This window comes from Leptothoe sp. LEGE 181152 (assembly GCF_032906605.1).
GTDB classification, from domain to species: domain Bacteria; phylum Cyanobacteriota; class Cyanobacteriia; order Phormidesmidales; family Phormidesmidaceae; genus Leptothoe; species Leptothoe turfae.
Map to the genome: position 1 here is coordinate 57,672 of NZ_JASATU010000012.1, position 109,787 is coordinate 167,458.

The following is a 109,787-nucleotide window of genomic DNA, read 5'->3' on the forward strand; positions in this document are numbered from 1 at the left end:
AGACAGGCTAGAGATTCAGGGCTCAGACTTTGCAGACCGTCTAACCCTAAACCGATAACATGCAGTAAGTTTTGAGGACAAGATTGTTTCACGCTGAAGAGCTTTTAAACAAAAGAGAATTGCATGGCTTGGGATAACCTGAACAATCGACCCCACCGTAACCTCACCACACCCGTATTGTTGCTATGAGCGACTACCCTGTCGGGGAAACCCAGCTTGCCTAAGTGGGATCACTTGGATACTTCCGTAAAGGGGAGTTAGGCCCCCACGAACAGAAGGGGTTCGGGGAGGAAAGTCCTGAGCAGTCCTTATCGCAATTAGCCAACTTTACAACCAAGATATTTTGAGTAGTTGGCTAACTGCAAAACCAGCTGCTTGGGGTCCCTCCGAGTTCCCCAAACCCCCATGGGCAGGGCCGGAACGCCGCCCTACAACCCAACGTACTAGGCTATCCAAAATTGCATAGATTAAGGGGTTACGGCGGGGTCGATTGTATATATCCTGAGCTGCTGCCTGCCAAAAACGTAGCGTAGAAAAACAGAATCATGAACTTAGTGTTAATGCTCTTTTAGGGTACCTGCCAGGCCCGCTCATGGTAATCCTCCACTTCGGGATAGAGGTCGGGAATGCCGTGGTATAGGGCTTGTCCTTCAGGGTGGTCGTGGCTATGACTGTGGCCGTGCTCGTGATTGTGGCCATGGTCGTGGCTGTGCCCGTGATCATGATGGTGATGCCCATGTCCCTGGGCGCTGACTACCTGGCGAAACTTGCAGGTGTAGCAGTTCATGGAGACCTGGCCAGCTTGGGCTTCTTGTTCGCGATCGCGAATTAGCTCAAACAAAATTGGATCGGCACCAATTACTGATAGGCTCTGCACTTCTATGTCAGGGTGAGCCGCCTGCTCTTGTTCAACAATGGTCTGAATCCGCTTTGCCAGCACCCCATCAAACAGCAGGTGGGGGATCACAATAATTCGTTTAGGATTCCAGGCTCGGGCGCGCTCAAAGCCTCGTTCCATCCGAGGGTGGGTAATGCCGGTAAAGCAAACTTCCAGGTCGTGGTAGCCGCTACCTTCCCACAGCATCCGAGCCAGCTTATACACATCGCCATTGGCATCAGGGTCCGATGCGCCGCGACCGACAAATAGCAGTACGGTTTGTTCACGGGGTACGGTGCTTTCTTTATCTGCCTGTTCTAGCCGTTTTTGCCACAGGTCTAACCAGCGTAGGGATACACCAAAATGGCGACCATAGTTGAGCTTCAGTTGAGGGTGACGCTGGATAGCCCGATCTAGTTCATTGGTTACGTCAAACTTGCTGTGGCGTGCAGCAAACAGTAGCACCGGCAGTACGGTTAGCTCGTGATAGCCTTGCTCAACACAGCTATCAATGCCTGCCTGGATCAGGGGATCCGTCAGTTCCAAAAAACAGGGAACCACGGGACGGCTAGGGTCATAGGTTTGAAACGTATGGGCAAAATCAAGAAATGCCTGACGCCCATTAGCATCACGAGTGCCATGGCCCAAAAGTAAAAGAGGGTTAGATTGACTCATGTGGTTATCATGGCCTCTGGGCAATCCAGAGAGATAGAGGTCAGGGATTAACGTTAACATTTGTCGGCAGCCGACGAAACATGGAATTCCCCCATGCCGATTTGCCCTATGCACACTTTGATTTTTCGGAAAACTATAAACTCTCGCCATCTTCCAGGATCAAATGCTCCATAGGGCAGTGGCATGTTACGAGAAATGTTATGTAACTAAAGGACCTTTAGCGTTTCAACATAGTTTTTACAGCATGCCGATTCCCACCCTTGTTATTGCTGGAACCCACAGTGGTGTGGGTAAGACGTCTATCGCCATTGGTCTCATGCGGGCGTTTACCCATCAGGGTCTGCAAGTACAGCCTTTTAAGGTAGGACCCGATTTTATTGACCCCAGCCACCATCAGCGGGCAACGGGGCGGGTCTCCCATAATCTGGATGGCTGGATGCTAAATCAGGCTCAGAATCGTCAGATCTTTGATCAGGCTTGCCAGGGAGCTGATCTGGCCATTGTTGAAGGGGTGATGGGGCTGTTTGATGGCTACGGCGCGGAGTCTGAATCGGGGAGTACGGCGGAAATGGCCAAGTGGCTGGGGGCACCGGTAATTCTTGTGATCAATGCCCGTTCTTTGGCCCGCAGTGCAGCAGCCCTGATTTCAGGCTATGGCAACTTTGATCCAGACCTGGCGGTGGCGGGGGTGATCTGCAACCAAATCGGCAGTGCGTCACACCTTGAGCGTATTTGTTCTGCGGTAAATCAAACTGTCCAGGTACCTATTCTGGGAGGAATTCCTCGCACTGAACCAGTGAGTATTCCTGAACGCCATTTAGGACTATGGCGGGCGACAGAGGATGAGTTAGCTGAGACTGACTATCTGGACAGTCTGGCAAAGCTGGTAACCGACAATCTGGATTTGGCAGAGTTAGTCAATATTGCCAACTCTCGCTCAGACCAACTCGTAGCATCCAGTCACCTGGAGATGAAAACCGGTGCTCAACAATGCTTGTCCCACTCTCCTAAGGTCCGTATTGGGATTGCCCAGGATCAGGCATTTTGTTTTTACTATGGGGTCAACCTAAGTCTGCTGGAACAGGCGGGGGCAGAATTGATTCCTTTTTCTCCTCTAAAGGATGCTTTGCCTGAGAATTTGGATGGTCTTTATATTGGTGGGGGGTATCCTGAGCTGCATTCTAAACAACTGTCTGAGAATAAGGATATGCGGGATGCGATCGCAAACTTTTGCCGGTCAGGACGTCTGGTCTATGCAGAATGCGGTGGCTTGATGTATCTTTCCCAGGGATTGTTGGGCGCTAAAAAACAGCGCTATCCCTTTGTCGGTATTCTTCCGTTTTGGACAACAATGGGACAACGGGTGAAGCTGGGCTATCGCCAGGTAGACATGGTGGGACCCTACGGTGGCTTCCCTAAACAGGGCACCATTCGCGGTCATCGGTTTCACTATTCAGACATTGTGGATGCTCAAGGTAATCTGCTGGAAATCACCCCGACGTCCCCTTCGACTTCGCTCAGGGGACAATTTTCACTCAGGGGACAATTGGAGTTTAATTACAAACTGCAAGGATGGAAAAACCATCAACCTTGGGAGGGCTATCAGGTCTATAATGTCCTCGCCAGTTACGTTCATTTACACTTTGGCAGCAATCCCACCTTTGCCCAACAGTTTGTTAAATGTTGTCGGCCATAGTCTTTAGAACTACCCCGACAACATTAGTATCAGCTAACGTCCTTGAGCCTAGCGATGCGGCAAGAGCTCTCGATTAAAAGGACACCCGTGATCGTCGCAACCCTAGAACATTATGGCTTTGTCTCTAATGCTGAGCCAAATGCCAAATCTGCTCTAACGCCACCGCTGCTCCTAGGGCAATCCGATATTCCACCACAGACGACAACATCGTTTCACCCGGATTAATTTCTACCGTGGGAATACCCTTCAACTGTGCTCTAACCAGAGGTTCAGCAATATACGGAAAAAGCCCCGACGTTCCTACCGCAAAGACAAGATCCCAGGCCATGTCCTGAAACTGGTAAAGCGCTTGGATGCCCCGTTCGGGCAAAGTTTCACCGAACAGGACAACGGCAGGACGAATAATCCCCTGGCAGGCTGGACAGATGGGGGGCAGAGGCACCTCTTGGCCATAGTCCGCCAGGAAGTCCTGGGCTGTGGTGACATAATCACACTTGATGCAATAAAGCTCTGAAGCACGACCGTGAATTTCCACCAGGTTTTGACTGCCTGCCGAGCGGTGAAACCCATCAATATTCTGGGTTAAGACCCAAGTGTTAGGCTTATGGCGCTCAATTTCTGCAATCACCTCATGCCCACGATTGTGGCAAGTATTGTGTAATGCCGCACCAAGTTGCCAGAGGTATTTCCAGGTAATGTCGGGCTGCACCTGAAACATGGAGCCACTCAGGGCTTCTTCGATCGAAAAGCCTTCTGCTGTCGTTTGTCCTTCGTATAGCCCACCCACACCCCGGTAGGTGGGCAAACCCGAATCAGCAGAGAGGCCTGCCCCCGTAATAAACAGAATCTGCTCGGCTTGACTCAAATGCTCGGCAACGTCCTCAAGAATAGTAGTCATAGTCTGGGTATAGCAATCGGTAAGGGTATTGGAACATTTAGGTTAACCTGAATGTTCCAATACCCTGATTGCTTAAGGGGGATATTCAAACCATTCGACGGCTCAAAGAGATATCACGCAGTTTAACTTCGCTTTACTTCGATGAACTTCGCCTGACATCTGGCCCATTGGATTTGCTTCAGTCAGCTACACCACACTCATGGAAAATTCATTGAAACTATTGCCAAACTGGCTCCATAGACAGATGAGGGTTTATGCAGGTAGTGGCTATGTCCAAGTTTCGTCGACAACTTCGCAGGGAAGCAGAACAGTGGTGGCAAGAAGGTGTCATCACCGTAGATATCTACGAGCAACTGTCGGAGCGTTATAAATTTGGTGAGATTGAACCAGACGCCCAAAATCAGTTTGTAGCTATTTTGTTAGGCCTTGGTGGCATCTTGTTGGGGTTGGGGCTAATCACCTTTGTGGCTGCCAACTGGCAAGTTTGGTCCCGAGCATTTCGAGTGTGCTTGTTGATGGTGCTGTTTGTTGGGATCAATGCAGCAGGGTTTTATTTATGGCGACGCCCCTTTCGCCAAAAAGGGTTACAGCAGTTGGGCCACGGTCTTTTATTAACAGGGGCACTATCGCTGGGTGCAAATATGGCCCTGATGTCGCAAATGTTTCACCAAAGTGGACAGGCCTATGAGCTTTACTTTTTCTGGGGAATAGGGGTGACCTTGATGGCCTACAGCCTCAGGCTCACATCCTTAGGTGTAATGGCTTGGGGACTTATGGCGATTAGCTATGGTTCATGGGCTGTTTCGACTTTCTGGCTAACAAACTCTAGCTGGCTAGAGTTCCCCATGAGAATGATGCCGCTGATAGTCTGTGGATTGTTTGTGCCATTGGCCTATGGGTGTCGGTCACGGGTGGTATTTGTTCTGGCTGGATTGGGTTTTGCGAGCGCATTTCCCCTAGCTCTATTTTCCTATGATGTCACAAATGGACTGTTGGCCATTTCACTGCTGCTGCCAGTCGCCTGCCTATGGAGCTATGACCGAGACGTGTGGAGATTTACTCCCTGCTCCATCAATACCCGACCAGATCCGTTTCAAACGGTGTCACGTAGCCTGGCTATTACGGTGCTGAGTCTCACACTCTATATCTTCTCATTTAAGGCTACCTGGGCCAGCCCACACCTATTTCAAGATGATACGTTGACCGAGCTGTCCTGGTGGTTTGTGAACATTGTAGTATTTAGCGTTTTTGCGGGGCTAGGATGGCTGCGACTGCGACACCAGCTGAGACATGGGAATCTCTGGCAAGAACAGTCGATCAATACCGTTACAATCGCCCTGATACTCATCCTATCTACCGGAATCATAATTACCCACATCTCCCTGGGGGATATCAACATCGTTGCAACTATTGTCGTTAACATTATGTTGTTCTTACTGGCGCTGGCCCTGTTGCGGGATAGTTTAGCCTTAGGCGTACGACGCACCTTTTGGGGTGGAATGGTGTTGTTAGTGTTAGGACTACTCAGTCGCTTATTTGAGTACAACACTGACTTAATGTTGAAGGCCGTTGTATTAGTACTCTGCGGCATCGGCATAATTGTTGCAGGGTTATGGTTTGAGCATCGACTTAAGCATTCATCAGCACGCCTCAGTCAAGCTTAAACCTGATTTTTGCAAACGACACGTCTATCAGTTTTTTAGGTACTGTCCTATGCCATCTTCGTCATCTCAACATCCCGACATTAAAACTCTGGTTAAGCCTGATGGTAAGCCAGTGCCCATCCAATCGTTGCCAAGACGTAGACTACCCGGTTGGCGATTGTGGGCTCCCCTACTGATTCAGACCGCGATAATTGTCGCAGTGCCTGCTCAGGATGTCTATACCTCTGCCACAGGCACATCTGTTACGCTACAAACTGCCCCTGTCGATCCCTACGATTTTTTGAGAGGGTATTACCAAACCCTGCGTTATGACATTTCCCAACGTGAGACGTTGCACACACTTCCGGGTGGCGAGAAGTTTTTTGAGGACTATGACTATCAGCCTCAGGCCTTTTTTGTTGTCTTGGAAGCTCCCAAAACAGAGACTTCGCCTCCAACTCCCTGGCAACCCATTCGCGTCAGTGAAACACGACCTGACGATCTAGACACTAATCAGATTGTTCTAAAAGGTCAATACGCTAACAATCGAATCACCTACGGTCTGGAGCGTTACTACATGCCAGAGGATCAAAGAGTAGATATCAATGCACATATTAATGATACTCAATGGCGAGATCAAGAAGCTTTTGTGGTGGACATTAAAATCGATAGCCATGGCAATGCGGTGTTAGTAGGACTATGGGTAAATAGCACTAACTATCGTTTTTAATGTAAGGAGATATCTTTGGGTTAGTCCCATTGGTGTTGTCGAGCTTCATCGACGATCCCTTGGGCCTCTTCGAGGGGAATATCATAGCGAGTGCTCAAGAGTTGGGGCATGCGATCGCAGGCACGATTGGGATTCACATCTGGTTGCTTGGAATAAGCAGGCAAGGCAACATTACATAAAAAAGGTGAAGGTTTCACCTCGAGTTGAAGCGGTTCAAGATTTAGAACTTCTCGTAAATTTATAAAAAATAGCAAGGCACCGCTGAGGTTAGCATCGCTGAGGTTGGCATCGCTGAGTAGGGTACAGTTGAGGTTGGCCCCGCTGAGGTTGGCATATCTGAGATCGGCCCCGCTGAGGTCGGCATATCTCAGGTCAGCCCCGCTGAGATTGGCATACCTAAGGTTGGCACCGCTGAGGTTAGCCCCACTGAGGTCAGCACTGATAAGGTCAGCCCCACTCAGGTTAGCGCCGCTGAGGTCGGCCCCGCTGAGGTTAGCGCCGTTGAGGTTGGCCCCGCTGAGGTCGGCATATCTGAGGTCGGCATATCTGAGGTTGGCCCCGCTGAGGTTGGCACTTATAAGGTCGGCGCTGATGAGGTCGGCCCCGCTCAGGTCGGTCCCGCTCAGGTCGATTGCCTCTGCATTTCTGTTAGCAATGCGGAAACGAAGAAACAGGAAAACCCCACCGGCAACCATTGCGAGCGTCCCAATCCCCCTGATGAGGGTTTGACGATGTGGGTGAGCAAGGGTGACTCTTTCGTTGTAGGATAGGCGACCGTCATCTGGCTGAGGTTGACGAACGGGGAGTAACCAAAGCCACCACACTAACCAGAGAAAGACTGGAGTGGAGATCGCTCCCATCACCCACCCCTTGTTGATGCTTATCTTTGGTGGCCACTGCTTGAATCGCTCTCGCATGCTTGGGACTCCCTCAATGTTGAGCCCATTATCGCTCCCCTCATTCGGGAACGCCCTAAATATTTATGCGCGCTTAACCACCCCATTTACGCCAAGGCGTATTCTGCCTTTTTTGTGCTTTTGAAACCAATGCGGGTTTGAGCCATGGTCCATGGACTTTTGAACTAAGTCGATGGGCCATGGCTCACCATCAGGCCTATGCAGTTCCTGCCATAGCTTGAGTAACGGTCTCTTTATCCAGCTCAGAGCCAATGACCACTAGCCGAGTCTGACGAGATTCATCCGCTTGCCAGGGGCGATCATAAAAGTGATCAAAACGCTGGCCTACACCTTGCAAAACTAGTCGCATCGCTTTGTTTGGGACAGAGACAAAGCCTTTAATGCGATAAATCTCTTGTTGCTGCACCAACGATTGCAAACGTTTTACCAAAACAGCAGGCTCAAACGCCTTATCTAGCTCAACATAAACGGACTCCAGATGATCGTCATGCTCATGCTCTTCTTCATGATCATGATGGCTGTGACGACTATCCAAGTCATCTTCAACAGCGGCATTAAAGCCCAGCAAAATATCTGGGCTAATTTCACCCTGCTGACAAGGAACAACCTTAACGCCCGTGGGTACCGTCTGTTGGAGCCATCGTTGTACCTTAAGACGGTTATCTTCCGACATCACATCGGTCTTAGTTATTAACACCATATCAGCACAGGCTAGCTGATCCTCAAACAGTTCTTCAATGGGCGTTTCATGGTCTAATGAGTCATCTGCCTGTCGTTGGGCTTCTAGGGCCTCTAGATCGCCAACAATTTGACCATTGGCAAGGGCATTGCCATCCACCACCGTTACAACACCATCCACGGTTGCTCCAGTCCGAATTTCAGGCCAACGAAACGCTTGCACTAAAGGCTTTGGCAGCGCTAAACCTGAGGTTTCAATGACAATACAGTCAATGTCTTCTCGCCGCTTTAGAAGAGTTTGCATAGTAGGCAAAAACTCTTCTTGCACAGTGCAGCAGAGACACCCATTAGCAAGCTCTAGAATGTTAGCATCAGGCGTCTCATCTTCATCACAGACCTGGCAGGATTTTAGAATTTCTCCATCAATGCCAACCTCTCCAAACTCATTGACTAATACAGCGATGCGTCGTCCCTGGTTGTTTTGCAATAGATGACGCACCAGTGTGGTTTTACCGGACCCTAGAAAGCCGGTGACTACGGTAACAGGAATTTTATGCATTGGTTTTTCCTAACGACTAAAGATTCAAGATTTTGTGCAAATTTGGTTTGGTAGAGGTGCACATTGGTGCACCCGTCAGGATGCAGACAACTGATTCTGATCCTGCATTGGACGTACAGCAGTGGGTTCCTACAGAGGAACTATTTATTTCTAAAAAAGCTCTTTCCTAAATTCTCTCCAAGCAAATTGAAGTCAAGTATGAAAGAAAGCTAAAAATAACAAACAGGATAGTTTGAGATGTCTAGTCGATCTTTTACCTTTCCTTTTGGAGCTACCATGTACGCATAAGTTGCAGAGTGGGCAAATTCAAGGTCATGTCTACCTTTTGGGACATTATCTTCTAGATACATACACAGTACCCTTTAAGAGGGTTCACAGTAGATCAGCGTAGGTTAAGCGAGCAAAACATAATCCATCATCAGTGTGGACAGAAACGTACCGCCCACACCGCAAATAATAAAACCAGCAAATCGCAGCGCTGAACTTTCGGGTGACTGTTGGAATAGGCGACTACCCATCCCATAAGCAGCTGTTGCGATCGCAAGCTGAATCGATGCAAATCCTAGCAAATAAGCCATCAGAGGACCCATTTCAGCACCAAAGATGGATTCTCCATAAGCAAACCCATGGAACAACCCAGAAATGGCGGCTAAGCCAGTGATAATTGTGCTATTTGGCCGCTCTTTTAGGGCTAGTAGTACACCAAAGACAAGCACTGAGGCAGAAATTACCAGCTCAGGAAGCGGCAAATCAATGCTCATCAAATGAATTCCTGTACCCAAAAGAGAGGCTAAAACAAAGGCAACAGGAATAATTAAGTTGCGACCAATGGCCGCTGCTAACAACCCTGAGGCGATGACAAACACTAGATGATCTAGTCCAATGACCGGATGACCAAGACCGGATAACAATCCTTCAATGAAATTACTGGGTGTCTTTCCGCCCAACGGATGATGAGCTAGGGCAGGCAACCCATTGAGGAGAAATGCTGCGATCGCAACAAGCGCAATCTCACCTGAACGACAAAGATTCTTAACCTTGAAACCCTTCAAGGCGACTAAAGCATATAAACCCATCTGTACCTCGCAGATCAATAAAACGGCAGGTTGACCATCGGCGGGCATTCTGACTGGGAGGTATAAAACTTCCTTCACAGCTGCGGGACAGTGGCAGATTTTCACTGCGCTTTCCCCCTTTCCTCTAGCGGCTGTTCCCCACTAGAACCGATGCTAAGCAGATTAAATCTACCACCTTCGCCTTCGCTTTGGATATCAAAATTGCACAGGATTAACTATTTAGGATTGGCATAGAACGTTGTTTCTTGGCTTTCTGTTAGAACTATACCCATACCCTGTTGCAGATCCTATGCCATTTGCCACGTCATCTCTTCCCCTGCCCGTAACGGCACAAGTTCAGACTCAGTCAGAGGCACTTCATCGGGGATGCGCCACGTTGTTTTGACCAAGGTAATTTGCTGCGTATTGCGGGGTAGTTTGTAAAAGTCTGGTCCATGGAAGCTGGCGAACGCTTCTAGTTTATCGAGGGCGTCAACACTCTCAAACGCTTCTGCATACAACTCCATAGCATGCAAGGCCGAATAGCAACCGGCACAGCCACAGGATGTTTCCTTATTGTTGCGATCATGGGGGGCACTATCGGTGCCCAGAAAAAACTTAGGATTACCCGAAGTGGCCGCTTGCAAAATTGCCCGACGATGCTGCTCATGTTTCAAAATTGGCAGGCAATAGAAATGGGGGCGAATTCCTCCTTGGAAGAGCGCATTACGGTTAAACAATAAATGCTGCGGTGTGATGGTTGCAGCCACATGGTTATGGGCCAGAACAAACTGCACAGCATCTGAGGTGGTAATGTGCTCAAGCACGATACGCAGGTTGGGAAATCGCTGCTTAAGTGGGAGCAAATGTTGCTCGATAAATATCTTCTCACGATCAAAAACATCGACCCCTTTATCGGTCACTTCCCCGTGTAACAATAGGGGCATGTCCACCTGCTGCATGGCAGCAAAGACGCGATCGCACTTACGAATATCCGTCACACCAAAGTCTGAATTAGTTGTTGCACCGGCTGGATAGTATTTAACCGCTTTAACAAACTGGGAGGCTTTGGCCGTAATGATCTCTTTGGGGTCTGTATTGTCAGTCAGGTAGAGGGTCATCAGCGGCTCAAATTGTTTGCCAGCTGGAATGGCTGCAATAATGCGATCTCGATAGGCTGCCGCATCCGCTACCGAGCGCACGGGGGGCTTCAAATTCGGCATAATGATGGCGCGGGAAAACTGACGCACCGTATGGGGCAAAACCGCTTTCAGCATCACACCGTCCCGCACATGCAGATGCCAGTCGTCGGGTCGGGTTATGGTAAGCTTTTGCATCTTTTAATCATTAAACAAGTAGCAAGGTGATTATAGTGTCCATCCACTATGGAAAGCCATCTAATACTCAATCCCTATCTGGGCTGGAATACCTGCACTGATGGGGTGCTTGATGCGATTCATTTCTGTCACCAAATCAGCAACATCAATTAATTCCTGGGGCGCATAGCGTCCAGTACTGGCCACATGACAATGGTTAGGACGAGCCTGAATGCCTGCCATTACAGGTGTCAGATCTAGCCGAGCTTTTTTGAGCGCAATGTGTAATTCATCCAGAACAACCAGGGAAATATCGGGATCCGCAATGAGCTTGGTTGCCGTTTGCCAGGCCTGCTCCGCCATCCGCTGGTCTTGATCCGGGTCCTGGGTTTCCCAGGTGAACCCCCCACCCAGGGTATCGATACTGATGGGAAAACCCTGTTCCTTGAGCTTTTCCAACATGATGCGATCGCCATCGGGAAACGCACTGTCGTTTTTAATAAACTGCACCACAGCCACCCTCATATCATGGGCTAAATGGCGATAAACCAGGTTCATGGCACTACTGGTTTTACCTTTACCTAATCCTGTAAACAAAAGATAAAGTCCTTTTTCATTCCCTGCGCGGTTGGCACGGGACTGATCTTTAGCGGCTTTTATCTTCTGTAGACGGGCTTGCTCTTCTGACGTATTTTGTGGGGTGTTCTGTGGGTTGGTCATAGTGTTTCCTCAATGTGAGCTTCGGCATCTAATACAATGGCCCTCAGCTGTTCTAGCATTTCGGGTGAAACCTGTTGCCATAATCCTCGCTGGTGGGCTTCTAACAACCGTTCTGACATATCCCGTAACGCCCAGGGATTATGGGTCTGGATAAAGCGTTGAACGTTGTCGTCTAGAATGTACGTCTCGGCAACGCCAGCATACATAAAATCAGCCACCGCGTGGGTTGTTGCATCATAGGCAAAGAGATAATCCACCGTGGCAGCCATCTCAAAAGCGCCTTTATAGCCATGGCGCATCACCCCGGCAATCCATTTAGGATTGACAACGCGGGAACGGTAAACTCGGCTGATCTCCTCGGGCAAAGAGCGAATGCGCGGCTGTTGGGGGCGGGAGTGATCACCAAAATAGGCTGTGGGATTTTTGCCCTGGGTGGCGCGCACGGCAGCGACTAGGCCCCCCTGAAACTGGTAGTAATCGTCAGAGTCCAACAGATCATGTTCTCGATTATCTTGATTGTGCAACACAATTTGCAGCTGCCCTAGCCGTTGTTGAAAGACATCGGGAACGGAGGTGGAGCGCAATTTGCCCAACGGTTCCTGTGGGGAGGGCTCTCCTGTGCTGGGTCGCCCATAGGCATAGCAACTCCAGTTAATATAAGCCTGGGCCAGGTCGCGATCGCTACTCCAGTTTTGTGCCTCAATCAGTCCCTGAAGTCCGGCACCATAGGCCCCTGGCTTAGACCCAAACACCCGGTACTGGGCACGAATATCGGCATCCTCAGCACTAAACCCCAGGGACTGCCAATGGTCGGCTTCTTGCTTTACCTGGGTAGCCAGGGGATTCATGCCAGACGGTTCATCCAGCGCTGCCACCGCTGCCACCGCTGAGTTAAACAAATCAATCAGGTTAGGAAAGGCATCGCGGAAGAATCCCGAAATGCGCAGGGTAACATCTACGCGGGGGCGTTGCAGCACCGATAGGGGCAGAATTTCAAAATCCACCACCCGACGACCCACCCCATCCCAAACGGGGCGCACTCCCAGGAGAGCCAGGGCCTCAGCCATGTCATCTCCGCCCGTGCGCATGGTGGCCGTGCCCCACATGGACAGACCCAGGGTTTTGGGATAGTCTCCCTGCTCTTGGGTGTAGCGCTCCACCAGGTTCTCTGCGGCTCGACGACCCACATCCCAGGCACTTTCCGTCGGCAGTCCCCGAATATCAACGCTGTAAAAATTCCGCCCGGTGGGCAGCACATCCGCCCGTCCCCGCGTCGGTGCACCAGAGGAACCGCTGGGCACATAGCCTCCATTTAAGCTGTGGAGCAGGTGGGTGATTTCCTCGGAGGTTTGGGTGAGTTTGGGCCAGAGCCACTGGCGGATCCAGGTAAGTTCTGCAGTTGTTTTAGGACCGCAGACGAAATTCTCTTCCTTAGCCAGCAATTGTTCCACTAAGCAAGCCGCCTGGTGTTCTAGTACTTCAACGGCATCACCAACGGTGTAGAGAGTTGCCAACCGCTCAGGCTGCAACAAAGTATCTGGTATCTCCAGATCTTTGATAACAGTGCCTAAATCTGCGGTGAGGGGGTCAAAATGCAGATCCCAGCCCCAGTCGTCTGAGATCGCACGGGTTAACCCCTGACGACCGGGACCGGGCTGCCGGGCAATGGCCACCATCAAATCCCGCAGCTGCCTGCCATCGGGGCACAGACCTAAAATATGCAACCCATCACGGATTTGAGCTTCCTTGAGATCACACAGGTACCCGTCTGTTTGGGTAATAAATTCGCTAAAGGCATTTGAATCTAACGATTGATCATTGCGCCGCGATCCAGGTTGCTTTTCTTGGGAGAGTTGCAGCTGTGGCAAGATGGGAGCCAGACCTGGCAAAAAACTGAGATCCTGTTGTAGATTTGCTTGGGTGACCAGGGAACAGATGTGATCGCGAATCACTGGAAGTCTTTTTGGATCTAACGACTCCGCATCGTAATACTCGTCAATCAGCGCCTCCAATCGATGCAGCGAGCCATAGAGTTCAGCCCGAGTCAAAGGTGGCGTCAGGTGATCCAAAATCACCGCCTGCGCCCGACGTTTTGCCTGGGTGCCTTCCCCCGGATCGTTGACAATAAAGGGATATAAATGGGGCATTGGCCCCAGGGCCACTTCTGGATAACAGGTTTCAGACAGGGCCAAACTCTTGCCCGGCAGCCATTCCAAATTGCCATGTTTACCCACATGGACAACAGCTTGGGCTCCCCACTGGCAACGCAGCCAAGCATAAAATGCAAGATACCGATGGGTGGGTTCTAAATCTGGCGCATGGTAGTTCAGCGACGGATCATCGTCATAGCCCCGAGAGGGTTGAATGCCGATAAAAATGTTACCCAGTTGAATGCCGGCAATGGGAATATCCACGTCAGGGGCCACCGCTCCCCAGCGGTCAATGACACCCTGTTGCACAGCCGCAGGCAGCATTTGAAAATACTCTTGATAATCTTTTGCTGAGAGAGTTTGATGCACAGGGCGCATGCCTTGCCCTTCAGGATCATTGGTAATGCCCTGGGTAAGCCAGTCGATCAAATCTGCACCGGTGGCCGATAAAATTTCTTCTGGGGGAATAGTGCCGGGGGTAACGGTATAGCCTGCTGACGTTAGCGATCGCAAAATCTCCAAACAGCTAGCGGGAGTATCCAGCCCCACCCCATTGGCCAAACGACCATCTTTGTTGGGGTAGTTGGCCAGAATTAGTGCCACCTTGCGCTGCTGGGGTGCCGTGCGCCGCAGCGTTACCCAATTAGCTGCCAGGTCAGCAACAAACTCAATACGATCAGCCTTCGGCTCATAGGCCATCATCGTCGTCTCCAGCTGAGGATGATCCGTCTGCACCGCCTTAAACGACACCGCCCGACTAATGATGCGGCCATCCACCTCCGGTAGCGCCACATTCATCGCAATATCTCGGGGTGACAATCCTCGCCACTGTTGTTGCCACTGGTCTTCACTGCCACCGCTGAGCATCACCTGAAGCACCGGCACATCTAACTTTTGCCAAAAGTCCACCTGGGGAGACTCAGCATTTAACTTAGCAAGAGAGAATCCAGTGGTATTCAAAATCAAATCAATACTACGATTCTCAGTGAGTTCAGTTAGCAGCTGAGCCTGAATATCTGGATTGCGGAGAGAGGGCAGAAAAAGCGGCAGCGGATTTAACCCACGGCATTGCAAGGCTTCGCAAAGAGTATCAATGACGCGGGTATTGCCAGACAGATAATGAGCCCGATAGAAAAAAATCGCCACCGTCGGCTGGGGCTTAAGATATTTTCTCGAAGAAACTATATCGGTTGAAGTCCCCCCGAGCACCCCAATTCTGGGAGAAATAACGACATTTTTGTCTGTTTCTTCCCTCTCCCACTCTCCCATTCTCCTACTCTTCCATGCATATTCCCCCCACTGCGGCACGGACTTCGGTGCAGGTGGCTCATAGGGATATTCCAAACAGGTTCGAGCCAAATACTGTAGCCCGTAAGTCAGATTTTCCGCTCCCCCTTCCACAAAGTAGTGCCAGAGTGTATCCGCTACGATTAGGGGCACCGTACCCAAACTGCTCAGGGCCGGATCGGGGCGATTGTCACCGGGCAATACCACCAGGCTAATGCCCTGGAACTCTGCAACTTCCCGCAGGCGTTCTAGACCATAGCTCCAGTAGCTGCGTCCCCCCAACAGCCGCACTACAATGACCTGGGCTTTACTCAATACATCATCTACATAAGTATCAATGCTCAGTTCTTGTTGTAGCTGCAGCAGGCTAGCGACTCGAAATTCAGGAAAGTCTTTAGGAAGTCTCGGCAGGCTAGCAGCCAGGGTTTGGATTTCTGTATCGGCAGCGGTGAGGATTACGATGGGGGCTGGGGTTTGTTCCAGAATGATGACTCCGTCTGTATCTGGGCTCCATCCTCCCGGTGTTGCGGCAATGCGATGCATGCGGTCATAGGTGGGTATCGGCTATGGATCTTAGCACTTCCCATCACCATCCTGATCCCGTCCATTGTGCAGACAGCCTGCACGCATATGCTCAGCAGAACAGCTTAAACCCCGCAATTAACAGCTTGGCAGTTCAGCACATTGATATTGTAGGTAAACCGTCCTGGTCTGTAGACGTCAAAGTTAATAAACGCAGTGTTACCAAATGTCACGTCCCTGGCGAAAACTTATCGATTACCAATCCTCCCAAGTTCCTCAAATTTTTTACCTATATTGCGGGGGTAAGGAAAAGAACTCTACGAGGTACTTACAAATGCTATCTCAAATAGAAACGGTAGCGCCACCCAGGACAGTACTTAGTATACGTAATACTACCGTACGTTATGGCTCTGCCTTGGGTGTTTACGACGTTTCTTTCGATATTCCAGAACATCAGATTACGGCTTTGATTGGTCCATCCGGGTGTGGGAAGAGTACCTTAATTCGTTGTTTGAATCGCCTCAATGATTTGATTCCAGGAGCACGTACCCAGGGAGATATCTTCTTTTATGGGCAAAATATTTATAATTCGACGATGGAGGTCGATATCCTGCGTCGAAATGTTGGCATGGTGTTTCAAAAGCCCAATCCATTTGATCATTCTATCTATGAGAATATTGCCTTTGGTGCACGCATCAATGGTTATACCGGTGATCTAAATGAGCTAGTCGAGCGCTCTCTGATGCGGGTGGGGCTTTGGGATGAGGTAAAAGATAGGCTGTATTGTAGCGGTTATGATCTTTCAGGAGGACAACAGCAGCGGCTTTGTATAGCCCGCTCCATTGCGGTTGAGCCTAAGGTGTTATTGATGGATGAGCCTTGTTCTGCTCTAGATCCGCTGGCAACTCACCTGATTGAAGATCTAATGCAAGAGTTGCGGGAACATTACACCATTGTGATTGTCACCCATAACATGCAGCAGGCATCTCGTGTGTCTGACATGGCGGCATTTTTTAATACGAAGACTGATCCGAAAGGTCTTCGCTATGGTTATCTGGTGGAATATAATACTACCGAAACAATTTTTCAACAACCCCATGAGACATTGACCCGAGACTATGTGAGTGGTCGCTTTGGCTAGGCGAAGAGAAGGACGATAAACCATAGCGAACATTAAACTAGCGACGGGGAGATAGGGGGCAATGGCTGCCAAGTTTCTGCCATCGGATACTAGAGGCCTTTAATTACTGCTTTTTGCGAATATTCTTCAATCTTTTTTAAAGCAGTGTGATGGGCTTTGGTGTGGGTGGGCACCTGATGTAAATAGTTCAAGGCTTGCTCAAAGTTTTCAATAGCAGCTTGCTTATAGGCTGCGCGCAACAGGGTTTGGGCCATGATTTCTTGCTTCTCGCTGTATTCAGCTTGAGACTGGCTAAAGCTGGGACGAACATCAAATTCGCCGGGAGTCTCTGGCACAGGAATGGGGACTGAGTCACGGTTAGTTTGAGCAACCTCTATATCATCAGTAATAACCTTGGATGAAGTATCTGGTGCTGCGGTGACGTCTTGATTGAGATAGTTCCAATTTTGGTAGAGAATAACGCCACCCAATGATGTGGTCATTGCCAAGACAGCTGGTGTCCACTTAAAGTGAGATATTTTTGAACCAGGTGACTCTTTAGGCAGCTCAGGAGCCATCAGCAGTGTTTCTTTTGAGCCTTCAATAACAGTAGGGTTGGCATGGGCTATGGTTGCCTCAACGATAGTCGGTTGGGATAAATCTTCTATGGAGACTGTCTCTAGTGCCATAGAGGCTAGGACTAAGGTCTCTGTGTTCACCAGTTCTGGATGAACAAACGTTGAGTCACGGGATAGTACGTTTAACTCTGACTCGATAGAAAGTAAGGCTACCTGCGATTTGACAACTGGCAACGTGTCGGGACTTGATTTAGACTGGAGTAAAGCATTGGCTGAGGGTTCTTTACTTGGCAGAGAGGCTGGGAGTGATCGCTGATCTAGCATCCCATCATAGTCTAGTAATCTACGCTCCATTTGACTGAGTTGATAATGGTTTGGCTGTCGCTGCCAGGAATCTCCTAAGGTCAAGGGGGCTTGTGGAAGTTTGTTTTCTTGCTCTCTTCGTTGTTGTTCTATGGGTGCTGGTCGTTGTTGCTGGTCGTCTAATTGAACATTATCTAGAGCAAACAGTGCGATCTGAGCATTCATATAGCGCTGGTCTGGGATGCTATTAACCATGCGCTTAAGGATAGTTACCAACGGCTGATAAGGTAGACTACTAAGCAGTTGATGGAGCTGCGTTTCAGAAGTCCAAGACTGGCGACCAAGAAGAAACTGCAACCCTAACATTCCCAGCGCATAGATATCGCTGCTGGGTTGATGACAGCCTTGCCATTGTTCGGGAGCGGCGTAGGCAGGATGTTCTAATAGTCCTAAAATGTTACTTCTGAGGCCCACCTTATGCCGTCTCAGGGTTTGGTGATAGCGTCCTTGGGTACCGGTAAAATCCGTCAATATCAGCTGTCCATCAGGTCGACGGATCACATTATTGGGGTGAAGATTGCCATGAACGGCACCTTCTTGATGACATTGGACCAGCGTTTTCAAAATTGACCGCAGCAGGTTAATGACCTGATTGCCATTCCAGCCTATCTGATTTGGAATTTCCCAAGTCAGCGGTTGTCCAGGAATATATTGACGAATGAGATAGCTGTAACTGTCTACTTGAAACCCACCTAGCAGTTGAGCTGCCGCTGAGATGCTGGGTGTTGGCTGAAACAATTCTAAAATCGGTTCGTCATTGTTATTTATCGGTAACACGCGTACAAGACAATAACACCCTTCAGGTTCGCGGTTATCTCTGGCGACGTAGGTGACGACATCTTGGAACGTGCTGAGCTGCTCAATTAGAGCATAGCCTCGGAAGGTTAAATGTTGGAGAACATGTTCCTCACGAACGGATTCACATTTGAGGCAATTGTCCACGGTCATAGGACTACCAGTTGAGCTAATAACGTTATATCGGTAGATTTGTGACCCTACCTACTTTCGATAGTTAGGAATTTAAATTAGCAACAGGGATAATACCCATTGCTCGTAGATGGTCCTGGCTTTCCTGACGATTGAAAAGTTAAGCAATAGCTGCCTCCATTTCAGAGTTGTTTGGATATACCAATACCAGTGCATAGGCTAGTAGTTCTTCATCTACTAGCTGGTAGATCAGGGTTATATCTGGTTAAATAAAATTCTTATGGTCAAATGCATGATTGACATTGGTAAAAATGTCTTACTGTCTCCGGCTATGGCCGCTTAGAATTTGCGATCGCACCTCCCAAACAGATCCACCACCCAGTCCTGAGACCGTATTTAGCTGAGAAAAACCGTGTTTAGCCGAGAATTACCGTGCGTAGCCGAGAATTACCAAAATAATATCATCGGCCCGCAAAACCGCCATGACTATCAGACTTTGCTATTGTCAGAGGCTTAGGCTAAGAGACGTCTAAGCATGGGATGTTCTATCAACACTGGCCCTTCCGGTAGAAAACGGGGAGGATAATTAGATTTTTTGCCTAATGCCTTCATCTTACCGATGGGCAAAGGGGGTTGAAGTTTTTCTAAATCTTTGAGTAACCAAAAAACGGCCCAGGTGGGTTTGTCAGTGGCGGTTGTTTCTGGGCGATGTATCGCTTTGCCAGGATAGCGACCTCGACGAGAATGAACCTGTTTAATGTAAGTTGCCCTCCAGGTCGCCTGGGGATTTAAAGTGGGATTATCTGCATGGGATGCATAAATATAAACATCGGCCATGCGATCTTTACGCAATGCATCTGCTTGCCCAAAAACTTCAAAGGCATTGCTGCCTAAGGCTACCATGGGTTGTGTCTCAATCGCATCATCGTCCAGCTGGCGAGTAATCGCATCAAGCCCCGAGACCAAATGATGTTCTGGCACAGGGGCCAAAATAGCAAACGTTTTAGTATTAGTTTTTTCCATAGACTGTGTTCATTGATGCCAGCTGTTTAATGTAACAAGTTCTGAGGTACTTAGGTTAGATCGGGGCATAGAAAATAAATTTACCCTTCATACCTTGTTACCAATAAACACCCACCCAATAGGCTTACAGCCGTTAGTAAATATCATCTCCTGGCTGATCACCCCATCCACATTTGATAGTGGTCAAACTTACGCCACACACGCCACACACACCACACACACCACACAGTACTAGTAGGCAGTAAATAGCCGATGACCCCGAAATTACAGAAAATGGGCCATCAGACTAAAGGTATTGAATTCATTACACGGTCAAACGTTGGGCATGGGCATCACGGTTACACCATCGTTGCATTCATAAGCTCAGACGATTTTAACGGAGTGTACTATCTGGTATTGTTTGACGGGTTTCAGCTTTATGGTTTGATTGGCCTCGGTTGCAGAACTACCAGCACTGATAATTTCATCTTTCTCTTTAACGGTAACCTTATATATGCCAGTGCCAGAGGATGTCTCATAGCTAACGCTCATATTGACCCAGGTTGCACCTTTGGTCCAGCGGTCTAACCAGAGCTGCAACAATTTAATAGGAATGATTTTCAAGATCGGATAAGCAAGTTTTTTAATTCCCGTCAGTCCCTTACTGGTGGTTTTAACAGTTCTCGGGCAGTTAAACCAGTCCCATCCTTCTTGTTGCCAGACCGCTCGCTCAGCCATCTGCTCAAACTTGTTAACGCCTGCCCAGCCCCGATAGCATAATGCAAGCTGGCGTTGATCGCCGCTGCGCTGCATCAGATGTGTTAGGAGACCCGACTCTAAGTGCCCCCAAAACTGTCCTGTGGGTAGGTCAATTAATGTGGGGGCAAACTGATGACCACCAAAGTGAGTGCTTTGCCATACCCGAACATGGGACTGACCAAATTGTTTGCGTAACTGGCGATATATGGGAGTGCCAAATCGGCCACAGGCCAGATCAACCTGGGTGTGGGTGCACACTAGCATCTCTCGTATATGTTGAGTCTCTTGTTGGTAGGTGGCAAAAGACTTGACCGGATTTTTTTTGCCCAATAGGCGATTTAAGAGGCCCAGAACCAGCTCAATGGTGAGAGCTTCGGGGACCAGGTATTCTTCTTTCAGGTACTTGGCAAACTGTTTTGCGGGACGCGAGTAATACAGAACGCGGGTAAAGCCGGGGGCAGAATAGTCGGGATCGGGTGCGATCGCAATCGGTCTCACTATTACTCCCCGTCTAAAAATCAGCTTTTTGATCAGCGGAAATATCTGACTGATAGCTGGATTATCTGTAGCCATTGTGATGGGCCAGGGCTGAGGAACTTCCACAATTAGCCAGTAATCTATCTGAGGGGCTGAACCAATGGGATCTTCGCCATTGGCCTTAGAGACCTGGGAGCAATAGCGACAGTCAGCAAGACTTTCCGGCAGATTATCTAGAATGTGCATAGCTCCTTTATAGGATTTATTCCTAATAAATCTAATCTATGCACATCTTAACGCCTGGCAGGATTTATTGAAATATTGTTCTCTTTTAGGCTATGCCTTGTACCAATACTTTTCGCCCTATGGAAATCCGCACCATGGGAATCCACAGTCGTATTTCAGACCAGACTCTGACGTCATGGATAGCTGGGTAAAGAGATTCATCAGGAGAGATTTAGAACATTATAAAAATGGACAAAACCCTTTTTGTCTAAAACCCTACGGTGTACACATAAGTCCTGGATACTAGCGTTCGCGGTTGCATCACCCCCTCTAACTTCCCCTTGGTAAGGGGGAGGACTGGAGTTTCCCCCCTTACCAAGGCAGGGCTGTTTCATTGTCTGGACAGAAAATCTGAAGGCATTGAAAGCTCATTTGAGGAAAAGCATGCTCTACTTGGAGGTGGGCCAAACAACAATGCGATAACCTGATTAATCGACCCCACCGTAACCCCCACTTTAATGCAATTGAGGACAACTCAGTAGGCTGGGTCCTAGGGCGGCCTCCCGGCCCTAGCCATGGGGGTTTGGGGAACTCGGAGGGACCCCAAGCAACCGGTTTTGGTTCCCTCCGATCATATGTCGATTCAGTATGAACGAAGTAATAAGCCTTACAGATTTTCTCTGGTGAACATGAAACAACCCTGCCCTTACCAAGGGGGGATTAAGGGGGTAAGGCAGGATTTTGAACCATCTTCCGAGATATGTGTACACGGTAGGTCTAAAACCAATATCTGGTTTTAATAACCCTGGTTAAACAAAAGGATGACGTCGGGATACTCCCTTGGGAATGCCCCGCTAGGATTGTTTATTTAAAGTCTCTCTTGTTCAGGGCAAGACGTTGATAATTATCTTCTCTAACTGGGACTTTCTTGATTTATGCGTATCTGCCCAAGCTGATCTTTAAATGATTGAGGAGAGAGGCTTGTTCCGTTTGAATAAAAAAGTGTTTGCCTGGTAACACATGGCGGGTGAATTTAGCCTGGGTCTGTGCTCTCCAAGCCCGCAGGCGGCCCCGTTGGGTGGTGGGATCTTGGGTGCCGCCAAAGGCGGTAATGGGACAGGGCAGGGGCGGCTCTTGAACATAACTGTAGGTTTCACACAGGGTGAAATCAGCCCGCAGCACCGGCAACAGCATCGCCATAAACTCTTTGTTATTGAGCACCGCTGGTGGAGTGCCCTGCAGTCGGGTGAGTTTCTCTCGAAAGGCCTGTTCAGGCAGATTGTGCACCGGCTCTTCCGGGTCGGGTAGCTGGGGCGCACGATGACCTGACACATAAAGATGGCTGGGCATCGGCAGATGGTGGCGGCGACAATAGCGGGCCAGCTCAAAGCTGATCAAGGCCCCCATGCTGTGGCCAAAGAACACAAAGGGGCGATCGCAAAGGGGCAAAATCACCTGGGAGATGGCCTCCAAAACCGCGTCCCAATTGTCAAAAGGCTGTTCGGTGAGTCGGGTGCCGTGCCCCGGCAGTTCTAGGGCACACACCTCAACACTGTCGGGCAAGGACTGGCTCCACGGTTGGAAGATGCGGGCACTGCCACCGACATAGGGCAGACAAAAACAGCGTAGGGACGCATTCGGATTAGGGGTACCGCGTCGGAGCCAGCGGTTGGTATCAGGGGTGGTGATCATGGCGGGGATATGTAGAAACTAGGTTAGGGCCTGCAATTGGGAAAATTGGTGGAGCAGTTTATCCACCTGGGATTCGGGCAGCTGATCGATCTGGTCTAGCAATTGCTGGATGTCTGAGCTTTCAAACCTGGGTAGGGGTGCGATCGCATCCACCACCGGCTGATGCTCACTTTGGTGTTGAACAATCGCTTCGGCCAGACCAGCCACCGTTGGGTTATCAAACAAGCAGCGCAGGGGAATATCCACCTGAAATTGCTGACGCAGATGGACCATAATCTGGGTGGCCAGCAGGGAATGGCCGCCCAGTTCAAAGAAGCTATCGTCAATGCCGATGGGCCGAATGCCTAAAAATGACTCCCAAATCTCCACCACCTGCTGTTCTAAGGGGGTGGTGGCCGCCTGATAGTCACCAGCTAGATCCGGGCGATCATACTGGGGACGATTGGCCTCGTCGGTGGTGGTCGCTGGCGCTGGCTGCCACTGCTGTTGGCGCGCCTTGAGGTCCCCCGTGGAGACAATCATTTGGGGCACGGTGGCATAGGCAAACAGCCGCTGCCACACGGCGCTGCCCTCCGCCGGGGTGAGGGCAAAATCGGCCATGGTTTGCCCCAGCTCTGGATGCTCGTCCGGTTGAAACCGCCAGCCATCCCAGTTAATGCTCATCCAGGGCAAGGAGTCGCCTTGGGACTGCTGCTGGGCAAAGGCATCCATAAAGTAATTGGCGGCGCTGTAGCTGGCAAAGCCTAAACCACCTAAGACTGAGGCTAGCGACGAACACAGCAATCCGAAGTCTAACGATTTGCCTTCTAGGGCCGCCGCCAGGTTTTGCAGTCCGGTAACCTTAGCCTGAAACTGTTGCTCTAGTTCAGCGCTACCCGTTTCTGCAATCATGCGAAAGGCCTGCTCACCAACGGCACCGGCGGCGTGAATGACGCCGTTGAGGGGGCCGAAGTGGGCTTCGGTTTTTGCGATCGCACCCTCCAACTGTGCCGCATCAGCCACATCAGCGGCGAGTATGAGCACCTCCACACCCGCAGCCTCCATGGCCTGAATCTGGCGAATTTTGTCACAGATCGGATCGGTGGGCACATTCTCTAAATAAGCGGGCCACTGAGCGCGATCCGGCAGGCTGCGTCGACTCAGCAGGGCCACCTTGGCCTGCCAGGGGGCCAGGGATGCGGCCAGGGTAAGACCCACATTCCCCAGACCGCCGGTAATGAAATAAACACCCCGTTGGCGCAGCAGCGCTGGCTCTGCCTCCGGTAGAGGCATGGGGACAAAGCGCTGTACCCACCGCAGTCCGTGACGATAGGCCACCGTCGGTTCTTCAGCAGCCCCAGCGACCAGCTCTGCCAGCAGTACTTTTAGCTCCTTGGGGCTATCGCCATCCACCGGCCAATCCACCAGGCGGCTGGTGATTTGCCGATATTCCTGGGGAATCACAGTGCAGGGGCCAAGGATGGTGGCATGGGCTGGGGACAGGGATTCGGTGCCATTGACGTTCAAAATATTGGCGGCCAGCACCGTTAGCCGCAGATCATGGTGCCAACCGCACTGGGCTAAGGCCTGGGTCAAATACAGCAGGCTCTGGCAGCCCTGGGTCTGAATCTCGTCAAAGTCGGTCGCTGCGGCCAGACTCCAGCCGTGCAGAATTTCGGTGGGGCGGTGGTCCCCCAACCCATTGAGCAGGGCTCGATAGTCCTCAGGGCGGTGGGGATTGATCGTAAAGGTGTGCCGATCTAAGCGACTAAAGCTGTCGCCAGGGTATACCGTGACGGCGGTGTGGGCCACGGATAACCCCTGGGCAATGGCCTGGCTACGGGCGGTGTCATCCACAAACAACAGCCAGGCTGCCTCGGACGTAGTGTGGGCCACCGCCGGTCTTAGGTGAGAACGCTGCCACTCCGGTAGATAAAACCAGTCAGCCACATCGGGCTTTTTCTGTAGCATGGGCTGGGGGGCCGCAGCTAAGGGCTGAGCTTCAACCCAGTAGCGCTGCCGCTCAAAGGGATAGGTGGGCAAGGGGATCCGTCGCCGCTGCTCATGGGCATAAAAGCCCTGCCAGTTAATGGCCACATTAGCCAGCCACAGCTGCCCCACCGCCGATAGCAAACAGGCGAGATCCGGCTGAGGATCTCTGGGGTGCCCCAGGGATGGAATGATCGATGGGGTTTTCAGGCCATGCTGGCGAGCCAGGGTGGTGAGGGTTTGCCCCGGTCCCACCTCCAGCAGCAGCGACCGATCATTGTTGAGGGTTTCCAAACCAGGGCGAAACTGCACCGGCTGCAGCAGATGCTGCACCCAGTAGTCTGGATCGGTGGCTTGCTCGGGGGTAATCCAGGTGCCCGTCAGGTTGGAGGCCCAGAGTCGTTTGGGAGGGTTGAGGGCAATTTGGCTCAGATGCTGGCGAAACGGTTCTAAAACACCGGCCATTAGCGGTGAATGAAAGGCATGGGAGGTTTTGAGCAACCGGCAAGCAATGTCCTGGGCCTCTAGCTGTTGCTGGTAGAGGGCGATGGCCTCAATTGGCCCGGCCACGACACATAGCTCGGGGGCATTATCCGCCGCTAAAACTAGATCCATCGGCAGCTGGGCCTCAATTTTGCTAGCGGGTTGAGCCACGCTCAGCATGGCTCCCTCTGGCTGCTGGGCCATTAACCGACCGCGCAATGCCACCAGGGGTAGCAGGGTGTCTAAATCCGCCACCCCTGCTAGACAGGCGGCGACATATTCCCCGAGACTATGGCCGATAAACGCCTTGGGGGTAACGCCCCACTCTTGCCACAGCTGGGCCAGGGCATATTCCACCAGAAAGAGTGCGGGCTGGGCGATGTCGGTGCGGCAAATCTGTTCCGTTGCTTCGGCCATCTGGCCATCGTCTGGGTAGAGGATCTGCCGAATATCTAGACCCAGGTGGGGCTGCAGCAGTTCGGCTCCGCGATCAATCACCTGGCGGAAACGGGGCTCCGTTTCGTAAAGCTGTTGCCCCATGCCCACATGCTGGGCTCCCTGGCCTGGTAGCAGAAATACCACCTGGGGGACGGTGTCAGGGGCAGTGTTGGACTTTAACCGCTGGGAGGTGGCTCCGTTGAGAACGGTGAGGGCATCGGTGCGATCGCAACACACCATCATCCGCCGATGCGCAAAGGCCTGCCGCCCCACCTGGAGAGTATGGGCAGCATCGGCCAAATCCACTTGTTCTAACGCCGGGCCCAACTGCTGAGTCGCTGCGTCCAGAGCGGTCTCGGTTTTAGCCGACCACAGCAACAGCTGCCAAGGACGGGAGGCACTAGTGGCCGCCACCGGAGGCGCTTCCTCCACAATCACATGGGCGTTGGTGCCCCCCATGCCAAAGGAACTCACCCCTGCTCGCCTGGGGCTATTGGACTGCTCGGGCCAGGGCCGTAGCTGATCGTTGACGTAAAACGGACTGTGGTCAAAGTCAATCTGGGGGTTAGCCGATTCAAAATGCAAACTGGGGGGAATCTGCCGCTGCTTTAGCGACAGCAAGGTTTTAATCAACCCCGCTGCCCCTGCCGCTGCATCCAGGTGGCCAATATTTGTTTTCACCGACCCCAGGGCGCAGTAGCCCTGCTGCGCCGTTTGAAATGCCTGGGTTAGGGCCGCCACTTCGATGGGGTCACCCAAAATCGTTCCCGTCCCGTGGGCCTCGATATATTGAATGCTCTCCGGCTCCACCTCCGCCACCTGCTGGGCTGTCCGAATTACCGTCGCCTGCCCTTCAATGCGGGGAGCTGTGTAGCTCATTTTGGCGGAGCCGTCGTTGTTGATGGCGGACCCCTTAATCACGCCATGGATCGTATCGCGATCCGCCAGGGCATCCTCCAGCCGCTTGAGCACCAGCATCCCGACCCCGCTGCCGCCCACCGTGCCCTTGGCACTGGCATCAAAGGCGCGGCAGTGACCATCCGGGGAGGAAATTCCCCCCTCCTGATAGACATATCCCCCCTTTAGGGGCATCCGAATCGAAACACCGCCCGCCAGGGCCAGATCGCATTCGCCGCTAAGCAGGGCCTGGTTCGCCAGGTGAACCGCCACCAGCGCTGTAGAACAAGCCGTTTGCACATTCACACTCGGCCCCTGCAAATTCATCAAATAGGAGGTCCGCGTCGTCAGAAACTCCCGACCATTGCCCAGCACCAGGGGAAACTGGCCCACGGTCTGCATCAGATGGGGGTTGCTGTAGAGATTAAATAAATAGCTGCTGAGGGTGGCTCCGCCGTATATGCCGATGGCTCCCCCAAACCGTTGCGGGTCGTATCCAGCGGTTTCTAGGGCGGTCCAGGCGGTTTCTAAAAATACCCGTTGTTGAGGGTCAAGGATTTCGGCATCGCGGGGACTGAGGCCAAAGAACCCGGCATCAAACACATCGGCATTTTCAAGAATGGCGCGGGCTTTGACATAGTTAGGCTGCTTTACCGTTGCCGTCTCAATGCCGGCATCCAGCAGTTCCTCCTCCGAAAAGAAGGAGACCGATTCCACGCCGTTTTGTAAGTTGTGCCAAAAATCAGCCAGGGTGGGGGCACCGGGAAAGCGACCGGCCATGCCAATAACGGCGGTTTCTAAGCCCGTGTAGTGAGTCGTCATGGTGAGTCTGAAATAAGGGGGATCAACTTAAGTCAAGAAATTTCGGCTAGGGTGGAAGGCGGAAGGCGGAAGTAAGAAGTAAGAAGTAAAAGGGAGATCATTCCGAATTCCGAACTCCGAATTCCTTAGGAAACCGTCTCGCTTTGTGTTGTTACCTGAAATAAGCACTGGAACTATCGAGATTTCGTGGTTTGGCGGCGCTGCCGTTGTTGCTGCAGACGGGATTTTCCTTGCTGCCGCTGGGGGGCAGCCGCTGGCGTAGGCTCAGCTGGAGTCTGGGTGCTAAGGAATTCAGCAAAGTCATGCACCGTGGGATACCGGAACAGATCCATCAGCTCAAACGATGTCTTTAGCTCTGTCTGCAGTCGGTGATGTAGCTGCATCAGTCCCAGGGAATCCCCCCCCAGGTCAAAGAAGCTGTCATGGATACCCACGGTGTCCAGATGCAGCAAATCCTGCCAGATGCGCACAATGGTTTGTTCCTGCTCCGATTGGGGTCCGGCATAGGCCACGGGCAGGGATGGGCGCTCGCCACTGGGGGCGGGCAGCTGCCGCCGGTCGAGTTTGCCGTTGGGGGTGAGGGGAAATGCGGGCAGAGTCACCATGGCGGCTGGCACCATGTAGTCCGGTAGTTTGCCCTTGAGCCACTGGCGCAGTTCACCTTCGCTGAGGGGCTGATCGCGATAGATCGTGTAGGCCACTAGTCGCGGCTGAGCTGGTGGGTCATGGCGCAGGATTACCGTTGCTTCCCGGATTGCCGGATGCTGGTTGATTGCTGCCTCAATTTCCCCTAGCTCAATGCGAAAACCGCGCAGCTTCACCTGATTGTCCAAGCGGCCCAGATAATCGAGATCGCCGTCGGACCGCCACCGCACCTGATCGCCTGTGCGATACATTTTTCCTAGATGCGGATCAAATGGATTTTCTAAAAAGCGCTCTGCCGTTAGCTCTGGGCGATTTAGATAGCCCAGGGATACCCCGGCACCGGCCACATATAGCTCCCCTGGCACCCCCACCGGCACCAGCTGTCGGTGCTGATCGAGGACATAGAGGGCTAAGTCAGGAATGGGACCGCCAATCATACTGGTGGAGGCAAGGGCATCCTCTTGGCGCAGGGGCCGGTAGGTGACATGCACCGTCGTTTCGGTGATGCCGTACATGTTCACCAGCTGGGGGGTGCGATCGCCATGGCGTTCAAACCAGGGTCGGAGGCTGGGTAAATCCAGGGCTTCCCCACCAAAAATCACCCATTTGAGCGCTAGGGGGGCCTGGACCGCTTCGTCTATGGCCATGAGTTGACGGAACGCCGTTGATGTCTGGTTCAGCACCGTCACCCCGGTTTGCTGCAAATACTGGTAAAACGCCTGGGGTGACCGACTGATCTCATAGGGCACAATCACCAGCTGTCCGCCATGGAGTAGGGCTCCCCACGTTTCCCAAACTGCGAAGTCAAAGGCAAAGGAATGGAATAACGGCCAAATATCCTCATGGGAAAACTGAAACCACTGCTGCGTGGCCGTAAATAGGCGCACCACTTCGCCATGGCGCACCATCACCCCTTTGGGCTGTCCGGTGGAGCCGGAGGTATAGATCACGTAGGCCAGCTGCCCTGGCTGAGGGGTGGGTAGCGTTAGCTGGCTGGACTGCTGGTTAATCACTTCAGCATCGCGGTCCAGGCAGACGCTGACCTCAGGCGCTAACCCTAGCCGTTCGATTTCTGCCGCTAGGGTCACGACCACCGTTGGCTCCGCGTTGGATAAAACCCAGCGCAGCCGCTCGGTGGGATAGCTGGGGTCCAACGGCACATAGGCCCCTCCCGCTTTAAGAATACCGAGGGCGGCCACGATTAAATCTAAACTCCGGGGCAAACATAGCGCCACTCGGGTCTCGGCGGTCACCCCCTGCTGGGCGAGATAGTGGGCCAGCTGAGTGGAACGTCGATCGAGGTCTTGATAGGTGAGGGTGCGATCGCCGTCTAAGAGGGCCACGGCATCGGGACGCTGTTCCACATGGGTGATAAAGCGCTCCACCAGCCCTGGCTGCTTGGGAAAACTCCCCTGGGCCTGGCCCCAGCTGAGTAGCTGTAAACGCTCAGCCTCTGTCATCCAAGGCAGCTCTCCGAGGGCTGCGGTGCCATGGTCAGGGATGGCCTTAAGCAGGCAGGCCAGCTGCCCCAGTAGCCGCTCGATACTATCGGCCTCAAACTGCTGCGGGTCGTATAGCCCCTGCAGTTCCAGTCCCCCCGGAGCCGCCGTCGGATCCGTCAGGGCGACGATGGTTAAGGGGTAGTGGGTACGCTCGGTGGTGTAGATATCGCTGATTTTAGCCTGCTGGTTGGTGGCCGCCTCCTGGGAAACCGCCTGTAGCTCTGGGTCCACCGGGTAGTTTTCAAACACCACAATACTGTCAAACAAAGCGGTGCCAGGGGGCACCTCGCTCCAGCGCTGCACCTGGGTGAGCGGGCTATATTCGTACTGCCGCAGGCTGGCCTGCTGCGCCTGAATAGACTGCAGCCAGGGCACTAAGGGCTGATCAATATCCACCGATACGCGGGCGGGCAGCGTGTTGATAAATAGCCCCACCATGGCCTCAGCCCCTGGTAAATCTGGGGGACGTCCGGCGGAGGTTACCCCAAAGACCACATCGGTTTCGTCGCTATAGCGGCTGAGTAAAAGGCCCCAGGCCCCCTGCACCAACGTATTTAAGGTGAGCTGATGTTGGCGGACAAAGGTTTTGAGCGTCTGTGTCAGTTCAGGGCTAATCAGGTGGGTGGCATTGGCGATGTCTGAGGTGCCTGCCGACTGCTTGAGGGTGCGGGGAATGCCCAGGGGTGTGGGGGCGATGAATCCCTGGAGATGCGATCGCCAAAAGTTTTCTGCCTGAGCTAAATCTTGCCGCTGGAGCCAGGCCACATAGTCGCGGTAGGGCGGTGCTGGTGTGAGGGTGGGTGCCTGGTTCTGCCGTAGGGCCTCGTATCGAGTCAGTACAGCCTTCAGCACTAAGCTGGTAGACCAGCCATCCAGCAGCAGGTGATGCTTACTCCAAATGCAGTGATAGGTGGTGTCGGCCCAGCGGATTAATGTCAGCCGCATCAGGGGGGCCTGGGAAAGGGTAAATCCCTGCTGTCGATCCTGCTGGATCCAGGTCTCTAGCTCTTGCTGTTGCTCAGCGGTGGACCGGTCTCGCCAATCCAGCTGAGTCAATGGCAGCGCCACTTTTTGACGAACAAGCTGGATTGGCTTTTCCAAGCCTTCCCAAACAAAGGCCGTGCGCAGAATGGAATGCTGCTCCAGAGTGTGTTCCCAGGCCTGACAAAAGGTGTCGATGGCCAGATCGCCCTGGAGGGTAAAGCCAAACTGGGTGCAGTACATGCCCTCATTGGGGGCCATTAAACTGTGGAATAAAATACCCTGCTGGGTGGGGGTCAGTTCGTACAGGTCTTCGAGATTATCTACTTTTTGCATGGTTTAACCCTCCCCACTGGTTTGCAACTGAGCTAGCACCTGATCGAGGGCCGTCTGACTCAGGTTGGCTTGGGGAAAATCAGAGGGGGTATAGCCGCCAGCCTCATTAGAGGTGCAGTGGGCAATCAGCGCTTTCAAGGCGGCCATGGTTTGCTCGGCTACCTGGGCCATGGTTTCCCGCCGATGGCACTGATCGCTGTAGGTCCAGGCCAGCTGCAGTTGGCCGGACAACACCCGGCCATTAATCTCAATCACGTGGCGTCGCAGTGTCTTAGGGTCTCGGCTGTGACCCTCGGATTCTGGAGCCAAACCAAACAAACTGGCCCCGGGCAGGCTGCTGTCAAACTGGCCCAGGTAGTTAAACACTAAATCGGGCTCTGGGTGATTTTGGCCTGCGGTACTGAGATATCGGCCAACGCCGTAATCCAGAGGCCTGCCGGGGCTACGCAGCTGTTCTTTGATGGCCATCAGTGCCGCTCCAGGATTGGGGTCCGTAGGCAGCGTCAGCTGCACTGGGAAGATGGCGGTGAACCAGCCCACGGTGCGGGAGAGATCCAGCTGGCCGTCAAAATCATCGCGGCCATGGTTCTCTAGCTCAATCATTAGGGACGATTGCTGGGTCCATGGGGCCATCCCTTGCAGCAATGCCGTTAGCAGTACGTCATTGATCTGGCTCTGGTAGGCCTTGGGCACCTCCCGTAGCAGCGCCTCGGTTTCGGTGACATCCAGACTGAGGGCCAGTGTGCGTGCAGAGGCCACTGTGTTGTTGCCGTCGGTAAAGTCCAGGGGTAGAGTGGCCGTGTTTGGAGCGAGCTGGGTCTGTTGCAGGTCCGCTGATTGACTGTAGGTGATCAGGTGTTCGCCCCACTGTTGGAAGGAGGTGGTTTTGGGGGGCAGTGCGATCGCAACTCCACTTTGCAGCTGGCCATAAACCGTCTGTAAATCCTCCAGCAGCACCCGCCAAGATACACCGTCGATCACTAGATGGTGCACCACCACTAATAATCGGGCCGAGCGGGCAGGGCCAAAGTCAAACCAGGCGGCCCTCATCAGCGGTCCATCGGTAATATTTAATGAAGTTTGCAAGGCGTCGGCGTGGGTCACAATCTGGGTTTCCACGTCGGCATCAGCGCAGCCTGTCTGATCGATCCGCTGCAGCGAAAGCGGCCTGTGGTCTCCATGCACCGCCTGCCAGCGATTGTCTTGACGCTGGAACCGTAACCGCAGGGCATCGTGATGCTGGCTCAGATGATTGAGCGCTTGCTCCAGTAAATCTGGGTTGAGAGACTCTCGTGCCTCCAGCAAGAGGGCCTGGTTCCAGTGATTGCGATTATCAACTGCCTGCTCAAAGAAGCGATGTTGAATCGGGGTGAGGGGGGCCACACCGCTCATGGGGCCTTGCTCCGCCTTGGCCGCTGTGGCGGTGCCCGCGACGGCGGCTAGGCCCGCAATGGTTTGATGATCAAAGAGTTGGCGGGGGGTGAGCTGTAGACCGGCCTGGTTGGCCCTGGCAATCACCTGAATGCTCAGAATGGAGTCCCCACCCAATTCAAAAAAGTTGTCGTGGATGCCGATAGTCTCCGTCCGCAACAGGTCTTGCCAGATGGCCACCAGTTGTTTTTCAGCATCGCTGCTGGGAGCCGTCTGCTCAACCGCCGAACCACGATTGGGGGCAGGCAATGCCTGGCGGTCAATTTTACCGTTGGCGGTGAGGGGAAAACTCCGTAATGGCACCACCGCTGCTGGCACCATGTAGTCAGGCAGTTTTGTCGCTAGATATGTTCGCAGGTCTTCTACAGACGTAGTCGGGGCAATCGCATAGGCCACCAGTTGGGGCGTCTCGGTCTCTTTGCGTAACAGAACGATCGCCTGTTGAACAGCCAGATGCTGTTGCAGTACGGCGGCTATTTCTCCCAGTTCAATGCGAAAGCCCCGCAGCTTAATTTGGTCATCAATGCGACCCAAAAATTCTAGCTGGCCACTGGGTAAGTGACGCGCCCGATCGCCGGTGCGATAGAGCCGTCCCGGTGCAAAGGGATTGGTGATATATCGCTCTGTAGTTAGGTCGGGGCGATTGAGATAGCCTCGACTAACAGCCGCACCACCCACATAAATCTCACCGGGAATACCCACCGGCACTGGCTGATGGTGAGGGTCCAAAACATAAACCTGGATGTTGGGCAGCGGCTGACCTAGGGGCAGGGTGGTGGCTGGCTCGAAGTGCTCGGGCACAGTATAGGTCAGCACCCCAACGGTGGTTTCAGTGGGGCCGTAGTGATTTAACAGTTTAAGCTGGGGCCGATAACGGCGTATCTCTGCGACCAGGGATCCTGGGGCGGCTTCTCCACCCATTACTAAACAGTGATGGGGCAGCCAGACGGCGGCAGATTCATCACTGAGCAAGGCCCCGAGATGGGACGGCACAATTTTTAAACAATCGAGGGGATATTGACGACAGTAGTCGGCAAGGGCACTAGGCTGTAGGGCTCGATCATCATCAATCAGGTGTAAACAGCCGCCGGTACACAGGGCTGCAAACAACACGGTATTACCTAAATCTGCGGCCACACTGGACACTAAACCATAGTGGGCATCGGCCTCTAGACCCAACTGGGGTAATATACCCTGCACATAGTTGAGGATGTGGCGATGTTCAACGGCCACCCCCTTAGGCTGTCCTGTTGAACCAGAGGTGTAGATCACGTAGGCCAGATGTTCGGGAGCTGTCTGGTGAAGCAAGTTCTCGGTATCTGTTTCGTCCCAGGGGGTATCTAGACAATGGGTGGGAACAGTCTCGGGAATGAGATCGCACCATTCCGACCGAGTCAATACCTGTACTACAGCCGCACCTTGGCAAATGGTTTGGAGCCGTTCAGTGGGCAGATGGGGGTCTAGGGGCAAGTATGCCCCTCCAGCTTTGAGAATACCCAGGATGGCAACAACCCAGTCGAGACAACGGGGGAGGGCTACGGCCACCACAGTCTCCGACGTTACCCCTTGCTGCCGCAGCATTTTGGCCAACTGATTCGCCCGACTATTCAGCTGGCCATAGGTTAAACAATCTGCTTCAAACCGCACAGCCGGATGATTAGGCGTTTGCACTGCCTGGGCCTCAAACCACTGATGTAGACTGGTATAGCCGCAGGGCTGGCTGGTGGCTTGATTAAAGTCCACCAGTAAGGCTTGTCGCTCTGCTGCACTGAGTAACGGCAGCTGCGAAATAGTCATCTCCGGTGCGGCTATTGCTGCTGTCATCAGGGTTTGCCAGTGGTTCTGAATCTGTTGAATAGCCCATAACTCTAAACGGCTAGCGTCGTAGAGCCAGTCTAGGGTGAGGGTGTTTGCTGCGGACCGACACACTAGCTTTAACATGGAGGGTTCTAGCAGAGCGTTGGCTGCCATAACCTTCACAGGAGAGAGAGTTTCTAGAGAGAACTCGTCTGGGGAAGCTGACTGCACACCAAAGCTAATGGGAAACCAGCCAGCTTCATCCTGCACGTTTTCCCAGGCAAAACAATCCTGCCAGGGTTTAATTTCTTCTAGTTTCTGATGAACGTGAGCGACAAGCGTGGCAAAACTTTGGTTGGGCTGCAGGTCTACCTGTAGCGGCAGATCGCGGGTTAATGGGCCACAGGCCGTTTGCAGCTCTTCATAATGCTGACGGGCATCACAGCTATAACCCAAGGTGAATGTCGATTGTTCAGTGAGTCGCGCGATTAAAATCTGCCAGAGTGTCAGACACACCTCATCTACTGTCACTCCCTGCTGAGCTGCCCAGCGATATAGGGTTTGGGTTTGCTCCACCGGCAACACAACAGAATGGACCTGGAGGTGAACGGTGTCAGCCACAGTAGAGTCCGCTGACCGCTCCAAAGGTAGTCGTTGTATTACCTGTTCCAAATTGCTTGAGCGTCGCCAGTAGCTACGTCCGGCGGCGGTATCTTCCCCTGCCAACAGATCGGTCTGCCACTCGGCTAGATCAGCGTATTGCAGTGGGGGCTCCTGATTGATCTGCGAGGTTTCTCCAGGGGTTTCTCCAGGGGTTTCTCCATAGAACTGCTGGAATTCGTTGGCTAACAGTGACAGGGTGGCACCATCGGCACACAGCGCTGGCAAATTAAATAGCAACTCATCGTACTCCCCTCGCTGAATCCAGTGCACTTGAAACAGGGGGCCTTTCACCCAGTCAAACGCCTGCGCCAACAGGGTTTGCACCTGGGCTTTTACGACCTCAGTCGACAGGGTTACATCATTATGCTGCGTCAGTACCGACTGACTCGACAGGGTTTCTGCAATTACCTGTAGTGGCATTGTCATCCCCGGCAGGGTGGGAAAGGTCGTACGCAGAATTTCATGTCGATCAATCAGCTGTTGTAGGGCTGTAGAAAGCTTTGCGGCAGCATAGGGCTGGGGCGATCGCAACCGTAGCGAAGCGCGAAAGGGCTGTCCAGGATAGCGTTGCTGTAGTCGCCATAAACGTTGCTGCTGGGGAGAAAGACGATAACCTGCAATTTCAGACGGAGGGGGGGCTTGGGTAATTTGCATAGGATCTACGCTGATGGTTAGAGAAAGATATTAGGAAACAAAAAACGAACAGTTAGTCAGCGACCCCTGCAAGGTTTTGGTGAGGTTGGGCCATGCCCACCAACACCTTGCGAGGGCCACTATAAGGAGTACGTCCGTGGGCCGCCAACATGTTGTCGAGCAGCAACACATCCCCTTGTTGCCAGGGAAACATCACCGTATGGGCCTGGTAGGCCGCGCGAATAATGGCGACATCGGCCTCATCCAGGGCCGAACCATCGCCGTAGTATGCGTTGCGTGGTAAATCTGCTTCGGCGATATCAGCTAACAACCCTTCACGCACCGCTGGCTCCAGGTTAGAAATATGAAATAAATGGGCTTGATTAAACCAAACCCAGTCTCCGGTGTGGGGATGACGGGCCACCGCCTGACAGATCTGCTGGGTGCGGAGACGGTTGCCGTTGCCCCAACTCCAGGTCATGCCGTTGGCCTGACAAAACGCTTCCACCGCCGCCGGATCGTCCGTTTGAAATACGGTTTGCCAGGGCAAATCGAGGGAGCCACCATAGTTACGCACATAGAGGATTTGTTGTTCTTGCCAGCGCGATCGCAAATCTGTTGGCAGGGCCTGATAGACCTGACGGCTGTCGGCAATGGGCGTCATCCCCCCCGAGACAGCAGGCTGGACACAGAGAAACGCAATTTTGAGGGGCCACTGACGGCTATAGGCCATTTCGTTGTGCAACGGAATGGTCTGGCTGGCCGGATATTCTGTTGAGGTATACACCTTGCCACTCACCTGAGTGCGTGGCGTAGAGCGGTAGGCGTAGTCCAACAGATTGTCACTGAGCACGTTTAAAAACTGTTCTAACCCCAGGGTATCTGCGCTGTCAAAACCACGAAATAACAGTCCACCATGGTGATGGAGTTTAGTCTCAATCCAATCTCGCTGGGTCTCAGCCCAGGCAGCCAAGTTGAGGGAACCCTGGGTGGGTCGCACCACCAGCGGTAGCCGCCGGTCGGCAGCCAAGGTCTGAGCTGTAATTAAAGATTCCGAAGAGACCTGAACCGAGCGGCGACGAATGCCAGTCAACCGCTGACGAGAAGAAAAAGTCATAGGGCTAGGAAGTAAAGGATTGACGGCGGGTGCCTCTAAGCTTTTGCCGCTGGGTCGATAACAGCGCTCGTTTTTGTTCCAGCATTTTTTGCTGCTGTCGCTGTTGTAAATGTTGGACCAGGTCTGCAATTGACTGGTCGGGATCGCGGGCAATGTCGGTCAGGAGATCTTCATAGCCACGGGCTAGCCGAGCCACTGTAGCCGATTCAAAGAGATCGGTGCTGTACTCCAATGCCCCCTGTAATCCCTGGGGACTTTTCCATAGACCTAGCTTCAGGTCATGCTTAGCGGTGCCCAAGTCAATCTCAATCGGTTCTAGGGTCAGCCCCGGAAACGACACCGTGGTGACTGGATCGTCCTGGAGATAAAACCAAACCTGATATAGCGGTGTTTGACTTAGATCCCGTTCGGGTTGAAGTTCATCCACCAGTTTTTCAAAGGGTAAATCCTGATGGGCATAGGCATTGACTGCCTGGTCGCGCACTCGCTGTAGCCATTGACAAAAGGACAGCTTGTCGTCGATTTCGGCACCCAGTACCAGCGTATTGGTAAAAAAGCCAATCAGGTTAGCCACTTCCGGGCGATCTCGGTTAGCAATGGGGGTACCCACTCGAATTGTGGCCTGCTGGGCATAGTCATATAGCAAGACCTGAAAGGCGGCCAGGGTGGTCATAAACAGAGTGGCATTTGTCTGCTGGCTCAGCGTTTGCAGCTGGGCTGTGAGTTCTGGCGATATCCCTAGGGAATGTCGGTGGCCGCGGTGGCTGCGCACGGCAGGGCGGGGAAAGTCGGTGGGTAGGCTGGGCAACACCGGCGGAGAGAGTTGAGTACGCCAGTAGTTAAACTGTTTTTCTAAAATGTCTCCCTGCAAAAACTGTCGCTGCCAGACGGCAAAATCAGCATATTGAATGGGCATAGGGGGGAGCTGAGCCTGTTGCCCCCGTTGATGGGCATTGTACAGAATGGCTAACTCCCGGATTAACACTTCCATGGACCAGCCGTCAGAAATAATGTGGTGCAGGGTGAGCAATAGTACGTGGGTCTCGGTCTGTAATTGGATCAGATGAGAGCGCACCAATCCATCTTGCTCTAAATCAAAGGGCTGTTGCACCAGCTTAAGCGCCTGGGATTGAATGGCCGCTGTTGGGTCCGCTGATGGTAAATCTTGCCAATCTAGCTGGGTCAACGAGACAGCCCCCGTGGGCTGCACCCGCTGATAGGGTTGACCATCCACCAGCACAAAACGCGTCCTTAAGGATTCATGACGCTGCACCAAATCCTGCCAGGCACACTTTAATGCGGCTACATCCAGGTCGCCCCGCAGCCGCACCGTGGCCATCATTGTGTAGGCCGGATTACCCGGTTGCAACTGGTCCAGAAACCACAGCCGCTGTTGGGCAAAAGACAGCGGGAACGTATTGGGATGTTGAAGGTGAGATCGCAGCAGGGTCGCTAGCTGCGATCGCTTATCGGATAGCTGGGCAATGGCTGGCCGAAGTGTGGAAGTCATGACCTTTAAAAAGAATAATTCTCGATAAATTTGAGGCTAAAAATCCATAAATTCAGGTGCGTGAGCAAAGTCAACAAGCTCAATCACCCTCTAACCTGATTTCACTAAAAACTTTCAATGCTTTTTTCAGAAAGAACTTTGTCGAATAGACACAAACGGATTTAAGATCTGAAACGTAGCAACGTTAGGACATGCATCCTTAATTAACTCAAGTATGTCCACCAAACAAATGGAAAACCATGCAATAGCAGGCTAGTCTTAAACAAGAATCTTTGTCAATAGAATTATCTTACACGCCATTTGCCATGAATCTTCTTTCCCTGCTGTTGCGCACATCCCCTATGGCAATGGTCATAGCTATCGTGGCTGGGGGGCTCAGTGGTGGTGGCAGTGCTCGTCTAGTGGCCCTGGTCAACGAAGTTATAGCGGGGCGACAAGCAACAACGGCATCCTTTTTTTGGGGCTTTTTGGGGCTGCTGGCCGTTGTTTTGGTGGCTGGCTATTTATCACAGCTACTCTTGATTCGCCTGGGTCAGGGGGCTCTGCTGCACCTGCGTTTGATGCTAGCTCGCCAGCTGCTAGACTGCCCGTTACGTCAGCTCGAAGATTTAGGCAGCCATCGTCTATTTGCCTCGCTCACAGCAGATGTTGAAACCATTGCTTCGGCATTCACAGTGGTGCCTTTTCTCTGTATCGACTTAGCCATCGTGGGCGGTTCTCTGCTGTATTTGGGCTGGCTATCGGTCCCATTGCTGTTAATTATGGTCGCATTTTTGCTCTTAGCAACCGTCACCTATCAGCTGATTGCCCGACGCGCTCGACGCTTTTTGGTCAAGGCCCGTAACGAACAAGACCGATTATTCAAACACCTGCGCGGCCTGATTCACGGCATGAAAGAACTCAAACTGCACCAGCAGCGACGACAGGTTTTTCTAACCGATGAATTGCAACAGACAGCCACCACATATCGCCGTTTTACCGTCTGGGGCATGGGCATCTTTGCCGGAGCCGCTAGCTGGGGGCAGCTAATTTTCTTTGCCGTTATTAGCGTCTTTTTGTTTGTTATCCCCCAGTTCAGCGCCCTGGATATGACGCTGTTCTCTAGCTACGTGTTGACCGTTATTTATCTCAACGGTCCCCTCGAAAATTTAATGCGACGCCTGCCAATTCTGAGCCGAGCCAGTGTGGCCCTAGACAAAGTAGAGTCCTTTGGTTTTATGCTTAACCAGTTTCCAGAACTTCCTAGTATAGAGTCCCTATCTCCATCGTGGCAGCATCTGGAACTGAAAAACGTAGTCCATCACTATGACCGGGGAGCCGATACGACTCCATTCACCGTAGGCCCCATCAACCTGGCATTCAAACGACCAGAAGTGGTATTTCTCATTGGTGGCAATGGCAGTGGTAAATCCACACTGGCAAAGCTGATTACGGGTCTATATCCTCCGAGTTCAGGCCAGATTATCCTGGATGGCAACCGGATTACTGATGCCAATCGAGAAGCCTACCGACAACAGTTTTCCGCGATTTTTGCTGATTTTTATCTGTTTGACCGCCTCCTGGCCCTGGACAACCCCCAACAGATTGAACAAGCCAACGCCTATTTGCAGGCCTTGCAGCTCGCTCACAAAGTTCACATCCAGGATGGCAAGCTGTCCGACATCGATCTCTCCCAGGGGCAACGCAAACGCCTGGCACTCCTGACCACCTATCTAGAAGATCGGCCCGTGTACCTGTTTGATGAATGGGCTGCCGATCAGGACCCCCATTTTAAGACCGTGTTCTATACCCAAATTTTGCCTGAACTCAAGCGCCAACAAAAGCTAGTCTTAGCCATTACCCACGATGATAAATATTTTCATCTAGCTGATCGTATACTCAAGTTAGAGAGCGGTCAGTTAGCCGATAGTTCAATGGCAAAAGTCCTTTCATAAAAGGGTTATGGTAAATTTATCCAGGAACAGAAGATAGTTTAATTATTGCAATACTTTCTCATTTAAACTATCTTGACTTTTTATGGGTCTAGACCGACTTAGGAGTTAAAGCAAAACCAATGTTGGAGGAGATGCGCTATATCAAAAGGCTGCTACCAGCCATCATCGCGTTGGTGCTAGTTGTTGCCTGTGGTGGGTCATCCCCCACAACTCAGCTGGTCATCCCAGAGCAGGGACACGCTGTCGAAACCGCATTAGGTGAGGTGATTGTTCCCCAATCACCCCAGCGGGTGGTAGTGCTGTCTCAGAATGCGCTTGATAACAGTCTGGCCCTGGGGATTAAGCCCATTGCCTCTACCTATTCAGGATTTCCCCAGCGCTCCAACTACGGCAATTTTGCCAGCTATTTGGCAGATAAAAGCGACGGAATTGTCAATATCGGCCATTCATCTCAACCTAATTTTGAAGCTATCCTGGAGCTAAAGCCAGACCTGATTTTGAGTAATGTAGAGGACCACCGTACCTTCTATAATACGCTCTCCCAAATTGCCCCAACGGTACTGGTTGAGACCCGCGCCGATGCCATTACCACCTATGCTACGGCCTTGGGTAAACCAGAACAGGGGCAAGCACTGATTCAAGATTTTCAGGCTAGGGTTCAAGACTTTCGGCAACAGATGGGTGATCGCCTGGAAACCACTGAAGTTTCCGTGCTACGATTTCGCCCCGATCAGGTGCGCTTATATATGCGGAATTCATTTTGTGGCTACATTTTAGAGCAGGTGGGGCTGCCTCGCCCACCGTCTCAGGCCAAGGCAAAATTTTACGAAACGGTTAGCCTCGAAGCCATTCCCGCTATGGATGGGGATGTTATTTTTTACTTTCAAGACAATCCTCAAAACTCCATGGCTCAAAAGGTCACTCGCCATCCCCTCTGGCAACAGCTTGGGGCAGTACAACAAGAGAAAGTATATCCAGTATCCTTTGATACTTGGTTTTTGGGAAATGGGATTTTGGCAGCTAACGCGTTGTTAGATGATTTGTTCAAATACTTAGTTGATACCCCAGTGTGATGTCATCCCAATCCATTACCACTTGCCCCGACATCGATCTCTGTGCTGTGTTTTCTAAGCACAGCGGTGAAGATCCGATCGGGTCAGCCCCAGAGTGCGATCGCTACCTCATTGTTGAGGTGCCCATGCCCTGGGGACGTAATGTGCTACAGAGTAAAAATTTTCCAGCAGCCTTACTACCACTGCTATTACAAGCAGCGGCCCGCAGCACCAAGGGGCGTTGTCTAGCAATTGCTCCAGAGCCACGCTACCATCGGCCAGGCTACCGCCGCATTATTTACTTTCAGCGCCCTGCAGAACAGTTTTCTGTCTACGATAAGCAAGAGTTTTGGCTACCTGAGCATCTTGTGGTGCCACTGGTCAACGCCCTATCTACACCGGCCAAACTTAAAGCTTTTGAGGCCTATCGCCAGCCAGCTACAACGCGAGACTTTCTAGTGTGCGCCCATGCCGAGTTAGATATCTGCTGTGGTCGCTTTAGCCGACCCATTTATGAAAGGCTTAATACCTATGCTCAAAAAGATACCGTCCGTATCTGGCGCACCAGCCATATCAGCAGCCATAGACTGGCCCCCACCCTAATTGACTTTCCCGAAGGCCGCTATTGGGGACATTTAGAACCCGATACATCTCACCATTTGGCACAACGCAACAGATCTGTGACCGATTTAAGATCCTACTACCGAGGCTGGGCTGGGCTGCCACCCCTGGCCCAGATCGTAGAGCGAGAGATTTTTATGGAGAGAGGCTGGGACTGGTGTACCTACCGTCAGTCAGGCTGGGTATCTGCCATAGATGAGGCCCGTTCTCAGGTGCAAATTGACTTTACTAGCCCGGATGGAGAAACAGGCTGTTACCGCGCCACCGTAACAGTCAATGGCACCGTGATGACGTTACACAATTCGGGCAAAGGTGATTTCAGTCCAGTTAAGCAATACAAAATTAGCAACTTAGAACAACTGTAATAACCGTCTAACCTGTATTTAGCCATGTCACCATTGACGCGTACTGACGGCGACTTTTGATCAGGATTCTGACCTTGGCGTAGTTTGGAAACACCAACGTACGCCAAGGCCAAAACCAATTTTCAGTAAGCGTTAGGAGTTTAGCTAATGCTGTTAAACCCTTGTTGTTACCATTCCATCAAATACATAAGACGTATGGTTCGGCCTCGACCTCCGACATAGTTACGATCGTCAAACCCCGACAAAAATTGAGCTGTAGCTGGATAGTATTGGATGTCAAAGATATTCTCAACACCCAGTTGCAACCTGCCTGAGCCAATATCCACACTACTGATAAAGTCAATCGTGGTATAGCTCTCAATCGATAAGGGCTCAATGCCTTCATCAGCGGCTCGACTACGACCGCCTACGATCAAGGCCTGTAGACGATTAGTCCAGCCAGGTAGGGTTTCATTTTCCACATAAGCGGTAAATTTAATCGGAGAAATTTCGCCACTATTCAAGGGGTCAAAATCATCATCTCGATCCACATCATTTTCACCTTCAGACCAACCAACCGTACCGCCAATGCCCCAGGTGTCTGCTGGTTGCCAATCCACTGTGGCTTCTACACCATATATCCGCTGAGGGGCACGCTGAATAGTCAGCAAACCATCTTCGTTGGGCACCAGACTTGAACCCAGGTCTGATGTGTTGTAAAAACCGCTGAGGCTCGTTTGAATCGATGGCCAATTACCGCGCACACCAATTTCATATTCAGTAACTTTGATCGGTTGAGTAATATCCAAATCGTCCTCAATACTAGTAAAGCCAGGGGGGGGCAAGCGTAAGACTCGACTAAACTCAGGCACACTGAAGCTCTGGGCAAAGCTGGCAAAGAGTGAAACCTCGTCAACAGGCTGATAAACCGTACTAGCGTTAAAAACAACGTCATCAAAGTTGCGATTGCCACCTTCAATATTGCGACTACCAGTGACTGAAAAATAGTCATCCACGTCAAGGTTGATATTTTCATAACGCACCCCACCCCGCAGCAGCCACGATTCACTGGGCTCCCAATCAAGCTGAGTGAAAAGACCCAGACTATTCACCCGATAAGGGGGGGTAAAGTCAAATTCTTGGAGCGGGGTTAGTCGCTGCTCATTGTCAAATGTTGTTGCATCAAACTGGGCCGTAATCTGTTGATTTTTCTGATTTTCATAGTCTGCACCCCACAGTAGGTTAAGGGTTTCATTCCTGGTTAAAGGGGTTTCAACCTGTAGTCGCCCGCCCCAGCGTTCGGCCTCAAGACGTGATTGAAACAGAAAGGGAAAGAAATCGATGCCGAGACGACCATCAGCAAATTCACCACGGGCGAGCGTATTTTGGTAATACAATTGTCCTCGCAATTCGCTACCCCATAGATCATCATGGGAATAGCTCAAGTTTGTGACCAGGCTCCGATCTGTTGGATTATTTTCTCGTTCAAAACCAGGGATCTTCAAGGCCCGAGCAGTTTGTCGACCAGGAATAAGGAGGGTTTCGGGACTAGCAATAAACTCCGTATCTCGCTGGGAATTAAAGTAGTTAATTGTGAAATCGAATTGCTCTTGGTCGCTGGGCTCATAGTTAAATTTGCCCAACAGGTTGTAGCTGGTGGTATCGCTCAGACTCGACTCTGAAACGTTACGATTACCGTCAGCATCGAAAAAGCTACCGGTTTCGTCACGGGATAGGATCAATCTATAGGCGGAGCGTTCAAATCCTTCTGAAATATTGATAGCAAAATTAGTGCCAAAGCCATCTTCCTCTAGGTCACCTAATGATGCGCTACCGCCAACCCGAGTTTCCAGAATCGCTTGACCATCTTCGGGACGACGGGTGATGATGTTGATGACGCCACCGGTACTTTGGCCACCAAAAATGGCGCTGGGGCCACGAATCACCTCGACTCGCTCAATGGCAGAGGGGTCAATACTACGCAGTTCTTGGCGATTAACCCGAAAGTTAGTGGACAGCGGTACACCGTCAATTAAGATGGCAGCTTCTCGACCTCGAAGGGTTTGCCCACGGGTGGTGCGTAACTGGTTCGGGGGGCCAAATCCTGGCACTAAATTGCCTAACGTATCAGCAAGATCGTTGGAGAGAATAGACTGTTGTTCGATTTGTTCTCGCTCAATGACGGTGATGGAACGTCCGATGTCGTCTATGGACTCTTCGGTACGGGTGGCCGTAACAACTAAGCGCAGGGGAGCTGCGTCTTCCAGTCCCTCTGCCGATTCATCAGTGGGTCCAGGGGGATCGCCAGAGGGATCGGTGGTTACGGGCTCGCCATCGGGGGACGCTGGGTCAGTGACGACGGTGCTGACGGCGAAAATTAGACCTCCAGGCTGCTGATCAATTTCAACGGCTGGGGCAGTATCTTGCCCGACAATCGTTACCTGAATACGGTTGGTGGCCAGGGATTTAACCGTAATTGATTCGATCCCCGTAGCCGGATTGTCTTGCTGAAAGGTATCCCCCTCGGAGGTTTGAAGTTGGGCGTCAACAACATCGACAACAATTGTGTTGTCGCCACTGCGATTGATAAAGGTTTGTAGGGGGGCCTCAGTGGGAGATTCAAGGGTGAGTGACAACCCTGTGTCAGTTTGGGTCAGCTGTACAGCAGTAATTATGGACGTCTGTGCATAGACAGGTTGCGCGATCGCAACCGTAATCGCACTTGCGATCCCAAGCGTACAGGTTCCTAAAGACAATTTCATCATCATTCCTCACACACAAATAATGGGGCCCTAAGCCAAGTAACTGGGGCCTAAACTCGCGGGTCTCAGACATCGCTGTTGCCACGCTAAAGCTAAATATTGTCAATTAAGAGACCAAAAAATGGATTTTTAATGAGAATATTATCAAAAACCTAAAGGGCAAAACACTCCCTTGTCAAGCTCATCATGGACGTCAAGAAAATAATTAAAACCATTGATTTGCATAGAGTAACTGCATTGACTATCTAACTTCTTGCGAATGAGAGCTGAGTCATCTATACTCACTATTGCGAAATGGTATCAATTAATAAGTTTGAGTTTTAATCTCATTCGCAAATGTATTGCCTCCGCAATTCGCAAATGTATTGCCTCCGGCACTCCGGTTCGCTCCCGTTTACCTCAACCTGTTGGGTCCGTCTACCTCATCTATTAGCCCTACTCCATGCCCCATCTGACCTTTAACTGTCTCCAGGGTGTTAGCCCAGGTTTGACCTGGGTTGATTTCCTTAGGGAGAGAGCGGCACAACAGCCCTCTCGAATTGCCTTCCAAATGTGGAATGACGGTGTAGTGTCGTCTGAACAATTAACCTATGGCGATTTAGACTGCCGCAGTCGAGCGATCGCCGCCCAGATGCAGCGATTAAATCTCCAGGGAGAGCGCGTACTCCTGCTCTGTCCCCCTGGATTAGACTATGTTTTGGCATTTTGTGCCTGTTTGTATGCGGGTGCGATCGCTGTGCCGATACAGCCACCTCGCCCCAATCAGTCCCTAGAGCGATTTCAAGGTGTTGCTGCTGATACGCAAGCTGCGCTGATTTTGACAACGTCTGCTCAGCAGTTCCAACCCAGCCCCCTGTCGAACATTCCCACGCTTCAGCTAGATTCTGTTCTTGCTACAGCGGCAACTGCCTGGCAGTCACCCAACATTGATCCTGAAGCAATCGCCTTCTTGCAATACACTTCGGGCTCTACCGCTGCACCGAAGGGGGTAAAAATTAGCCATCGTAATCTCATCCATAACGTTGCTGCCATTAGCCATAAGTTTGAGTTAAACAACCGTAGCGAGGGAGTGTGCTGGCTACCGCCGTATCACGATATGGGACTGATCGGCGGCATTCTCACATCTCTATACCAAGGATTGACCACCACACTGATGTCGCCCGTGGACTTTTTACAACGTCCCCTGCGCTGGTTACAGGCTATTTCCCGCACCCAAGCAACCATCAGTGGCGGTCCTAATTTTGCCTATGACCGTTGTGTAGAACGGTTCAAGCCAGAACAATGCGTGGGACTGGACTTAAGTCATTGGTCAGTGGCCTTTACGGGGGCGGAGCCGATTCGGATGGCTACCCTTGAGCGATTTGCTTCGACATTTGCCGATTATGGGTTTCGCCCTGAGGCGTTCTATCCCTGCTATGGCATGGCAGAGGCGACGCTAATGATCACCGGTGGCGATCGCACCAGTGCCCCCAAACAATTAACCGTAGATGAGAAAAAACTAGCGGACCATCGCATTCAGCCTGCCGACCAGGGACGCTTGCTAGTGGGCTGTGGACAGGTGATTGACTCAGGTCAGCTGATAATTGTTAATCCCCAAACCCTGACGCGGTGCCAACCCAACGAAGTTGGAGAAATTTGGGTGACTAGCCCCAGCGTCGCCCAGGGCTATTGGCAGCAGCCACAGCTAAGCCAAGAAACCTTTCATGCCCACCTGGCTGACCCTGGGGCTGGACCGTTCCTACGCACAGGGGATTTGGGCTGTCTGCAAAATGGAGAGCTGTTTGTGACCGGGAGGATAAAGGAAGTCATGATTATCCACGGTCGCAATCACTATGCCAGCGATGTGGAAGCCACCGTGGCTGCTAGCCATCCGGCTTTTCGGACCACATGGGGAGCCGCGTTTACCGTGGATCGACATGAACAAACTCAGTTGGTTGTTGTACAAGAAGTCGGACGGGTGTGGCTGCGGCGATTAGAGCCTAAGCCCATCATCCGAGCCATTAAGCAAACCGTGAGCCAGGTTCATGGCCTGCGGGTGGAAACCATCGTGCTCGTTAAGCCTGGAAGTATTCCTAAAACCTCCAGCGGCAAGATTCAACGTTCTCGCTGTCGTTCACAATTTTTGGCTGGGCAGCTGCATCCCATTCCCATGGCCCAACCTGCAAACACTCGTTAATTGTGAGCAACTGTGAGCAAGGCTTCTCCTATGAATTCATCCGTTAACCCGCAACCATCTGTTATGGACCAACCAACGATAGCAAACATTGAGGCTTGGCTGTCTGAGAGACTGGCAGAGTCTCTGGGCACCACAATTGAGGGCATTGATCCAGATGCGCCTTTTGACAGCTATGGACTCGATTCTACCGAAGTAATTGGGCTGTCAGGAGAACTTGAGGAGTGGTTGCAGCGACAGGTTTCACCCACATTGCTTTACGACTATCCCACGATTGCCACCCTGGCTGAACACTTAGGAGACCTGTCCTTAGAAACTGAGGGGCAAGAGAGCTAGTACTTTATGGCGTAAGTTTGTCCACCATCCAATGTGGATGAGTCGATGGGTGGATGGGTGGATGCAAGGGTGCCAAATTTTTGCCATCGGGTACTAGGTCTTTGGCATTCCTGGCGAGAACAGTCTGTTTAAGAGCGACATTTGGCCAAGCCGATGCCATGGATGATGGCTCTGGCCAGGCAGCAGTGAACCAATGACCATTTGTTAATCTGCACTGAGAGGCATTCTAAACGATGAACCCAATTGCGATTGTCGGTTTGGCCTGCCGGTTTCCGGGGGGCGACAATGCCGATAACTTTTGGCAGTTCCTGTGCCAGGGAGGTGATGCCATGACGTCAGCTGCACCCAGAGAACTGCCAGGGCTAGCCACCACCGGATGGGGGGGGTTCCTGTCCCATATCGATCAGTTTGATGCAGCGTTTTTTGGGATTTCCCCCCGTGAAGCGGCCTATCTCGATCCCCAACAGCGGCTGTTATTGGAAGTTTGTTGGGAGAGTTTAGAGCAGGCGGCTATTGCACCTCAATCCTTAGCGGGCAGCCGTACAGGGGTATTTGTTGGCATTAGTCACAGTGACTATGGTTATCTTTTGGGTCAACACCACAGCCCAGAGAGCGACGTGAGCCCCTACAGTGCCACTGGGACGGCGCTTTGTGTGGCCGCTAATAGAATCTCCTATGCCCTCAATTTAAAGGGGCCTAGTCTAGCCGTTGATACTGCCTGTTCATCGTCGCTGGTGGCCGTACACCTGGCAGGGCAAAGCCTGGCGGCTGGCGGCTGTGACTTAGCGCTGGTAGGGGGGGTGAATTTAATTCTCAGACCCGAGGTGACGGAGGTGTTTCAACAGGCCGGGATGATGGCCGTTGATGGCCACTGCAAGACGTTTGATGCTGCCGCCGATGGCTATGTGCGCTCAGAAGGGTGTGGCGTTGTGGTGTTGAAGCGACTGGCTGATGCTGAACAGGCGGGAGATCGGATCTTAGCGGTGGTACAGGGTTCAGCCGTTAATCAGGATGGGCTGAGTAACGGTCTAACCGCCCCCAACGGCCCTGCCCAACAGGCGGTTATTCGTCAGGCATTGACCCAGGCCCAGGTGCCTGCCGCCCATGTTAGCTACGTTGAAACCCATGGTACGGGGACACCCCTGGGGGATCCGATTGAAGTGAATGCGCTAAAAACGGTGCTAATGGCGGGTCGTTCCTCCCAACAGCCCTGTGCCCTAGGGGCGCTAAAGGCCAACGTCGGTCACATGGAAGCGGCGGCTGGCATTGCGAGTCTGATTAAGGTGGTACTAGCACTACAGCATCGCTACATTCCGGCCCATGGGCATTTACATCAACTCAATCCCCGCATCGACCTGACGGACACGCCGTTGTTTATTCCTCAGCAAGGTTGCCAGTGGCCGTCATCGGTTGGTGTGGATCGACCGATAGCGGGGGTGAGTGCCTTTAGCTTTGGGGGGACCAATGCCCATGTAATTGTGTCTGCGGCATCCAGCTCCCCGACGCCTGCCTCGACTTCTGTTGCTGCTCCCGCCTGGCACAGCCTGATGCTAACGGCTAAATCGGAGCCTGCTTTGACCGCCCTGGCGGGCCGCTATACGGAGTTTTTGCAGGCCCATCCTGGGGTGAATCTGGCAGATGTCTGTTGGACAGCCCATATGGGGCGTTCTATCTTTTCTCATCGGGCGATGGTGGTGGCGGATTCGTTAGAGGGGATGAGATCGCACCTCACTGATATGGCCCAGGGGAAAAATTCGACCGCTGTGGCTATGGCGAAAGCTCCCCGTCGTCCCCAGCGAGACATTGCATTTTTGTTTACGGGGCAGGGGGCACAGTATGTCGGCATGGGACGACAACTCTATGACACACAGCCCGTGTTTCGACGCATCTTAGATGAGTGCGATGCTGCCTTGCAATCTGAGCTAGACCCGTCGCTCCTGACAGTATTGTTTACGGAAACAGAAGAGCAGGCAAACAGACTACACCAAACAGCGTATACCCAGCCCGCCCTATTTGCTTTGGAATATGCCCTTAGTGAACTGTGGCGTAGCTGGGGGATTGTCCCCACGGTTATTCTAGGCCATAGCCTGGGAGAATATGCTGCTGCCTGTGCGGCGGGGTGCTTAAGCTGGACAGATGGGCTACGGCTTGTGACCCTGCGTTCTCGTCTGATGCAACAGTTGCCGCTAGATGGCACCATGGCCGCCGTATTTGCTGCACCTGAACAACTACAGCCCTTAATAGAGACCTTAGATGGGGTGGAAATTGCTGTCATCAACGGACCCGGCAACACCGTCATCTCTGGTAACAAAACAGCTGTGGACTCCGTCTTAAAAATTCTTGCTGATCAGGGGATTCGTACCCGCCCCCTACCTGTTTCTCACGCCTTTCATTCGACGTTAATGGAGCCAATGCTCGCGGAATTCGCAACATTTGCCCAAACCCTGACCTATGCATCCCCAAAAATCCCGCTAATTTCTAATTTGACGGGCCAGCCGTTAACAGCGGCCCCAGATGCCGATTACTGGTGTCAACAGCTGCGCCAACCGGTTCAGTTTGCCACTGGTTTAAAGACCTTGCTGGCCCAACGCCCTAATCTATGGCTTGAAATTGGGCCACAGCCCACGCTGCTAGGAATCGCACAGCGCAGTTTTTCTGGAGCTACCAAACCTTGGCTGCCCTCCCTGGTGCCGAAGCAAGATGACGAATGCGTGATGCTAAAAACCCTTAGTCAACTAGCTGTTCGAGGGTTTACCGTCGATTGGGCCGCTATCAATCAAACCCAGGGGCAGCGGATTGCCCTACCCACCTATCCTTTTCAACGCCAGTCCTATTGGTTTATGCCGACATCTCCCACACCACCTACCCCCACGGACACCGCCAAGGTCCTAGTACCGTCCAACCCAGTTGCCCAGGTACAGACAGAATTAAAAACGCTGGTGGCCAAGCTGCTAAAGATCTCGCCAGACGCTGTTGATTCGCAAGCGCCGTTCCTGGAAATGGGCGCTGATTCTATCGTGCTGATTGAAGCTGTTCAGGCCATTGAAGCCCGCTTTGGTGTGACGGTCACCATTCGGCAATTCTTTGAAGATCTACAGACTCTAGAGGCGTTATCTAACTTTATCGCTCAGCAAACGGCAGATGGGACCAACCGTAGTTCCGATCATAGTCCCAACAGTAGTACTGGGACGCCCGCAGCGACCGACTCTCCCCCACTCAACAACAGAGAACCACTCACTGTAACAACAGCGTTTTCAGACATGTCTGTGGGGACAAGTCCTGTGGTTGCTACCACGGGCTTAGAGCAGATTGTGTCACAACAGATGCAGCTAATGACGCAACAGATTGAGCTGCTGCGTCATGCCCAGCAAGGCACCCAAATGCCAGCCACGGTCTCTCCAGCCATGGTCTCTCCAGCCATGGTCTCTCCAGCCATGGCTTCTCCAGCCACGGTTTCTCCAGCCACGGTTTCTCCACCACGGCCCCCGCAACGACCGGCCCCGCCACATGTCTCCTCTCCACCCCCCACAACAGTATCCGCAGCTCATCAGTCCCTAACTGAATCACAGCAGCACTATCTCCACACATTTATTCAGCGCTACACCCAGCGCACGGCTGAGTCAAAACGTCGTAAGCAGACTAGCCATCCCTATTTAGCCGATAGTCGTGCCTGTGCCGGATTTCGGCCCTCCATCAAAGAGATGCTCTATCCCATTGTGGGTACCCGAGCTGAAGGGGCTCGACTGTGGGATATCGATGGCAACGAATACATCGACATCACCATGGGGTTTGGAGTCTATCTATTTGGTCACCGCCCCGACTTTGTTCAGCAAGCGATCGCAACCCAGCTACAGCGCGGCATTCAAATCGGTCCCCAGGCAGAATTAGCGGGAGATGTGGCCAAACTCCTCCATGAACTAACGGGCATGGAACGGGTCACCTTTACCCAGTCCGGCTCAGAGGCCGTGATGACGGCTCTACGGTTAGCCCGCACGGCCACGCAACGCCGTCTCATTGTCAGATTTGAGAACGCTTACCACGGTCACTTTGACGGAGTCCTAGCTAGATCAGCAGAAGATAATGCTGGCGTGCCCATCGCTCCCGGCACGCCCCCCGGCATGGTGGCGGATGTGCTGGTGCTACCCTATGGCGACTCTACTGCACTTCAGGTGATTCAGAACCGGGCCTCTGAACTCGCCGCCGTCTTAGTAGAACCCGTGCAAAGCCGTCGCCCCGGTTTACAACCACAAGACTTTCTGCAAGATCTACGTCGCATCACCCAGGACCATGGGGTGGCGCTAATCTTTGATGAGATTATTACGGGCTTTCGCATTCATCCCGGTGGAGCCCAAACCTGGTTTGGCGTGGAGGCCGACTTGGCCACCTATGGCAAAGTGTTGGGCGGCGGCATACCCATTGGTGTTGTTGCCGGTAAGGCCCAATACATGGATGGCATTGACGGTGGTCTCTGGCACTATGGCGATGACTCTTATCCGGGTGTGGAGCGTACTTTTTTTGCCGGAACATTTTGCAAACCCCCCCTGGCGATGGCCGCTGCTAAAGCTGTTCTGCTACACCTTCAGCAGCAGGGAGCAGACCTACAAAAACAGCTGAACCAGCGCACTGAGATATTTGCCCAGCGGCTAAATACGTTCTTTAGCCAGGCCGAAGTGCCGATCGAGATCGTGCAGTTTGGTTCGCTCTTTCGGTTTGCCTTTACCGGCAATTATGATTTGTTGTTTTATCACCTGATTGAGCAGGGAATCTATGTCTGGGAAGGACGTAACTGTTTTCTCTCCACCGCCCACACAGAGGCCGACATTGAACAAATCATCCAGGCGGTCCAAACAGCGGTGGCCCAAATGCAAAAGGGAGGTTTTCTGCCGGGAAAGTCATTGACGGCAGCTCAGGTACTGCCCTTGACCGAAAGCCAGCAAGAGATTTGGCTATTAACGCAGCTCAATCCTGATGCCTCCCTTGCCTATACAGAATGTGTCTGGTTAGAGTTGCGGGGGCCATTGCATGAGTCGGCGCTACGCCAGAGCCTGCAACAGCTGATTGACCGCCATGACGCGCTACGAACTGGAATTGTCCCCACCGGCACAACCCAGCAGGTAGTCCCCAGTCTGACATTCACCTTGCCGTTCATTGACTTGAGTGCCCTCAGCTCCGAGAAAAAGGCTCTCGAAGTTCAGCATTGGCTACAGCGAGAACAACACCACGTTTTTGACCTCACCCAGCCACCCCTCCTGCGCATGCAGGCTCTGAAATTGGCGGAACAACACCATGGTTTGGTACTTACCGTCCATCACATTGTCGTAGATGGCTGGTCCACTCAGATTTTACTCGAAGAGCTGAGTCAGCTATATAACATGGCCGTTGGGGATAACATTCAACCACTGCCGTCCCCAGGTTCCTATCGAGACTATGTCCAACAAGTCAGCCAGGCCGCCGATGCGGCCTACTGGCAACAGCAACCCCTGCCCCAATGGCAGCTATTGACCGACAGCGAGCCGATGGGGTCACCCGATTACCACAGCACCTCCCAATCATGGCAGCTATCTGCTGAGCGCTATCGACAGTTTCAAGTTTGGAGCCAGAAACACGGTTGCACTCCCTTTATGACATTGTTGGCGGCCTTTTGTTTACTGCTACATCGCTGGAGTCAAACAACAGAATTAGCGGTGGGTATTTCTGTGGCTGGCCAGGGACAACCCGGCTGGTCGCGGCTAGTGGCTCACTGTGTGAATGTGTTGCCAGTGTATAGCCAGCTTCGCCCGGAGCAATCACTGACCGATTATCTGCATACAATTCGGACGACATTGTTAGAGTGCTACGACCATACCGACTATTCTTTAAGCCAGTGGGCGCGCTGGGCAAAAAACAACCGAGCAGAAACATCGGCCAGATCCGCCGATCCCCTACAGCCAATTGTACCCGCGTTCTTTAACCTAGACCCATCGTTAACCACTCCTGATTTTCAAGGATTGGCCGTAGAAACAGTGCCCCCATCCCCAGTGTATGGACGGTGGAACCTGACTTGGCACCTGAGCGAGGTTGAAAACGGCCTTCATTTAACAACGGTCTACCGCAGTGCTCTGTTTGAAGACACAACTATCGCCGGTTGGATAGCGGCCTATAACAGGCTATTAAACCTGATGATGGAATCTCCGCAAGCAACGCTGGAAGAGATCCATCAGACGTTGGACGATTTTTTAACAACCCAGACTCAGCGCCTACAGACAACGCTCGTCCAGCAAAGCCGTCTGAAGCTGGAAGCCACACGCCGTTCTCAAGGGATCAAAAGGATGAATTGAGCCGACTAAGCCCATAGATGGCCTAATACGCCTATGACAACAGAATCTTCTGAAGACTACAACAAATTCATTTTACTAGCCTCTGCCGTGGCTTGCATCGTGGCAGAGGCTATATTGTTTCCAAAAATGAAACTAAGTATCAATAGTGATTTAGCAATGGGCATACACTATGAAAGCTTTTGTATCTTGAATTTGCAGCCTTTTTATATAAATTTTCAACACATTAGCTTGATTTCAGTATAAAAAACTACTTTCAGCATGGCTGTATTTAATGAAAATGAATATCATTAAATAGAAGGTTTCATAAAAAGGGGCAGTACCCTCTGTCATAGTGAACATGCAGACAGCAACATTAACTCGATCTAAATCTTTAATTGGTACAGCTGTTCCAGCTAATACCTTTATCCTGCTTGAGGTGCCGCCACCGTGGGATAAGCCAGCCTTGTTGTCGTCAGGGGTGCCTGAGTCCTTAAGGAAGGTGGTTAGGTCGTTATTGGTTGCCAAGTCTGATGTGCGTGTGCACCTGATTGCTAATGAAGAATCTGGGCAGCAACAGCGGCGGCGCATTTTAATTTTTCGGCGTGCTTGTTTACCAACTGACAGTGGCCTCCAAACCGAACAGGTGAATACTTTAGTGAAAGACTATGGCTGTTGGGACATTCAAGTTGAATCACCTGATGATATGGCCGTAGCCATTGATGATTTCTTTCAGCAGAAATGCCGACCCCTAAAGCTTTCATCACAGCGACACTTGATGGTATGTACCCATGCAAGCCACAATGAGTGCTGTGGTATGTATGGTTATCCATTTTATCGAGATGCGATCGCAACTGTTCAGCAACTTGGCCTGAGTGATGACGTTAAACTGTGGCAAGTTAGTCACATTGGTGGGCATCGATTTGCTCCTACACTGATTGATTTTCCCCAAGGACGTTATTACGGCAATCTGAATCAACAATCTCTGATGTGTCTGCTGCAACAATCAGGTAATATGGCACCCTTGTTGTCCACCTATAGAGGTTGGAGCCTTTTGCCTAAACCGCTTCAGCGTTTAGAAGCTGAGCTTTGGCACCATTATGGTTGGTCTTGGATGCAGAGCCCAGTATTTGGCCAGATTTTAAAACAATCGACAGCCTATGTATTGGCTGAGTTGACTGTTAAGTTGCCTGGTCAAAACCTGTTGCGCTACATAGCTGAAGTTCAAAATAATCAATTAAACTGTTATCCATTGGGTTCGTTGGTTGGGAGCGATATGCCCAGTTTCTCGATACGGCTTGAGTAATTGCCCCCACAACTAGGGGTACTTTCAACTGTTCTACCACCTGATGCTAGGAACTACCACTGGCAAGATAACTGCCCACGAGCTTTTGTCGAAAACAAAGTGCATAAGGCTGTATAGCTTGCTAAGCCTAGCTTACTAAGTGGCACGAGAGTTTTGCCTCCGGCTAAATCTGATCGAGAAATACTATATCGTCTGATAGTGAAGACCTATGGCGAACTTGAATGGATTCCACTACAACAATATAGTAGGTGTTTAGTGGGATAGTTATGACTATCTTCACACATATCAAAGCATCAACAGATACGGGGAAGTTGCTCACCACTGAGAAAGTCGAGAATCCGCTGGGATCCAACAGCATTTTTTATTGTGACCAATGCCCTTTGATCATCTACGACTTGTCCAATAATTTGAGCGTGTGAATGGTACTGTTGCAGGCATTTCCATACATCTGATGCCACACTTGCTGGTACAAAAGCAACAAAACGGCCTTCATTAGCGATATACAGTGGATCAAGTCCCAGAATTTCACATGCACCTTGGACCTGCTCTTCCACCGGAATCGCTATACTCTCTAGTTCAATGTTCACATGGGCAGCCAATGCAATTTCATTCAGGGCACTGGCTAACCCACCCCGAGTTAGATCCCGTAAACAGTGGATTGGCCAATGTTGCAGCAATTCAAGAACAGGTTTCACTAAGGGAGCGGAATCACTCTTTATGGTCGTTTCAAACGTCAGCCCTTCTCGGGCAGACAAAATAGCAATGCCATGACGGCCAACATCTCCACTGAGAATGATCACATCGCCTACTTGAACAGAAGAGGGACCGATCAAACCGTCGTGCTGAAGCACACCAATCCCAGATGTGTTGATAAATATCCCATCTCCCTTGCCCCGATCAACGACCTTGGTATCGCCGGTAACAATCTGTACGTGGGACTGTTGCATGGCTGCTTGGATTGACTGCACCACTTGCCACAGGGTTTCCATCGGCAGCCCCTCTTCTAGAATAAAACTAAGACTGAGATAGTGCGGTCTTGCGCCGGCCATAGCCAGATCATTGACCGTGCCATAAACAGCCAGGGAACCAATATCACCCCCTGGAAAAAACAGCGGGGTGACCACATAGGAATCGGTAGTAAATGCCAACCGGTTACCGGCCATGGTTAAACTAGCGGCATCATGCTGCCAGTCTGGGTCCGGCTGGAATGTAGCTAGCAACATAGTCTCAATGAGCTGGTGCATGAGACGTCCGCCGCCGCCATGGGCCAGAAGGACTTGAGGATATTGATGAATGGGAATGGGACAGGCAGCATGCATAACATTATCTGGGTTTAACTTGACGCCCTGCCTGGAGTTGCCCATTAAGGTGCAGGACAATGTGTTCTTCAGGCTGTAAACTGCCTGTTATCTCAGCGGCCATAGTACTGCACTGAAACACAAATCCCACTGACTGACGGCGAAACCATGCCAGGGTTTGCTCATTAAACTCCCACATGATAAACATTAGCTTAAAAATGTGAAGAAGTTGTGAGCAGACGCCCATCAGGCCATAATATAGAATTGTATTCTTCTCTTATCTTCCCTCTTTTCTACTAAAATCCACATACCACTCCATTCTTCCTCATGAGTTCCTCAAACTATTCTTTTACAGTGTAGTTGAGGACTTAGCTCAGCTGCCCAAGTTCTCTTCATCCCCTAGCCAGCCATAGGAGGAAGCAGTATGTGGACCATATTTTTTAGTGCCGCTGCAATTTTGCTCATAGCTATAAGAGTCTTTCTCACAGCCGATAAACAATTTGAAGTCATCTCTGCTGGGCTTACCGCCACGGCCTGTGTGATGATTTTGATTGGAGTTGCTCCTCCGGCACTTCAGATCGCCTTGCTAGTAGCTATTTTCCTGATTGAAAACTGGGTTTTGGATCACCAACCCAAAGCCAGTTAACTATCTACCGCAATACCCATTAGTTTCTTCGAGGAAATTATCGACTGACTTCATTGTGGATACGGTAACAAGCCCATCCATTACCCATGAGTTGACGAGGTGAGGATTAACGAATATTCACAATACCTATTGAAAATTATCGATTCCAGAACTTGTTGAGCATGCGATCGCATTCATCTCATTGAGCTAGCTACCCTGAGACTGGGGAATATCTCAAAAGTCTCAGGGTATTTTTTTTCAGGATGGAATTGTCATTACTGGACAAGACGCATGGTGCAAAACATAGTTGCTAATACTACCCAAGAACAATTCATCTAGTTTAGAACGATCAGGTTGCCGAATAACAATCAGATCAGCCTCCCAATTATCGGCCATATGACAAATAACATGACCAGTGTTACCGACATTTTGTGAAAACTCAGCCTTTACTCCAGCAGTTTGAGCCTTTTCTGCTAAAGCTTTGAGCATTGCCAACCCTTGATTTTCGACATCTTCCCACCGTTGTTGATAGCCCTGCATCAGCTCATCTGTAATGACTGGATACCGATACAAGGTTGGATTAGGAAGTGCTGGAGTACTCCTCATCTCAGGAGAGATCACATGGAGCAACATCAAACCTGCCTGATTTTGTTGCGCTAGAACAAGAGCCTGATCAAAAACACCTTGATCGGTCATAGTTGTCTGAATTGGTGCAAGTATCTTAGAAAACATAGAGCCTCGATCTAAGTGGATAATGTAGAGGGGAACATTACTATTTTTATCTATCTCTACAAAAATATCTTTAGTTGTTAATCCAAATTATTTTTTGTAATCAAGCAACGTGCTTGAAACAACAAAAGCTATCACTAAACCCCATTACCCCATCACTCATCCACCCATCGACAGCCCCAACCTGAGTCTTTTTTTGTGCAGTCCCCCAATACCATGCTCACAAGTTCCTCAAATAAAATCTTTATATTAAAGACATACGACAGATGCCACCAAACTTTTAGCTGCTGTAGCAGCTGTGTAGATACGATTGCTCAATGCTATGCCAGAACATTCCTCGCCACCTCGCTCAACTCCACCACAAAAGAATTCATCTAGATTCAAATCACCCCTAATTAATCTAGGATGGCTGGTGGTTGGGCTGTTGATCATGATGTTCACAGTTACCCGCATGCCACAACGATCTAAGGAAGTAGCCTACAGTGAGTTTCTCAACCAGGTTGAAAGTGGCCAGGTCGCTAAGGTACACATTAGTGAGCACCAGATTCAATACACTCTCAAAACATCGGCTGATCAAGAACCAGCAGACACTGAGACTGTATCGAAAACATCCGTGACCACCCCCTTACCCGATGATCCCGATCTCTCCCGTATTCTACGCAGGCATGGTGTTGAAATTACAGCCACAGCCGCCAATGAAAACAACTGGTTGGTCGGACTTTGGCTCCTTGGATTTCCCCTATTATTGTTATGGATATTATGGGGAGTCTTTGCCAATAGAATGCAAGAAGGGCCTGCTGCTCTCAATGTTGGTAAGAGTAAAGCTCGTATTTATGCCCAAGGTAGTACCCATGTCACATTTGATGATGTAGCTGGTGTAGATGAAGCGAAAGAAGAACTACAAGAAATTGTTGAGTTTTTAAAAGATGCCCAAAAATATACTCGGTTGGGAGCCAAAATCCCTAAGGGTGTTTTGCTAGTTGGCCCACCAGGAACTGGTAAAACCCTATTAGCCCGAGCCATTGCTGGCGAAGCAGAGGTGCCCTTTTTTAGCATTTCAGCCTCGGAATTTATTGAAATGTTTGTCGGTGTGGGGGCCTCTCGAGTAAGAGACCTGTTTGAACAAGCCAAAAAACAGGCTCCTTGCATTGTTTTTATCGACGAACTAGATGCACTAGGCAAATCACGTACCGCGAATAATCCCTTTTCTAGTAACGATGAACGGGAACAAACCCTGAACCAGCTTTTGGCAGAAATGGATGGATTCGAGCCAAATACAGGTGTGATTTTATTAGCGGCAACTAACCGTCCAGAGGTATTAGATCCGGCACTGCTTAGATCTGGCCGATTTGACCGACGTGTGGTGGTCGATCGCCCTGATCGTCAGGGTCGAGAAGCTATTTTGCAGGTCCATGCCAGAACAGTTCACCTATCGGATGATGTAAAACTAGCCAAACTAGCAGCCCGCACTCCTGGCTTTGCTGGGGCTGACCTGGCCAACTTAGTGAATGAAGCCGCACTCCTGGCCGCCAGGAAAAATCAAGAAGCGGTGATGATGGCTGACTTTAATGAAGCCATTGAACGGATGTTAACAGGGCTAGAAAAGAAATCACGGATCCTAAATGATTTAGAAAAACGGACCGTCGCCTATCATGAGGCAGGTCATGCCATCATTGGAACCTTAATGCCAGGCTCTGGTCATGTAGAAAAAATCTCCATTGTACCTAGAGGAGTCGCTGCATTAGGCTACACGCTTCAGTTACCAGAAGATGATCGGTTCTTGATGATGGAAGATGAGCTGCGGGGGCGACTCATGACGTTGTTGGGCGGGCGTGCCGCTGAAGAGTTGATCTTTGATAGAGTATCCACTGGTGCAAGTGATGACATTCAAAAAGCAACTGACCTGGCAGAACGCTGCATCACCCTCTATGGCATGAGTAAAACTCTCGGACCGGTAGCGATAGAGCGTAACCAGGCTCAGTTTTTAGATGGCTTTGCCCAACCTCGCCGTCCCATTAGCCCCCACCTGTCAGAAACCATTGATCAAGAGATCAAAGAACTCATTGACCAAGCGTATCAAATGGCCCTTGAAATTTTAGTTAGAAATCAAGGTGTTTTAGAAAGTATTGCCCAAAAACTGCTGCAAACAGAAACTCTAGAGGGCGATACATTAGAAACACTGTTATCAGAGCTTCGGCCATCAACAGCGCTGCAATCTTGGCTAAATCCAGGACATCAGAGGCTACAGGCAAATAACTTACGAGGAGATTGGCAGTATGAAACACCCTATTAGCTCAGATCATCACCATCCTAGCTTTACCCAAACTGTCACAAAGCTATTCGTTATTCTAGGACTCACCCTCTTGCTGATGCTCCTATGGTCTGCGCCTGTCGCCTTAGCAAAGGTGCAGTTTTTGAAAGAAGCCGATCAATGGGTTTATCATTCACAACAGTCACTCACGGATACAATCGGCAATCAGTGGGATGCAACAGTACTAAAATCCATGGAACAGGATAACGCAGGCGTTTATTTATGGTTAACAACTCAAGCAAACAGTGTTTATCTTGATGCTGGCCAGCCACTAGTCGTAGAGACCAATTTAGGACAAAAATTGAGTGTCCCTAATCTTACCCAGCAACATTTTATGGGTGCATTACCTGCCCCCAATGTCGGTCAATACGATATCCATACACTGTTTGCATCTATTCAGGATGCAGAATCTCTACAGCTACAGTTACCTACTAAAACAGAGAGTCCAGTAAGGCTATCAATTCCTGCTGATGTATTGGAGGAATGGTTAAATGTAGGAACATGCAAAGGCTTAATTTGTGGACACCTGTAAAGCGTGCAGATATCAGTATTTTATGACTGCGGGATGGCTTCCAATTCTGATTGTGTGTGCGAAGTTAATCCAGGGTGAAGAGCCTTAGGGGCAAGCCATCAATTAGCATCAACTGATACCCTGGAACACCAACTAGAACATCCATGACAAAATGGATAATATTCAGAATGGTATACACCAGCGTCATACCAAGTTGAGAAACTTATGAGGCTGAACGGTAACGATAGTAAGCTGCACAGGCTCCTTCGGAAGAGACCATCGGAGCACCGAGGGGATGCTCTGGGCAGCACTTGGTCCCAAAGGCAGGGCACTCATGGGGCTTTTTGAAACCTTGTAGGATGAGATCGCTGATGCAGGTATTTTCAGAGGGAGAGGGGGAGAGGGGAAGAGGGGAGACGGTCAATCGGTCGGCAAACCGCAATTGAGCATCCAGGTAATCGTAAGATTTACGTAATCCCAAGCCGCTTTGATCAAGACTGCCCAGACCGCGCCAAACCCGATAAACTACTTGAAACACCTGGTCCATGAGCTGTTGTGCAGGTTGATTACCCTGGATTTGAACAGACCGGGTATATTGATTCTCAACCTGCGCATTACCGGCTTCTAGCTGCTTTAGGCAGAGATAAATCCCCTGCAAAATATCGACGGGTTCAAAGCCAGTTACCACAATGGGGACGTGGTACTTTGCTGCAATCTCGTGATATGCCCCATAGCCTGTTACCGTACACACATGACCTGCTGCTAAAAACCCCTGTACCTGACAATCTGGTGATGACAAAATCGCCTCCATAGCCGGAGGAACGAGCACATGGGCTATCAACACTGAAAAATTCTCAACCTGTTGCTGATGCGCCTGGTAGACTGCCATGGCCGTTGCTGGAGCCGTAGTCTCAAAGCCAACGGCAAAAAACACCACCTGTCGGTCTGGATGCTTACGGGCTAGTGCTAACGCATCCATCGGGGAATATACCATGCGCACATCCCCTCCTTGGGCCTTGATACTTAACAAATCTGTAGAGGTACCGGGGACCCGCAGCATATCACCGTAGGAGCAAAAGATAATCTCGGGCTGAGCAGCCAGTACCAAGGCCTGATCGATAATTGCCATGTCGGTCACACAGACAGGACAGCCAGGACCATGGATTAAGGTGATATCTGGTGGTAACAGCTGATCGAGACCGTATTTGACGATGGTGTGGGTTTGACCACCGCAAATCTCCATCAGGGTCCAGGGTTGGGTAATTAGAGATGCAATGGCATCCCCATAATCCTGTACTATCAAGCCATCTCGATACTCGTCAACATACTTCATCCAGAGACTATCCGATGACACGGGTCTAGAATATTAATCTTTTTAGTCACGGTTCCCACAAATATCAAAGAACCATATGAATCAGGGAGCCAGATGAATGGAGTGTGGCTGAGGTCGATAACTCTGGAGCGATTTAATATACTGAGCCCGCTCAAACGCACTGGGATCGGGGCAATTTATCTGGCTCATGCTACCTTTTAGCTGGCTAAGAGAAGCATACTCATGGTCCTGTAACCACTGACGTAAGGCCTGTTCAACGGTACTAAGGTGATCAATGCCATAACTTAACAACGCACTTACCATCATGGTCACATCGGCCCCTGCCATTAACAGTTTGATGGCATCCTGGGCATGCTGAATGCCGCCTGTTGCGGCAAAATCGATAGGCATAATGCCATAGAGAATAGCGATCCATCGCAAGGGTAGACGTAAATCTTGTGAGGTACTCAGCAGAACATGGGGATACACTTCCAGGGTGTCGATATCGATGTCAGGTTGATAGAATCGATTGAATAGAACTAAACCATTTACCCCTGTATGGGAGAGACGATGGGCAAAATTAGCCAGGTTTGTAAAATATGGACTGAGTTTGACCGCAACCGGTAGATCAACACTGTGGGTCACCGAATGCACTATATCTAGATAGGTTTGTTCAACCTGAGAAGACGTTAAGCTTATATCTGTCGGCACAGCATAGAGATTGAGTTCTAAAGCATCGGCACCAGCAGACTCAATTTGTTTAGCATAGTTAGCCCAACCATCATTTGTCGTACCGTTCAAGCTGGCAATAATGGGAATATCCACTCGCTGTTTAGCCGCCTGAATATGCTCTAGATAAGCTTCAGCACTGACATGAAACAAAGGCCGCTGAGGAAAGTAGCTAAGCGCCTCTCCATAGCTTTCAGTTCCCTGGGTCAAATAGTAATCTAGTTCGAGGCGATCTCTATGTAACTGTTCTTCAAACAACGAATGAAGAACAATTGCCCCGGCACCCGCGTCTTCCATCTGGCGAAGATTGTCCAGATTTTCGGTTAAGGGACCACAGGCACCGACGACCAGAGGAGAACGGAGGGAGAGACCAAGATAAGTGGTAGAAATATCCATAGTATTTATCATTGACTAGGTAACTGAGAAGATATTTTTTGCACATAGCTCAAGCCAGACGTGATCGCTGAAAAATTTAGATAGCAACAGCCATGTACGGCACAAACCATCGGTGTGTGATACTAAACGTTGAGGCCCCACAGCAAATACACAGGCTTAATTACACTGGGATCTTGACTGACCCATAGAGCCCACAGTAGAGCGATTACAGCCAACAGCCACCACTTCAAAGGTTTCCATCCCAAGGGATTACGACTTACGTGAATGTCAGTCATGGTTTTTCTTCTCCTAACGCAGCTAAATACTGATATAGTTGCCACCGAGTTTGTACATCCTGTTGTGCCTGCTGCAACAGGTCTTTGGCTACCTGAGGCTGGCTATGCACCAACATCTTGAACCGATTTTCAGCGTACATGGACTGTTCTAACGGTAGCTTCGGCGCACGACTATCTACGATTAGGGGATTTTTGCCAGCTGAGCGACGGCGAGGATCGTAGCGGTAGAGCAGCCAGCGACCGGAATCAACAACTGCTTTTTGATGGCTCATGGCAGCGGACATATTAATTCCGTGGGCAATGCAGTGGGCATAGGCAATGATCATAGACGGCCCATCATAGGATTCGGCCTCCAGGAAGGCTTTAAGGGTATGTTCATCACGCGCGCCCATGGCTACACTAGCGACATAAGCATTACCGTAGGTCATAGCCATTAGACCCAGGTCTTTCTTAGGTGTTGTTTTACCACCTGCTGCAAACTTGGCAACAGCGCCTCTAGGGGTAGCTTTAGATTGTTGTCCACCGGTGTTGGAATAGACTTCTGTGTCGAGAACAAGGATATTGACGTTGCGATCGCAACTCAACACATGGTCCAATCCACCATAGCCAATATCATAGGCCCAGCCATCCCCCCCTACAATCCAGACACTCTTTTTCACCAGATAGTCTGTCAGGGGCAACAACCGTTGAATTTTATCCTTCAGCTCTATCGAAATCTCCTGTACTATCAATTTCTTCAACAAGCCTTTAAGCTGAGCTACACGCTCTCGTTGCTCGACAATATCAGCCTCATCTGTTTGCTGGGCTTGCAGAATCTGTTTGGCCAATTGCTCCAGATGAGAAAAGCCAACTTCCACAACCATCTCTGCATCGACCTGCTGTAATAGTTCAGCTGCGTAGGTAGTCTGTTTATCAATGGACACCCGGAATCCTAAGCCAAATTCAGCATTGTCTTCAAACAATGAATTTGACCAAGCTGGCCCCCGTCCATCTGCATTATGGCTCCAGGGAGTAGTGGGCAGATTGCCTCCATAAATAGAGGAACAGCCAGTGGCATTAGCCACCAGTAAGCGGTCGCCAAAGAGCTGAGTTAACAACTTCAGATAGGGTGTTTCACCACAACCCGCACAGGCTCCAGAAAACTCAAACAAGGGCTGCTGCATTTGCTGCTGACTGATCTTGTGCAGATTCAGCTGCTGCCGATCCGGGTTCGGTAGATTCTTAAAGAACTCCCAGTTAGGTTTCTCCTGCTGCCGTAGATCAACAATATTTCGACCATTTCCATTGACTGATGCTTCTTGGTAGACGGGGGTCATATTGATCGCTTTAAGTCGAGGAATTGACTTATTTTTAGCCGGGCACACATCGACACAAATACCGCACCCCGTACAGTCTTCCGCCGCCACCTGGAGGGTAAATTCTTGCCCCGACCACTCGCGAGCGGTGACATGCTTCAAGGTTTTCGGGACTCCATCCCATGCCTCTGGTTTATAAACCTTGCTACGGATGACGCCATGGGGACAAGCCATCACACATTTGCCACACTGGACACAGATATCTGGATCCCAGACAGGAATTGTCTGGGCAATATTGCGTTTCTCCCATTGAGCAGTGCCCGTTGGATAGGTACCATCATAGGGTAAGGCACTGACAGGAATGGTATCTCCCTGGCGTTGCATCATTTTACCGAGAACGTTTTTTACAAAGGCAGGTGCTGCCTCTGCCACAGGAGACTTTAAAGGAGGAATCTTGCCAACTTGTATTTCTGCTGGTAAAGGAATCTTATACAAATATTGCAGCGTTTGATCCACGGCCTCCAGGTTCATCAATACGACTTTTTCACCTTTTTTGCCATAGGTTTTCGCAATAGAGGTCCGAATAGCATCCAGTGCCTCTGGGGTGGGCAAAATCTTAGATAGGGCAAAGAAGCAGGTTTGCATCACCGTATTGATCCGGCCTCCCAACCCAACGGATCGAGCGACTTCATAGGCATTAATGACATATACCTCAAGGTGTTTTTGAAGAATCTGGGTCTGAATCCGTTCGGGTAGCTTATCCCACACCTGATCTAGGACATACGGCGAATTTAACAACAACGTAGCCCCTGACATAGCAGGCCCTAAAATATCCAGCTGCTCTAAGAGTATCCATTGGTGACAGGCAATAAAATTAGCCTGGTTAATTAGATAAGGGGCATGGATAGCATCAGGACCGAAGCGCAGGTGAGAGATGGTGACCGAACCCGACTTTTTCGAATCGTAGACAAAGTAGCCTTGGGCATGATGATCAGTTGTCTCACCAATAATCTTGATGGTATTTTTATTAGCACCCACCGTCCCATCTGAACCTAGACCGTAGAAAACTGCACGGATAGTCTGCTCTGGCTCGATGGAAAATGTGGCATCATAGGCCCAACTGGTATGGGTCACATCATCATCAATACCAATGGTAAAGTGATTTTGGGGCTCTTTCTGACTATGTTGAAACCCATCCAGTAAAAGATGATCAAAAACAGCTTTGACCATTGCTGGGGTAAATTCTTTTGACGAGAGTCCATACCGTCCCCCCACAATCATCGGCAACTGATGGTCTACTGTGGTGAAATGTGATTCTATCAGGGCTGAAAGGACGTCTAAATAGAGAGGTTCACCCGCTCCCCCTGGCTCCTTAGTGCGATCTAAGACAGCAATCGCCTTGACGGTTTTGGGTACAACTGCCGCAAATCGTTGGACATCAAAGGGACGATAGAGTCGGACTTTAACCACACCGACATTTTCTCCCATCTCATTAAGGGCGTCTACAGTCGCCTGAGCTGTTTCACAGCCAGATCCCATTAACACCATCACTCTTTCTGCATTAGGATCACCATAATATTGGAATGGCTGATACTGTCGCCCCGTGAGTTGGGCAAATCTATCCATTGCCTGTTCGACAATATCCACACAACGGGGATAGTAAAGGTTTACGGCTTCCCGTGCCTGGAAGAACACATCAGGATTCTGGGCCGTACCTCGCATCACCGGATAGTCAGGACTCAGAGCCCGTTGACGGTGTTGAGTAATTGACTCATTATCGATCAGAGAACGTAAACTCTCCTGGGAAAGAAGATCTATCTTTTGAATCTCGTGGGAGGTGCGAAAACCATCAAAAAAGTGGATAAAGGGAATACGACTGGCGAAGGAGGCCATTATTGCGATCGCAGCCATATCCTGTGCCTCTTGCACCGACGCAGAACACAGCATGCCAAACCCAGTACTGCGAGCCGCCATCACATCACTATGGTCCCCAAAAATGGACAGGGCCTGAGCCGCTACCGACCGCGCTGCGACATGAATAACACAGGGCGTCAGTTCACCCGCAATCTTGTAGAGATTTGGCAGCATTAACAGCAATCCCTGGGAAGCCGTAAACGTAGTTGTTAACGCCCCTGTCTGCAATGAACCATGCACCGCCCCTGCTACACCGCCTTCACTTTGCATTTCCACAATGGCAGGCACCGTTCCCCAAAGATTAGGCTTGTTGCTAGCTGCCCAGACATCCGCCCATTCACCCATAGGTGATGCCGGGGTGATTGGGTAAATTGCAATCACTTCATTGAGGGCATAGGCCACCCGTGCGACGGCTTCGTTGCCATCTAAGGTGGCAAACCGAGGTTGAACAGGTACAGAGGTTTGCATCATGGTTTCTCAACGCTGTGTTGGCGGCCTCACCAGGGCATGAATACCGTATCTACAGTATTTAGATTAAGAAAATAGTTTGAGGAACTTGTGAAGACCAATCATTTTTATTTTTCGGTAAAAATTATGCCACAAGCGTCATCCCATTGGGCTCAATTGTTATCGTAAGTGTCAATCAAACCAGACACTTTGGGGCCATCAACAGATGGAGAAAGCAAACATTGAGACAGTTAAGCGAGAGTTTGCTAAGGCAGGCAAAACTGTATAGTCATCTGCATTAGGCGCTTACGCTGACATAATTACCCCATTTCCCGTTACGGGCTGGTGACGGTGACCATTATTTGCCGAGTCTAGAGAGTTGGAGATCAGGGCATGTTGGAGGATTTGTTGGATGCGATCGCACCCAACAAACTCCATCTCCTGCTTAACATGGTCTGGCACATCCATCAGATCTTTTTCATTTTGCCGTGGCAACAGTACTCGACGAATACCCACCCGGTGGGCCGCCAATACCTTCTCTCGAATACCGCCAACGGGTAGCACATCACCACTTAGATCAATCTCCCCAGTCATGGCCATATCCGTACGAACCGGTTGATTTAGCAGTAGCGAGGCAATTGCCGTCAGCATCGTTACCCCTGCAGAGGGACCATCTTTGGGAATCGCCCCTGCCGGCACATGTAAATGTAATCCATTACTCTTTAGCTGAGATAGCTCAATGCCCAACTCCTTCGCATGGGCCCAAATATAGGAGCGAGCGATCTGCACAGACTCTTCCATCACATCGCCTAACTGTCCGGTTAAGGTGACTTCCCTAAGCTCAGGCAATAACACCGCCTCGACAAAAAGGACATCACCGCCCGCCAGGGTCCAGGCCAACCCTGTTGCCACCCCTGGCTGCGGTCGTTGTCGTCGATTATCCCGTAGATAGCGCGGCGGACCTAATAAGGTTTCCAACTGTTCAGGGTGGATATTGACAGATGTAGCTGCTCCAGTCGCATACTTCACTGCAATTTTGCGACAAAGGCTGCCCAGTTGCTGCTCCAGACGACGAACACCGGCTTCGCGGGTGTAGTCGTCGATGAGCTGGCGTAGGGCTACCTCCGGTAAAATAATCGCATCTTTGGGCAACCCAGCTTTTTCTAGCTGTCGTGGTAGTAAGTAGGTTTGTGCAATCGCCAACTTATCGCGATCGGAATAACCTGAGAGCTCTACAAGCTCCAACCGATCTAGCAAGGGTGGAGACACCTTTGAGAGATCGTTGGCCGTGGCAATAAAAATCACCTGGGACAGATCAAAGTCCACATCCAAGTACAAGTCATGGAAGCAATAGTTTTGCTGTGGATCCAAAATTTCCAACAATACCGACGCCGGATCGCCCCGGTAATCCATACCTACCTTATCCAGCTCATCTAGCATAATCACCGGGTTCTTCACACCAGCCCGATGGATTGCCTGAATAATCCGTCCCGGCATCGCCCCGATATAGGTACGACGGTGCCCCCGCAATTCTGCCTCATCTCGTAGACCACCTAGACTAATACGTTCAAAAGGACGCCCCAATGCCCGAGCAATTGATCGTCCCAGGCTAGTTTTACCAACACCTGGCGGCCCAACAAAACAAACAACTGTACCAACAGCGTAACGTTCCGCCTGCTCTCTCATCGACTCATCAGTATCAGAGGGCTGCTGTCGATGCTTGAGTTTGAAGGTGGCTAAATGCTCAATAATTCGTTCTTTTACCTTCTCTAGACCATAATGGTCTGCATCTAGAACAGTATGAGCATTTTGCAAATCTAAATTATCTTCGACGGTCTTCTGCCAAGGCATTTCTAGCAACCAATCCAGATAGGTGCGAATAACCCCACCCTCCGCAGAACTACTACCGATCCGTTCGAGGCGCGCCAGCTCTCGCTTGATTTGTTTTTCAGCCACTGCTGGTAAGGCTATCGCGTCAAGAGTTTTACGTAGTTCAGCAATTTCTTCCTGATCGGGGTTACCCTGTCCCAACTCCTCTTGAATTTTCTTTAATTGCTGCCGCAGGAAAAACTCTCGCTGCTGCTCATCAATTTCCTTTTTGGTTTCCCCCAAAATTTGACTACGGAGCCGTTGTTCCTCGACATGTTTTTGTAAGTTACCTAACACCTGCCTTAATAGCGTCTCTAAGTCATTTTCAGCCAATGCTGCCTGGGTTTCAGCCACATCTTGCTGCATTAGGATAACTGATTGATAAGCAATTTGGGCCGCATCGTCATTACGGCTCAAAACAGCTAACAATTCGTCAGGAAAATTAGGATTAAGAGATGCGGCCTCTTCCCAAAGAGACTTGATGGCATCAACTAAGGCATTGATCTTTGTAACCTCTCCCCCATCGGCTACAGCAGCTTCTACGGTCAACGCAGGTAACCTGCAAAACTCTACTTCAAATCCTTGCTTGGTTACGTGTAATTTCTCTAGCTGTATACGCTCTAACCCCTCAATCAGCAACTGAATAGGACCAATGGGCAGCCGTGCCATTCGCCGCACCACACCGAGGGTAGCAACAGAATATAGATCCGATATTTTTTTTGCTTCTGCCTCTGCATCACGAGCCTTAGCTAATCTCTCTAGACACTCTGGACGCATCGCTGCAATCACCATCTGCTTGCTCTCTGTAGCTACCGCTGTTTCTACAGAGGCAATAGAATGGGGGCGTCCTGCCACTATTGGTAGAGTAATACTGGGCAATAGCACAGTATCCCGCACTGGCAGTAGAAAACCAGATTCGAAGTGAGTCAATTTTTGAGCAGAATGGGGTAGCCACAGCATGGTTATTATCTCCCCCTATTGTGATGGATAATTGCTCGACAACATAGAAACTTTTTCTCGTTTGGGAGCAACTGTTTTTTGTTATCAGGTGTTATAGAATCAATCTCTATCAGCTCTGCCAATGGAGATTGTAATTGCCTTTGGTCCATCTCTAGTATAAAGCGAATGGGATGACGATCTTGTGAGTTAAACCGTACTTACCAACCACTGATTGTGGTGAGATATGTAACGGTTTATTGCATTTACCAACTGATCAGGATATTGAGAACCAACCCTCTCCAACCTAGGCTGCTAAACCGCTAAACGTCTTGATAGTTCATGAGATGACTCCTTCATAATCGCCTTGTCTAGTTCCTAAAAGAGGAGTTCTCTAATTACATCGCTCACCGGTATAGGCAGATGGTCAACCATCAACTCTACCCTGAATAATGGAGATACAGCTCACCAGGCAGTACAAGGTCAAGAAAATCGCCGTATAGGATAATATCCCCAAAGATAAGCAACCACCTTTGCCAAAATCTGTAGCCAATCATGGCCTCCCCTCAGAAACTCACCCTCCTATAGATAGAATCTCATCTTAAGCGTAGGTAATGAAAATCAGGAATTCATGAGTATATCCTGCCGGTTTCCCATATTCGCCACCTCATAAAGTTCTCACGTTTCATGTCTAACCTATAGACGTACTTAGTGACAGAAAGTCAATTCGTATCAGATAACCCCAGTGGCCCTGCTCAAGCCAGCAGCAATAGAAGAGAAGGAATTACCATAATGACCCAAATACCCAGTGTACAAATCTTTAAAAATATTCCTGAAGAAATAAGCGGCGTAAGCCTCAGACGAGATCCATCAACAGGAACCCATATTGCAGTGATACGATTTAAAGCTTTAGCGTCTATAGAACATTTCTTGAGCTTTAGAAAAAGTTCAAGAAATGCGTTACACCTGATCGACACTGAGGGCGAAATCTTAATAATGCCCTCTGGTGTCAAAATGTTCTATGGAGACATAGATGGAGAAGAGCTCACAGGCGTTGAATGCAAACTTGAGATCGATCGAGACGATCATTGGGAACGGTTCATGCGATTTATGCATCGCTATGCAGAAGCCAATGGGTTAGCCTATGGAGAATCTGAATCAACCTAGATATCGCGTAGACAATTAGATAGATTGAAATCCCATCATTCGATAAGTTTCGATAAGTTTTGCGTCCTGCTCTCCGCACCACAGCTAAGCATATGTTCTACAGTAAGTAATATGCATGCCAGGGGGCAACTGCCCATGGTCAGCCCACGAAACAACATCATATTGCTGAGATAGAATATGATGCACGACGCTAATGCGGAGAGCAACCAAGCCAAACTCTGCCACCATAGGACGCAACATCAATGGCTGTGGTGGAAACAGCAGTCTCGGTATCACTACAATCAACAAACCCAGCAGCAATGCTAGATCTATCAGGGGTTCTCGTGGCTGCCCATGGGGTCTCACCAGCACTCTCGTCTTGACGTGAGGCTCGTGGTGAGGCCTATGGCCAAATCGCAGGTCCCACAAGTACCTGTGAGGGCCTACCAGGACTTTCGTCTTAAAGTGGGGGGCATTATCTTTTCCGATAGAGTAGTGTCATCTTTCCTGAGAATCTTAATCAAAAGAACAATGTCTAGGTCTGAGTTACCTCATTGGTACCTCACTGGTACATCTAAAGTACAAAGAAATTATGGGGAACCTATGAGTCCCTGTAGAATAGGGCGACTCCCATGACAGAACCCGCAACTGATATGATCATCATTGGGGCTGGCATTGCCGGATTAGCAGCTGGTTGCTACGCCCAGATGACTGGTTATCGCACCCAACTCTTTGAGCTACACAACCAGTCTGGCGGTTTCTGTAATTGTTTATAGCGCCCTATCGGCTAGAAAATCATTTAGTTGCTCTTATTTCACACTGCCATTAAGCTGAGCAGTCTTTCAAGTCTCCCCGTTGGGTCACCGCCATCCAAACCCTACAAGATGATTCACCTTGCATCAAAGCTCAGTCTTCTTTTGCTTGATCATTCACATCTGCTGATTCTTGTCGCTCAATAACAATCGTCAGGTGGGCTACCATAGCACCAATGATTCCCACAGCTGCAATCACAGGAAAAAAGGCAGCACTAATAACACCACCAAGGACTCCCACAGTCATGGGAATCTCAATCAGAGTATAACCTTCTTCATTTTTGATAATAATGCGGCGAATATTACCTTGGTGAATCAGTTCTTTCACCTTGGCAACAAGGGCATCACCAGAAATTTTAAGCTCTTCTACAACCACCCTCTCGGCAGACTTGTCCTCTGACTCAGTAACAGTGACCCCTTCAGAATTGGAAACATCGGACGCCGAAACATCTAACGTTTGAGTCACTTTTCCAGGATGAGTATTCATAACAAAGTCTTTTGACAGCTTACATCTATAAGCTAAACAAGATTTATGAGGAAGTTGTGAAGAACCTCAAGTCAATCAACCTGAGGTCAAGTAATCTGAATAATGCATATAAAACAGGGATTCACCCAAACAGAATTTTTTATCCAAAAGGTGTTTATTTTTCTTAAAGATTGAAAAACAAACACCTCAAAGTCTTATGATGTAGTTAAATCAGCTTCAAAGGGCTAAAAAGACAAAGGAGGGTATCTCCCCCAAAAGGGATAACTGGAAAAGGATATCTCTAAGCAAAACGGTTTTACTCTTCTTCTGCTTCTTGTAAATCAAAGCTGACCGTAGCCTGTAAGGAGACCAATCCTATATGCGATGGGTTATTCAAGGTAAAGATCTTAAAGTCACAGATGCCATAAATGACTATGTCCGTCAAAAAATTGGTAAAGCACTAGCACGTCATGAAGATATTGCAACCAAAGTTGACGTTAAGCTATCCGCCCCTCTTCAAATCAAAAAGCCATCCCAACAACGTGCTGAGGTGACGGTACATGCAAGTGGCACAGTTATTAGAGCCGCTGAAAAACATGAAAACCTCTATGCCAGCATTGACTTAGTAACCGATAAGCTGATTCGTCAACTACAGAAATATAAAACCAAAAAACAACGTCGAGCCCAGCCTCGGGAGTCCCTTAGCAATGATCTAAATCAGTCACTTGAAACAACTGCTTTGGAATCGTCAGATCGCTCTCCAGAACTACCGCCTAAAGTAGTGCGCAACAAGTTTTTTATGATGCCTCCTATATCTGTCGAAGAGGCTCTGGATAACCTCCAACTCGTGGATCATGATTTCTATATGTTTCGCAATGCCCAGACTGATGAAATCAATGTTATCTATGAGCGGAACCATGGCGGCTATGGCGTCATTCAACCGCGCGAGCAGTCTGATAGTTAGCGAAGTGATATAGGTTGGGGCATAGGCGTTTTTATCGTTAACGCCTATGCCCATAAGTTTATACCTCATGGGAAAGACCAACAATATCATCAGACGATAGAGGCAGAACTACTGCCCATAGGAGCCGAAGTGTCAATGTATTCATGGTAACCTCTTTATCTCCCCATGCATGGGTAACCGCACTGCATTAGCGAGGGGAGTAATTGTCATATACCCACCTCAACCTTAACCACTACACCAGGCCTCATACTCTCTATCCTTAAATGCCTCTGGATACTCTTCATCGTAATATTGCTCAGAGGCCGTCTTGTCAATGGATTCAGCTCGTTGACGTGCAGCTTCTGCTTGTAATGCATCGACCGCTAACCAAGCATTGAGGCAGGCCTTTGACGCTGGACCATTCTCTCGGCAAACATGACGTGCTTTCTCTGAGAGATCACAAATTTGATCCGCAAGCAAGGTTTCCTGAGGTTGTTCAATTGCGTTACTACGTTCCAAAATATCGGTAACAGACACAATTCCCAATAGTTCCGATTGAATGACGGGGGCACTGTGTAGATTCGTCTGGGTCAATAACCGGGCTGCATATTCCACACCTAAATCAGGATTTAAGACGATACAGGGTTTTGTCATCAGTTCATAGACTCTTATCCACCTAGCATCTCGGCCAAACGCGATCACTCTGCCAACAATATCTTCAACCGTGATTACACCATAGGCATCTAGTGCATGGCTGCGTTCCACAATTAACGCCTGAACCCCACGCTGACTCATCAGCTTAGCGGCTTCTGCTATGGTTGCAGAGTTACGAATAGTAACCACTTCGCGGGTCATAATATCGGCTACTCGCATCATTATAGATACCTCTACTAATTTACTGGCCAATCACATAGCTGTACGGGCGATGTCATCCGCGGACTATCATACAGGTACATGGATTGCATATTCAGCTTTGCGGTGTGAAAGATAATCCACTTCACCTGTTCTTCTCCCACACCCTCGCTATGGACTAACTCAGCCTGACTTAAGGATAAAAGCCCCTCTGGAGAGTCCCAAGTGAACTCTTCCTGAGAGATCTCTGGCCAGGGATTTCCTGTCCAACTAATCACTAGACCTTTACCCTGGAACCAGTCATCAATAACTGAGCCACGTAAACAGACAAATGCACTGCTGTGGGGATAACCATAGTAGCCATCAACAATTGTGCCCTGTTTATCAATATTTAGACAGGTTCCTGAACCATCACGCCAATCTTCAGGGGCAGGCTCAGTACAAAGCTGATAGGCCCCATCCGTGAGATTGGCCAATGGAGTTTCCATGGTAGGGGACTGCGACTCAACAGTGACAGGAGTGAGTAAGATAACACCCAATGTTAGAAGCCAGCCAAAGTTAATTAACCTAACTGGGCAACATCTACCAGCCATAGAGATGCCTCCAGCTATTTCTCTAGGTTGATCCTAGACAAAAACCTTGGTGAACTTATGAGGATATTTAATAAACCTTATTCATGTCCAGAATGGTTGTCTTGGGCATGTTTAGAATTCTATATTAGAAGAATCAACCATATGCCCACACCATCTTTGCGGTTGTGAAGGAGACTTTTTATGGGCATTACTCTGTCCCGTACTAAATTGCTCCCCATGCCTATGCTACCCCAGCTAAAGAAAGTTCTAAACGATGGCATATTTCCAATTAAGAATCAAAAAAATTGAGGATTTTTTATCATTATTTTGATAGATTAAAGATGTAAGGCTTGAGTTTTTTTACCTTACAAAGGGTACCAAAAGTGCTTATTGTGTCTGCTAATCACGGAGACAAAATTTTACCTTAAAGAGACTTTTTGAGACTGGCCTATTACAAGCAAAGCAATACGGTATAGTCTGAGTCGTAAACAATGACTAACTCGTCTAAAAAGCTATAGAGGAGGGTGGCATGGCTTACGGAAAAGTTACAGAAATAGTCAGTAATACAGCAACCAATGACAACAACCTTGGTCATGCTGTAGGGCTCGTTCATGGACATGATGGAATACACGGGGTTCGGAACGCCGGAATCTCAATTGGTGGCGATCTAATTGGGATTGTTCGCAATATCAATGCTACTAGCCTAGATCTGATGGATCCGAACCAGTTTATCTACGTCTGAAGAGCACTGAGTTAAATCCTATAACCCCAGACATGCCAAGGTCATATTAAAAGTTGTACTCGTCCTATCTCTCTAATAATAAAGATTCTTACCATAGAGATAGGAATCTGCCTAAGAGGAGGTATTGGCTGTGACCGCTGCCTATCATGACCCGATTGCGTTAGACCTCGAAATACCGATTTGGGAGCGCTTTTTTACCGTTTCGCCGCTCGTGGTCATTGGTTCTCGTGAACCCAAGGGAAACTATAATCTCGCCCCCAAACACCAGGCCATGCCCTTGGGTGACGGCAACTACTTTGGGTTTATCTGTACCCAGTGCCACCATACCTATCAAAATATTGTGCGAGAAAAGGCATTCACCGTCAGCTTTTTGCGTCCCAATCAAGTTCTATCTGCTAGTCTGGCAGCGGCTCCCCGTGATGCTGATGATCAGAAACTAAGCCTGTGTGCCTTACCCACGGTAACGGCCACTGTCATTGATGGTCGGCTGTTGGCTGACATTACGTTGGGGTTAGAGTGTCAGCTCTTAAAGATCGTTGATGGCTTTGGTGATAATAGCTTAATTGCCGGGAAAATTGTCGCAGCTAGTGTAGATGACGAAGCTTTACGTACTGCTGCTGAAGATGATCAGGACATTTTACTGCGTTCACCCCTATTGGCCTATTTATCTCCAGGTCGCTATGCCAAGATTGATCATAGCTATTCTTTTCCCTTTCACGTTGGTTCTCATCCATGACTGTGACTCAGATACCTGCTCAGACTGGTCGCTTACTTCTAGACTATTTTCTCCAGCGCCGTGAAGCTATGGTTGAAACGGTGCAAGAGTTGGCCAATTTTGAGTCTCCCTCTACGGTGCCAGCTTCGCAGCAACCGTTACTAAATCGGTTACAATCAGCCTTTGAAAAACGTGGTTGTCGGGTACGACGGTTGGCTGGAGAGCTTACCGGTGGTCATCTTTTAGCAATTCCTAAACAAAATTCTCCTGGCCAGCCAAAGCAGTTAATGCTAGGGCATAGTGATACGGTTTGGCCCCTGGAAACCCTTGCTACGATGCCCATTTATCGGCGGCAGGGAAAACTCTACGGTCCAGGGGTATATGACATGAAAGCGGGTATCACAATGATGCTGTTTTCCCTGGAAGCATTGCAGGCATTGGAGCTCAAGCCTCAGGTGTTGCCGTTGGTGTTTCTCAACTCTGACGAAGAGATTGGTAGCTTTGAGTCTACGCACCATGTGAGGCGGCTGGCAAAGATTTGCGATCGCACCTTTGTCCTTGAACCCTCCCTAGGTCCCCATGGTCATCTCAAAACTGCCCGCAAAGGTGTAGGTCATTTCACCATTGAGGTCATTGGTCAGGCCGCCCATGCCGGCCTCGAACCGGACAAAGGAGTCAGCGCCATTTTAGAACTCTCCTTTATCATTCAAAAACTGTTTGAGTTAAACGATCCTGACGCCGGTATCACCGTTAATGTCGGCACCATTGACGGCGGTATTCGCCCCAATGTCATTGCTCCCGTCAGCCGAGCTGAAGTGGATGTGCGGGTGCTGCATCACACCGATGTTAACCGCATTGAACAGACTATTCTCACCCTACAGCCCACCACCCCCGGCATCCAGCTAAAAATCAAGGGAAAAATTGGTCGTCCTCCCCTGGAAAAAACTCCACGCAATCAACAGCTCTGGCAATTAGCCCAACACACTGCAACGGACCTGGGTTTTGATTTAGAAGAACGTACCGTGGGCGGTGGCTCTGACGGCAATACCACCAGTCTATACACCGCCACCTTAGACGGTATGGGAGCCGTTGGAGACAGTGCCCATGCCCCCGGCGAATGTATTTACCTTGACCCCCTGGTCGAGCGCACTGCCTTACTAACACAGCTGTTGCTTGCCCCTAAACTCACTCACTCCCAAGCAAGCCTGTGAATAAATCTCCAGGAGGCTATGATGGAAAAACGATATGTATTTGGTGCCCTGACTCGCATTAGTGATTTAGATACTGTTCCATTTACGGTTCGGCACTTAGCTAGAGACTATTGGGCAACTGGCGACTATGTTGTTGGGGAAGTCCTCTCAGCCCATCAACAACCAGATGCAATTGAATTGACGACTGGTCGCATGGCTCGTCTGATGCCAGGAGACTGGGTAGTAGGAGCCTTTGGTGTACGGCGCGCTACATTAGAAGCCGTAGGAGACTGGCAATCTATTCAGAAGGACTGCCTGATGGAAGATATGACCAATGCCGGATTCTTTGGTCGGGTAACCTCAAAATCGGTATTGATTGGCCCACAGCCTGTTTTAATGTATCGCGGCCATGTGCAACGGGATAGTCATAAGGTTTGCATGCAAGACTTTGTCCCCAGGGTGGAGCCGCAACCCTATACCTGTCCCACCATTATGATTATTGGTACCTCTATGTCAGCCGGTAAGACGACCGCAGCGCGGGTAATTATCCGTTTGCTGAAAGAAATGGGGCTGCGGGTCATTGGGACAAAACTCACGGGAGCTGGCCGCTATCGCGATATTTTGTCGATGCATGACGCCGGGGCCGATGCCATCTTCGACTTTGTGGATGCAGGATTACCGTCCTCTGTGGTTCCTCCCGAAGAGTTTCGGCAATCTTTACGACAGCTGCTATCGAGAATTATGGCCCAAAGCCCTGATGTGGTAGTGGCTGAAGCCGGAGCCTCCCCCTTTGAGCCCTACAATGGTGCCGTTGTTCTAGACGAGATCACAAACCAAATTAAATTTACGGTACTGTGTGCCTCTGACCCTTACGCTGTCATTGGTGTGAGTCAGAGTTTTGGCATTACGCCTAACATTGTGAGTGGCATTACGACTAATACAACAGCTGGCATTGAGTTGGTGGAAAAATTAGCAAAGGTTCCAGCACTCAGCCTGACAACCGATGCATCTGTGGATAAGCTACGAACCTTACTCAAGGAGTGTCTATCTGAGAACCGCTAAGCCCTCCCCCGTTGCTGCACTTCATGCTGGTTCCGAGTTGGCACTGGCTTCAATCTGTTGAAGATAGGTCAGGGTTTGTTCTGCTTCTTCTAAATCAAGTTTGCTAATGGCAAATCCTACATGGACCACTACGTAGTCACCGGCCTGGGCTTCAGGTACATAGGCCAAGCTAACTTCTTTGACTACGCCTCCAAAACTAACTCGGCCCATGCGAGATAGATCCTCCCCTTTAATACTGATGATTTTTCCGGGTACGGCCAGACACATCGTTGTTCTCCTAAGGATTAGACAGACATAGACAGATGACGTAATGCACCGATTATCTGCCCAACGGCAATCCCACCATCATTGGGCGGCACACGCTGATGCCAGTGGGGGGTGAATCCTGCAATTTGTAAATGTTGAATTATCTGCTCACTGAGAAGTTTGTTTTGAAAACAACCGCCGGTCAATATGATATTGGAGTTGTTGATGAGTTTTGCGATCGCAGTCACAATTTCCACCAACGTGCGGTGAAACTTGGCTGCCACCAACGCTGTCGCCACCCCCTGACCCTGATCATGAATGATCTCTCGCACCATCGGTCGCCAGTCAATAACGTAGGGTACAGTACTTGAAATTCTAAAAGGATAGCCTCGCTTAACCATTGTTTCAGCAGCGACAAACTCCAGTGTCAACGCCGCCTGGCCTTCAAAACTAACAACTTGATGTAAATTAAGCAGTGCCGCCACCCCATCAAAGAGTCGCCCCATGCTGGAGGCCATAGGCGTATTAATTTTGTTAGTCAGCATTTGCTGTAGAACAGTCCGTTGAGATGCTGAGAATTCTTGTACGGGAACTAAGTCATCGCGCTCAAATGCCACGTCGCCATAACAGCTATAAAGCAGGCCCAAAGCAGACCTTCGAGGTTCTCGGCTACATAAGTCCCCCCCAGGTAGAGGAAAGGGTAACAAATGGGCAACTCGTTCAAAACCAGACGTCGTAATCTGGAGAAATTCTCCTCCCCAAACAGTTTGATCAGGACCATACCCCATACCATCCCAGGCAACACCCAGGAGCGGCGCATCTAGGGAATGCTCAGCCATACCCGCGAGAACATGGGCATAGTGATGCTGTACCGAGATCACGGGCACAGCCCATTGCTCAGCCAGAGTATGGGCCAGTCGCGTAGAGCCATAGTCCGGATGAAGATCACAGGCAATGGCCGTCGGCTGACAGGTATAGAGAGAAAGCATGTCAGTCACGGTGTGTTTCAACCGTTCCAGGGTTAGTGGGGCATCCAAATCACCAATATACTGACTCAGCACAATGTGATCGCCTGAAAACAGAGCAATTGCGTTTTTGAGGTGAGCACCCAAGGCTAAAATACGCGCGTCAGAAGCAACTAGACCAGACAGCGAAATCACCTGGGGTGCATAGCCTCGACCATGACGTAATACCTGGCATTTGTCGTGGATAAGTTGAACAACAGAGTCATCAACCGGACGTTGGATGGGACGATTGTGGACCAAGAAACCATCTGCCACGGGGGCTAGTCGCTGGAGGGCATCTTGTTTAGCAATACAAATAGGCTCCCCGGAAAGATTTCCACTAGTAGCAACAACAGGAGAGGTAAACGTCTGAAGGAGAATATGATGCAGCGGTGTGGTCGGCAGCATGACCCCCAGACGATCCATCTTAGGTGCAATATTGTTGGCTAGGGAAGAACTCCCTAACCGTTTTGGCAAAAGCACAATTGGAGCCTGGGCTGAGGACAACAATTTAGCAGCGTCTGCGGAGACCTTACAGTCCTGGTGAACCTGTTCTAAGGTAGGGTACATCAGGGCTAGCGGTTTATCAGGGCGTTCCTTACGTTGTCTGAGACGGGCCACGGCACAATGGTTTTGGGCATCCACTAGTAATTGGAATCCACCCAACCCTTTCAGCGCAACAATGTCACCCCGACGTAGCATGGCGATAGCCAAGTGTAGCGGGTTGCCAGACTGCTGTGGTCCTTTTTGTTGTTCTTTTATCCAAAACTCTAGATGCGGACCACAAACAGCACAGGCATTGGGCTGAGCGTGAAAACGGCGATGGGAAGGCTGGGTGTATTCAGCCTGACAGTCTGCACACATGGTAAAGTTCGCCATCGTTGTGTGGCAGCGGTCATAGGGCAATATCCGGATAATGCTAAACCGAGGACCACAGTGGGTACAGTTGGTAAACGGATAGTGATGGCGGCGATTATGAGGGGAAAGAATATCTTGCAAACACTCAGTACATGTGGCCAGGTCTGGCAAAATTTGGGTCTCAGTAGCATTGCCCACAGCCTCAGAAGGCCAGATGTGAAACCCTATTACCCCCTGCGCTGGTAGGTCCTGTTGCTCAAGTGCTCGAATCACTACATGGGGTGGCACGTCCTGTTGTAGCTTTTGAAAAAAAATCTGTAACGTCTTTTCAGGCCCCTCTATTTCAATCACGACGCCCTGGGAAGTATTTTTCACACCACCCGCCAGACCTAATTCTGTTGCCAGCTGATACACAAATGGCCGAAAGCCCACTCCCTGCACAGTCCCTCGCACTGTCAGGTGACGTCGACAAAGGGAAGGAGTTACCGGCATCATGACTGTTCTAACATCATGTTTTTATAGCTTATAGCCAATTTGTCGTAGAAATTGTTGGCGCTCAGCCACATCCTGCGACTCCTCTACTCCCTTGGGCGCAAAACCATCAATAACGCCCAAAATGCCACGTCCCTGGTCGCTGGTGGCGATCACCACCTGGACCGGATTGGCCGTAGCACAGTAAATGCGACAAACCTCTGGACATTGTTTAACAGCGTTCAGCACATTGACCGGAAATCCGTGCTGCATAACAATCACAAAACTGTGACCTGCGCCCATAGCTTTAGCATTTTCAACTGCCACTGTCTGTAGCGACTCACTATTCCCAGCTGCGCGAATCAAACAGGGGCCAGACGCTTCGCAAAATGCCAGACCAAACTTGATCTGGGCAGAGGCATTGACCATGACTTCGTAGAGATCTTCTACGGTTTTGATAAAATGGCTCTGCCCCAAAATCAAATTGCTATCGCTGGGCAAGTTTAAATCAACAAGTGTTAGTTCCATTGATAATTCCAAAGAGTGATGTATTTAGGGGGCGTTATGAAAATGCAGTCCCGGCTAAAGGTGGTATCAGAAATCTCACTTAACATGCATTCACAACAGGGTTTATCTTGTCATGGCATTGAAAGATGGCCTGTCCTAAGTAAGCATATAAACTGGCTAACCCTTCACCGGTAGTAGCAGAAAGTTCAAATACTAAAGCTTGGGGAGTAATCAGATGTAGATGATGTAGTGCCTCATCACGATTAAAGCCTACAACTTTAGCTAGATCAATTTTGCTAATGATAACAGCGTGAGCGGACTTAAAAAGGGTGGGATATTTCAGTGGTTTATCTTCTCCCTCAGTCACAGACAGCAACACCAGGCGCAGGTCTTCTCCTAAGTCATAGGCAGCAGGGCAAACCAGGTTACCTACATTTTCAATGATGAGTAAATTTAGGTCATCCAAACCCAGTTGTCGTGCGGCCCGACCAACACCTTCTGCTTCTAGATGGCAGAGATTTCCTGTGTTAATCTGTATGACTTTTTGACCGGTTTGACGCAGCCTTTCGGCATCACGGTCAGTAGCCAGGTCACCGACAATCACACCTGGTTTCACCTTTCCATGCAGGCGGTCTAATGGATCAGCTCCCGCAATTAAGTCACGGTCATTGAGGATACGCTGAATCAGCGTTGTCTTACCCGCCCCCGGAGACGACAACATATTGATCACCAGAAGATGCGGCCAAAATGCCCGATTATGCTCGGCATAATGATCGTTCTTCTCTAATACATTCTGATGTAACGGCAAAATCTGCCGGTCATGCTGACAACCACAATGTCCACACATACTAAATGCACCTCCTTATGAAATTTCTAAGGACGTGAGTGCTAAGGTTTTACCTTGACGAATGTCCGTACTCAATTGATGACAGCGTGGACATTTATACACCCAGTCTGAGGGCTGAAATATCTGTTGGCATGATGAGCAATAGCACCTCACGGGTATTGGTATAAGCTCTAGCTCGGCTTTTTCTGCCAGGGTACCGCCACTGACCACGTCAAAGGCAAATGCCAGAGCATCTGGATCCACCCCTGACAATTCTCCTACCTGGAGTTGGATACGATGAATCTGTCGAGCACCCTGATCTTGCGCATGGTCTAAGGCCACAGATAAAGCAGCCTGTATCAGGCCAATTTCATGCATGGGGCTGGTTGTCGATAGGTAACTAAGAATTGCTCAATTGACCTCAAGGCGCGATCGCAACCTTGATGGGCTTTGGATGAAAGCTGACGTCCTAAACCACAGGATTCAATGGGAATTTGCAATAGCCAAGCCTGGGGATGATGGTTGTACAGCCGCTGGGTGAGATTGAGTAACGCCAGCGGATCGTAGCTGTGGGCTGCAAACGCCATGGACTCAGGTTGCTCGTCGTAGGCAACAATGGGATCAATCTGTACCGTTTGAATACCCTGATTACCACAGGCATCCACAAACATCACATAGTTTGTTTTCGCTAATTCAGCGGTCAGTTCTGGTGTCAGTTGGGGCACAGCCAAGGATTTAACAGCCGGCAAGTGCCATTCGGCCACCACCATCGCAACCCAAGGACCAACGGCGTCGTCTCCGCATAGTTCATTACCGTAACCAATGATTAAAAAGTCATATTCAAGCGTTGTTAATTTTTGAGTCGATGGCAGCATAGGACCAGCCTCGTGTGTGCTCTGCTTTTTCTTAAAGCTATTAAAAAGATATGAGGATCTTATGAAGTCTTAACGGTAACATTCAGCCAGCAGCTGCCCCTCTGCACTGATCAACTGGAGCTGCAGCGGCATTTTGCCAAAGGCATGGGTAGAACAGCTCAGGCACGGATCAAACGCACGAATACCCGCCTCTACACGATTTAGCATGGGTTCTGGAATCTGGGGACCGTGAATATAATGACGGGCAATCTGGGCAACCGTACGATTCATGGCCAAATTGTTCTGTCCCGTAGCAATAACTAGGTTGACGTAAGTTAATAAACCCGTGTCATCAATTTTATAATGATGCAACAAAGTACCCCGTGGAGCTTCCCCGACGCCGATAGCTTCATGTTGATTGACATCGGCTCTGGCTCTGAGATGATGGCTCTGTAGGTCTGGATCGTCCAGGGCAAGCTCAATTCGTTCAATACAGGTGAGAATCTCAATCAGTCGCGCATAGTGATAGAAAAAAGAACTGTTACCCATATCGTACTGCCGGAAACGTTGCAGCTCAATTTCGGCCAGGGGCGTGCCGATGCGATCGCAAATATTCAACCTGGCCAGCGGCCCTACCCGATACAGGCCATTTTCTAAGCGACAATGTTGCGTCTGATCAGGATATCCCAAAGGTTTATAGTAAGGTGACTTTAAATAGGAATCTGGCTGCACCGCCTCACCGATGAAATCTCTGTAATTACTGGGATCTAGCTGATCCCCAAGAATGTTGCCACCGCTATCGACCACTCGCAAACAGCCATCATAGTGCTCCCAGGTACCATCAGCACCAACTAAGCCCATAAACAAACTGGGAAAATTACCAAAGATATGAACCTCTTCTTGAAAGTCTTCCAGTAGTTTCTTAAATAGGGTGAGCGTTTCTAAGATCGTTTTTTTAGCCTCAGATAACTGCTGACAAATTTGCTCCCGCCCAACCCGTGACAGACTGCTCCTAACACCTCCTGGGACAGCCCAAGCTGGATGAATCTTGCGTCCCCCCAGTTGTTCAATCACGGTTTGACCAAACTGACGTAGCCGCACTCCCCCCCGAGCTAGTGCAGGCTCAGTTGCCATGACCCCAAATACATTACGTTGAGCCGGATCACTCTCCCAGCCCAACAAGAGATCCGGACTGCTCAAGTGAAAAAAACTCAGAGCATGGGACTGAATAATCTGTCCCAAATTCATTAATCGCCGTAACTTCTCTGCCGCTGGGGGGATTTGCACTGCCAGTAGACGATCACCAGATTTAGCCGATGCTAACAAATGACTGACAGGACAAATGCCACAAATACGAGCCGTAATTCCTGGCATTTCCCAAAAAGGGCGACCCTCACAAAACTTCTCAAATCCACGAAACTCAGTTACATGAAATCGAGCATCTGCAACCTCTCCCTGATCATCCAAATAAATCGAGATCTTGGCATGTCCTTCAATCCGAGTAACCGGGTTAATGACAATTCGTTTGCTCACCGCACCGATAGTTCCTCAGGCTAACTACGAAATGACCGTCCACTCACGTCAACCTTTTGGATATACAGGCGTTCCAGGCAAAGTCTCTCCAGTATTTGCTTGAATTTCCTCCAGCACCTGCCAGGCAATATCACATTCTTGCTGGATCTGCGCATCTTGATCATCAATGACACGAGCATGCTGAAGAGCTTCATTGACACGTCGGGATAGATCATCCTTGGATAAGGCTCCTGGATTACCTTTCATTAAAATATCCGTCATTGAAACAATCCCTAAGAGCTGTTCATTTTCAATCACAGGAGCCCGATGAATCCCGGACTCGGAGAAAATTTTGGCAGCTTCTTGCAATGTTGCCTCCATCGGCATACAAATACAGGGGCGTCGCATGATTTGGTCAACACGAACAAAATGAGGTGATCGCCCCTTAGCAATTACGTTATAAACAATATCTCGTTCCGTCAAAATGCCATAGGGACCTTGCTCATAAAATTCTTCTACGATTAGCGATCGCACTCGCTTAGTCCGCATCAGCCAAATAGCATTTTCTACCGTAGCCGAACTGCGAATGACAACAACCGGCTTGGTCATAATATCTTTAACAAATAACATGATCGCCCTCCCTCAGCGGTGACTCCAATACAAACAGGTACCCTACCCCTTATTTTTATGTCGAAAGTGTGAGGAACCTGTGAGGAAATCCCCTATTCAGGCATTTATTTCGTAGATGAGTGATGGGGTAATGGGGTGATGATTGAAGGGCAAGCGCTTTACTTCACCTAGCCAAATTTAATCAGTTCAGGACCTACCAAATGTGGTTGTTTCCCCTGTAGCAAATGCCCCAACACAGCTCGAATCCGTTTAGCATCCGGTGGACAGCCAGGTAAATAACAGTCCACCGATACCACCTGGTGAACAGGTATGACCTGGTTTAGCAAGGTGGGAACCAGATCTCCGTGGGGCAATTGGGGTTGAACATCTGCCTCTAGATAAGCGCGGTTGAGAACAGAGTCGGCTGACTCCGATGCACCGAGGATGTTGCGGATGGCCGTGACATTGCCAGTGATCGCACAGTCACCAAAGGAGATGAGAAATTTGGTGCGATCGCGAACCTGATGGATCATGTCTAGATGGTCTTGGTTTGAGATCGCACCCTCCACCAATACCACATCCACACCGTCAGGATAGGTCTTAACATCCGCTAGGGGGCTGTAGACTAACTCCACCTGACTAGCCAGCTCAAATAGCCACTCGTCCAGGTCGAGAAACGACATATGACAGCCAGAACATCCCCCTAGCCAAACCGTTGCCAGTTTAAGTTTTGCCATGGTCTATAGACTCGCAATATATGTAGAAATTTTGAGGAACTTGGGAAGGCAGTCTGTTTATCTAATCCACTGTTGTTGCTGACGAGCCGTTGTAATAAAGCTAAGCTGTTCTCGATCATGCTGCATTTCCCCAACCGTTGAACCCCGATGAAATAAGGCTCCTGTCGGACAAGCATTCACACACTTACCACAGGAGGTACAGCTACTCGACTCTCCCCAAGGTTGGTTCAAATCGCTAATCACATGGGATGTATGGCCTCGCCCAGCCATATCCCACGTATGGGCCCCTTCCACCTCATCACAAACTCGGATACAGCGCGTACAGAGAACACAGCGATTGTGATCAATCCCAAAACGAGCATGGGAAATATCTACCTTACGGTCTGGAAACTGATAGGTAAGACCAACATGATCGATCCCCATTTCCACCGCTAAATCTTGCAATTCACAATTACCATTGGAGACACAGACCGCACAGACATGATTACCTTCAGCGAGCAGCAATTCCACAATGGTGCGTCGATAATGGTGTAGTCGCTCGGTATGCGTCTGCACCACCATAGCTTCCTGCACTGCTGTCGCACAGGCAGGTAAGAGCTTAGACGCTCCTTTCACTTCCACTAAACACAGGCGACAGGCTCCTACGGTAGATAATCCCTTTAAATAGCAAAGGGTAGGAATTGCGATCGCTGCATTTCTAGCAGCATCTAAGATAGTCTCTCCCCCACGGGCACTAATCAACTGATTATCAATGGTTAGAGTTTTAACAGACATTGGAGATTAGTGTGAAAATAAAGTGCTAGTAAACGTCAAATGGAAACGATATTACTCTTAAGGAGATAAGATGTAGACCCTAGGGACGATACAATTCTGATTCCAGGTTATTTTAAAACGTTGAGAAACTTATGAAGTTTTTTGACCTCAGTGACTATTTTCTCACTCTTATTTATCTAAGTGTCAATGTGTAAACATCTTAGATAAAACATCAAACTACATAAGATAATAAGGATGTAGGATAAATCGTTCATCTCTTTGATGGTGATTTTTCTGATAGGGAAACACCAACAGAGACGGAAGTAGGGAGTCATCCCGAAGGAACGCGCCTCTCTTCTCTACACAGTCTAAGGAGGCGGCACTATGTTAAAGTATCGTGGTGTTTCTTATAATTACCAGCCTACAGAGTTGGGCACTTGCCCTACAGGTGATGTGGGGAAATATCGTGGCCAGGATATTCAATTTAAAACTGTTGAAAATCCTCCGCCTGCGTATCCCTTTGAGGCTAAGTTGGTTTATCGGGGTGTACCTTACACGGTTGGTGAAACAATTGCTGAATCAACATCCATAACCACTGTTGCTGAAACAGCTCCTGTTGAGTTTCTGTCGATTAAGGCTTGGATGCGTAGCCTTGTTATGAAACATCTGCGCAATATTCGTCGGCGTGAACACTCTATGCTGGTTCGAGCTGCTAAAGATGTCGGTCTACCGATGGAAAATGCTGCCGAATATGAAAGCCATATTCAAGGGAAAATTCCCCATGACTTTGCTGGTTATGACCGCAGTAAATCGGCCATGAGTTGAAAGGTCTGGCTCAGCCATGAGTCTAATGAGACATACCGTTTCTATCGCTAAACTGCCAGGCCCCCTTAAGGGTAAGTGGTAAAGCTCCTGAGTCCAATGTCCTTAAGGGCGTTGGACTTTTCTTGAGGGTTGAAATGATATGCCTGGTAAGGATTCAACACGACAGGTTTAACCTTTTAGCCTGATAAAAACAGTTTCAACTTATCTTTCTCCGGGAGAAGGAGGATGCTATGAGCTTGATACGTTTTAGTCGTTTGTTAGCTGCGACTGTGATTGGGTTGGTGGCATGTGTGTCACCTGTGAGTGCGGACTCCCGAGATAGCACTCTCCATATTCTTATATGGCTCCACTAATCAACTGATAACGGGGTTACTACCAACGATGCAGAAAAGCCAAATGTCCTTAAGAACAGTGGACTTTTCTGTATCGTTTAAATAATCTGTCTGGTCAACGCAACCGGTTTCAACTTAAACGTATTTTAGGAAATCGTAGAGTGGAATATTCTCCTCCCCCCTGGCCGCTAAATTCCAATACCCGAGCACCATCAGCTACTCTATAAATAGAGCCCTTACAGAAGGGAAAGAGAGCGAAAATGACATAGATCCTGGTGTACCAAGAATTTTCATGTAATAGTGCAATCTCATTATCACCAATGCTCAATGTTGTTTCAACGATATAGTCCTGATTATGGGCATAAATCGTTGCATCCAAAGGAAACTTCTGTTGAGCCTTGGGGTCCAAGCACCAATGGTGATGCTGCCACTGTAATTGGCCTTCCCTAGCCCAAAAGCGAAACGCTTGTGGAACACCCTCGATGGGAAAACTAAGGTCTAGATAACTTAAGTCTTGAGAATGATGATAGGTTTGCCAAACCCATTGAACACCAGTTTTTTCGTCTGACATAGCGGCAAAATCCCAGCCGCCTGCCCAAAATAGCCATCGCCCAAAGGAATTTTCGCGATAGCCATGGCCAACAATTTCAAAAGTTACTTTTTGCCTTAAGTCTCGAATATAGCCAGAGACTTGAGTCCGAGGCCAAATGACATCAACGGTCCATTGTTCCCATGGCAGAAGCCCCATATCTCGACCGGTAATGGGCGTAAATACTTCGCTGCCATGGGAAGAGTGATTTTGCCAATCTTCTTGTACGGCCAGCTGATACTCAATGTCATGGGTGCACCCTGCTATCTGTAGACTATTATTGGGTTTCACGTGGAAAGTAGCCTGGAGATTACTGACATCATCCTGGGCGGTGAGGGATTTGGTATCGGTGGAAAGTTGAGCCTGATCGAAATCGAAATGTAGGAAATTTGCGATTTTGTGACCATGAGTGAACATGCCTGCGATCGCAACACCCACACCACTCGGCAACAGTGTAAATCGTTTTAACCAACGTACTCTTTGAGCAGTTGGATCAGCTAACACATAGCCAATGGATCCAGTAAAGGTTCCTCCATGGTCATGGATCATAAAATAATCCCATTCCAGTCTTAAGCGACTGAAAATGCCAAACGCCTGCCGTGGGGGCTGCAAAATATGCCACCCTAACTGTTTGTCTGTACTAGGTGTTGTGGACATGAATTTTTCCCGTAACCATAGAGCCCTAAACAACTGAACCCACCTATGAAGCCATTGTTTGTAATGCCTAATGATCTCCCCCCTGTTCCGCCAGGTCTGATACGGGATGGCCCATGGTAAAATCTCAGGCAGACACTTCAACACCCCCCACCGCCATCGCCGCCAAATATTCATCTCGGAAATATCGCAGCGTACTCAACACTGGATTTGGAGCCGCCTGTCCTAAACCACACAAACTCGTATGCTTCACCACATCACACAGCATCTCCAGTTGCTCTAAATCTGCGGGTGTTGCCCGGTGTTCTTTAAACTTTGTCAACAACTGGTAAAGTTGTACCGTCCCAGCCCGACAGGGAATGCACTTCCCACAGGACTCATCCATGCAAAACTGCATAAAAAACTGAGCAACATCCACCATATGGGTATGCTCATCCATCACAATCATGCCGCCTGAGCCCATAATCGAACCCAGTTTTTTCAGCGATTCATAATCCACAGATGTGTCAAAAGCATCCGCAGGAATACAGCCACCGGAAGGCCCGCCGGTCTGCACAGCCTTCACCTGAGCTCCATCTGGGGCACCCTGTCCCATTTCTTCCACAATCTCTTTGAGGGATATTCCCATGGGTACTTCAATCAGTCCTGCATTTTTCACCTTGCCCGTGAGAGAAAAGACTTTAGTCCCTTTACTCTGCTCAGTCCCAATAGAGGCAAACCAGGCCGCACCATTACGGATAATGGGAGCAATGTTAGCATAGGTCTCCACGTTATTAATTAATGTGGGACACCCCCATAATCCTGACTCAGCGGGGTAAGGGGGACGCGGTCGAGGAATTCCCCGTTTTCCTTCAATGGATGCCATTAAGGCAGTCTCTTCACCACAGACAAAGGCACCTGCACCCATGCGCAAATCAACGCGAAAATCAAAGGGAGAATCAAAAATCTGACTGCCTAAAAGACCATGGCGCTTGGCCTGACGAATGGCAGTTTGTAGATGATTAATGGCCAGGGGATACTCTCCCCGCACATAGATATAGCCCTGGTTAGCACCGACGGCGTAGGCTGCGATCGCAAGTCCTTCCAACACCCGATGAGGATCACTCTCTAACACGCTGCGATCCATATAAGCCCCCGGATCACCCTCATCCGCATTACACACTACATACTTTTGCCCCGACGGCATTTTTGCCACTGTGGCCCACTTTAATCCGGTCGGATAACCTGCCCCACCTCGACCCCGTAGACCGCTGCGGGTAATCTCATCTACCACCTCGTCGGGTGACATCTCTCGCAAACAATGATAAAGCGCTTCATACCCAGATGCCGCAATATACCCCTCAATCTTTTCTGGATTAATGCGACCACTATTTTCTAAAACAATCCGATGCTGTCTGGTAAAAAATGGACTATCCATCGGCTGAGTTTTGAGATTGCTGCTTTCAGCGTGAGGCGATTGAGTGAGCAATGCCACAATAGCCGCAGACTGTTCTGGCGTCACCTGCCGATAGAGCACATCAGCTACGTCTTCAGATTCCACCCGTACCAATGGCCCCTGACTGCACAACCCCATGCAGCCCACACCCGACACCTGCACCTGAGCTGTTAAATTACTAGCAGCCACCGCCGTTTTCAGATGTTCTTTAACGACAGCACCATTAGCAGACAGACAGCCACCAACCGTGCAACAACAAATGCGACATTTTTTTGGAGCAGCTGATGCAGACTGCCGTAATTGCTCTAAAGTCATGACTTAGATGCAGATAAACAAGTATTCAGACGTGCCGTTACGCTTTCTACGGTTTGATGCCCTTCAAGCCGCTCATCAAAAACCACGGCAGGGGCAATGCCACAGGTACCCAAACAGCGAGCCGTCATCAACGACAGCTGCCCATCAGACGTTGTCTCTCCAGCTTTAATACCCGTAGTTTTTTCCAAAAAGCTGAGCAGCTGTGCCGCCTGTTTTACATAACAAGCTGTCCCCATACAGACAACACAGCTGTGTACGCCTTTTGGAGCTAACGAGAAGAAGTGATAAAAGGTAGCTACACCATACACCTGACTAGGAGGCAGTTTCAGTCGCTGAGCAATGTGCAGCAACAAATTGATATCTAAATAACCAAATAGCTCCTGAGCGCGATGCAACACCTCAATCAGCGCATCTGGACGATACTGATGCCGTTTCATGGTGGCTTCTAACAGGCGTAATCGCTTGTTAGAAGCTGAAGGAGCATGAATGGTGGAGTTAACAGTCATTGATGGTCTACGATGACGTCCTCAGTCTTGTGTTCATGACGTTTGGTTGTATTCGACCCATGGACAACCAGGACTGAACAGGGAGCATGATGCATGACATCATGACTCACACTCCCCGATAGCATCTCACCTCCCTATGCCCCCCTACACAGACAGCTCCCTAGGTCATGGTCTCCGCCTCCATGGCCGCAATCGCTAAGGTGGTCTTTAAGACAGAGTCTGGATTGAGACTAATGGAATCAATCCCCTGCTGCACCAAAAACTGAGCAAATTCAGGATAGTCACTCGGCGCTTGGCCACAGATGCCAATCTTGCGCTGATTCGCCTTCGCCTTCGCAATCACCTGACGCACCATCGCCTTGACCCCAGCACTGCGTTCGTCAAAAAGATGGGCCACCAGGGCAGAATCCCGGTCGAGGCCCAGGGTCAGCTGCGTGAGGTCGTTCGACCCAATGGAGAAGCCATCAAAGATCTGGCTAAACTCATCCGCCAAAATCACATTGTTGGGAATCTCACACATCACATACACCTGTAACCCCTGTTCCCCTCGCACTAACCCATAGCGGGCCATTTCAGTGAGCACCTGCTGCCCTTCTTCGGGGGTCCGACAGAAGGGCACCATGGGAATCAAATTGGTCAAGCCCATGTCTCGACGCACCCGCTGTAGGGCCTGGCATTCCAAGCCAAACGCTTCCCGATAGCGCGGGTCGGTGTAACGAGAGGCCCCCCGCCAGCCAATCATCGGGTTCTCTTCGGTCGGTTCAAACGACGCTCCGCCCAACAGATTCGCATATTCATTACTCTTGAGGTCGGAGAGCCGAATCACCACAGGCTTGGGATAAAACGCCGCGGCAATCATCCCTAACCCATGGGCCAACTGTTCCACAAAGTAATCGGGCTTATGGGCATAGAGCGAGGTCAGCTGCTCAATCTCATGTTTGATGGGGCCGACGGCTAACTGGTCAAAGTTGAGTAAGGCCAGGGGATGCACTTTAATGTGGTTGGCAATGATAAACTCCATGCGCGCCAACCCCACCCCATCACACGGAATTTTCGCAAAATGAAACGCTTCTTCGGGATTCCCCACATTCATGAGAATTTGGGTCCGCGTCCGGGGGATGTCATCAATCGCCGTTTCTTCGACCGTAAAGGGCAGGTGTCCCCCATAGACTTTACCCACTTCGCCAGCGGCGCACGTCACCGTCACGCTCACTCCGGTGGCTAGACGCTCGGTCGCGTTGCCACACCCCACTATCGCCGGAATGCCCAACTCCCGGGCAATAATGGCCGCATGGCAGGTGCGACCCCCTTGGTCGGTGACAATCGCACTCGCCCGTTTCATAATCGGTTCCCAATCCGGGTCTGTTCGCTGGGTAATCAGCACATCCCCCGGTTGAAACTCGGCCATGTTTTGCACCGATTGGATCACCCGCGCGGACCCCTGACCAATCATTTCACCCACCGCTTGACCCGTCACTAAGGGCGTCAGGTTGGTGGTATCCGCCTGGAGAACATAATTACGCAGAATCGAGGCTGACGTTTGAGATTGAACCGTTTCCGGGCGCGCCTGCACAATAAACAACTCTCCCGTGAGACCGTCTTTCGCCCACTCAATATCCATCGGCGTGTAGGTGCCCCGCACCTGGGTATAGTGGTCTTCGATGATGCACGCCCACCGCACTAGGGTTAAAATCTCATCATCACTAATCGCATAGCGCTGACGCTCCACCTCCGACACCGGGACATTCTTCGTCAGCTTGCTACCGCCCACGTCGTACACCATTTTGATCTCTTTACTGCCCAGGCGCTTTTTCAATATGGGACGATATCCCTCCCGAAGGGTCGGCTTAAACACTAAATATTCATCGGGGTTCACCGCCCCCTGCACCACATTCTCGCCCAACCCATAGGCGGCGGTGACGAGTGCCGCGTTCTTAAAGCCGGTTTCGGTGTCGATGGAGAACATCACACCCGAGGTCGCCAAGTCCGAGCGCACCATCCGCTGCACACCCACCGACAGGGCCACCGTAAAGTGGTCAAAGCCCTTGATGGTGCGATAGGAGATCGCCCGATCCGTAAAGAGCGAGGCAAAACATTTATGGCACGCCTCCAGCACGCCCTTGACACCATGCACATTCAGGTAGGTTTCCTGTTGGCCGGCAAAACTCGCATCCGGCAGGTCTTCAGCGGTGGCACTCGAGCGGACCGCCACATCCAGCGCTGGATTCCCACTGTCAGCACAGAGGGTCAAGTACGCCTTGGCAATGGCCGCTTCGAGCTCCGGCGGAAAGGGCGTGTCGAGGATTAACGAACGGACGGTTCGACCACAGTGGCGCAGGGCCGTGACATCGTCGATATCTAGATCGCTTAGGTGCGCTCTCAACGCCTCGTCCAGACCGGCCTGCTGTATAAAATAGCGATACGCATCGGCGGTGGTGGCAAACCCAGTGGGCACCTGCACCCCTTGGGGCGTCAGCTGTTGAATCATCTCGCCCAAGGATGCATTTTTTCCCCCCACACAGGGAACATCATCAATCGTAATCCGCTCAAATTCAAGGATAAAGGCGGATTGAGTCGGCGTCGGGGCCAAATTTGCAGGGGTCGTTTGCACCATAAAAACAGAATCCAAAATAACAATCACTAGAAACGGGGGTGACCGTTTCCAATCTGGGTATAAGTCAAGACTTTGAGGAATCTATGAGGATGCCCACCCACGTATCGTTTCATTAACGCCAGACCGGGGGGCAGTCCCTTTTTTGGCATCCATGCAACAATTAAAGCAGGGTAGATGAGAGTCGTCGTCTGCTCGATGGAGTTCTCGTTCAACAGGGTGCAACAGCCTGGCTGTTGACCTAGGAGGAGACTATGAAACGACACTATTTAGCCACACTCCCACTCATGGCCCTTTTGATGGGCGCTCCCCCCAGTCGGGCAGAGGCACCGATTGACTCAGGCTTGGAGGCACGGGTGGCCGCCAATGTACAACAACTGCTCATCACCAACCACTGTCAACGCTGTTATTTGGTCGGCGCTGACCTCAGTCAAACGCATTTGATTGGCGCGGACCTCCGAGGCGCGGACCTCCGAGGCGCAGACCTCTCCTGGAGTAACCTCGAAGGCGCGGACCTCACCGGGGCCAGCGTGACCCATGCCAATTTGACGGGGGCCTTTTTGACCAATGCCAGTCTGGTCAACGCCAACTTAGACCATGGGAATTTTGCACAGGCTCAGCTCTACTATGTGGATGTGACGGGGGCCTCTATGGAGAACCTCAACCTTGCCCAGGCGACGGTCGTGGGCACTCCCATCAGTATTGGGGGAGGCACGGTACCGGCTGAACCGGGCAACCACCTCCCGATCTTTGTCCCGGATGAGGAGCACCCCCTGGTGCCGCCCCAGAATCTCTGGCTTGTGCCACACCCTCATACCCCTGACATCTTGGATGTACCCACACACATTATTCCCCATGCTTGAGGGGGTATGAGAGCCCTCCCTTATCCATACCCAGAACCGGCAGGTGTTCCCGTAGAGGACCCAGCCGGTTACACCTTGGACGTGATTTATGCTCGAAATATTAGTCATAACAACGTTGGGGACGACGTCATTTCTCCCGTCAAGAAATAGTTCACTACGGCCACAGGACATCCCTTACCAATCGTTACTTAGGTATGCAGAGCCAGCAGCCCATCTGCATTTTCCAGATGGGCTGCCAACCCCTTATTGTAACCACAGTTCCACCTGCTATGGCCTACTGATTAGTCTCTGAAATATCTCCTTCAAAGGGCTGTACCCCCGTTTCAGGATAGTTATCATCACTGGGAGAGAAGAGTCGTTTAGCAGCATCAAATATCCAAACTGTAGATTGCTGAATAGACTGACCAACCGTGCTTACCATTCTTTGTAATGCGCTCATAATAAAGCTCCCTTAATGCAGATAAATTGATCTAGCAATGCTTTTCTTTGTAGGAATATTGCAATTCCCAACAGTCTTCTAAAGACTAAACTCTATGGTTAGGCAAAACTGCTATGGCTCTAGAAGAATTATCTTGCTGCTTGTATCAAACAGCGATTGGTTCAGATAACGCCATAAAAGCATCCCTACATGCTCCAAGCGAGTTTTCTAGATGAACACTGGCTACCCCCCTCCCTGATTGTTTAATATCGAACACCTTTTAAGATACAGAGAAAGTTTGGGGATATTGTGAGGACAAATAGTATGGTGCAATGAACACGCCGACAGCCCCTAGTACCTCCCCATTTACAACCAAGCGTTACGGCCCTCAGGCACTTGCAGCTAAATAACCACCACGTCCCATGCACCCATCTACCCATCCATAGTCCTAGCCTGGGAGGTTTTGTGGGCAATCTAGCACTCTGGTGGTATTTCCTTCAGCCTTTTAGAGCACGCCGTTAAAGAAGTATAGATTGCAGCTCTATTGAAACGATATAGTTTAAATACGTCTAACACCAATACATCTTGTATTATGACTCATTACCAAGATGCTTTTATTTCCTATGGTCGGGCAGATAGCAAAGCCTTCGCTACAAAGCTAAATGACCAGCTGGTCGATCAAGGATTAGATGTTTGGTTTGACTTTGAGGATATTCCTCTAGGCGTAGACTATCAAAAACAGATTGACACCGGTATTGACCGGGCTGACAATTTTCTCTTTATCATTTCACCTCATTCTGTTAATTCATCCTATTGTGGCTTAGAAATTGAGCGGGCCATATCGCGAGGGAAACGGATTATTCCGATCTTACACGTCGAAGAAATTAGCCGAGAAATTTGGCAACAGCGCAACCCCCAAGGTGCAGATGCAGATTGGGAAGGCTATAAGGCTGCTGGGAAACATTCTAGTTTTTTAAATATGCATGCTGCGATCGCAAAAATCAACTGGATTTACTATCGCGAAGGCATTGATGATCTTGACCAGTCCTTTCAAGGACTGTTAGCGATCTTACAAAAACAGAAAAAATATGTACGCCGCCACACCATCCTGTTAAAGCAAGCGCTTTATTGGGAATATCATCAAAAGCAATCTGGCTATTTGCTAATTGGAAAAGAACGGCAAACCGCAGAAGCCTGGCTCACTCAACCATTTAAAGATGAGCAGCCTCCTTGCCTACCAACAAATTTACATTGTGAGTTTATTACTGAGAGCACTAAAAACGCCCATAATCTGATGACTCAGGTGTTTTTAGCCCATGCCGAAGAAGACATTTCTTTTCGGGAACAACTGCGTCAGCGTTTAATACGGGAGAACATTACTGTTTGGACCAACAAAACCGATATTCTCACTGGCACAGACTTTAAACGAGCCCTCAAAGTCGGCATTGAAGAAACAGACAATATAATTTATATTCTTTCCCCCGCAGCCTTAGAGTCCACCTATTGTCAGCGAGAGATTGCCTATGCCCAGTTATTAAACAAACGGATTATTCCCCTGCTGGTTAAACCGTTGGATATGCAGCGGCTTCCTCCCCGCCAACGCTCCCTTCAGTTTATTAACTTTTCAGACAACACCAGCCTCGAACAGTATGAAGATGATATTGCCAAGCTATTACGAATTTTGCGCCATGGGGCCGACTACCACAGCGAGCATAAACAACTACTAGCAAAAGCTCTAAAGTGGAAACGCCAGCATCGCAATCCCAGCATTTTGTTAAGGGGCTACAATTTACGCCATGCTGAAACCTGGCTAAAAGTCGCTCAAGACCGTCTCCAACAAGGACCTACAAAATTACAGACCACCTTTATTAAAGAAAGCTTACGCCAGCCTCCGGCCCAGTCACTAGACGTTTTTATCTCCTATTCCCGTAGCGATTCAGAATTTGCTCGTCGTCTCAATGATACCCTTCAAATTCAGGGTAAAACCACCTGGTTTGATCAAGAAAGTATTAGCTTTGGGGTAGACTTTCAGCAGGAGATTTATCGAGGCATTGCCTCAACGGATAATTTCTTGTTTGTGATTTCTCCACAGGCCGTAAACTCTCCCTACTGTGCTGATGAGGTCGCCTATGCAGCCAGCCTAAATAAGCGCTTTATTCCTCTATTGTATCAGTCTGTCGATACCCAACAGTTGCCTCCTGAGTTAGCTAAAATACATTGGATTGATTTTTCACCCCAAACCCACGACTTTTTAACTAGTTTTAGCCAACTAGTACGTACCCTGGATACCGACCGCAACCACGTGCAAAGCCATACAAAGTGGTGTCAACTGGCCATTGAATGGGAACAGAAAGATCGCAGTGCCGATCTGTTGTTACGAGGCAGTGAATTAGTGATTGCTGAAGCCTGGTTACAGGAAGCCGAAATTGGCAAAAAACAGCCTCCTGCCACATCATTACAACAAGCATTTATCCATGCTAGTCGTGCCGCCCAGAGGTCTGAAGAGGCTGCTGAACAGCAGCGCCAGATCCACCTACTTCAGCTACAAAAAGAGCGTACCCAAGAAGCAGAAACCCGGCTCGCTGAACAGAAAAAGTATGCCAAACGGCAACGGTGGTTTGTTGGAGTGCTGAGTGTTGCCTTAATCGTCGCCACTGGGTTAGGCGTGGTCGCCTTGATGTTGTTTGGTTGGGCTCGCGTGAGTGAACAACAGGCTAAGACCAGTGAGCAACAGGCTAAAGCCAATGAAGTAGAGGCCATCAGCCATACCTCAGAAGCACTATTTGTCTCCCATCACCAGCTGGAGGCCCTGCAAGCAGCTCTGCAAGCTGGAAGAGAGTTAGAAACAATGATCAATCCCACTGACCAACAGACTATTCCCGTCATTCGGGCATTGGGCTCGGTGCTCTATGGTATCCATGAAGCCAATCGGTTTTCAGGCCATGCCAACCTGGTATCCGATATTAGCTACAGCCCCGATGGTAAACATTTGGCCTCAGTCTCCTGGGATCATACCCTACGGCTTTGGCGCTGGGATGGCAAACTGTTACGGGTGTTTAAGGGCCATAATGAAGCAATTTATAGCGTTGCGTTTAGCCCTGACGGTCAAACCCTAGCCTCTGCCAGTGGTGATCGCACTGTGAAGCTCTGGGATATCGAGGGGACCCTGCTCAAAACTCTCAGCGGCCACCGCAAGACTGTCCGGGCCGTTGAGTTTAGTCCCAACGGCCAGCTGCTTGGTTCCGCTAGTGATGATGGCGATATCCGTATTTGGAATCGGGATGGTACTCTGCGCCAGACACTCACAGCGCACCATGGGGGCAGTCCAGTGCTGACACTGGTTTTTAGCCCTGATGGTCAAACCCTGGCTTCTGGCGGCGGAGATGGCACGATTAAGTTGTGGTCCGTCGAGGATAACCAACCAGAAAAACTGTTGTCCGGTCACCGCCAGGCAATCTCCAGTATTGTCTTTAGCCCCGATGGGGCAACCATTGCCTCTAGCAGTCGAGATCGCACTATTCGACTCTGGAATTCTGATGGGACTGCCCGGCAAGAACTCAAGGGGCATACGGCCTCAGTGGATAGTGTAGCCTTTAGCCATGATGGTGAACGGCTGGCATCGGGCAGTCGCGATCGCACTATTAAACTATGGAGTTTGACTGGCCAGTTATTAAAAACACTACAGGGCCACGAAAATGAAGTACAGACAGTCACCTTTAGTCCAAATCATCAACTAGCCTCAGCCAGTGCAGACAACACCATTCGCATTTGGCACACTCAGGAAGACCTGGTAACCGTCCTGGATGAACACAAAGAACCGATGCGGGATGTCAGCTTTAGCCCCGATGGGACCTTAATGGCCGTAGCTGAGGGGAAAAACGATATTAAGATCTGGCACTCTAACGGTACCCTGCTGCAAACTTTAAAAGGTCATAACAATATCGTGCATTCGGTGACCTTTAGTCCCGATGGCCAAACCCTGGTTTCCAGCAGTTACGATCAAACAGCAAAAGTTTGGCAGGTGGGTGCTAATCAACCGGCACACACATTGTCTGGTCATCAGGGACGCGTCTATGCCTCTAGCTTTAGCCCCGATGGTAAAACCTTGGCCACGGCTAGTCGCGACACCACCATTAAGCTTTGGGATCTGGAAACTGGTAATCTGCTACAAACTCTTTCTGGTCATAGCGATCGGGTTTATGACGTCACCTTTAGCCCCGATGGCCAATGGTTAGCTTCCACAGGACGAGATACCCATGTTCACCTACGGCTACGACACATGGATGGTAGCTTCGCTAATGAGCCTGCTCGTGTGCTTACCTTAGATGAAGAAGACCGTGCCTGGAATAGAGCGATAGAGTTTAGTCCCGATGGCCAAACCCTGGCAGTGGCAGGCTATGACAAAGCGATTCGCCTGTGGAGTTTAGAGGGAGAATTATCACATACATTAACCGGTCACGGTGCCTGGGTGTATGGCATCAGCTTTAACTCCGATGGCACGTTACTTGCCTCCGCCAGTGGCGACAAAACAATTAAACTGTGGCATCTGGATGGCAAGTTACTATTAACCTTGGCAGGTCACAATGACTGGGTCTTTAATGTTACATTTCATCCAGAACACTCACAAATTGTTTCTGCCAGTGCAGATGGAAAAGTCATTCTCTGGAAATTACAGTTCGAGCTAGAGAACCTGATGAAACATGGTTGTGATTGGGCAAGGTTTTACTTGCACAACAATGTGGAGATGGATGAGAACGCTCGCCAACTGTGTAACGGTTAGGATGCTATTGCCATAATCTTTCCGAGATAGGAAGAATGCTAGTAATAACAAGACTGAAAGAAACAATGGAGCTGATGTCGGAGAGCTTAACTCTAGCCTATGGAAACGTACATAGGATGGGGTTTATTGCTTTTAGTCATAGTTGTGTGAATAAAATCTTGTAAGCCAGCAATATCTCTAGCAAGCCCTTTTTCCCTACTTTGTCGATCCAGAATCCGAAATCGTTGAGAATTGATGCTGACGTATGAATCAATAAATCGCCGATGGGATTTTTCCTTAATTGAGTTGATGGGAATTAAAATAGCGGCTTCGATCACATTGCCAAACTCAAGATTACAAACACTGCCAAAGTAACGAAGCTGATCGCTTGTCTTTAGATAACTATTGAGCAATGATGGCATTGACTGTCCTGTTTTCTTAAGTTGAACCCTAAGAGAATTGAGGGCAGTTTTATCAGAGCCCTCTGCCCATGAAAAATGGGGAAATGAACTATTAAGGGTAGCCGGGTCATGAATTCGACAATGGATCTTAGGGACAACCAACCTGTCTTGAGTCATCCCGTAACGTTGCATAAACGGCAATAATAGCGCTTGGACAGAGTAATAATGGGGTGATGCAATAGTCACTTTGCCAAAAAAATAGTCCATGTCAGGATACTCTCGTATCAAAGCACCCAACCCACACCAGACTGCAAATAGTCCTAGTCTGCGTCGTTGGGCACTACGATTAACAACTGAGCGCCCTAGTTCAATGGTCTTAGGCAAATATTGCTCTCGAAACCGTTGGGAAAAATCAAACAGTTTAGCTGTGGCCAGATCCAGCCTACCGTCCACATGCAGAGCATCACGGCAGAGAATGTAACGATGCATGGAGACAATTTCTTGAGCAACGGGATCCCATACCACGAGCTGACGATAGGGAACCGGTCCATAATCAAAGCAATCGATATCTTTCGGTTTTCCACTGCCACCTCCCTCCCGGCGAAATTCGACTTCTCGAATCCGGCCAATTTCGGTCATCACCCGAGGCGCATCATCCGCCGTTACCAGATAGATCTCTAACCCTTTATGGGTCCGAATCAGCTTGTCTACAGTCAACTCAGAGGACAAGACCTGTTTGTCAATGGCGTTGGTGATGGAGGGCAGCATTGTCGATGTCGCATTCATTAGTAACACCTTTCAAGTTATAGCGATCAAAGAGGATACCATCCTTAGAAGATGTGCCACTTTACTGGTGAGACGCCAGAAGTCTAGTTGGTACGGATGACATTACCACTAGCTGCGTCCTCAACCACAGCAATCCATAGACTTAAGCCACTGATTAGCAAGGATAACAGTGAAAAATAACAACGTTAACGTTTGTATCAGAGAAGAGATTTTGAAGCACTACAGGAATATGCTGTACACATGAGTTGAAAAGCTCATAGCCACAATACAGGGAGGTCTAACGATAGATATTTCGATAGAATCATCAGAAGGCTCAAAGACAACACCCAAGCACATCACTGATATTTCTTCTTACTTGCACTAGAGAGCCCTGTTTATAGTCAGTTCGCCTGACATTAAATACCTCTAAAAAGTCTTGTTTATTTTAGAAGAGTTCCTCAGCTGAGTGTTCTGGGTGTTGTTGTATTTTAAACCTGCACTCAATCCATCGCTACAACATCCGGGGCTAACACAGGAATACACCGTTAATCCCTGACTCAATCCCTAATCCGCTTACACCGCAGTGATCGCCGACACAAACCAAGCAACCTTGATGGTTGTATAAGCAGACCATAGGCATATCGGATAAAGAGAATGACATAACCTATGGCTAGCTTACTGTGAATTCACAGACAACGCAAGTGAGTGCATAACGTCTTTCAACCCCTACATCTGAGTAGAAAGAGCACTATATTTCTTAACCCTTTATATCTAAATCGAAGCCCCCATGGGTCTTAGCACTTGTGGGGTTTCTTATATAGCAGTTATCTCACCGACTAGTACAAGATAACTGATTCACCCACCCTCATAACCCTTTGAACAATAAGCAGAAAGTTGATTAATCTTTAGGTTTTGGGAATCAACTGTAATGCTTTGACGCTGTCTTTGTAACGGATAAATTGAGTCTAGGCAGGAGGGAGTTTATTAATGAGGAATATGAGACTCTCCTAAAAGAGGATGTCGAGTATGTGCCACTGATAGGCACTGCGGAATTTGTTAACCTGTATAAACAGGTTAAGACCTGAAGAAAATTGTAAGCCTACAATAAAACCAATGAGAATTACTTCACACCATGCGACTTGATGGATAAAGTCAAATTAAGGTGATACTCTACACAGATATCTTGATACTACATAGATATTCTTGTTTAACGAGCCATAGATGTCGAATTCCATGTCGACTCGAAATATGGCTCCATACGATGCTATCCAAGGAGACACTGTGGAACACGTTGGCATTGAAGCAATGAATGTTTTCGGAGGTACGGCCTACTTGGATGTAAGTAAATTGGCTGTGCATCGCAAACTGGATGTTGATCGTTTTGAGAACCTTCTGATGAAGGAAAAGACCGTAAGCTTGCCTTACGAGGATCCGATCAGTTTCGGAGTAAATGCAGCTAAACCGATTGTGGACGCGTTGAGTCCGGCTGAAAAAGATCGCATCGAACTGCTCATCACGTGTACGGAGTCGGGGATCGATTTTGGTAAATCGATCAGTACCTACATACACCATTATCTTGAACTCAATCGAAACTGTCGCCTGTTTGAACTCAAAAATGCCTGTTATTCCGGGGTTGCTGGTCTGCAAATGGCAGTCAATACAATTCTTTCTCAAACATCGCCCGGGGCAAAAGCCTTGGTAGTGGCAACAGATATCACCCGTTTTCTGGTTGCGGAGGGTGGTCAAGAGCTGACGCACGACTGGTCATTTGCCGAGCCTAGTAGCGGGGCTGGCTCAGTTGCCATGCTAGTCAGCGAAATGCCCTATATTTTCCAGGTCGATATCGGTGCCAATGGCTATTACGGGTTTGAGGTCATGGACACCTGTCGTCCGGTTCCCGACAGCGAAGCGGGTGATGCGGACCTATCGCTATTGTCCTATCTAGAGTGTTGTGAGAAGGCCTATCTGGAATACCAAAAACGCGTCAAAGATGTCGACTATACCAGCTCCTTTGGCTACCTCTCGTTTCACACCCCGTTTGGTGGCATGGTCAAAGGGGCTCACCGCAACATGATGCGCAAGATGGCCAAGGCTAAGCTACCGCAGATTGAGGAAGATTTCAGCCGTCGGGTTGCACCGGGTCTCACCTATTGTCAGCGGGTCGGCAACATTATGGGGGGAACAATGGCATTGTCCCTGGCCAGCACCATCGATTGCGCGAGTTTTGATTCACCGCAACGGATCGGATGTTTTTCCTATGGGTCTGGCTGTTGCTCTGAATTTTTTAGTGGAGTAGTGACCAGTGAGGGACAGCAACGTCTTCGTCGCATGGGGATTGAGGCGCAATTGAATCGGCGTTACGAGCTATCCATGGAGGAATATGACAAGATGCTGTTGGGTAATCACGCGGTTCGTTTTGGCACCCGCAACGCGACATTAGACCCCAACTTTATGCCTGCAGCAAGATCAGCAAGGAATGGGAAACCGCTGTTGTTTCTCAAAGCGATTCAAGAATATCATCGTGAATATGAGTGGGTATCGTAATGGAGCAATACGATACCATACGCATCAGGTTTGACGGTCCAATTTGCATGCTACAGATTAACCGTCCAGAAGCCAATAATACTATCAACGATCTACTGATAGCAGAATTCCAAGACGTGCTTCGGAGGTATCGAGACACAATTACCGTTCTGGTAATTGAGGGATTGCCTGAAGTGTTTTGTTTTGGGGCAGATTTCCAGGCGATCGAGCGTAGTCTAGCGGGTGGTGAAGCAAAGGGGCAGGATCCTGAACCTCTGTACAATGTCTGGTTAGATCTGGCCACTGGGCCTTATGTCAGCGTGGCCCATGTTCGGGGAAAGGCCAACGCAGGCGGTATGGGATTTGTTGCGGCCTGCGACATTGTTCTGGCCAATGAAACCGCCATATTCAGCTTGTCCGAACTGTTGTTCGGACTCATGCCTGCCTGTGTGCTGCCGTTTCTAAACCGTCGCATTGGCTTTCAAAAGGCTCATTACCTGACCCTGATGACCCAACCCATCTCCGTTCAAAAAGCTGAGGCTTGGGGGTTGGTGGACGCTTATGATGCCAACAGCGAGAACCTGCTCCGTAAGCATCTGCTTCGCCTGAGACGGCTTTCTAAAAAGGGCATCACCCGTTATAAGCGTTACATGGGCGATCTCGATGGCTCGCTCGCCCAGGCACGCCCCCAGGCTTTGGCGGCCAATCTAGAGGTTTTCACCGACATGGACAATCTTGATAAAATTGCCCGCTATGTTACAACAGGGGTATTCCCATGGGAGGAATGAGCACGGTATCGGAATCAGTGGTCAATGTTAAGGAGGTGGAACCCTATATTGTCCAGGTGACCATGTGCGATCGCGTGCACAAGAATACCTTCACCCATCAAATGAGCCGTGAACTGATTCTTGCTTTCCAAAGCATCGCAACCAACAACACATTTAAGGCCGTTATCCTGACTGGCTTTGACAGTTATTTTGCCAGCGGTGGCACACAAGAGGATTTACTGACCCTCCAGGAAGGGAATGGAAAATTTTCAGACAACAACATTTATGGCCTCGCCCTCGATTGCCGGATCCCGGTAATTTCAGCTATGCAGGGGCATGGCATTGGCGGCGGATTTGTGATGGGTTTATTTGCCGACTTTGTGATCTTAAGCAGGGAGAGTATTTACACAACCAATTTTATGAAGTACGGATTCACGCCAGGCATGGGGGCCACTATGATCGTTCCCCATAAGTTAGGACCAGTCCTGGGGCCAGAAATGTTGCTTCAAGCCCGTCGCTACCGGGGGGCAGAGTTAAAAGAGCGAGGCGCTGTTTTTCCTGTTTATCCAAGAACCGAGGTCATGAAGCAGGCATTGGACGTAGCTCGGGACCTAGCTCGGATACCGCGTGTTTCCCTGATCACCCTGAAGGATCATCTTGTGCAGCAATTGCGGAAGGATTTACCCCGGTTCATTGAACAAGAAGTAACCATGCATGGCATCACCTTCCATCAGCAAGAAGTAAGAGATAACATTCGGTCTTTATTCGGCAAATAACATCACCTGACCCATGAATGATCTGCTCACCTTATTTAAACGCAAGCTGAATACTCAAGCGCCTACATCCCCTGATAACAGACCAACCATTGCCCGACCGCTCGGCAAAATGGAATATTCCGCCTGGATCTTTGACCAAGCGAGCCCATTTAACATAGGTGCGGCTGTGGATATTCATGGCAATGTGACTGAGGATACTTTAGCGCAGGTGCTTCGTTGGTGCCAAATACGGTATCCGATGCTTCGCAGCATCCTACGCCAGGAACATCAGAAACTATACTTTGCCTGTTATGAGCCAGCAGAAGCACCGGTAATCCCCATCGAAATGTGTTCAAGCACCGAGGAGAATCGAGATCGGATTGCCACCGAAGAATTGCGCCGACCATTTGACGGCTATCATGAGTTAATGATCCGGGTAAAACTCGTAAGATTTTCCGAGGATTACTGCTCCGTATTCGTAACCTTTCAGCATTTAATCGGCGACGGCTTTTCCCATGCAAACCTGTTGGTGGACATTGTCAATTTACTTGGCAAAATCTCCTCAGGTGAAAGCTTACCATCACCGGAATCGCTTCCCTTCCCGCCGATGCTGGAAGATGGCATGGCCTCCCGTTTCAAGGGGATTAAAGGTCTGTTGCAAATGGTAGGCTGTCAATCAAAGGTAATGGGGCAAATCAATCAGCTGGGTGACATGCCAGCACCGTTGCGCAACGATGCAGATGTGCCGTTTGCTGAGCGATTGCCCATCGTCGAAACCTTTTCATTTGATGCTACAGAAACAGCGTCCCTAATTGCATATGCCAAGCAAGAACAGGTCACCCTTTACGCGCTGCTCATCGCCATCACCATGGATGTCATTCACCCGCTCCTGGCCGAGAGCCCAAAGCAAAAAGATACAACCGAGCGGGTCATCACCATGCCCATGCCCATCAATCTCCGTCCTTTCCTGTCCATTCCCAAAAATGATTTTGGCTTGTTCTCCTCTACCGTGGATGTGGTTCGCAAACTAACGGATAAAAAAAACATCCCCGAGATGGCCAAGGATATTAGACGCGAAATCAAGTCCGCCATGAAGAAAGATTCTCCCCGGTTGTTTGTGATGCCAACGGTTGCGGCCATCATGGACTGGAAACTATTTTTCCCAAAAGGAAGCAAAGGTGTTGATCGAGCGGCTCGGTTCATTGTCAGCATGGCTAAGTACAGTTCCACCAGCTTGACGTTTCTAAATCTACAAAAAATGTCGACTAAGACTGGCAATTTTACGGTCACTAATGCCCGCGGTTACGTAGCCCCGTCGATACTCGGAACTGCTCTTTTTAGCGCTGTCTTATTCGAAGACCTACTAAATATTCACCTGAGTTACAACGAGAAACAATTCAGCAGCAAGGATGCTGCTCTGTTAAAACATCGCTTTAAAACAACGGCGCTGGCCGTAGCCAAGGGAAACAACACCATGGCTCAAAGCACAGCTTAATCAGCTTGGACAACTGGTGCCCAGCAATTCCCCTCATAAGTCTATAGAGTGGATAGGTTCTGGAAAACCCCAGTGACGCAATAAACGCAGCGGTTGGCGACTCCGAAAGGCTGTCGCCACCATGTAATTTGGTGATGCTAGCCATTGCTCAAAAAACCAGTCACCAGCTTGGTTAAGCAGTCGAGGACCTCCTTCTCGTAGTTCAAATGCAATGCGTTCAAATGGCATTGACAGACCAAGTCCGAGGGCTTTTGAATAGGCCTCTTTGAGTGTCCAATACCGACTAAAAAGCAGAGGTCGCTCAGAGTCTGGCACCGTCAACAAGCTAGCCAACTCGGCAGGGGCAAGCACATTTGCAGCCAAGTGTTCCAAACAATTAAAGCGCTCGACTGACTCCACATCCACACCACAATCTAACTCGCGCGCTACGATAACAGCCACCATGCCACGTGTATGTGAAATATTGAAGCGCAAGGGTGGAAAGCCATACCCTGTAGCAATTTCCGGTCGACCGTAGGGGGTGGATTCGAAAACCCAATTCTGCGGTGCCACGTCCAGTTCAAATGATGAGAGAGCATGTCGGGCAAGGCCATGGGCCGCACGATAAGCATCCCGATCCAGATCGAACTGGAACCGTCGCATTTGCTCAATTTCTGCTGGCACGAGTGCAGCTTCGCAGCGCAGAATATCGACTCCACTAAGCTGAGAGACATCGACTACCCAAATCTTTGCAAGATTGTTAGTCAATGATCTCATTGCAGAGCCGATTTCAATCGATATGGCAACTCTCGATTCATCTAATCGTCAAGCCAGTCATGAAGACTATCAATAGCTGATTTCGGCATGAATCTCTTGGCCTGCCTTTCATTCTCTTTGTGGGCCTCAGAATTCTCAACTACATGCTTCCAAGCAGCCTTTTGGGCTTTGTGGTTATTAGTCAAAATATCCACGAGAGAGCTGTGCTTCTTATTACTCTCCGATTCTTCATGCAGCTCGCTTAACTTCTCGAAATAAACAGCAGCAGCTTTAGAAAAGACTTTGATCTCGTCCGTCAGGCCACCGAGAAGCTTATCGGTAGCAGGCTTATCATCGTCGTTATCGGATGCATCAATGACTTCAACATCATTATTTTTCTGGTCAGACATGATAATTACTTCCTATTTGACTAGTGTGTTTAAGTTGACCGTTATCTAAGGTGGTATCACCTATCGTTGAAAACTGATTGTGCCATGGGGCATCTGCCCCCTACTTCACCATTGCGATGACGATTTGAGTATCGTCTTCGACTTTTCCCTCTGCTTCCAACCCCTTCAATATATCTGAGATTTTATCCATGATGGGGCCATCAAAGTTTTCCCTTAGTTGGGTAATATGTGAGCGAGGCTTTTTCCCGAGCTTTACCAAAATTGGCTTCGTCGCGGCTAGACTCACTTCGGGAATCGCGCCAGGTAAAACTCCAGTCTCAAGGAAAACCAAGGCGCGCTGCTGGAAACTAAACGAGTTTTCATAGCCAATAACCTCAGCATAGCCCGTGCCGTTGGCAAATTGGCCACTGGTATCTGTGAAATCTACAGGCATCTCACTGGCAAGGCTCCAATCCTCTGCATTAAATGTAGCGTCATCTGACCATGCCGTCACATTACCTGCCAGGGCATGAGCCCAGGAATGATCCTTAACATTAGTTAGGGTCCAACCATTAGGGATGAGCGCATTTGGGGGATAGGGACCGGACGCATTCGTAATCGTTGGCAATACTTGAAAATTCGTGATTTTCATCTCTCCGACGAGTGGAGGTTTCTCAGGGTTACTAAGAATGGTTACGTCTAACTTACCCTCTTTGATCGATGTATAGTAGCTAGATGTGGAGATTATAGGTAGTTGCGGCGAGAGGCCTATCGGATTTGGTCCAACATTTAAACCGATGGTCATTAGAGTATCTTTGTTGGCCAGGTTCAAATACATCCAACACCAACCGAGAAAAGGCTGGCCATCGTCAACAAAGGGGATACTGTCATAACCAGGAGTTTGCTGAGGCGGATTTTCCAAACTGCCATTCAGGTTTTGATGATCAATCCAACCTAAGCCAGACTCTACCTGATACGTTTTGCCCTCCACCATGACCGTACCAGACACCTTGATCTGGGGCCAACCATACTCAAAGCCAGGAGCGGGTAATTCGGTGAATCCGCAACCATTAACACCGCGAAGGAAAAAAGCGGTCTCAGGGGTAAGCTCATCCTGACAGTCTGCCACCAGGTCCAAACGCATACGGTCTCCATCGTTCACCTGCGCTCGCAGCGGCAGAACATTCTTCGAGCCGGAGAAAGAATCTGGACCACACACAAAGCGAAAATTCTCACCAGGTTTGCTGTAAGCTATATGCCCGCCTTTAAGAGGCCACTGAAGGTTTCGATTTCGCCGAATGAGTCGTCCCTTGCCATTGTCTGTTTTCATAACCACAGTCACCTTAGAGGCGCAAATAAGGGATTCCTCATCGCTCCACTTCGCCTCCGTTTGAGCCGTAGTACCGACAATGCGATTCTTTTGCAGCCAAATCATTACACCAATGCGCTGCGATTCACCATTCGGGCCTTTGGTATTCAGATCACAGCTCAAATAATGCCACTCGGGCCCCATTTTTGGATGTAAATGGTGATCCTTCGGAAAACTGAGGGGCTGCTCAGGCCCAGCTGTCTCCATATCAAAGCTGGCACCTCTGCCGAGAAGTCGTTGAATAATCAGCGCTGTTTGCGATGGATATGAAGATTCATCCAATCCACGAGCAGCCCTTTGAAGGACCTCATAGTTTGGGATTTGAACGGCTTCACCAGTTGCTGGATCCGTAATCTTGTTAACGGCAGTGTTAACAGATTCCAAGTATTTCAATATAGTCCCGGAGACCGGTTTTGACTGGGTAATGTTCACGATATCTCTAGCGAGCTGACAGATGCACTAAGTTGATAACCGATTCGAACAAGTTCGCCACAATAACCTGGCGAGTCATTGAGATCAAGTAAGAAATAACACTTTTGAGAAGGAATCCTGCGTTGTCTTCTTCTATTTCTTTAATACTTTATGGCCTATAACAGGTACCACGATACAGTGAATGGCTAAGAATAACAATTTTTAATCATAATAATCTCTGACATTTAGGCACACCTTGCAGCTGACTGAAAGTATCTTTCTTCAGGTGAGTAAGTCTCATATTTTCTTATGGGCACCTCGATTAATTCAAAAATAGAGTCTCAATATGAGATCATGGTTACGGATTAGGGTTGACAGGGAGACTTCTGATGGGACAACAAGGATTTTGGGATTTTGAGACCCGTCATCAAAAGCT

At 49.8% G+C, this 109,787-nt stretch carries 79 protein-coding genes, 1 pseudogene and 2 riboswitches (1 of these 82 only partly in view); of the genes and pseudogenes, 28 read left to right on the forward strand and 52 right to left on the reverse strand.

The window, feature by feature from the left end:
* Together cbiE and QGP82_RS06775 are read right to left on the reverse strand one after the other, a co-directional pair.
* Positions 1–92, reverse strand: the 5' portion of a protein-coding gene (gene cbiE / locus QGP82_RS06770) for a precorrin-6y C5,15-methyltransferase (decarboxylating) subunit CbiE (RefSeq protein WP_499057976.1). 1,204 nt of this gene lie to the left of the window's left edge; only the first 92 of its 1,296 coding nucleotides appear in the window; it begins with the start codon at positions 90–92; its stop codon lies beyond the left edge, outside the window.
* 476 nt (positions 93–568) lie between these two features.
* Positions 569–1,612: a sirohydrochlorin chelatase gene (locus QGP82_RS06775; RefSeq protein ID WP_499057977.1), complete on the reverse strand. Its 1,044-nt coding sequence runs from the start codon at positions 1,610–1,612 to the stop codon at positions 569–571.
* A gap of 184 nt (positions 1,613–1,796) precedes the next feature.
* Between QGP82_RS06775 and QGP82_RS06780 the strand changes: the two genes are divergently transcribed.
* A complete protein-coding gene (locus QGP82_RS06780) occupies positions 1,797–3,248 on the forward strand; it encodes a cobyrinic acid a,c-diamide synthase CobB (protein WP_499057979.1) in 1,452 nt (483 codons plus the stop codon).
* A gap of 124 nt (positions 3,249–3,372) precedes the next feature.
* Here the strand turns inward: QGP82_RS06780 and QGP82_RS06785 are convergent, their stop codons facing one another.
* A complete protein-coding gene (locus QGP82_RS06785; RefSeq protein ID WP_499057981.1) occupies positions 3,373–4,146 on the reverse strand; it encodes an SIR2 family NAD-dependent protein deacylase in 774 nt (257 codons plus the stop codon).
* Between the two features lie 269 nt (positions 4,147–4,415).
* Between QGP82_RS06785 and QGP82_RS06790 the strand changes: the two genes are divergently transcribed.
* Entirely contained in the window at positions 4,416–5,810 is a 1,395-nt protein-coding gene (locus tag QGP82_RS06790; protein ID WP_499057983.1) for a DUF2157 domain-containing protein, read from the forward strand.
* Positions 5,811–5,859: 49 nt separating this feature from the next.
* Positions 5,860–6,519, forward strand: a complete 660-nt coding sequence (locus QGP82_RS06795; RefSeq protein ID WP_499057984.1) for a GDYXXLXY domain-containing protein — start codon at positions 5,860–5,862, stop codon at positions 6,517–6,519.
* A gap of 20 nt (positions 6,520–6,539) precedes the next feature.
* Here the strand turns inward: QGP82_RS06795 and QGP82_RS06800 are convergent, their stop codons facing one another.
* From QGP82_RS06800 to cobN, 6 genes are all read right to left on the reverse strand, one after another.
* On the reverse strand, positions 6,540–7,436 hold the full coding sequence (locus tag QGP82_RS06800) for a pentapeptide repeat-containing protein (RefSeq protein WP_499057986.1): 897 nt from the start codon (positions 7,434–7,436) through the stop codon (positions 6,540–6,542).
* Positions 7,437–7,632: 196 nt separating this feature from the next.
* The gene (gene cobW, locus QGP82_RS06805; protein WP_499057988.1) at positions 7,633–8,673 is read right to left on the reverse strand and encodes a cobalamin biosynthesis protein CobW; all 1,041 of its coding nucleotides are present in this window, start codon (positions 8,671–8,673) and stop codon (positions 7,633–7,635) included.
* Between the two features lie 392 nt (positions 8,674–9,065).
* The gene (locus tag QGP82_RS06810; protein WP_250564979.1) at positions 9,066–9,749 is read right to left on the reverse strand and encodes a HupE/UreJ family protein; all 684 of its coding nucleotides are present in this window, start codon (positions 9,747–9,749) and stop codon (positions 9,066–9,068) included.
* A gap of 22 nt (positions 9,750–9,771) precedes the next feature.
* Positions 9,772–9,916, reverse strand: a riboswitch (cobalamin riboswitch).
* 120 nt (positions 9,917–10,036) lie between these two features.
* Entirely contained in the window at positions 10,037–11,065 is a 1,029-nt protein-coding gene (gene pyrC / locus QGP82_RS06815) for a dihydroorotase (RefSeq protein WP_163665249.1), read from the reverse strand.
* 60 nt (positions 11,066–11,125) lie between these two features.
* Positions 11,126–11,764, reverse strand: coding sequence for a cob(I)yrinic acid a,c-diamide adenosyltransferase (locus tag QGP82_RS06820; protein WP_163665247.1), 639 nt, complete (start codon positions 11,762–11,764; stop codon positions 11,126–11,128).
* A complete protein-coding gene (gene cobN, locus QGP82_RS06825; RefSeq protein WP_499057990.1) occupies positions 11,761–15,744 on the reverse strand; it encodes a cobaltochelatase subunit CobN in 3,984 nt (1,327 codons plus the stop codon). Before cobN ends, QGP82_RS06820 begins: the two co-directional genes overlap by 4 nt.
* A gap of 313 nt (positions 15,745–16,057) precedes the next feature.
* On the opposite strand from cobN, the gene pstB reads away from it, so the two are divergent.
* Positions 16,058–16,864 (forward strand): phosphate ABC transporter ATP-binding protein PstB, encoded by an 807-nt coding sequence (pstB, locus tag QGP82_RS06830; protein WP_490794821.1) that lies wholly within the window; start codon positions 16,058–16,060, stop codon positions 16,862–16,864.
* Positions 16,865–16,953: 89 nt separating this feature from the next.
* Here pstB and QGP82_RS06835 read toward each other — a convergent pair whose 3' ends face one another.
* The 9 genes from QGP82_RS06835 to QGP82_RS06875 all read right to left on the reverse strand — a co-directional run bounded on the left by QGP82_RS06835 (position 16,954) and on the right by QGP82_RS06875 (position 38,089).
* Positions 16,954–18,732, reverse strand: coding sequence for a serine/threonine protein kinase (locus tag QGP82_RS06835; protein WP_499057992.1), 1,779 nt, complete (start codon positions 18,730–18,732; stop codon positions 16,954–16,956).
* A 492-nt stretch (positions 18,733–19,224) separates the two neighbouring features.
* Positions 19,225–19,734, reverse strand: coding sequence for a hypothetical protein (locus tag QGP82_RS06840; protein ID WP_163701766.1), 510 nt, complete (start codon positions 19,732–19,734; stop codon positions 19,225–19,227).
* 363 nt (positions 19,735–20,097) lie between these two features.
* A complete protein-coding gene (locus QGP82_RS06845; RefSeq protein ID WP_499057994.1) occupies positions 20,098–21,195 on the reverse strand; it encodes a ferredoxin family protein in 1,098 nt (365 codons plus the stop codon).
* Positions 21,196–22,107: 912 nt separating this feature from the next.
* Positions 22,108–22,866: a thioesterase II family protein gene (locus QGP82_RS06850; protein WP_499057996.1), complete on the reverse strand. Its 759-nt coding sequence runs from the start codon at positions 22,864–22,866 to the stop codon at positions 22,108–22,110.
* Positions 22,867–22,884: 18 nt separating this feature from the next.
* Positions 22,885–27,474 (reverse strand): type I polyketide synthase, encoded by a 4,590-nt coding sequence (locus QGP82_RS06855; protein WP_499057997.1) that lies wholly within the window; start codon positions 27,472–27,474, stop codon positions 22,885–22,887.
* Positions 27,475–27,647: 173 nt separating this feature from the next.
* Positions 27,648–30,938 (reverse strand): amino acid adenylation domain-containing protein, encoded by a 3,291-nt coding sequence (locus QGP82_RS06860; RefSeq protein ID WP_499057999.1) that lies wholly within the window; start codon positions 30,936–30,938, stop codon positions 27,648–27,650.
* A 3-nt stretch (positions 30,939–30,941) separates the two neighbouring features.
* Entirely contained in the window at positions 30,942–35,483 is a 4,542-nt protein-coding gene (locus tag QGP82_RS06865) for an amino acid adenylation domain-containing protein (protein WP_499058001.1), read from the reverse strand.
* Positions 35,484–35,535: 52 nt separating this feature from the next.
* Positions 35,536–36,579: a TauD/TfdA family dioxygenase gene (locus QGP82_RS06870; RefSeq protein WP_499058002.1), complete on the reverse strand. Its 1,044-nt coding sequence runs from the start codon at positions 36,577–36,579 to the stop codon at positions 35,536–35,538.
* Between the two features lie 4 nt (positions 36,580–36,583).
* The gene (locus tag QGP82_RS06875; protein ID WP_163702297.1) at positions 36,584–38,089 is read right to left on the reverse strand and encodes a condensation domain-containing protein; all 1,506 of its coding nucleotides are present in this window, start codon (positions 38,087–38,089) and stop codon (positions 36,584–36,586) included.
* 305 nt (positions 38,090–38,394) lie between these two features.
* Here QGP82_RS06875 and QGP82_RS06880 point away from each other — a divergent pair, with 305 nt between their 5' ends.
* The 3 genes from QGP82_RS06880 to QGP82_RS06890 all read left to right on the forward strand — a co-directional run bounded on the left by QGP82_RS06880 (position 38,395) and on the right by QGP82_RS06890 (position 42,061).
* On the forward strand, positions 38,395–40,023 hold the full coding sequence (locus QGP82_RS06880; protein ID WP_490793497.1) for a cyclic peptide export ABC transporter: 1,629 nt from the start codon (positions 38,395–38,397) through the stop codon (positions 40,021–40,023).
* Positions 40,024–40,154: 131 nt separating this feature from the next.
* Positions 40,155–41,096, forward strand: a complete 942-nt coding sequence (locus QGP82_RS06885) for an ABC transporter substrate-binding protein (protein ID WP_163670524.1) — start codon at positions 40,155–40,157, stop codon at positions 41,094–41,096.
* The gene (locus QGP82_RS06890) at positions 41,096–42,061 is read left to right on the forward strand and encodes a ferredoxin family protein (protein WP_163670522.1); all 966 of its coding nucleotides are present in this window, start codon (positions 41,096–41,098) and stop codon (positions 42,059–42,061) included. Before QGP82_RS06885 ends, QGP82_RS06890 begins: the two co-directional genes overlap by 1 nt.
* A gap of 167 nt (positions 42,062–42,228) precedes the next feature.
* Here QGP82_RS06890 and QGP82_RS06895 read toward each other — a convergent pair whose 3' ends face one another.
* The gene (locus QGP82_RS06895) at positions 42,229–44,805 is read right to left on the reverse strand and encodes a TonB-dependent receptor domain-containing protein (protein ID WP_499058005.1); all 2,577 of its coding nucleotides are present in this window, start codon (positions 44,803–44,805) and stop codon (positions 42,229–42,231) included.
* 439 nt (positions 44,806–45,244) lie between these two features.
* On the opposite strand from QGP82_RS06895, the gene QGP82_RS06900 reads away from it, so the two are divergent.
* The 4 genes from QGP82_RS06900 (at position 45,245) to QGP82_RS06915 (ending at position 54,910) form a co-directional block, all read left to right on the forward strand.
* Positions 45,245–46,978 carry a fatty acyl-AMP ligase gene (locus QGP82_RS06900; RefSeq protein ID WP_499058007.1) on the forward strand — a complete coding sequence of 578 codons (1,734 nt, stop codon included), beginning with the start codon at positions 45,245–45,247 and terminating at the stop codon, positions 46,976–46,978.
* 30 nt (positions 46,979–47,008) lie between these two features.
* A complete protein-coding gene (locus tag QGP82_RS06905) occupies positions 47,009–47,311 on the forward strand; it encodes an acyl carrier protein (RefSeq protein WP_163670517.1) in 303 nt (100 codons plus the stop codon).
* A gap of 233 nt (positions 47,312–47,544) precedes the next feature.
* Positions 47,545–53,628: an aminotransferase class III-fold pyridoxal phosphate-dependent enzyme gene (locus QGP82_RS06910; protein ID WP_499058009.1), complete on the forward strand. Its 6,084-nt coding sequence runs from the start codon at positions 47,545–47,547 to the stop codon at positions 53,626–53,628.
* A gap of 337 nt (positions 53,629–53,965) precedes the next feature.
* Positions 53,966–54,910 (forward strand): ferredoxin family protein, encoded by a 945-nt coding sequence (locus tag QGP82_RS06915; protein ID WP_499058011.1) that lies wholly within the window; start codon positions 53,966–53,968, stop codon positions 54,908–54,910.
* A 293-nt stretch (positions 54,911–55,203) separates the two neighbouring features.
* Here QGP82_RS06915 and hypE read toward each other — a convergent pair whose 3' ends face one another.
* Positions 55,204–56,229, reverse strand: coding sequence for a hydrogenase expression/formation protein HypE (hypE, locus tag QGP82_RS06920; RefSeq protein ID WP_163697951.1), 1,026 nt, complete (start codon positions 56,227–56,229; stop codon positions 55,204–55,206).
* Between the two features lie 4 nt (positions 56,230–56,233).
* Positions 56,234–56,416, reverse strand: coding sequence for a hypothetical protein (locus QGP82_RS06925; RefSeq protein ID WP_499058013.1), 183 nt, complete (start codon positions 56,414–56,416; stop codon positions 56,234–56,236).
* A gap of 216 nt (positions 56,417–56,632) precedes the next feature.
* Here QGP82_RS06925 and QGP82_RS06930 point away from each other — a divergent pair, with 216 nt between their 5' ends.
* The gene (locus QGP82_RS06930; RefSeq protein WP_163670507.1) at positions 56,633–56,854 is read left to right on the forward strand and encodes a hypothetical protein; all 222 of its coding nucleotides are present in this window, start codon (positions 56,633–56,635) and stop codon (positions 56,852–56,854) included.
* A 237-nt stretch (positions 56,855–57,091) separates the two neighbouring features.
* Here the strand turns inward: QGP82_RS06930 and QGP82_RS06935 are convergent, their stop codons facing one another.
* Positions 57,092–57,565, reverse strand: coding sequence for a universal stress protein (locus tag QGP82_RS06935; RefSeq protein WP_284681669.1), 474 nt, complete (start codon positions 57,563–57,565; stop codon positions 57,092–57,094).
* A 319-nt stretch (positions 57,566–57,884) separates the two neighbouring features.
* Here QGP82_RS06935 and ftsH point away from each other — a divergent pair, with 319 nt between their 5' ends.
* Both ftsH and QGP82_RS06945 read left to right on the forward strand, forming a co-directional pair.
* Positions 57,885–59,855: an ATP-dependent zinc metalloprotease FtsH gene (gene ftsH / locus QGP82_RS06940; RefSeq protein WP_499058016.1), complete on the forward strand. Its 1,971-nt coding sequence runs from the start codon at positions 57,885–57,887 to the stop codon at positions 59,853–59,855.
* Positions 59,839–60,405, forward strand: a complete 567-nt coding sequence (locus QGP82_RS06945; protein WP_499058018.1) for a DUF3122 domain-containing protein — start codon at positions 59,839–59,841, stop codon at positions 60,403–60,405. Before ftsH ends, QGP82_RS06945 begins: the two co-directional genes overlap by 17 nt.
* A 64-nt stretch (positions 60,406–60,469) precedes the next feature.
* Here QGP82_RS06945 and QGP82_RS06950 read toward each other — a convergent pair whose 3' ends face one another.
* The 6 genes from QGP82_RS06950 to lon all read right to left on the reverse strand — a co-directional run bounded on the left by QGP82_RS06950 (position 60,470) and on the right by lon (position 69,581).
* A complete protein-coding gene (locus QGP82_RS06950; RefSeq protein ID WP_499058020.1) occupies positions 60,470–60,592 on the reverse strand; it encodes a hypothetical protein in 123 nt (40 codons plus the stop codon).
* A gap of 15 nt (positions 60,593–60,607) precedes the next feature.
* The gene (gene hypD, locus QGP82_RS06955) at positions 60,608–61,717 is read right to left on the reverse strand and encodes a hydrogenase formation protein HypD (RefSeq protein WP_499058064.1); all 1,110 of its coding nucleotides are present in this window, start codon (positions 61,715–61,717) and stop codon (positions 60,608–60,610) included.
* Between the two features lie 81 nt (positions 61,718–61,798).
* Positions 61,799–62,821, reverse strand: a complete 1,023-nt coding sequence (locus tag QGP82_RS06960; protein WP_499058022.1) for a dihydroorotate dehydrogenase-like protein — start codon at positions 62,819–62,821, stop codon at positions 61,799–61,801.
* A 122-nt stretch (positions 62,822–62,943) separates the two neighbouring features.
* Entirely contained in the window at positions 62,944–63,096 is a 153-nt protein-coding gene (locus QGP82_RS06965) for a hypothetical protein (protein ID WP_499058024.1), read from the reverse strand.
* Complete coding sequence (nifJ, locus tag QGP82_RS06970; RefSeq protein ID WP_499058066.1) at positions 63,093–66,773, reverse strand: pyruvate:ferredoxin (flavodoxin) oxidoreductase; 3,681 nt, start codon at positions 66,771–66,773, stop codon at positions 63,093–63,095. Before nifJ ends, QGP82_RS06965 begins: the two co-directional genes overlap by 4 nt.
* Before the next feature lie 285 nt (positions 66,774–67,058).
* Positions 67,059–69,581: an endopeptidase La gene (gene lon / locus QGP82_RS06975; protein ID WP_499058026.1), complete on the reverse strand. Its 2,523-nt coding sequence runs from the start codon at positions 69,579–69,581 to the stop codon at positions 67,059–67,061.
* A 768-nt stretch (positions 69,582–70,349) separates the two neighbouring features.
* Between lon and psb28 the strand changes: the two genes are divergently transcribed.
* Together psb28 and QGP82_RS06985 are read left to right on the forward strand one after the other, a co-directional pair.
* A complete protein-coding gene (gene psb28 / locus QGP82_RS06980; protein ID WP_499058028.1) occupies positions 70,350–70,724 on the forward strand; it encodes a photosystem II reaction center protein Psb28 in 375 nt (124 codons plus the stop codon).
* Positions 70,725–71,335: 611 nt separating this feature from the next.
* Positions 71,336–71,479, forward strand: coding sequence for an NAD(P)-binding protein (locus QGP82_RS06985; protein WP_499058031.1), 144 nt, complete (start codon positions 71,336–71,338; stop codon positions 71,477–71,479).
* Positions 71,480–71,609: 130 nt separating this feature from the next.
* Here QGP82_RS06985 and QGP82_RS06990 read toward each other — a convergent pair whose 3' ends face one another.
* Positions 71,610–72,002: a DUF4342 domain-containing protein gene (locus QGP82_RS06990; protein WP_499058033.1), complete on the reverse strand. Its 393-nt coding sequence runs from the start codon at positions 72,000–72,002 to the stop codon at positions 71,610–71,612.
* Positions 72,003–72,360: 358 nt separating this feature from the next.
* Here QGP82_RS06990 and hpf point away from each other — a divergent pair, with 358 nt between their 5' ends.
* Complete coding sequence (gene hpf / locus QGP82_RS06995; protein WP_163670489.1) at positions 72,361–72,945, forward strand: ribosome hibernation-promoting factor, HPF/YfiA family; 585 nt, start codon at positions 72,361–72,363, stop codon at positions 72,943–72,945.
* 225 nt (positions 72,946–73,170) lie between these two features.
* Here hpf and QGP82_RS07000 read toward each other — a convergent pair whose 3' ends face one another.
* From QGP82_RS07000 to QGP82_RS07010, 3 genes are all read right to left on the reverse strand, one after another.
* The gene (locus QGP82_RS07000; protein ID WP_163670487.1) at positions 73,171–73,800 is read right to left on the reverse strand and encodes a CBS domain-containing protein; all 630 of its coding nucleotides are present in this window, start codon (positions 73,798–73,800) and stop codon (positions 73,171–73,173) included.
* 14 nt (positions 73,801–73,814) lie between these two features.
* Positions 73,815–74,264, reverse strand: a complete 450-nt coding sequence (locus tag QGP82_RS07005; protein WP_163670479.1) for a hypothetical protein — start codon at positions 74,262–74,264, stop codon at positions 73,815–73,817.
* A gap of 535 nt (positions 74,265–74,799) precedes the next feature.
* Entirely contained in the window at positions 74,800–74,961 is a 162-nt protein-coding gene (locus tag QGP82_RS07010; RefSeq protein ID WP_250565187.1) for a hypothetical protein, read from the reverse strand.
* A 259-nt stretch (positions 74,962–75,220) separates the two neighbouring features.
* Here QGP82_RS07010 and QGP82_RS07015 point away from each other — a divergent pair, with 259 nt between their 5' ends.
* Genes QGP82_RS07015 through QGP82_RS07025 form a run of 3 tightly spaced genes read left to right on the forward strand, consistent with a single transcriptional unit; the run spans position 75,221 to position 78,057 of the window.
* Positions 75,221–75,826, forward strand: coding sequence for a flavin reductase (locus QGP82_RS07015; RefSeq protein ID WP_348918270.1), 606 nt, complete (start codon positions 75,221–75,223; stop codon positions 75,824–75,826).
* The gene (locus QGP82_RS07020; protein ID WP_499058035.1) at positions 75,823–77,016 is read left to right on the forward strand and encodes a M20 family metallopeptidase; all 1,194 of its coding nucleotides are present in this window, start codon (positions 75,823–75,825) and stop codon (positions 77,014–77,016) included. The genes QGP82_RS07015 and QGP82_RS07020 overlap by 4 nt, the downstream gene beginning before the upstream one ends.
* Positions 77,017–77,037: 21 nt before the next feature.
* A complete protein-coding gene (locus QGP82_RS07025; RefSeq protein WP_163671847.1) occupies positions 77,038–78,057 on the forward strand; it encodes a hypothetical protein in 1,020 nt (339 codons plus the stop codon).
* Positions 78,058–78,078: 21 nt separating this feature from the next.
* On the opposite strand, the gene QGP82_RS07030 is transcribed toward QGP82_RS07025, so the two are convergent.
* The 10 genes from QGP82_RS07030 to hoxU form a co-directional block, all read right to left on the reverse strand.
* A complete protein-coding gene (locus QGP82_RS07030; protein WP_163670471.1) occupies positions 78,079–78,324 on the reverse strand; it encodes a HypC/HybG/HupF family hydrogenase formation chaperone in 246 nt (81 codons plus the stop codon).
* Positions 78,325–78,341: 17 nt separating this feature from the next.
* A complete protein-coding gene (hypF, locus tag QGP82_RS07035) occupies positions 78,342–80,660 on the reverse strand; it encodes a carbamoyltransferase HypF (RefSeq protein ID WP_499058037.1) in 2,319 nt (772 codons plus the stop codon).
* A gap of 21 nt (positions 80,661–80,681) precedes the next feature.
* Positions 80,682–81,164, reverse strand: a complete 483-nt coding sequence (locus tag QGP82_RS07040; RefSeq protein ID WP_499058040.1) for an adenosine-specific kinase — start codon at positions 81,162–81,164, stop codon at positions 80,682–80,684.
* Between the two features lie 79 nt (positions 81,165–81,243).
* A complete protein-coding gene (gene hypB / locus QGP82_RS07045) occupies positions 81,244–81,990 on the reverse strand; it encodes a hydrogenase nickel incorporation protein HypB (RefSeq protein ID WP_499058042.1) in 747 nt (248 codons plus the stop codon).
* Between the two features lie 15 nt (positions 81,991–82,005).
* Complete coding sequence (hypA, locus tag QGP82_RS07050; protein ID WP_499058044.1) at positions 82,006–82,347, reverse strand: hydrogenase maturation nickel metallochaperone HypA; 342 nt, start codon at positions 82,345–82,347, stop codon at positions 82,006–82,008.
* A complete protein-coding gene (locus QGP82_RS07055; RefSeq protein ID WP_163670462.1) occupies positions 82,329–82,844 on the reverse strand; it encodes a hydrogenase maturation protease in 516 nt (171 codons plus the stop codon). Before QGP82_RS07055 ends, hypA begins: the two co-directional genes overlap by 19 nt.
* A gap of 69 nt (positions 82,845–82,913) precedes the next feature.
* Positions 82,914–84,356 (reverse strand): Ni/Fe hydrogenase subunit alpha, encoded by a 1,443-nt coding sequence (locus QGP82_RS07060; RefSeq protein ID WP_499058046.1) that lies wholly within the window; start codon positions 84,354–84,356, stop codon positions 82,914–82,916.
* 48 nt (positions 84,357–84,404) lie between these two features.
* Positions 84,405–84,965: a CBS domain-containing protein gene (locus tag QGP82_RS07065; protein WP_163670458.1), complete on the reverse strand. Its 561-nt coding sequence runs from the start codon at positions 84,963–84,965 to the stop codon at positions 84,405–84,407.
* A 167-nt stretch (positions 84,966–85,132) separates the two neighbouring features.
* A complete protein-coding gene (locus QGP82_RS07070; RefSeq protein ID WP_163670448.1) occupies positions 85,133–85,681 on the reverse strand; it encodes an NADH-quinone oxidoreductase subunit B family protein in 549 nt (182 codons plus the stop codon).
* 57 nt (positions 85,682–85,738) lie between these two features.
* On the reverse strand, positions 85,739–86,455 hold the full coding sequence (gene hoxU / locus QGP82_RS07075; RefSeq protein ID WP_163670446.1) for a bidirectional hydrogenase complex protein HoxU: 717 nt from the start codon (positions 86,453–86,455) through the stop codon (positions 85,739–85,741).
* Positions 86,456–86,700: 245 nt separating this feature from the next.
* A riboswitch (Glutamine riboswitch) is annotated at positions 86,701–86,785 on the forward strand.
* A gap of 33 nt (positions 86,786–86,818) precedes the next feature.
* Between hoxU and QGP82_RS07080 the strand changes: the two genes are divergently transcribed.
* Positions 86,819–87,259, forward strand: coding sequence for a DUF4278 domain-containing protein (locus tag QGP82_RS07080; protein ID WP_499058048.1), 441 nt, complete (start codon positions 86,819–86,821; stop codon positions 87,257–87,259).
* Positions 87,260–87,721: 462 nt separating this feature from the next.
* On the opposite strand, the gene QGP82_RS07085 is transcribed toward QGP82_RS07080, so the two are convergent.
* The 5 genes from QGP82_RS07085 to ppsA all read right to left on the reverse strand — a co-directional run bounded on the left by QGP82_RS07085 (position 87,722) and on the right by ppsA (position 93,704).
* A complete protein-coding gene (locus QGP82_RS07085) occupies positions 87,722–88,837 on the reverse strand; it encodes a hypothetical protein (protein WP_163670442.1) in 1,116 nt (371 codons plus the stop codon).
* 124 nt (positions 88,838–88,961) lie between these two features.
* Positions 88,962–90,584, reverse strand: a complete 1,623-nt coding sequence (gene nuoF / locus QGP82_RS07090; protein ID WP_163670440.1) for an NADH-quinone oxidoreductase subunit NuoF — start codon at positions 90,582–90,584, stop codon at positions 88,962–88,964.
* On the reverse strand, positions 90,581–91,090 hold the full coding sequence (hoxE, locus tag QGP82_RS07095; protein WP_163670435.1) for a bidirectional hydrogenase complex protein HoxE: 510 nt from the start codon (positions 91,088–91,090) through the stop codon (positions 90,581–90,583). The genes nuoF and hoxE overlap by 4 nt, the downstream gene beginning before the upstream one ends.
* Entirely contained in the window at positions 91,087–91,215 is a 129-nt protein-coding gene (locus QGP82_RS07100; protein ID WP_250565185.1) for a universal stress protein, read from the reverse strand. Before QGP82_RS07100 ends, hoxE begins: the two co-directional genes overlap by 4 nt.
* 35 nt (positions 91,216–91,250) lie before the next feature.
* The gene (gene ppsA / locus QGP82_RS07105; protein WP_499058051.1) at positions 91,251–93,704 is read right to left on the reverse strand and encodes a phosphoenolpyruvate synthase; all 2,454 of its coding nucleotides are present in this window, start codon (positions 93,702–93,704) and stop codon (positions 91,251–91,253) included.
* 251 nt (positions 93,705–93,955) lie between these two features.
* Here ppsA and QGP82_RS07110 point away from each other — a divergent pair.
* Together QGP82_RS07110 and QGP82_RS07115 are read left to right on the forward strand one after the other, a co-directional pair.
* Positions 93,956–94,411: pseudogene (locus QGP82_RS07110) on the forward strand (pentapeptide repeat-containing protein); the annotation flags it as partial.
* Between the two features lie 159 nt (positions 94,412–94,570).
* Positions 94,571–94,714 (forward strand): hypothetical protein, encoded by a 144-nt coding sequence (locus QGP82_RS07115; protein ID WP_163670433.1) that lies wholly within the window; start codon positions 94,571–94,573, stop codon positions 94,712–94,714.
* A 124-nt stretch (positions 94,715–94,838) separates the two neighbouring features.
* On the opposite strand, the gene QGP82_RS07120 is transcribed toward QGP82_RS07115, so the two are convergent.
* On the reverse strand, positions 94,839–95,003 hold the full coding sequence (locus QGP82_RS07120; protein WP_163670432.1) for a hypothetical protein: 165 nt from the start codon (positions 95,001–95,003) through the stop codon (positions 94,839–94,841).
* A gap of 571 nt (positions 95,004–95,574) precedes the next feature.
* Between QGP82_RS07120 and QGP82_RS07125 the strand changes: the two genes are divergently transcribed.
* On the forward strand, positions 95,575–99,762 hold the full coding sequence (locus tag QGP82_RS07125) for a TIR domain-containing protein (RefSeq protein WP_499058054.1): 4,188 nt from the start codon (positions 95,575–95,577) through the stop codon (positions 99,760–99,762).
* A 92-nt stretch (positions 99,763–99,854) separates the two neighbouring features.
* Here the strand turns inward: QGP82_RS07125 and QGP82_RS07130 are convergent, their stop codons facing one another.
* Entirely contained in the window at positions 99,855–100,928 is a 1,074-nt protein-coding gene (locus QGP82_RS07130) for a GNAT family N-acetyltransferase (RefSeq protein ID WP_163699964.1), read from the reverse strand.
* 1,260 nt (positions 100,929–102,188) lie between these two features.
* Between QGP82_RS07130 and QGP82_RS07135 the strand changes: the two genes are divergently transcribed.
* The 4 genes from QGP82_RS07135 to QGP82_RS07150 are packed head-to-tail and all read left to right on the forward strand — an operon-like array spanning position 102,189 to position 106,447.
* Positions 102,189–103,451 carry a hydroxymethylglutaryl-CoA synthase gene (locus QGP82_RS07135; RefSeq protein ID WP_163671846.1) on the forward strand — a complete coding sequence of 421 codons (1,263 nt, stop codon included), beginning with the start codon at positions 102,189–102,191 and terminating at the stop codon, positions 103,449–103,451.
* Positions 103,451–104,218 (forward strand): enoyl-CoA hydratase/isomerase, encoded by a 768-nt coding sequence (locus QGP82_RS07140; RefSeq protein ID WP_163699966.1) that lies wholly within the window; start codon positions 103,451–103,453, stop codon positions 104,216–104,218. The genes QGP82_RS07135 and QGP82_RS07140 overlap by 1 nt, the downstream gene beginning before the upstream one ends.
* Positions 104,206–104,973 (forward strand): polyketide synthase, encoded by a 768-nt coding sequence (locus QGP82_RS07145; RefSeq protein WP_163699968.1) that lies wholly within the window; start codon positions 104,206–104,208, stop codon positions 104,971–104,973. The genes QGP82_RS07140 and QGP82_RS07145 overlap by 13 nt, the downstream gene beginning before the upstream one ends.
* 13 nt (positions 104,974–104,986) lie before the next feature.
* Positions 104,987–106,447, forward strand: coding sequence for a condensation domain-containing protein (locus QGP82_RS07150; RefSeq protein WP_499058057.1), 1,461 nt, complete (start codon positions 104,987–104,989; stop codon positions 106,445–106,447).
* A 33-nt stretch (positions 106,448–106,480) separates the two neighbouring features.
* On the opposite strand, the gene QGP82_RS07155 is transcribed toward QGP82_RS07150, so the two are convergent.
* From QGP82_RS07155 to QGP82_RS07165, 3 genes are all read right to left on the reverse strand, one after another.
* Positions 106,481–107,194 (reverse strand): 4'-phosphopantetheinyl transferase family protein, encoded by a 714-nt coding sequence (locus QGP82_RS07155; RefSeq protein WP_499058058.1) that lies wholly within the window; start codon positions 107,192–107,194, stop codon positions 106,481–106,483.
* A 50-nt stretch (positions 107,195–107,244) separates the two neighbouring features.
* Positions 107,245–107,592, reverse strand: coding sequence for a hypothetical protein (locus QGP82_RS07160; protein ID WP_163670421.1), 348 nt, complete (start codon positions 107,590–107,592; stop codon positions 107,245–107,247).
* A gap of 100 nt (positions 107,593–107,692) precedes the next feature.
* Entirely contained in the window at positions 107,693–109,333 is a 1,641-nt protein-coding gene (locus tag QGP82_RS07165; protein WP_499058060.1) for a lipocalin-like domain-containing protein, read from the reverse strand.
* Between the last annotated feature and the right edge of the window lie 454 nt (positions 109,334–109,787).

Coding starts and splice junctions, on each gene's coding strand:
- QGP82_RS06775 (WP_499057977.1), bottom strand. CDS start 1,612: ATGTTAACGTTAATCCCTGACCTCTATCTCTCTGGATTGCCCAGAGGC.
- QGP82_RS06780 (WP_499057979.1), top strand. CDS start 1,797: ATGCCGATTCCCACCCTTGTTATTGCTGGAACCCACAGTGGTGTGGGT.
- QGP82_RS06785 (WP_499057981.1), bottom strand. CDS start 4,146: ATGACTACTATTCTTGAGGACGTTGCCGAGCATTTGAGTCAAGCCGAG.
- QGP82_RS06790 (WP_499057983.1), top strand. CDS start 4,416: ATGTCCAAGTTTCGTCGACAACTTCGCAGGGAAGCAGAACAGTGGTGG.
- QGP82_RS06795 (WP_499057984.1), top strand. CDS start 5,860: ATGCCATCTTCGTCATCTCAACATCCCGACATTAAAACTCTGGTTAAG.
- QGP82_RS06800 (WP_499057986.1), bottom strand. CDS start 7,436: ATGCGAGAGCGATTCAAGCAGTGGCCACCAAAGATAAGCATCAACAAG.
- cobW (WP_499057988.1), bottom strand. CDS start 8,673: ATGCATAAAATTCCTGTTACCGTAGTCACCGGCTTTCTAGGGTCCGGT.
- QGP82_RS06810 (WP_250564979.1), bottom strand. CDS start 9,749: ATGGGTTTATATGCTTTAGTCGCCTTGAAGGGTTTCAAGGTTAAGAAT.
- pyrC (WP_163665249.1), bottom strand. CDS start 11,065: ATGCAAAAGCTTACCATAACCCGACCCGACGACTGGCATCTGCATGTG.
- QGP82_RS06820 (WP_163665247.1), bottom strand. CDS start 11,764: ATGACCAACCCACAGAACACCCCACAAAATACGTCAGAAGAGCAAGCC.
- cobN (WP_499057990.1), bottom strand. CDS start 15,744: ATGCATCGCATTGCCGCAACACCGGGAGGATGGAGCCCAGATACAGAC.
- pstB (WP_490794821.1), top strand. CDS start 16,058: ATGCTATCTCAAATAGAAACGGTAGCGCCACCCAGGACAGTACTTAGT.
- QGP82_RS06835 (WP_499057992.1), bottom strand. CDS start 18,732: ATGACCGTGGACAATTGCCTCAAATGTGAATCCGTTCGTGAGGAACAT.
- QGP82_RS06840 (WP_163701766.1), bottom strand. CDS start 19,734: ATGGAAAAAACTAATACTAAAACGTTTGCTATTTTGGCCCCTGTGCCA.
- QGP82_RS06845 (WP_499057994.1), bottom strand. CDS start 21,195: ATGCACATTCTAGATAATCTGCCGGAAAGTCTTGCTGACTGTCGCTAT.
- QGP82_RS06850 (WP_499057996.1), bottom strand. CDS start 22,866: ATGATCACCACCCCTGATACCAACCGCTGGCTCCGACGCGGTACCCCT.
- QGP82_RS06855 (WP_499057997.1), bottom strand. CDS start 27,474: ATGACGACTCACTACACGGGCTTAGAAACCGCCGTTATTGGCATGGCC.
- QGP82_RS06860 (WP_499057999.1), bottom strand. CDS start 30,938: ATGCAAAAAGTAGATAATCTCGAAGACCTGTACGAACTGACCCCCACC.
- QGP82_RS06865 (WP_499058001.1), bottom strand. CDS start 35,483: ATGCAAATTACCCAAGCCCCCCCTCCGTCTGAAATTGCAGGTTATCGT.
- QGP82_RS06870 (WP_499058002.1), bottom strand. CDS start 36,579: ATGACTTTTTCTTCTCGTCAGCGGTTGACTGGCATTCGTCGCCGCTCG.
- QGP82_RS06875 (WP_163702297.1), bottom strand. CDS start 38,089: ATGACTTCCACACTTCGGCCAGCCATTGCCCAGCTATCCGATAAGCGA.
- QGP82_RS06880 (WP_490793497.1), top strand. CDS start 38,395: ATGAATCTTCTTTCCCTGCTGTTGCGCACATCCCCTATGGCAATGGTC.
- QGP82_RS06885 (WP_163670524.1), top strand. CDS start 40,155: ATGCGCTATATCAAAAGGCTGCTACCAGCCATCATCGCGTTGGTGCTA.
- QGP82_RS06890 (WP_163670522.1), top strand. CDS start 41,096: ATGTCATCCCAATCCATTACCACTTGCCCCGACATCGATCTCTGTGCT.
- QGP82_RS06895 (WP_499058005.1), bottom strand. CDS start 44,805: ATGATGAAATTGTCTTTAGGAACCTGTACGCTTGGGATCGCAAGTGCG.
- QGP82_RS06900 (WP_499058007.1), top strand. CDS start 45,245: ATGCCCCATCTGACCTTTAACTGTCTCCAGGGTGTTAGCCCAGGTTTG.
- QGP82_RS06905 (WP_163670517.1), top strand. CDS start 47,009: ATGAATTCATCCGTTAACCCGCAACCATCTGTTATGGACCAACCAACG.
- QGP82_RS06910 (WP_499058009.1), top strand. CDS start 47,545: ATGAACCCAATTGCGATTGTCGGTTTGGCCTGCCGGTTTCCGGGGGGC.
- QGP82_RS06915 (WP_499058011.1), top strand. CDS start 53,966: ATGCAGACAGCAACATTAACTCGATCTAAATCTTTAATTGGTACAGCT.
- hypE (WP_163697951.1), bottom strand. CDS start 56,229: ATGCATGCTGCCTGTCCCATTCCCATTCATCAATATCCTCAAGTCCTT.
- QGP82_RS06925 (WP_499058013.1), bottom strand. CDS start 56,416: ATGTTTATCATGTGGGAGTTTAATGAGCAAACCCTGGCATGGTTTCGC.
- QGP82_RS06930 (WP_163670507.1), top strand. CDS start 56,633: ATGTGGACCATATTTTTTAGTGCCGCTGCAATTTTGCTCATAGCTATA.
- QGP82_RS06935 (WP_284681669.1), bottom strand. CDS start 57,565: ATGTTTTCTAAGATACTTGCACCAATTCAGACAACTATGACCGATCAA.
- ftsH (WP_499058016.1), top strand. CDS start 57,885: ATGCCAGAACATTCCTCGCCACCTCGCTCAACTCCACCACAAAAGAAT.
- QGP82_RS06945 (WP_499058018.1), top strand. CDS start 59,839: ATGAAACACCCTATTAGCTCAGATCATCACCATCCTAGCTTTACCCAA.
- QGP82_RS06950 (WP_499058020.1), bottom strand. CDS start 60,592: ATGACGCTGGTGTATACCATTCTGAATATTATCCATTTTGTCATGGAT.
- hypD (WP_499058064.1), bottom strand. CDS start 61,717: ATGAAGTATGTTGACGAGTATCGAGATGGCTTGATAGTACAGGATTAT.
- QGP82_RS06960 (WP_499058022.1), bottom strand. CDS start 62,821: ATGGATATTTCTACCACTTATCTTGGTCTCTCCCTCCGTTCTCCTCTG.
- QGP82_RS06965 (WP_499058024.1), bottom strand. CDS start 63,096: ATGACTGACATTCACGTAAGTCGTAATCCCTTGGGATGGAAACCTTTG.
- nifJ (WP_499058066.1), bottom strand. CDS start 66,773: ATGCAAACCTCTGTACCTGTTCAACCTCGGTTTGCCACCTTAGATGGC.
- lon (WP_499058026.1), bottom strand. CDS start 69,581: ATGCTGTGGCTACCCCATTCTGCTCAAAAATTGACTCACTTCGAATCT.
- psb28 (WP_499058028.1), top strand. CDS start 70,350: ATGACCCAAATACCCAGTGTACAAATCTTTAAAAATATTCCTGAAGAA.
- QGP82_RS06985 (WP_499058031.1), top strand. CDS start 71,336: ATGACAGAACCCGCAACTGATATGATCATCATTGGGGCTGGCATTGCC.
- QGP82_RS06990 (WP_499058033.1), bottom strand. CDS start 72,002: ATGAATACTCATCCTGGAAAAGTGACTCAAACGTTAGATGTTTCGGCG.
- hpf (WP_163670489.1), top strand. CDS start 72,361: ATGCGATGGGTTATTCAAGGTAAAGATCTTAAAGTCACAGATGCCATA.
- QGP82_RS07000 (WP_163670487.1), bottom strand. CDS start 73,800: ATGATGCGAGTAGCCGATATTATGACCCGCGAAGTGGTTACTATTCGT.
- QGP82_RS07005 (WP_163670479.1), bottom strand. CDS start 74,264: ATGGAAACTCCATTGGCCAATCTCACGGATGGGGCCTATCAGCTTTGT.
- QGP82_RS07010 (WP_250565187.1), bottom strand. CDS start 74,961: ATGAACGAGCCCTACAGCATGACCAAGGTTGTTGTCATTGGTTGCTGT.
- QGP82_RS07020 (WP_499058035.1), top strand. CDS start 75,823: ATGACTGTGACTCAGATACCTGCTCAGACTGGTCGCTTACTTCTAGAC.
- QGP82_RS07025 (WP_163671847.1), top strand. CDS start 77,038: ATGGAAAAACGATATGTATTTGGTGCCCTGACTCGCATTAGTGATTTA.
- QGP82_RS07030 (WP_163670471.1), bottom strand. CDS start 78,324: ATGTGTCTGGCCGTACCCGGAAAAATCATCAGTATTAAAGGGGAGGAT.
- hypF (WP_499058037.1), bottom strand. CDS start 80,660: ATGATGCCGGTAACTCCTTCCCTTTGTCGACGTCACCTGACAGTGCGA.
- QGP82_RS07040 (WP_499058040.1), bottom strand. CDS start 81,164: ATGGAACTAACACTTGTTGATTTAAACTTGCCCAGCGATAGCAATTTG.
- hypB (WP_499058042.1), bottom strand. CDS start 81,990: ATGTGTGGACATTGTGGTTGTCAGCATGACCGGCAGATTTTGCCGTTA.
- hypA (WP_499058044.1), bottom strand. CDS start 82,347: ATGCATGAAATTGGCCTGATACAGGCTGCTTTATCTGTGGCCTTAGAC.
- QGP82_RS07055 (WP_163670462.1), bottom strand. CDS start 82,844: ATGCTGCCATCGACTCAAAAATTAACAACGCTTGAATATGACTTTTTA.
- QGP82_RS07065 (WP_163670458.1), bottom strand. CDS start 84,965: ATGTTATTTGTTAAAGATATTATGACCAAGCCGGTTGTTGTCATTCGC.
- QGP82_RS07070 (WP_163670448.1), bottom strand. CDS start 85,681: ATGGCAAAACTTAAACTGGCAACGGTTTGGCTAGGGGGATGTTCTGGC.
- hoxU (WP_163670446.1), bottom strand. CDS start 86,455: ATGTCTGTTAAAACTCTAACCATTGATAATCAGTTGATTAGTGCCCGT.
- QGP82_RS07080 (WP_499058048.1), top strand. CDS start 86,819: ATGTTAAAGTATCGTGGTGTTTCTTATAATTACCAGCCTACAGAGTTG.
- QGP82_RS07085 (WP_163670442.1), bottom strand. CDS start 88,837: ATGTCCACAACACCTAGTACAGACAAACAGTTAGGGTGGCATATTTTG.
- nuoF (WP_163670440.1), bottom strand. CDS start 90,584: ATGACTTTAGAGCAATTACGGCAGTCTGCATCAGCTGCTCCAAAAAAA.
- hoxE (WP_163670435.1), bottom strand. CDS start 91,090: ATGACTGTTAACTCCACCATTCATGCTCCTTCAGCTTCTAACAAGCGA.
- QGP82_RS07100 (WP_250565185.1), bottom strand. CDS start 91,215: ATGCTATCGGGGAGTGTGAGTCATGATGTCATGCATCATGCTCCCTGT.
- ppsA (WP_499058051.1), bottom strand. CDS start 93,704: ATGGTGCAAACGACCCCTGCAAATTTGGCCCCGACGCCGACTCAATCC.
- QGP82_RS07115 (WP_163670433.1), top strand. CDS start 94,571: ATGAGAGCCCTCCCTTATCCATACCCAGAACCGGCAGGTGTTCCCGTA.
- QGP82_RS07120 (WP_163670432.1), bottom strand. CDS start 95,003: ATGAGCGCATTACAAAGAATGGTAAGCACGGTTGGTCAGTCTATTCAG.
- QGP82_RS07125 (WP_499058054.1), top strand. CDS start 95,575: ATGACTCATTACCAAGATGCTTTTATTTCCTATGGTCGGGCAGATAGC.
- QGP82_RS07130 (WP_163699964.1), bottom strand. CDS start 100,928: ATGAATGCGACATCGACAATGCTGCCCTCCATCACCAACGCCATTGAC.
- QGP82_RS07140 (WP_163699966.1), top strand. CDS start 103,451: ATGGAGCAATACGATACCATACGCATCAGGTTTGACGGTCCAATTTGC.
- QGP82_RS07145 (WP_163699968.1), top strand. CDS start 104,206: ATGGGAGGAATGAGCACGGTATCGGAATCAGTGGTCAATGTTAAGGAG.
- QGP82_RS07150 (WP_499058057.1), top strand. CDS start 104,987: ATGAATGATCTGCTCACCTTATTTAAACGCAAGCTGAATACTCAAGCG.
- QGP82_RS07160 (WP_163670421.1), bottom strand. CDS start 107,592: ATGTCTGACCAGAAAAATAATGATGTTGAAGTCATTGATGCATCCGAT.